This is a genomic window from Allorhizobium paknamense (genome assembly GCF_030815125.1).
GTDB classification, from domain to species: domain Bacteria; phylum Pseudomonadota; class Alphaproteobacteria; order Rhizobiales; family Rhizobiaceae; genus Allorhizobium; species Allorhizobium paknamense.
This window is the reverse complement of the sequence record NZ_JAUSWH010000009.1, coordinates 1-113,059: the sequence shown is the minus strand read 5'-3', so window position 1 is coordinate 113,059 and position 113,059 is coordinate 1. Positions and strand designations below refer to the sequence as shown.

Genomic DNA, 113,059 nt, shown 5'->3' with positions numbered 1-113,059 from the left:
ACCCGATCGACGGCAAGGGTCCGATTGCCGCGACCCGCCGCGCCCGCGTTGACGTTAAGGCTCCAGGCATTATTCCGCGCAAGTCGGTGCATGAGCCGATGTCCACGGGTCTCAAGGCCATCGATGCCCTGATCCCGGTTGGCCGTGGCCAGCGCGAGCTGGTGATCGGCGACCGCCAGACCGGCAAGACCGCGATCATTCTCGATACCTTCCTGAACCAGAAGCCGATTCACGACAACGGCCCGGACAATGACAAGCTGTTCTGCGTCTACGTCGCCGTCGGCCAGAAGCGTTCGACCGTTGCCCAGTTCGTCAAGGTTCTGGAAGAGCGCGGCGCGCTGCAGTACTCCATCGTCATCGCCGCAACGGCTTCCGATCCGGCTCCGATGCAGTATCTTGCCCCGTTCGCCGGTTGCGCCATGGGTGAGTATTTCCGTGACAACGGTCAGCACGCCCTGATCGCCTATGACGACCTGTCCAAGCAGGCTGTGTCCTATCGTCAGATGTCGCTGCTTCTGCGCCGTCCGCCGGGCCGCGAAGCCTATCCGGGCGATGTTTTCTACCTGCATTCGCGCCTGCTCGAGCGTGCTGCAAAGCTCTCCGACGAGCGTGGCGCCGGTTCGCTGACGGCTCTGCCGGTCATCGAGACCCAGGGCAACGACGTGTCTGCCTTCATTCCGACCAACGTGATCTCGATCACCGACGGTCAGATCTTCCTCGAAACCGACCTGTTCTATCAGGGTATCCGCCCGGCCGTGAACGTCGGTCTGTCGGTTTCGCGCGTTGGCTCCTCCGCCCAGATCAAGGCGATGAAGCAGGTTGCCGGTTCCATCAAGGGCGAGCTTGCCCAGTATCGTGAAATGGCCGCCTTCGCCCAGTTCGGTTCGGACCTCGATGCCGCCACCCAGCGCCTTCTGAACCGTGGTGCACGCCTCACCGAACTCCTGAAGCAGCCGCAGTTCTCGCCGCTGAAGACGGAAGAGCAGGTTGCCGTGATCTTCGCCGGTGTGAACGGTTACCTCGACAAGCTGGCCGTCTCCGATGTCGGCAAGTTCGAGCAGGGCCTGCTGCATTACCTGCGCCACGAAGGCAAGGCTATACTGGACGCCATCCGCACGGAGAAGGCCATCAGCGACGACACCAAGGGCAAGCTCAAGGCCGCCCTCGATGCCTTCGCCAAGACCTTCGCCTGATCGGTATTGTTTCGAAGGACGGATAACGGATGCCTTCCCTTAAGGATCTGAAAAACCGGATCGCCTCCGTGAAGGCGACGCAGAAGATCACCAAGGCGATGAAAATGGTCGCTGCGGCAAAACTGCGTCGCGCTCAGGAAGCGGCCGAGGCCGCCCGGCCTTATTCGCAGCGGATGGGTGCTGTTCTCGCCAATATCGCCCAGGCGGTTGGCCCGGATCAGGACGTGCCGCTGCTGATGACCGGCACGGGCAAGGAAGACGTGCATCTTCTCGTAGTGTGCACGGCGGAACGCGGCCTTTGCGGCGGCTTCAACTCGCAGATCGCGCGCTTTGCCCGCGATCATGCCAGAAGCCTGCTGGCTGCCGGCAAGACGGTGAAGATCTACTGCGTTGGCAAGAAGGGTTATGACAGCCTGCGCCGTGAGTTTGCTTCGCTGATCGTGGAGCGCACGGAGTTGCGTGACGTCAAGCGCATCGGTTTCGACAATGCCGACGCCATTGGCCGCAAGATCATTTCGATGTTCGAGCGCGGCGAGTTCGACGTCTGCACGCTGTTCTACTCGGAGTTCAAGTCCGTCATCAGCCAGGTGCCGACCGCCCAGCAGTTGATCCCGGCTGTTGCCGGTGAAGCTCCGGTATCGGAAAGCACGGCGATCTACGAATACGAACCCGATGCGGGCGCGATCCTCAACGATCTCATTCCGCGCAACATCTCTGTCCAGATCTTCCGGGCGCTTCTTGAAAACGTTGCGGGTGAAATGGGCGCCAAGATGAGCGCCATGGACAATGCCACGCGCAACGCCGGTGAAATGATCAACAAGCTGACGCTCAGCTACAACCGCCAGCGTCAGGCCAAGATCACCACCGAACTCATTGAAATCATTGCGGGCGCGGAAGCGCTCTGAGCTAAGAAAGAGGGTAAGAACATGGCCCAGACATCTCCCGCTTCCGGCAAGGTGACGCAGGTCATCGGCGCCGTCGTAGACGTGGCCTTCGAAGGCGCTCTGCCGCCCATCCTGAACGCGCTGGAACTCGACAATGGCGGCAATCGCCTGGTTCTCGAAGTGGCCCAGCACCTCGGTGAAAACCAGGTTCGCACCATTGCCATGGACTCCACCGAAGGTCTGGTTCGCGGCCAGCCGGTGAGCGATACCGGTGCTCCGATTTCCGTTCCGGTCGGTGACGAAACCCTCGGCCGCATCCTGAACGTTATCGGTGAAGCCGTGGACGAACTCGGCCCGGTTCAGACCTCGGCCCGCCGCGCCATCCACCAGCCGGCTCCGGAATATATCGAGCAGTCCACCGAAGCGCAGATCCTCGTCACCGGCATCAAGGTCGTCGACCTGCTGGCACCTTACGCCAAGGGTGGCAAGATCGGCCTGTTCGGCGGTGCCGGCGTTGGCAAGACCGTTCTGATCATGGAACTGATCAACAACGTCGCCAAGGCGCATGGCGGTTACTCGGTGTTTGCCGGCGTGGGTGAGCGTACCCGCGAAGGCAACGACCTTTACCACGAAATGATCGAATCCAAGGTCAACGTCGACCCGCATGAGAACAACGGTTCTGCCGCTGGCTCGAAGTGCGCCCTGGTCTATGGCCAGATGAACGAGCCGCCGGGTGCGCGTGCCCGCGTGGCCCTGACCGGCCTGACCATCGCTGAAGACTTCCGCGACAAGGGCCAGGACGTTCTGTTCTTCGTGGACAACATCTTCCGCTTCACCCAGGCCGGTTCGGAAGTGTCGGCTCTGCTTGGCCGCATCCCCTCCGCCGTGGGTTATCAGCCGACGCTGGCAACCGACATGGGTGCCCTGCAGGAGCGTATCACCACCACCACCAAGGGCTCGATCACCTCGGTTCAGGCCATCTACGTTCCGGCCGACGACTTGACCGACCCGGCTCCGGCGACGTCCTTCGCCCACCTGGACGCCACCACCGTTCTGTCGCGTTCGATCGCCGAAAAGGGTATCTATCCGGCTGTTGACCCGCTCGACTCCACCTCGCGCATGCTGGACCCGATGATCATCGGCGAAGAGCATTACGAAGTGGCCCGTAAGGTTCAGTCGACCCTGCAGCGCTACAAGGCGCTTCAGGACATCATCGCCATCCTCGGCATGGACGAACTGTCGGAAGACGACAAGCAGACGGTTGCCCGCGCCCGCAAGATCGAGCGCTTCCTGTCGCAGCCTTTCCACGTGGCCGAAGTCTTCACCGGTTCGCCGGGCAAGCTGGTGTCGCTGGAAGACACGATCAAGGGCTTCAAGGGTCTCGTCAACGGCGAATACGACCATCTGCCGGAAGCCGCCTTCTACATGGTCGGCTCGATCGATGAAGCCATAGAAAAGGCCAAGAAGCTCGCAGCCGAAGCAGCTTGAGCATGAAAGGGGCGGGGCGCTGAGCCCCGCTTTCCGGAGCGGAGGGTCTCTGCTCTCGATCAAGGGTCCACGCAGGTCGTGTCCTGTCCGTAGCGGCAGGCATGGCGTGCTTTTGAGAAGTGAACAGTCATGGCCGACAACTTCAATTTTGAACTCGTTTCGCCCGAGCGCCTGTTGATCTCGGAAAAGGTTCGCGAGGTCGTTATTCCGGCGAGCGAGGGTGAAATGACCGTCATGGCCCTGCATGCACCGACCATGACGACAATCAAGCCGGGCGTTGTTTCGGTGACCTTCGCCTCCGGCAAGACGGCGCGCTATGTCGTGTTTGGTGGTTTCGCCGATGTCACGCCGACGGGCTGCACCTTGCTGGCCGAAAGCGCCGTACCGGTGGATGAGTTGAGCGGCGATGCACTGAAGCGCCGCATCGACATAGCCCAGACGGAACTGGACAATGCCGAACATCACGAACATCGCAGCAAGCTGGAACATTTCCTGGCGGAACTGACGCATTTGAACAATGTGGTGACGCGCAACTAAGCTGCCGGTCTGGACCATCCCTGATGGTCGGTGCCACAGCAGCCCGCAGACGCTGAATAAACAGTATAATTCTGTCATGTTTAGAGCGCCGATCTGATTGAAGCAGATCGGCGCTCTAACATCTTATTTTTGGAGCATAATCTTATCGATCCTCGTTTCACTCCGGTCGGATTATACTTTAAAGAAATAAGCGGTCCTTCGGGGCCGCTTTTCTGTTTTCTGAATTCTATTCATGTTTCGCTGGCGACGTGTCGCAATTGAACAAATCTGTCCCAGTATTGGCCTCGACCTTTTTGAGGCTTTCTCGTGAGTGCAATTGACAGCGTCCCTGCGCCTCGCCACTGTCTCTGAATGGCTTTTTGAAGCTTGCTTCGGCGCGCCTTCCTGACGCGTCGTTCTTTTCTGGGAATGGGGGTAGAAGGTGGTTATTGAGATATTTCCGCTTTCAATCACAGGTAGATTTGCTTTAAGTTCAGGACGGCTTGGATGAGGGAGCGGGGAGCATGAAAATTGGCATCATTGGCGCGGGCATGGTCGGCAGTTCCGCCGCCTATGCGCTTGCCATGCTGGGCATTGCCCAGGAACTGGTGCTGGTGGATCATAATACCGCGCTGGCGGTTGCCCAGGCGGAAGATATTTCCCACGCCGTGCCCTTTGTTTCGGCCACCACTGTCCGGGCAGGTGATTATTCGGCTTTGGACGGAGCCGGCATCGTGATGATCGCGGCTGGCGTGAGTCAGAAGCCTGGCGAAACGCGGCTGGAGCTTCTCGGGCGCAATGCCCGGGTCTTTCGGGATGTGGTGGGGCAGGTGCTTGCGGTTGCGCCTCAGGCGATCCTGCTGATTGCGTCCAACCCGGTCGATATCATGACCGATATCGCCACCCGTATTTCCGGCCTGCCGCCCAGCCGGGTCATTGGTTCAGGCACCATCCTCGATACGGCGAGATTTCGCAGTCTGCTTGGCCGTCATCTCGGCGTTTCGCCGCAATCGGTGCATGCCTATGTGCTGGCCGAACATGGCGATAGCGAAGTCCTGGCCTGGTCCAGTGTCCGGATCGGGTCCGTGCCGCTGCTCTCCTTTGCAGAGCAGGTCAAGCGGCCGATGACGCCGGAGGTTAAAACCCATATCGAAGACGATGTCCGTAATGCAGCCTACAAGATCATTCATGGCAAGGGTGCGACCTATTACGGGATCGGCGCTGGTCTGGCGACGATTGCCAAGGCGATTGCCCGTGACCAGCGGGATGTCCTGTCCGTTTCCTGCGTCATGCCCGAACTTGCGGGCGTGCGTGACGTTGCGGCGTCGGTGCCGCGCGTCATCGGCCGTGATGGCGTCATTGCAGATCTGATCCCGCCGCTCGAGCCCCACGAGCAGCAGGCTTTGAAGGAAAGTCTTTCCATGTTGAAGGAGATCGCCGTCTCCATACCTGTCTGACACTGGTTTTTTGCTTGAAGGGTGTTTGCCGCTATCGCGCGGCTTTGAGGGCTTTTTTGTGTTAAGTACTGTCGTTCCTACCTCTTTGGAGACTCATGTTTCGATGGACCGGCTTGCCGAGTTCATGCAGCAGGCCCATGCCGCTGCCGCATTGTTGAAGGCGCTTTCCCATGAAAGCCGCCTGCTGATCCTGTGCATTCTGGGCACGGGTGAAAAAACTGTTGGGCAGCTAGAGGACATGCTCGGTCTGCAACAGGCCATCGTTTCGCAGCAATTGGCGCGCTTGCGCCTCGATCATCTGGTCAATAGTCGCCGTGAAGGTCGCCAGATTTTCTATTCCATCGCCAATCCTGCGGTGGGAGAACTGGTCTCGGTGCTGTATCGTATGTATTGTACGCCGCAGACGGAAGTGGCTTGACCTGCGGTTTTGCGACAAAGAGAGCTTATAAAATACGTCCTTTGTGCAAGGCGATCGCAGGCCTCTTCCCAGATTTGAACAGGAACGCCTCTGCCGCGCGGAAGCCTTTCGGGTTCGCGGGTGTTGGCACGGGATGATCGATAAGCTCGAGTTTTTCATAGCGCTGGCGCGCCATCAGCATTTCGGGCGGGCCGCCGAGGAGTGCGGCATTTCCCAGCCCACCCTGTCTGCCGCCGTGCGTCAGCTGGAGGACCAGCTTGGCGTGATGCTGGTCAGCCGCGGCTCGCGTTTTCAGGGGCTGACGCCGGAAGGCCAGCGGGTTCTGGAATGGGCGCGCCGCATCGTCGGTGATACCCGTACCATGCGGGAGGAAATGCGCGCGGCCCGCAAGGGTCTTGCAGGCCATATCCGGCTGGCGGTCATCCCGACCGCGCTTGCCATGGTGCAAAAGCTGACGGAGCCCTTTCAAGCCCGCCATCCGGCAGTGACGTTTTCCGTGCTGTCACGGACCTCCTTGCAGGTCCTGAGCCTTCTGGAAAATCTCGAGATCGATGCAGGGATCACCTATCTCGATCATGAGCCGCTGGGCCGTGTTACCTCCGTCCCGCTTTACGCGGAACGTTATCACCTGATCGCGGCGGCCGGAACGCCGCTTGCGGATCGCGAAAGCGTGAAATGGCGGGAGGTGGCCGATCTTCGGCTTTGTCTCTTGACGGCGGATATGCAAAACCGCCGGATTATCAATCATCATCTGGCGGAGGCGGGCGTCAAGGCCAAGCCCACGCTGGAATCGAATTCGATGATCGTGCTGTTCTCCCATATCCGCACAGGACAATGGGCGTCGGTCATGCCCCGTAACGTTGCGGAATCCTTCGGTTTTTCCGAAGAAATCCGCATGGTTCCGATTGTCGAGCCGGAAGCGGAGCATCTTGTCGGCCTGGTGGCCACCCACCGGGAACCCTATACGCCGCTGGTGTCCGCACTGTTGCATGAGGCGCGTCATCTCGCATCTGCACAGGTGTTTGATAGAAATATTCTATCGCGTAACGAAAAGCCGATATTGACCTGACTCCAGGCTTCTCCATTCTTGTGCAATGACAAGTCGAACACATGCCGGATGTCCCCGGGGTTCGGCGCGGGAGGTGTTATACGTCGCGGCATTGAAGATGACGCTGCGTATTCGGAATCTTTCAAGTCGAGGATGCGCAAGCATCTTCGCGGCTTGGGTTGAGTGGAGGCTGTCTGCGTTTCGGATGGCTGCCCACAGGGTGGAGGTCAGCATGAATATAAGGGCTGCCGCAGACGGCGACCTTGCCGCAATCGCGGCAATCATTGAGGAATTCCGGCAGAGTGAAGGGCCGCTTTTGCCCATTCTTCACGGTGTTCAGCGGGAATTCGGCTATATTCCCGAGTACGCCAAGCAGATGATTGCCACTGCGCTCAATCTTTCGCGCGCCGAAGTGCATGGTGTCGTGACCTTCTATCATGATTTTCGTGACCATCCCACCGGCCGTCATGTGCTGAAACTTTGTCGCGCCGAGGCTTGCCAGTCGATGAATGGTGAGCCTCTTGCCGAACGGGTGAAGACCATGCTCGGCATTGACTGGCATGAAACCACTGCCGATGGCGCGGTGACGCTGGAGCCTGTCTTCTGTCTCGGCCTCTGTGCCCAGGCCCCCGCTGCCATGCTGGATGGCGAGGTTCATGCCCGGCTGGATGAGCACTGTCTGACCGGCCTCCTGAAGGAGGTCAGCCGATGAGTGTGACTGTTTTTGTGCCCCGTGATGCCGCGTCCCTGGCCGTCGGTGCCGATAAGGTGGCTGCGGCGATTGCCCGTGAGGCAGAGGCCCGCAAGCTGGATGTCACGATTGTTCGCAACGGCTCGCGTGGTCTTCTGTGGCTGGAGGTGCTGGTCGAGGTGCGCACGGAGCACGGGCGCGTCGCCTATGGTCCGGTGAAGGCGTCCGATGTGCCGTCGCTCTTCGATGCCGGTTTTCTCACCGGTGGCGCGCATCCGCTGGCCCACGGGCTGACCAGGGAAATGCCTTTCCTCAAAAACCAGACGCGGCTGACCTTTTCCCGCTGTGGCGTGACCGATCCCTTGTCGCTGGCGGACTACCGGCATTATCAGGGGCTGAAGGGGCTGGAAAAGGCCCTTGGCCTCGCCCCGGCCGATATCGTCAAACAGGTCACGGAGAGTGGTCTGCGCGGACGTGGCGGCGCCGGTTTCCCGACCGGTGTGAAATGGAAGACGGTGGCGGATGCCAGTGCCGACCAGAAATACATCGTCTGCAATGCCGATGAAGGCGATAGCGGCACCTTTGCCGACCGGATGATCATGGAAGGCGATCCCTTCGTGCTGATCGAAGGCATGGTGATTGCCGGGATCGCGGTGGGCGCCACCAGGGGCTATGTCTATACGCGCTCGGAATATCCGCATGCGATCGCGACGATGCGGCAGGCCATTGAACTGGCGCGCCAGGCTGGCATTCTCGGACCTTCGGTGCTGGGTTCGCCTTACGCCTTCGATATGGAGGTGCGGGAAGGGGCGGGCGCCTATGTCTGCGGCGAGGAGACCTCGCTGCTGAACAGCCTTGAGGGGAAGCGCGGCGTGGTGCGGGCCAAGCCGCCGCTGCCTGCGCTGGAAGGCCTGTTCGGCAAGCCGACGGTGGTGAATAATGTCATGTCGCTGGCCTCCATTCCGGTGATCATGGACCGGGGCGCATCCTTCTACCGCGATTACGGTGTCGGCAAATCCCATGGCACCATTCCGATCCAGATTGCCGGAAACGTAAAGCATGGCGGCCTTTATGAGACGGCTTTTGGCCTGACACTAGGGGAAATCGTCAACGACATCGGCGGCGGCACGCTATCGGGCCGTCCGGTCAAGGCCGTGCAGGTGGGTGGGCCGCTGGGGGCCTATTTCCCGCCGTCGCTCTTCGATACGGTGTTCGATTACGAAGCCTTTGCCGCCAGAGGCGGGTTGATCGGTCATGCCGGGATCGTGGTTTTCGACGACACGGCGGACATGTTGAAACAGGCCCGTTTTGCCATGGAGTTCTGCGCCGTGGAAAGCTGTGGTAAATGCACGCCTTGCCGCATCGGCTCGACGCGCGGTGTGGAAACCGTGGATCGCATCGCGCGCGGTATCGAGCCTGAGAAGAACAAGGCCCTGCTGGCCGATCTGTGCAACACCATGAAATTCGGGTCGCTGTGCGCGCTGGGCGGTTTCACGCCCTATCCGGTGATGAGTGCGATGACGCATTTCCCGGAGGATTTTCAGCCGGCACCCCTCGTTGAAGCTGCGGAGTAATCTCCATGTCTCTCATTCATGAAATCGACTACGGTACGCCTGCTTCTAAAGCCACCGAAACGGTGACGCTGACCATTGATGGCCGTGAGGTCACGGTTTCTGCCGGCACATCCATCATGCGCGCCTCCATGGAGGCCGGTATTCAGGTGCCGAAACTTTGCGCCACCGATATGGTGGATGCCTTCGGTTCCTGTCGTCTCTGTCTGGTGGAGGTGGAGGGTCGCAACGGCACCCCCGCCTCCTGCACCACGCCGGTTGCGCAAGGGCTTGTCGTTCATACCCAGACGGAACGGCTGAAGCAGATCCGCAAGGGCGTGATGGAGCTTTACATCTCCGATCATCCGCTGGACTGCCTGACCTGCGCGGCCAATGGCGATTGCGAATTGCAGGATATGGCGGGCGCGGTCGGGCTGCGCGACGTGCGCTACGGTTATGAGGGCGACAATCACGTCAAGGCCCGGGCCGGGGATCTGCCCAATGCCCGTTACATGCCGAAGGATGAGAGCAATCCCTATTTCACCTATGATCCGTCGAAATGCATCGTCTGTTCGCGTTGCGTGCGGGCCTGCGAAGAAGTGCAGGGCACGTTTGCGCTGACCATCGAGGGACGCGGTTTCGACAGCCGGGTTTCTCCCGGCGCGCATGAGGCGTTTCTGGAGTCGGAATGCGTCTCCTGCGGGGCCTGCGTACAGGCCTGTCCCACCGCGACGCTGACCGAAAAATCGGTGATTGCCATCGGTCAGCCCGAACATTCGGTGGTCACGACCTGCGCCTATTGCGGCGTTGGCTGTTCCTTCAAGGCGGAAATGCGTGGCGAGGAACTGGTGCGCATGGTGCCCTTCAAGGATGGCAAGGCCAATCGCGGCCATTCCTGCGTCAAGGGCCGGTTTGCCTATGGCTATGCCAGCCATAAGGACCGCATTCTCAACCCGATGATCCGCGAAAACATCACCGATCCCTGGCGGGAAGTGACGTGGGAAGAGGCCTTCGCGCATGTGGCCTCGCAATTCCGGCGCATCCAGTATCAATATGGCCGCGATGCCATTGGCGGTATTACCTCCTCGCGCTGCACCAATGAAGAAACCTATCTGGTGCAGAAACTGATCCGGGCCGGTTTCGGCAACAACAATGTCGATACCTGCGCCCGCGTCTGTCATTCGCCGACCGGCTATGGTCTGGGTCAGGCCTTCGGCACCTCGGCGGGCACGCAGGATTTCGACAGTGTCGAACATGCCGATGTGGTGATGGTGATCGGCGCCAATCCGACTGACGGCCATCCGGTCTTCGGCTCGCGGCTGAAGAAACGGCTGCGCAAGGGGGCGAAGCTGATCGTCATCGATCCGCGCCGCATCGATCTGGTGCGCAGCGCTCATATTGAAGCCGCTTATCACCTGCCGCTGAAGCCCGGCACCAATGTTGCGGTGCTGACGGCGCTGGCCCATGTCATCATCACCGAAGGGCTGGCGGATGAAGCCTTTATTCGCGAACGCTGCGACTGGTCGGAATTTGAGGATTGGGCGGCCTTCGTGGCCGATCCCGCGCATAGCCCGGAAGAAACGGAAAAGTTTACCGGCGTTCCGGCGGAAGCCCTGCGCGGCGCTGCAAGGCTCTACGCCACCGGCGGTAATGGTGCGATCTATTACGGTCTGGGTGTGACGGAGCACAGCCAGGGCTCCACCACCGTCATGGCCATTGCCAATCTGGCCATGGCCACGGGCAATATCGGTCGTCCAGGCGTGGGGGTAAATCCGCTGCGGGGGCAGAATAATGTGCAGGGCTCCTGTGACATGGGGTCCTTTCCGCATGAACTGCCGGGCTATCGCCATATCTCCGACGATGCCACCCGCGAGACTTTTGAAAAGCTCTGGGGCGTGACGCTGAACAACGAACCGGGCCTGCGTATTCCCAACATGCTGGATGCGGCTGTCGAAGGCACGTTCAAGGGCATCTATATTCAGGGCGAGGATATTCTTCAGTCCGACCCGGATACGAAACATGTCTCCGCCGGTCTGGAGGCCATGGAATGCGTGGTGGTGCATGATCTCTTCCTGAACGAGACGGCCCGCTTTGCCCATGTCTTCCTGCCGGGTTCCACCTTCCTGGAAAAAGACGGCACCTTCACCAATGCTGAACGCCGCATCAACCGTGTGCGTAAAGTCATGACACCGAAGAACGGCTATGCCGACTGGGAAGTGACGCAGAAACTGGCCGAGGCCATGGGGCTTGGCTGGAACTATACCCATCCCTCTCAGATCATGGATGAAATTGCCGCGACGACACCGAGTTTCGCGGGCGTTTCCTATGATTATCTCGAAAAGATGGGCTCGGTGCAGTGGCCCTGCAACGAGAAATTCCCGGTCGGTTCGCCGATCATGCATGTGGATGGCTTCGTACGCGGCAAGGGCAAGTTCATCCGCACGGAATATGTGCCGACGGATGAAAAGACCGGTCCGCGCTTCCCGCTGCTGCTCACCACGGGCCGCATCCTCAGCCAGTATAATGTCGGCGCGCAAACGCGGCGCACCGATAATGTCGTCTGGCATGAGGAGGACCGGCTGGAGATCCATCCGCATGATGCCGAACAGCGCGGCATCAAGGATGGTGACTGGATCAAGCTGGCCAGCCGCTCGGGCGATACGACGCTCAGGGCTCTGATCACCGATCGCGTTGCGCCGGGCGTGGTCTATACCACCTTCCATCATCCGGGCACGCAGGCCAATGTCATCACCACCGATTTCTCGGATTGGGCAACCAATTGCCCGGAATACAAGGTGACGGCGGTGCAGGTTTCGCCTTCTAACGGGCCGAGTGAATGGCAGCAGGATTATGAAGACCTGTCGCGCAAGTCCCGCCGCATTGCCGGCAAGCTTGAGGCGGCGGAGTGAGTGAAAGGAAGGGTATGACAAAAGCCAGCCGGGCGGTCCGGGAAAAGCGGTTTCAGGCCGGGGTCATCACCGCGGCCTCCCGCATCGTCCCGGAAGAAGTGCCGATTGCCTTTTCCTATGGCGGCTCCACCCATGCCGTGATGATGGGCACGCCGCAGGATCTGGAGGATTTTGCGCTGGGTTTTTCACTGGCGGAAGGCATCATCACCAGCGCCGCCGACGTGCTGTCGGTGGAACCGGTGGAGGCCGGGGCTGGCATCGATGTGCAGGTGACGCTTCAGGATGACAGCGCCGAGGCGCTGGTGGCGCGCCGCCGCCGCATGGCCGGGCCTGTGGGTTGCGGTTTGTGCGGCATCGAATCCATCGAGCAGGCGACACGGCAAGTGCCGCAAGTGACTGTGCCCGGCTTTAGCGTAACACCCGAGCACATTCATGAGGCGATGCGGGCGCTTGGCCGCGCCCAAAGCCTGAACCGGGAAACCCATGCCGTCCATGGGGCGGGCTTCTTCATTCCGGGAGAAGGGTTGCTGGCCATCCGTGAGGATGTCGGCCGCCACAATGCGCTCGACAAACTGGTGGGCGCGGTGTTGCGCGCCGGGCGCAAGGGCGATGAGGGCATGGTGGTGGTGACCAGCCGCCTCTCCGTGGAAATGGTGCAGAAGGCTGCCATTCTCGGCGCGCCGGTGCTGGCGGCGATTTCCGCCCCGACAGCGCTGGCCATCGAGACGGCGGAGGCCGCGGGCATGACGTTGATCGGCATTGCCCGGGGTGAGGATTTTGAGATTTTCACCCGGCCAGACCGGGTGACGGGAGGAGACGAAGCCGATGTCGCATGACGAGACCGCCGCAAAACTGGTGCGCATGGCCAACCAGATCGCCACCTTCTTCAAATCTCAGCCGGAAGCGGAGCGGGTGCCAGGCATTGCCACGCATATCAACAAATTCTGGGAACCGCGCATGCGCCGGCATTTCTTCGAGATGATCGATGCGGGAGGAGAGGGCTTCGATCCGCTGGTGATGGAAGCTGCCGCCCGCATTCGCCGCCCGGCTGAAGTGGCGCAGCCGGAAGGGCGCATACCGGCATGACGAGACATCGTTCTCATAGGGTTCACACCCTCAAAGGTGAGAGCGATTAACACCCTATTTGCTAACCATTTTTTGTGCGCCTGCGAAATAATGGCGGCAAAACCCGTTCCTCGGCTTGAAAGCTGATTTGTCATTCGTCAATAACCCCTGAGATTTTGGGGTGTCGTATTTGGAATAGCCGGGCTCTGTTTTCCGCCTGGTGCCTCAAAAATACTCCTCGTGCTCTTCAGGGCGGCGTGAGGTGTTTCATCATAACAAGGAGAGAAGGGTATGGCTGTCACAAGCTCATCCGGGGTGGGGACATCCCCGGCAGGCGGTCTTCTGGACCGTGAAAGAATTATCGCCAAGGCTGGCTTCAATCGCTGGCTGGTCCCGCCTGCGGCGCTGGCCATTCACCTTTGCATCGGCATGGCCTATGGCTTCAGTGTGTTCTGGCTGCCGCTCAGCAAGGCGCTGCCGGTGACGGACCCAAGCTGCGCCAGCCTGACGCTGATGGATGCGCTTTTCACCACCAGCTGCAACTGGCGCGTGGCGGATCTCGGCTGGATCTACACCCTGTTCTTCGTGTTGCTCGGCTGCTCGGCGGCGCTTTGGGGTGGTTGGCTGGAGCGTGTCGGTCCGCGCAAGGCGGGTTTCGTCTCGGCACTGTGCTGGTGCGGCGGCATTCTCGTCGCGTCGATTGGCGTGATGACGCATCAGCTCTGGCTGATGTGGCTGGGTGCAGGCGTCATTGGTGGCGTCGGTCTTGGCCTTGGCTATATTTCGCCGGTATCGACGCTGATCAAGTGGTTCCCGGACCGTCGCGGCATGGCAACGGGCATGGCCATCATGGGCTTTGGCGGCGGGGCCATGATCGGCGCGCCGCTCGCCAACCTGCTGATGGGCGTGTTCAAGTCCGAGGCCGGTCCCGGCGTCTGGCAGACCTTCATGGTCATGGCGGCGATCTATTTCGTCTTCATGATGGGCGGTGCCTTTGGCTATCGCATTCCGCCGGCAGGCTGGCGTCCGGAAGGCTGGACGCCGCCGGCGGCCAAGAGCAGCATGATCACCCATCGCCACGTTCATCTGCGCAACGCGCACAAGACGCCGCAGTTCTGGCTGATCTGGGCTGTGCTTTGCCTCAACGTTTCGGCAGGCATCGGCGTGATCGGCATGGCCTCGCCCATGCTGCAGGAAATCTTTGCCGGTTCCCTGATCGGCCAGCCGGGCGTTGCGTTTGCCCAGCTCGATCCGGCGGGCAAGGCGCAGATCGCCGCCATTGCGGCCGGCTTCACCGGCCTGCTCTCGCTTTTCAACATTGGTGGCCGGTTCTTCTGGGCCTCGATGTCTGACAAGCTGGGCCGCAAGAACACCTATTTCTGCTTCTTCATCCTCGGCATCATTCTCTACGCGCTTGCGCCGACCCTGGCGCTGATGGGCTCCAAGGCTCTCTTCGTTCTGGCCTTCGGCATCATCCTGTCGATGTATGGCGGCGGCTTCGCCACGGTACCGGCCTATCTCGCCGATATCTTCGGCACGCAATTCGTCGGCGCCATCCATGGCCGGTTGCTGACGGCCTGGTCCACGGCGGGCATCGTGGGTCCGGTCGTGGTAAACTATATCCGCGAGGCGCAGATCGCCGCCGGTGTCGCCCCGGGACCGGCGCTCTACACCAGCACCATGTATATCCTTGCGGGCATGCTGGCGCTCGGTCTGATCTGCAACGCCCTGGTCCGGCCCCTGCCGGAAAAGTGGTACATGTCGGATGAAGAAGTGGCGGCCCTGCAGGCCAAGTCGGCAGCGGCCAATGCCGGTCCCACCGGCTCCTTCGGCATCGGCAAGGGTGGCCTGGATGCCAAGGCGGCTCTCGCCTGGCTGGCCGTCGGTATCCCGCTGGTCTGGGGTGTCTGGGTGACGTTGAAGAGCAGCTTCGTGCTGTTCGGATAATACGATGAGTCATTGAAAATGGCTCTTCGTATTCCCTTTTCGAATATCTCAAGCCTTCGATGCATTTGAGATATTCGAAATCTTTTCAAGGCGAGGATGCTTTACAGCGCCGTGCGTTTTATCAAACGCACAAAGCATGCTGTAAGACTTTAAATCTGCTGCATAATTTCACCTTAAATCGATTCCGATTTAAGGAATTATGCAGTAGCATCTTCGAGCCTTGGTATAAGTCCAGGCTTGAAGGAGATGATGAGGGCGGCTTCGGTCGCCCTTTTTTGTTGGAGAGCCCCTTTTCTTTGGAGAGAATGAGGGTTCGTGATCCTCGCCCCCTTGAACGGTCTGGTCGAGACTTTACGTTAAGTGCTGGATGCTGCCGGGCTCTTTGTCCATTTTTATCGCCGGGGCGTCTGTCGTGCGGCTTTGGGGCCGCCTTTTCCTTCCTTTCCCATCATGGGAGTTTCCATCATGCGTTACAATCAACTGGGTCATACCGGGCTGTTCGTGTCTGAACTCTGCCTTGGCACCATGACGTTCGGCGAAGCCGGCTCCAGCATGTGGGGTGCGATTGCCGATGTCGATCAGGCCGCCGCCGACCGCATCGTCGAGCGCGCGCTTTCTGCCGGTATCAACTTCTTCGATACGGCCAATGTCTATTCCTTCGGCGTTTCCGAAAAGATGCTCGGCCAGGCCTTCCGCAATCTCGGGGTCAAGCGGCAGGATGTCGTCGTCGCCACCAAGGTCTATGGGGTCATGGGGGATGGGCCGAACGATCGCGGCGCGTCACGCGGGCATATCATGGATCAGGTGCAGGCGAGCCTGGAGCGGCTGCAAATGGACCATATCGATCTCTACCAGATCCACGCCACCGATATTGTCACGCCCATCGACGAGACATTGCGGGCCCTGGACGATCTCGTCTCCCGTGGCCTCGTCCGCTATGTCGGCGTCTCCAACTGGGCAGCCTGGCGCATTGCCAAGGCGCTTGGAATTTCGGAACGCCGGGGCTTTGCCCGTTTCGAGACGGTGCAGGCCTATTATTCGATCGCAGGCCGGGATCTGGAGCGGGACATCGTGCCGCTGCTCAAGGAGGAAAAGCTCGGCCTGATGGTCTGGTCACCTTTGGCGGGCGGGCTGCTTTCGGGCAAATACGGTCCCGGCGCGCCGGGCAACGGCGAAGGCCGCCGCGCCAATTTCGACTTTCCGCCGGTCAACAAGGACCGCGCCTGGGACTGCGTGGCGCTGATGCGCGAGATTGGTGAGCGCCACGGCGCCAGCGTTGCGGAAGTGGCACTCGCCTATATTCTCGCCAAGCCTTTCGTGACCAGCGTCATCATTGGCGCCAAGCGGCTGGAACAGCTGGAGCAGAATATTCGCGCCGTTGACCTTAAGCTGACGACTGAAGATCTGGAACGCCTGGATGCGGTCAGTGCCCTGCCGCCCGAATATCCGGGCTGGATGCTGGACCGCCAGAGCGCTGCCCGCATCCCGCAGCCTTTTGACAAGAAATAGAGCATTGTCCCGCGAAAAGTGGAAACCGGTTTTCCGTCCGGACATGCGTAAAAACAAAGATCCAGCAACGAAAAAGCCGCCCGGGTGGGCGGCTTTTTTGTGAAATTTCATTTTGGCGGATCAAGCCGCCAGATCGTCCATTTCCGTGCCCTTGAACATCTTCGAAAGGTTCAGGAAGCAGATCATGCCGGTTTCATTGGCGATGATGCCTTCCGAGAAGGACTTGTCGAAGGAGGCGGACACTTCCGGCACCGGCTGGATCTGGCTGGCGGAAATGGTGAGAATGTCGGAAACGCGGTCCACCAGCATGCCGATGACCATGTTATGCACCTCGGCAACGACGATGGCCGAGCGCTCGTTGGCGACCGTGCTCTTCATGCCGAGCTTGTAGGCGAGGTCGATGATCGGGATGACCGAGCCGCGCAGGTTCATGACGCCAATCACATCGGCCGGCGCATGCGGAATGGGGGTGGACGGAGCCCAGCCGCGAATTTCGCGGATGGTGGTCGTCTTCACGCAGAATTCCTGATCGTGCAGACGAAACGCAATGATTTCAAGGTTTTCACTGCCAAAACTCGTTGAGCTGATCGTCGTTGCCATGCGCTTCGTTCCGCCTGTTCTTCACCGATGCCATCGCGCCTGAAAAGCGCGGTACCGCTGATTCTGTTTCGTCGCCACCTGTGCGGTCGGTGGTCTTTCCACCTGTCACACGGGCATATTAGCGCAAGAGTGTTTCTTAAATCTGAATCAGAACCCTTCCTTTTGCGCGGTTCAATAGACATTTACGCACTCAATATTCCTTCTCGTAATAGATGCCGCCGCCGCTGTCGCCATTGGCGCCTGCCTGTCCCTTGAGCTTGACGCCGCGCCCGACATCGAGATTGATCACCGCACGGCTGCCTGTGGAGCTTTGCTGAAACTCCAGATAGGTCTTGTCGTTGAGATATTTTCCGGCGCTGACCTGGGCATCGCCCTTGGAATCGGTCGAAATATCGAGATCATCGACGCCCACCGAATTGCGCAGGCTGTTGAACAGCGAGGTCGAGCGCCCGCCCGCCAGCTGGCCGACAGCATCGGCGAGCTGGGCAATTTGCAGCGGCGACAGTTTCGACAGCGATTGACCGAAGATCAGCTGCGCCAGAATTTCATCCTGCGGCAGGGCAGGCGAGGAGGAAAAGCCGATCTGCGGATCGTTGGCCATGCCTTCCACCGTGGCGTTCAACGTGGTGCTGCCGGAGGTGCTGGAGGCGGTGAAATCCACCAGCGGAATGAGACCGCCGCCGAAGGTGATCTTGCCTTCGCTGAAATCCAGCCGCTTGGTGAGAATGACAATGCGGCCGCGCTTGAGCGTAAAGCCGCCAGCCACCTGCGGTTCCGCCGCCGTTCCCCGCACGGCGACATCGCCGTTCAGCTCGGCATCAATGCCACGGCCGCGCACGAAGATCTGCGAGGGAGCGGAAATCTGCAAATCGAGCTTGATGGGGGAAGAGGAGGCGCGAGCGTCGTTCGGCGAAAGCGCTTGCATCTGGCGGCGCACATCCTTGGGCGCATTCTTGTGCTTGATATTCAGCTCTGCAATCGAGCTTGGCAGCTTGGCTGGAATGGTGATGGAGGTCTTTTCCAGTGTCAGCTTGCCGGATAGCGTCGGCCCCGCCTTCAATGGCCCTTTCAGCGAGAGTGTGCCATTGCCGGTGGCCGTCACCAGATCGCCATTCACATAGACCGCGTTTTGAAGCTGTACGGACAGATCCGCCGGCATGCCTTCACCAGCGAGATCCACGGAGCCGTTGGCGGAAATTCGGCCACCGGTGGAAAGCCTGCCGTTCAGGCTGGCCAGCGTGGCGCGCTTTCCCTCAAGGCGAATATCCGCCGACAGCCCTTCCAGAGCGAGATTGCGCTGCACGTCGATGAGCCGCGCACCATTGGTGCTGATGCCGCCGGAAAGTTGCGGCGAGGAAAGCGTGCCCGCAACCTTGATGGAACCATTGGCCTGACCTTCCAGAACCAGACCCTGGGCGCTGAGCAGGCCTTGCAGGGCCTGGAAGGGCAGGCGCAGATCGAAGCTCATGTCGATGGGGCGGGTGCCGGTGAGCGTCAGACCGCCGCCGCCGGTGACGTTCAAGCCACCGCCGCTGACGGTGGTTTGAACCCCAAGCCGCTGATTGCGAAAATCGCCTTTGGCGGTGATGGCAAGCGGCGTCAGCCCTGCCGCCTTGAGCTGGGCCACGGTCGCATCGCGCCAGCTGAGATCATAGGTCACTTGCGGCGCACTGCTCGTGCCCTTGGCGTCGATTGTCCCGGCGATCGTCCCGCCCGCATCGAGACCGGCGGAAAAGCTGTTGGCCAAAGAGGCGGGCAGGGCGCGGATGACCGCTTGCAGATCGAGCGTCTTCCCGGCCTCTCCCTTGAGCGAGACCGATCCGCCGCCTGCCGTGAGCGTCAGGCCATCGATGAAGGCCGTGCCATCTTCCACCCGAATGGTGGTGGGTTCATTCAGCTTCACGGCAATGCCGCGCGGCACGGCGGAAAAGCTGTTGAGCTTGACCAGCAGTGTGTCCACATCCTGCTGGACCAGGACGGAACCGGTGAGCGGTGCGCCGTCATACCGCCCGCCGAGCGCAATATCGGTGCGGCTTCCGCGGCGGGTGAAGGTGAGGGCAGGGTTTTCAAGCAGCGCCGAGCCTGTCGAAACCCGTCCGGCCTTGGCGCGGCCATCAATGGCAAGGGCTGCCAGATCCGGCGTGCTGACATCGATATCCGGTGCATCGACCTCCACGGTGCCGGAGCGCAGGCTCTTGCCACTGGCCTGGATGGTGGCGGCGATGCGTCCCGCATTTTCCTTCAGCGTCACGTCACCGGCAAGATCACCGGAGGCGGTCTGGCCGCCAAGAGCAGCCAGCAGGCCGAGATCGGGAAAGCGGAAGCGGATTTCGCCGCTGGGCAGCATGGCGCCGGACAGCATCATCGTGCCATCCAGATGGTTGGGGCCGACATCCAGCGTCAGTTTCGGGATCGAGGTCCGGCCATCCTTGGAGGCAAGATCCAGCGCCGCCGTGACCGGCTTGCCATCCAGGCTGCCGGTGGCCGAGAGCGAGGCCGAGGGCGCGCCGCGCTTCAGGTCCGCCTTGGCGGTGAGCGCAAAGCCGTTCAGACGGCGGCCCGCCATCATGGCCTCATCGATAGTGAAGGTGCCGGTTGCGGCCAGATGATCCATCGGCCCCGTTGCATCGACCGAAAAACGTCCGCTGCCGCTGGCCTGCGGGGTTAGTTTCGCCAGTTGCTTGATCCTACCCTCGAGCTTTGCCGAGAGCGTGTTGTTTTCCAGCTGCATCTGCCCCGTGCTATCGATCAGGCTGGAGGTAACGGAGAAGGACGGGATGGACAGGTTGGAGCCTGCACTGGCGATCTCGGCCTCAAGGGAGACTGGACCTTCCAGCTTCTGCCCCATCTGGGCGGGCAGGGCTTGCGGGTCAAGCGTTGTGGTTATCGATGCTGTCGCTGCTTTGGATGCAAGGTCATAGGCGGCCCTGGCGGTGGCCTTGAGGGTTTGGCTGGCGATGTCCAGCCTGTCAGTCGTGATCTTTTCCCTGCTGAGCGTGACGGGGGCCGTGATCTTCAGCGGTGCGGTGAACGCCCGCTGGAGATTGTCATCGGCAAGGGCTGTGGTCTCCACCGTCAGTGCCGATTGCAGCGTGCCAGCCCGATCCGTCAGGTTGAAGGCGTCAGAGCTGGCGTCGAGCGCTAGTCCGCTCAGCTTTCCCTGCGGCAGGGACAGTTCTGCCAGGGCTGCATGGGCCTTGATCTTCGCGGTGGAGGCCTGTCCGGCAATGGAGAGATCCACCTGCTGCAAGGCGGCGGAAAGCGTGCCTTCGGCCAGCGGCCAGCGAAGGGCGACCGGCCCCTGCTTGCCCGTGAGCTTGACGGAGAGATCATTATCCCCCTGCGGATCGTATCGGCCCCCGGCGGTCAGCGACAGGCTGTCGGTTTCCACCGAGCCGCGCTGAATGGTGATGCTGCCTTGCTCAGATATCAAAGCCGCGAGATCGATCGAGGTGCTGCCCGCAAACAGTCCGCGCAGATCGGGCGGTACGAGATCGGCGAAGTCCCCTGCGCCCTTGAGGCTGACGGCGCGGCCTTCAGCCATCACCCGGTGGGTCAGATCGACGGCGAGACGCGGTTGACCATCCAGTGCAGCGCGGGCTGAGGCCTTCCAGTCATCGATCGGCCCCTGGCCGGAGAGCGAAATGGTCACCGGCGGTGCGCCCGGAATCTGTACGAGCTTCGCCAGAATACCGTCCTTCGGCTCCTGCAGCCTGGCGTCGATATCGAGCCGATTGGCATTGGGGTCGTAGATCAGACTGGCATTCAGCTTGGCATCGGGAACACGGGCACGGCTGAGCGACAAATCGCTATCGATGCCTTGCGTGCGTGCCAGCACGCGGCCCGCCAGCGCCAGTTCCGCCTCAGTGCCCATGACCTCCTTGCCAAGCTTGAGGCTCGGCACATCCAGCCGTGCCACGTCGATGGTCACCGGCAGGGAAAAGCCGGTATTGTTGCTGGTCTGTTTTTCGGTCTGCTCGGCATCCTGCAGCGGCTTGCGCAGCAACGTGATGGAGCGGGCGGCCACCGATTGCGCTTCCACCCGCCGCGACAGCAGCGCCAGTGGCGACCAGTCGATGAAGACGTCCCGAATGTCGAGATAGGGGCCTTTCTGGTCGGAAAGGGTAATGCGCGCCACCTTCCACTCGCCGCTCATCAGCCCGGACGGGTCATCGATCTCGATCATCCGGTTGGGCTTGGACAGAATGGAGGCGGCAAAATCGGCCACCATCTGGCCACCGGCGCGCGTGCCTCCGGCCAAGGCCAGCCCGATGACCAGCATGCCCAGGAGGATCAGCAGCCCGTAAAGGGCAAAGCGGGTGGTCGCAGTCAGAAATCTCATCCGGTCTTCTTCGCCTTCCACAACGGCGCAAATGCGTCAGAAACTTTGTCCGATACCGACATATATGCCGTATTTATCGCCATCGGGATAGGGATTGAGTGGTAGGGCCACATCAAGGCGGATGGGGCCGAAGGGCGTGGCATAGCGCAGGCCAAGCCCCGCACCGGCGCGGATATCGGAAAAATCCGGGACATGGCCGGTGGAAACCGTGCCGACATCGAAAAAGGGCACGAGGCCAATGGTATCGGTAATGCCCACACGGGCTTCCAGCGAGGCGGTCATGTAGGACAGGCCACCGGTGGCATCGTCATTGCCGTTGCGGGGGGAAATGCCCTGATAGGCATAGCCGCGCACCGACCCGCCGCCGCCCGCAAAGAAACGGCGCGTGGCCGGAATGTCAGCAAGATCACCGGTGGAAAACAGCGTGCCGAGCGACAGCTTGCCCGCCAGCACCACCCGGTCTTCCTGACCGAGCCCGTAATAGCCGGAAATCGAGCCTTCGAGATTGGTGAAGACGTTGCTGCCGAGGAATTCGTAGGAGGGCGCCATGGACAGGCTCGCCTTATATCCTTCCTTCGGGTTCATCTTGTCGTCGCGGGTGTCGCGCACATATTCCAGCGGCACGGAGAAGGTCAGATAGTCGTTCTTGCCGAAGGCGTCATCGACGCGGGCAAATTCCAGCGCGGTCGCGGCCGAGAGGGTGTCGTAATCGTTGAGTTCATAGGAATAGCCAAGCTTGCCCGTGATGGTGTCGGCATCATAGGAATCCGTGCTGAGCGTGGCGGCCTTGATGCTGGCTTCCAGCGTGCCGGAGGGCAGAAGGTAACCCGGCTTGGTAAAGGTGATGCCTGCGGCATAATTCAGATCGCCGACGCCATTCTGGCCGAGGCCGCTGACGGACCCCTCCAGCCTGAGCGATTCTGCCTCGCCGAACAGGTTGCGATGGCCCCAATAGCCCTGCAGCCCGGCGCCGTCGATGGTGGAATAGGTGGCGCCGACGCCGAAATAGCGGAACTTGCCTTCTGAAACGTCGATGGTGAGCGGAATGGCGCCATTGGCATCCAGCGTCTCCGCCTGCTTGACGGTGACACTGGAAAAGACGCCGAGCTTGCGCAGCCGGTCATTGGCCTTGCGCAATTCATCCGGTGAATAGGCCTGGCCGGGCTTGAGCCGAGAATATTTCTGAATGAAGCCCGCATCGACCCGCTTGGAGCCTGTGACCGTCACGGGGCCGAGCGGCGCAACCGGACCGGCGGCAATGCGCAGCGTGACATCGACACGGTTGGTGGCATGGTCGGCCACCACCTGCCGGTCGGCCACGGCGGCGAGAGGATGGCTTCCGGCTTTCAGGTCATTGACCATGCGGTTGGCTGCGCCGATGATCACCAGGGATCCGGCAGGCTTGCCCGGTACGAGATCGTATTTCGCCGGATCGAGCCCGGCAGCGTCCCCCTCAAGCGTGACGTGGCCCAAGGTAAAGGCCGGTCCCGGATCGACCGTCACACTGACGGGAACGGGAGCGTTTCTCGGAAAAGTCGGATTGGGCGGCAGCGCATCGAGCGGTGTCCCATTGACCGTCACCGTGACGGTGCCGCCATAGCGGGATTGCTCATAAAGGGCGGCGATCAGCCTTTCCCGGTCTTCGCGGGCCTTGACGACGACGCCGAGATCGCCGGAAACCGGCTTTTCCTTGTCGGCCAGCAGCAGAGAACTGTTTTCCAGAACCTTGCGCAGGTCCTTGTCGCTCCCCGGGCTCTCGAAGGTCAGGCTGTAGCGCACCGGGTCGATGACATCCGAGCCCTTGTCGCGTTCGCCCCAAAGCGTGATGCCGAAAAGTTTGAAGGCGTGCGCCTCGCGCGGAGCAAGCAGGCCGGTTGAAATGAGTGTTGCGATAAGACCAGCGCGCAACAACGCGACGACGGAACGCCTGCTCCGCCGCAGTCCGGATGAGCCGGTATCAGCCCGATGAAACGCAATACTTATTCCCGGCACGAAGACACCCAATACAAGCAGCGTACAACGCTCCTCATGCTTGTAGTTCAACACCCATGGAAAGCCTCATGCCGTCCACCACGCATGCTGAAAGCGCCTGATCGCCAGGCGATCCGCCTCGGCGCTTTCATCTTCTCAAAGTGCAGAAACGGGCGCTTCAAGCCCTGCCACACCGACGAACCGGCCTGGAAGGGCCTGCAGGTCAAGAGCAGTCGATCACCCTGTTCCGGAAAGGGACACTAAACTATGTCCGTGTTTCAGAACGGAAAACCGGTTCCCACTTTTCCTGCCAGCACTCTAGCCTGAAATCCCAAGCTTGAACAGTCTGGGAAGGTTCGTCGCTGCTAACAAGGCACGAAACCGGCCCAGGTGTTGCTGCAACATGACTGCGGCAGGCCTGGGCCGGTTCTTAGAGCACGTCCGGTGAACACGGGTTCACCGGACGTGCTCTAAGCTTTTGCTTTTATGCATTTCCGGACGGAAAACCGTGACTACACTTTTCCTGGAAATGCTCTGATCTTCGATCCGATGCTCTCGGAAAAATCAGTAATTGCGCGGGCAGGCGTCGATGTAGCGGCGGCCGTAGCGATCGCGATAATAGCACTGGCCCGGCTGGTCGCGCACATTGCCGATCACCGCGCCAGCAACGCCGCCGATGGCGGCACCGACGGCTGCGCCGCGAACATTGCCCGTAGCCAGGCCCCCGATGACAGCGCCGGAGGCTGCCCCGATCCCTGCACCCTTTTCCGTTTCGGTGCAGCCTGCGACGGCCAGACCGGCAATAATGAGTATGATTGCCTTCTTCATGGTTTTCTCCACCTTGTAATCCGTATTTTTTCAGCCGCAGGAGCCCCACACTCCCCTTCGGCACCCCGGTTTTCAGGATGCTGCAGGATGAATTGCCCCTCCAAGGCTGCCCGTGACGTACTGTCCGAGAAGGGCGGCATGGTGGCAAAATATCGTTCACTTAAGGAAAGTCCACTGTTCGGCTGCTGATTTTTAACGCAGTCTTCAGATGTTGATTAGAGACTTCTGATGAAGGCGGGATCAATTGGGCTGTCCAGGAGAGGGTGGGTCGAAGTGATCATTCCGTTGGAACTTGATTCAGATCAAGATTGGCGAGGATGATCGGGTCTAGAGAGGATAGGCGGAAAGCACGCATGGATGTCTCCCGGACAAGCCTGCAAGACCGGACCGGAGGCTAGTGGAATGAATTTGACATTTGATACCCATTTGCGGTGATCTCGAGGATCAAATGTCAAATTCGAAAATTCCACTAGAATCATAAGGTTGCTAGTGGTTTTCATGATTGTGACATTTGCTCTCGAGGGGTGCTGCACAGGGGTGCAAATGTCACAATCAAACCACTAGAGCCGGTTTTACAGGATCAGGCGGTGTTTTCCGTTTTCTGCCGCATGAATGGGCAAATCCTGTCCGATTTGCCTATTCATGCGGCAGGAAGAAGAGGTCGCGGGGGCTCGCGCCATTTGTCGCAGTTTAGAATGACTATATAAAACAGGGTTGACCGCAGCCCGGAACACACTCAAAAGAGTGTTGAGAAGATTGGAGCAAGCGCAATGGATTTCGAGGCGTTTTTCAAGAGCGAACTGGGTGGTCTGCATGAAGAGGGCCGCTACCGGGTGTTCGCCGATCTGGAACGCCAGCAGGGCCAGTTTCCCCGCGCCACGCGCTACACCGAAGCCGGCTCCCATGATGTGACGGTCTGGTGTTCCAACGACTATCTCGGCATGGGCCAGAACCCGTCCGTGATCGCGGCCATGAAAGAAGCCATCGATCACTGTGGCGCGGGTGCTGGAGGCACCCGCAATATCTCCGGCACCAATCACTACCACGTCCTGCTGGAGCAGGAACTCGCCGATCTGCATGGTAAGGAATCGGCGCTGATCTTCACTTCCGGCTATATTTCCAACTGGGCGACGCTCGGCACGCTTGGCCAGAAAATTCCCGGTTTGATCATTTTTTCCGATGCGCTCAATCACGCTTCGATGATTGAAGGCATTCGCTATGGCCGCTGCGAAAAAGTCATCTGGAAGCATAACGATCTGAAAGATCTCGAAGCCAAGCTTGCTGCAGCCGATCCGAAGGCGCCGAAGCTGATTGCCTTTGAATCCGTCTATTCCATGGATGGCGATATCGCGCCGATCAAGGAGATCTGTGATCTTGCCGATCGCTTTGGCGCCATGACCTATCTTGATGAAGTGCATGCGGTGGGCATGTATGGCCCGCGTGGCGGCGGTGTTGCCGAACGCGAAGGCTTGATGGACCGCCTGACCATTATTGAAGGCACGCTCGGCAAGGCTTTCGGTGTCATGGGTGGCTATATCGCGGCCTCCAACGCGCTGTGCGATTTCATCCGCTCCTTTGCCTCCGGCTTCATTTTCACCACAGCGCTGCCGCCGTCGCTGGCCGCAGGCGCCATCGCTTCGATCCGCCATTTAAAGTCCAGCCAGCTGGAGCGTTTCGCTCATCAGGAGCGTGTGCGTCGCCTGCGGTCCATGCTGGATGCGAGCGGCATTCCGCATATGCCCAATCCCAGCCATATCGTGCCGGTGATGGTGGGCGACGCTGCCAAGTGCAAGTGGATTTCCGATATCCTGCTGGACAATTTCAACATCTACGTCCAGCCGATCAACTATCCCACGGTGCCGAAAAAGACCGAACGTTTGCGTATCACGCCGACGCCGCTGCATTCCGATGCGGATCTGGAGCATCTGGTCGGGGCGCTGCATCAATTGTGGTCGCGCTGTGCCCTGGCCCGCGCGGTGGCCTGAGCTTTATCTCTATTCCGATCTGTCGAAGCGCGGGTGCATTTACTGCGCCGTGTGTTTTCTCAAATGCACGGCGTTGTCGGTGTTTCGGTCCGGAAACACGATAACATTTCAGGCAGCGGCGGCTTTTTCGATGATGACCCGGGCTTGGCGGCGCGCTTGCGCATCGGCAGCCAGGACAGCGTCCAGCCCCTGAGTGTTTTCGAAGGTCTGAAGCGCGTCCATGACCTCTTCCACGATCTCCGCCATGGAGAGAAAGCCGATACGCCCCTCCACGAAGGCGTGAAACGCCGTTTCCTCCGCAGCATTCAGCACGGCGGCCTGCAGTCCGCCCCGTTCCAATGCGGTGCGTGCCAGCCGAAGGGCTGGAAAACGTGATTCGTCCGGCGCTTCGAAATCGAGCCGCGCCAGTTTGGTAAAATCCAGCCGCTCGACATCCAGTTGCCCGCGCTCCGGATAGGTCAGCGCATAGGCAATGGCGGTGCGCATGTCGGGCACGCCAAGCTGCGCCATCACCGACCCATCGCTATAGCCCACCATGGAATGCACGATGGATTGCGGGTGGATGATGACTTCCACCTGATCCGGCCGCAAATGAAAGAGATGCTTAGCCTCGATCATCTCCAGCGCCTTGTTGAACATCGAGGCGCTGCCGATCGAGACCTTCAGGCCCATGGACCAGTTCGGATGGCTGCGGGCCGTCTCGACAGTGACATCCGCCATTTCGGCACGGCTGAAGGTGCGGAAAGGGCCGCCTGATGCCGTGAGCACGATCCGCTCCAATGCGGCGCGGTGATCGCCGGTCAGGCATTGGAAAATGGCCGAATGTTCGCTATCCACCGGCAACAGCCGCCCGCCAGCCCGATCGATGGTCTCCATGAAAAGAGCACCGGCTGACACCAGACATTCCTTATTGGCAAGCGCGATATCTGCGCCGCGCCGGGCAGCGGCCAGTGTCGGCGCCAGACCTGCCGTGCCGGCAATGGCGGCCATGACCCAATCCGCTTCGGCCTCGGCTGCTTCCTGAAGTCCGCTTTCGCCGGCGGCAACGGCAATGCCGCTTCCGGCAAGAGCATCCTTCAGGGCATTATAAAGAGAGGGGTCGGCGGTGACGGCCAGTTGCGCGCGGCAGGCCTTGGCCTGCTCGGCCAAAAGCCGAATATTGGCTTGGCCGGTGATCGCCATGATCTCATAACGATCGCTGCCGCCCAGTTGGCGGATGACATCCAGCGTGTTGACGCCGATCGATCCCGTGGACCCAAGAATAGTCAGGCGGCGTGGATTGGCTTTGGCCATGCTCATGCAACGATCCGGCAGAGGTGTTAACGCGCCCGCCGGACAGCCGGAAGGCTTGATACCCAGCCTCTACTAGAGTGTTTCCAGGAAAAGTGGAAGCCGGTTTTCCGTCCGGAAATACGCAGAAACAAAGAGCCAGAGTGTTTCCAGGAAAAGTGGAAGCCGGTTTTCCGTCCGGAAACACGTGAAAACAAAGAGCTAAAGTGTTTCCACGCTTCTATGGAGCATGGAAATACTCCAGGGATGGGGCGTGCGGGCAATTGGCTGCGCGAGGATCAACTCATCTCCCCTCAAAAAGTAGGGAGAAAAGGTCCCTCAGCCTTGATCCGATTCAAGATCGAAACGGCTGCGATCGTGCAAACGGCAATGATGGCGGCGCCAAGCCCAAGAACAATCATTGTTCACTCCTCAAAGGCCACCTTGGCCTTGAAAAACTAAGGCAGAGAAAGCTTGCCCGAGACTGGAGGATGCATGCGCTTTGCTTGTTTTCTAAAAAGAAAGCTGCTGTGACACATGCTGGTCAAATTCCTTAAAGAGTATTAACTCGGGATTAATAAATTAACCATAAAAAGTTTACGGTAACCGCGAAAGTCTTGAACGGTGTGTCGAACAAGTCGCAGCGCGTTGCCAGTGCAGGACGTAGGAGCGGATCAAACGATCTGCCCGGCATGACGCCATCCCTCCGTGCCGGTTTTACTCCGGTATCTTCTTTATCGATCGAGATGAGACTGACGTTTTTCGGATAGGGGCAAAAATGTCCTCGGTTTGCACCGTATCCAGAAAATGTCCGTGGCGGGCAGCGGGTGGCCGAGATCGGCAGCCCCGAGCCTTTGTGGGGGTTCCGGCCTCAGCGCCGATCTTGCGGGGATGGCAGTGGTGCAGCAGAGCGAAACAGACAAGGCAAGCGCATCGCAAACGGGCAGCTTGCGTGACAGGTTGAATTTTTCGGGCCTCGATCAGGAGATCTGCGCGCTGATCCGCCAGCATCGCCTGAAGCTCGAGCCGGGTGCTCAGGAGGGCATTCGCGAGTTTTTTCGCCGCTTGCAGAACACGCCTGCCGCCGCGCGGCAATTTTCAGGCGATCGGCAATTGGATCGCCTTCAGGATCTTTACGCCTCCCATTGGGAGGTGATGACGGATGCGCGTTTCGATGGGCTCTATGCCGAACGCGTCAAGCTGCTCTCCGACACCCAGAGCCGCATGGGGCTCGATCCGCGCTGGCATATCGCCGGCCATGGCCTGGTGCTGGAACGGTTGGTGACGGCGGTGATGGGCGATCTGGCGGGGCGCGGCTTTTTCCCGTCCAGCAAGAAGCGTCTTCAGGAATTGAAGGGCCTCGTCGCGGCCCTCATCCGCCTCGTCATGGTGGATGTGGAGATCGCGGTATCGCTCCGCTTCAATGAATTGCGCGTCAAGCATCATAAGGATGTGGCCGAGACCCGGCGTAGCGAGCGGGAACAGGTGAATGCGCTGTTTCGCGATGCCTTCCAGTCGCTTGCGGAGGGTGATCTGTCCTGCCGCCTCGAAACCGAAGTGCCAGAGGACTATCGCGATCTCGTCACCACCTTCAATGCCGCCATGGACAGCATCTGCGCGGCCCTTTCCGCTGCGGATGGTTATCGTGAAACCGCCGAGGCAGCCAGTGCGGCACTCGGCGAGGATGCCGGGCGCTTCAGCGAGCGCGCAACTGCGCTGACATCCCGCCTGTCGGTCAGCGGTGAGGCCCTGCGCAAGGCGGCGGACGATCTGAAGGGCAGCGCCAGCCGCTCCCGCGATACCGAAGCCCAGGTCGCCAGAACGGCCAGGGCTGTGGAGGAAAGCGGCGAAATCGCCGGCAAGGCCATGAATGCCATGGCCGATATCGAGGCGTCCGCCGAGGAAATCGGCAAGATCATCGGCTCCATCGACGAGATTGCCTTCCAGACCAATCTTCTGGCGCTCAATGCCGGTATCGAGGCGGCGCGCGCCGGTGATTCCGGTCGCGGTTTTGCCGTCGTGGCCCAGGAAGTGCGGGCGCTGGCGCAGCGCTCGGCCGAATCCGCCCGCCAGATCAAGGCGCTGGTGGCCACCACCAAGGATCAGGTGGATGCGGGCGTGCAGATGGTCAACCGGACACAGGATGCCATCTCCGCCATCGTTTCCCAGGTCTCCGGCATTAATGACGTCGTTTCCCATCTTGCGGGGGAGACCGGACGTCAGGCGGGCGAACTGACGGCGCTGGCGGGCGATATTGCCGCCTGCGGACGCGATGTGGAGGGGGCGGCCAGTCTTGCCCACGCTGCCGAGGAGCAGGGGGGCGATCTTCACACCGTCATTCTCGAACTCGGAAAGACGGTCCGACAGTTCCGGATCGAACGGGCCTATCGGCAGGAGAGACCCAGTTATGCGCCGGTGGCGCCTGTGGAGGCGCCCTCAGCCCCGCTGATTGCCTTCGAAACCGAAAAAAATACCGATTTTCTGTTCCCGATTCGCATGGAAGGGCTCTCGGCGTGAGCGGTTTATTTACCAAGCTCTTATACAACAGGGCTTGGGTGCTGCAATTTTCCGCCTTCGGAGCCCGCAAAGACGGGTTTTTAACCGACGCGCGGTAGGGGTGAGACAACGGCAACGTAAGGAATGAGCGATGGCTGGCAAGAAGGGTGCATCGAAGGAGCTGAAGCTGCCTTCGGTTCTGGACTTGAATGAAGCTTCCGCCCTCAAGGACAAGCTTCTGGGGTTGAGGGGCGGTGCGGTGGAGATCGATGCATCCGGGGTGGAGCGCATGGGTGCCCTGTGCGCCCAGGTGCTGGTGTCCGGACAGAAGACCTGGGAAGAGGACAAGCATGCGTTTTCCATTACCAAGGCGTCTGAAGCTTTTACAAAAACTCTGCAGCTCTTGGGCTTGAACAACGATCAACTGATCGCGAAGGAGATTGGGCAATGAAGAAAAAAGTACTGACGGTGGATGATTCCCGGACGATCCGGAACATGCTCCTCGTCACCCTGAACAATGCAGGGTTCGAAACCATCCAGGCAGAGGATGGCGTCGAGGGACTTGAAGTTCTGGAAGAGTGCAATCCGGACGTCATCGTCACGGATATCAATATGCCGCGTCTCGATGGCTTCGGCTTCATCGAAGGCGTTCGCAAGAACGAGAAATATCGGGCCGTTCCGATCCTCGTTCTCACCACGGAAAGCGATGCCGAGAAGAAGAACCGCGCCCGCCAGGCCGGTGCGACCGGCTGGATCGTCAAGCCCTTCGATCCGACCAAGCTGATCGACGCAATCGAACGTGTAACCGCCTAAAGCAAGGTTTCCCGCGATGGATATGAACGAAATCAAAGAGATCTTCTTCCAGGAATGCGAGGAGCAACTCGCGGAACTGGAATCCGGTCTTCTCAAAATGAATGATGGAGATCGCGATCCGGAGACGGTCAACGCCGTTTTCCGAGCTGTTCATTCCATCAAGGGCGGCGCGGGCGCATTCGGTCTCGATGACCTGGTTTCCTTCGCACATGTCTTCGAGACCACTCTCGATTGCGTGCGTTCGAACAAGCTCGAACCCACGCAGGATGTTCTGAAGGTCATGCTCCGCTCTGCCGACGTGCTGGCGGACCTGACCAATGCCGCCCGCGACGGCGGCAGTGTCGACGAGTCCCGCTCCAGCGGCCTCGTCAAGGAACTGGAGGCGCTGGCCAATGGTCAGACGCCTGCGCCTTCGGCGGCCGCCGCGCCCAAGCCTGCGGCAAAGCCGGCAGCAAAGGCCGCCGCGCCCAAGGCGGCCCCCAAGGCCGAGGCCCCGGCGGCACCGCCGCCGCCGACAGACGACAGCGGCTTCCAGCCCATTCCATTTTCCTTCGATGAATTTTCCGATGAGGAAGAACCGGTTATCGTGGCGCCGACCCTTGAGGTCATGTTCAAGCCGCGGCGCGAGCTTTATTCCAAGGGCAATGATGCCGCTCTGCTGTTGCGCGACCTCTCCCGCATCGGCGAGATGAGCCTCAACTGCAATACCGATAGCGTTCCGACGCTCGACAGCCTCGATCCGGAAGAAGCCTATTTCTCCTGGAAGATCGCCATCACCTCCGAAAAGGGTGAGGAAGGTGTGCGCACCGTCTTCGAATTCGCCGAATGGGACTGCGACCTTGAGGTCAAGGTTCAGGAAGAGGCGGCTGAAGACGCAGAAGAACTGCCGATGGTGCCGGTGCCCTTCGATCTCTCCGTTCTCGATGAAGGCGTTTCCGAAGCCGACGAGGACAGCGACGCAGGTGACAGCACCGTGGCCGATGCCGTGGAAGCCGCCGAGACGGCGACCAAGGTCGTCAATATGGCCGCATCTGCCGCCCGCGAGAAAAAGGAATCGCCCGCGGCTGCCGCAGCCGCTGCTGCCGCCGCAGCCGCGCAGAACCAGGCCTCCCAGGCCGTTCAGACCATCCGCGTCGATCTCGACCGCGTCGATCGCCTGATCAACCTGGTGGGCGAGCTTGTCATCAACCAGGCCATGCTCTCCCAGAGCGTGATTGAAAACGACACCAACGGCACGTCTTCTATCAATATGGGTCTCGAAGAGCTGCAGCAGCTCACCCGCGAGATCCAGGATTCGGTGATGGCCATCCGCGCGCAGCCGGTCAAGCCGGTCTTCCAGCGCATGTCGCGTATCGTCCGCGAAGTGGCCGATATGGTGGGCAAGTCCATCCGCCTTGTCACGGAAGGTGAAAACACCGAAGTGGACAAGACGGTTATCGACAAGCTCGCCGAGCCGCTGACCCACATGATCCGCAATGCCGTGGACCACGGTATCGAAACGCCTGAAAAGCGCATCGCCAACGGCAAGAACCCGGAAGGCACGGTCAAGCTGACCGCCAAGCATCGCTCGGGCCGTATCGTGATCGAGTTGGTGGATGACGGTGCCGGCATCAACCGCGAGAAGGTTCGCCAGAAGGCAATCGACAACGACCTGATCCCGGCGGACGCCAACCTGTCCGACGAGGAAATCGACAACCTGATCTTCATGCCGGGCTTCTCGACGGCGGACAAGATCTCCGACATTTCCGGCCGAGGCGTCGGCATGGACGTGGTCAAGCGCTCGATCCAGGCGCTGGGCGGCCGCATTTCCATCAGCTCGCGCCCCGGTCAGGGCTCGACCTTCACCATGAGCCTGCCGCTGACGCTGGCCGTTCTGGATGGCATGGTGGTGACGGTTGCCGGTCAGACCCTGGTCGTACCGCTGACGGCGATTGTCGAAACCCTGCAGCCGGAAGCGCAGAACATTCACTCCTTCGGCGCCAACCAGCGCCTGATCTCGATCCGCAACAGCTTCTGCCCGCTGGTCGATGTCGGTCGCATTCTGAACTTCCGCTCCAGCCAGGCCAACCCGATGGACGGCGTGGCGCTGCTGGTGGAATCGGAAGGTGGCGGCCAGCGCGCTCTGATGGTCGATGCCATCCAGGGGCAGCGCCAGGTGGTCATCAAGTCGCTGGAAGCCAACTACACGCATGTTCCGGGCATTGCCGCCGCAACCATCCTGGGTGATGGCCGCGTGGCGCTCATCCTGGACGTCGATGCCGTCGTTGCCGCTTCTCGCGGTCAGTCACTCAAGCAGGAAATGTCGCTAGCCGTCGCAGGGTAATTGCATGTCGTATGCGGTCAAAAATCTGGCTCAGGGAAATCGGGAGCTCATCGCCTTCCGGATCGGTGATCAAGAGTTTTGCGTCAACATCATGTCGGTGCGGGAGATTCGTGGTTGGACGCCCGCAACGCCACTGCCGCATTCACCGCATTACGTCATGGGTGTCATCAACCTGCGCGGTGCCGTGCTGCCGATCATCGATCTGGCGTCACGGCTTGCAATGAAACCGGCGGAGCCGACCCCGCGCCACGTCATCATCGTGGCCCAGGTTCGCTCCAAGGTTGTCGGTCTTCTCGTGGATGCGGTTTCCGACATCTTAACGGTGACCGACGATAATATTCAGCCTACTCCGGAGATTTCTTCGGATCTGGAGCGCCAGTATGCCCGAGGCATCCTGGCCATCGAAAAGCGAATGATCTGTCTGATCGAACTGGCAGGTCTATTCAGTGAACCCGAAAGCGAAGCCGCATGATCAACAGCTTTTCTGCGCATAGCCGTCAGGCGGACGACGAGGTCATGGCAAGCGGCGAATACCCGCTGACGCGCCGCGATCTGAACGAGATCGCCGCCATGATCTATTCGGACGCCGGCATTGCGCTGAACGATTCCAAGGCTTCGCTGGTCTATTCGCGGCTGTCCAAGCACATCCGCAATCTGGGGCTCAGCGGCTTTCGCGAATATTGCCAGTTGGTGGCCTCTCCGGAGGGCGCGGCGGCGCGTCGTGAGATGCTGTCGCATCTGACCACCAATTTCACCCGCTTCTTCCGGGAAAACCATCATTTCGATCACCTGCGGACCGAAGTTCTGCCGGGATTGATCAACCGCGCCAAGTCCGGTGGCCGCGTGCGCATCTGGTCAGCGGCCTGTTCGGACGGTCAGGAACCCTATTCCATCGCGCTGACTGTCTTGTCGCTGATGCAGAATATTGCCGATTACGATTTCCGCATTCTGGCAACGGATATCGATCCGAAGATCCTCGCCCTTGCCCGGGCTGGTGCCTATGACGAAAATTCGCTGGAGACCGTCAATCCGGCCATGCGCAAGCAATGGTTCCGCGAGGTGGATGTCGGTGGACGGCGAAAGTTCCAGGTCGATGATCGGGTGAAGAAGCTGATCACCTTCAACGAGCTGAACCTGATGTCGCAATGGCCTGTCAAAGGCCCTTTCGACGTGATCTTCTGCCGCAACGTCGTCATCTATTTCGATGAGCCGACCCAGATGAAGATCTGGTCGCGCTTTGCGGGATTGCTGGCCGAGGGCGGGCATCTTTACATCGGCCATTCCGAACGGGTGTCGGGCGATGCAAAGAATGTTTTCGATAACACCGCTATCACCACCTATAAATATACTGGAAAATTTGGAGGGCGCAGGGCATGACGTCACCTGCTCGCGTTCTTGTCGTCGACGACAGCCCCACCATGCGTGGGCTGATCACGGCGGTCTTGAATTCTGATCCCGAAGTCAGCGTTATTGGTCAGGCGAAGGATGCCATGGAGGCACGCGCCGCCATCAAGCAGCTCAACCCGGACGTGGTGACGCTGGATATCGAAATGCCGGACATGAACGGTCTGGAATTTCTCGAAAAAATCATGCGGCTCAGGCCCATGCCGGTCATCATGGTCTCCACCATGACCCATCGTGGTGCGGAGGCGACACTGGCCGCGCTGGAAATCGGTGCCTTCGATTGCGTCGGCAAACCGATGCCGGGTGAGCCACGCCCCTTCGGCGATCTGGCCGAAAAGGTCAAGGCCGCCGCGCGCTCGCAGCGCCGGCGTGTGGTGCCGCCACCGACGGCTCCCGCTGCCGCGCCTGCCACCGATTTCCGCGTTGGCCGCAAGATCGTCGCTATCGGCTCCTCCACCGGAGGTGTCGAGGCGCTGATTGCCGTACTGCAAAAATTCCCGCGCAATTGCCCGCCGACGGTGATTACGCAGCACATGCCGCCAACCTTTACCAAGAGTTTTGCAGAGCGCCTGAACCGCCTCTGCGCCCCTGTTGTCCAGGAAGCAACGGACGGAGCCCGGCTGGAGATCGGCAAGATCTACCTCGCCCCGGGCGGGGAGCGTCACCTTCAGGTGGTCAATCCCTCCGCGCCCTGCTGCCGCCTGGTCGAACAGCCGCCTGTCAACGGCCATCGGCCTTCGGTCGATGTGCTCTTCGATTCGGTGGCGGAACTGGCCGGACGCAATGCTGTCGGCGTCATACTCACGGGTATGGGACGCGATGGAGCAGCCGGATTGCTCAAGATGCGAAGTGCAGGCGCACGGACCATCGGGCAGAACGAAAAGACCTGTGTGGTCTACGGAATGCCTCGGGTCGCCTATGAATTGGGCGCAGTCGAGCATCAATTGCCGCTTGGATCGATCGGCGAAGAAATTCTCAAACTCACGGCCGCACGGAAAGAAGGTTAAGAATAATGTCGATAGCTGAAAAAATTAAAGTCCTGATCGTGGACGACCAAGTCACCAGCCGATTGTTGCTCAGCGATGCGCTGACGCAGCTCGGCTTCAAGCAGATCACGGCTGCGGGTGACGGCGAGCAGGGCATGAAAATCATGGCGCAACAGCCGCATCACCTGGTCATTTCCGACTTCAACATGCCGAAGATGGATGGGCTGGGTCTCCTGCAGGCCGTTAGAAGCAATCCCGCGACCAAGAAGGCCGCCTTCATCATCCTGACCGCCCAGGGCGATCGGGCACTGGTGCAGAAGGCGGCGCAACTGGGCGCCAACAACGTCCTGGCGAAGCCTTTCACCATCGAAAAGATGAAGGCCGCCATCGAAGCTGTGTTCGGAGCGTTAAAATGAACGAAGAAGCTGCGGCTCGCAGGGTCCATATCATTCAAGGGGAATATAAGGTTATCAGCGACCCGAACGTGGTGCTGTCGACCATTCTGGGCTCCTGCGTGGCCGCATGCTTGCGGGATCCGGTGGCAGGAGTCGGGGGTATGAATCATTTCCTCCTGCCCGGATCTGCCTCGCCCGGAATGGGCGGTGGCGATGCAACGCGATATGGCGTGCATCTTATGGAGCTTTTGATCAACGGCTTGCTGAAGAAGGGCGCAAGGCGTGATCGTCTGGAGGCAAAGATCTTTGGCGGCGCCAAGACCATTGCCACCTTTTCCAATGTCGGCGAGCAGAACGCTGCCTTCGCCATGCAGTTTCTCCGGGATGAAGGCATCAAGGTCATTGGTTCCTCCGTCGGCGGCGAGCATGGGCGCAAGCTGGAATTCTGGCCGGTCAGTGGCCGGGCAAGGCAGTATCCGTTGACCGGTGCTGAAACGCAGAAGACGGTGGCCATGGAGCAGCAGAGACCTGCGCCCGTGCAGAAGCCGGTCGAAAGTTCTATCGAATTCTTCTAAATCGGGGACGTGTGCGACACATGCAGGAAACAACAGACATCACGGGCGTGGAAGAATCCCTGCCGCAAATTCTCATGCGTGTCGTGACCGAACTGCACGATGTCGCCTATCTGATCGAGAGGATAGAACCGCAGATCCTGGACATCGGCGGCCCGAAAGTGCTGGAATCGCCTGAGGCGGTGAAGGTTTTGCAAGGGATCGATCTTGCCGTGCAAAAGGCACGGGGCCTTGCCGAATTCGTGGATACGATCACCGCAGATGTGCCTGAAAACTGGACCGTGGACATGACGACGGCACTCAGCCTCGTCAAGCTTGCGGAAATGCAGCGGGCGCTGGGCGAGGGGCTTCGCCACGGCCACTCACAGCCGCTCAACAAGGCGTCCGGGGATTTCGATTTCTTCTGATGCTGTCACAGCAGCCGGGTAAAAGGGCAGGGAAGACGCTCGCCCCCGCGATCTTCCAGTCTCTTGAAATCAGGCGGCGGATGGCGCAACACGCTTTCATGACATGGCGGCCCTCGTTTCAGGACGGGGGTCGTTTTCGTTTTTGAAGGTGTAGTTTGTATTCAAGAAGTCCTTAAAGGAAACGCTCGCACAAGTTTCGCCAGCTAGGGTCGCGGCAGGGCAAAAGCCGTAACCTCTCTGTTTGACGGTGCGAGACAGAATGAATCTGTTCAATCAATTCCTACAAGTCCTGAAGAATCTGTCGTCTCTGGGACCTGCAAAACTCTGGACCCTTGCCGGGGTCGGACTCGTGTCCATGGCGCTGATCATCGGCGCGGCCTATTTTGTCAACAAACCGGCCTATGAAACGCTCTATGTGGGCCTGGAGCCCTCGGACATCAATCAGATCAGCATCGCGCTCGCCGAAGCCGGCATCGGTTTCCAGACCGGCACCGATGGCAAGAGCGTGCAGGTGCAGGCTGGCATGACCGGCAAGGCGCGCCTGCTGCTGGCGGAGCGCGGCCTGCCCAATAGCACCAATGCCGGTTACGAGCTCTTCGACAATGTCGGTTCTCTCGGCCTCACCTCCTTCATGCAGGAAGTGACCCGGGTCCGCGCGCTTGAAGGGGAAATCGGTCGGACCATCCAACAGATCAATGGTATCGCCGCAGCTCGCGTGCATATCGTCATGCCGGATGTCGGCAATTTCCGCCGGGGCGAGCAAAAGCCCACGGCGTCTGTGATGATTCGTGCCAGCACGGCGACAGGCCGCAAGGCCGCCGCCTCGATCCGTCATCTGGTTGCCTCGGCGGTGCCGGGGCTTGACGTTGATGATGTCACCATTCTCGATTCCACCGGGCAATTGCTGGCCTCCGGGGATGAGACCGGCGGTGTTGCCAACCGCAACCTGACGGCTGTTCAGTCGTTCCAGCAGGAAGTCGAATCGAACATCGACAAGGCTCTCGCGCCCTTCCTCGGCATGGACAATTTCCGCTCCAGCGTGACCGCGCAACTCAATACCGACCAGCAGCAGATCCAGGAAACCATTTACGATCCGGAATCCAAGGTCGAGCGTTCGGTGCGCACCACCAAGGAAGCGCAGAAGTCCGAGCAGCGCCAGTCCGACACCGCAGCGACGGTGGAGCAGAACATTCCGCAGGCTGCGCCCCAGTCCGGCGGCGCGGGTCCGCAATCTTCCGACCAGCAGGACAAGAAGGAAGAGCAGACCAATTACGAAATCAACAGCAAGACGATCGCCACGGTCAAGAATGGCTATAAGCTGGAAAAGCTGTCGGTTGCGGTGGTCGTCAACAAGCAGCGGATCGCGTCCATGGTCGGCGAGCCCGTCGACCAGGCCAAGATCGATGCCTATCTGGCTGAAATGCAGAAGATCGTCACCTCGGCTGCCGGTATCGATCCCAAGCGCGGCGACCTCGTGACGCTGACTGCCATGGACTTCATGGAAAGCCAGCTACTGGAGGATGCCTCCACCGGCCCCGGCGTCATGGACATGCTGAGCCGCAACCTTGCTGGCATCATCAACTCGCTTGCCTTCGTTGCCGTCGCCTTCCTCATCGTCTGGATGGGCCTGCGTCCGATGATCCGCTCCATGGGTGGCGGTGGCGTGGCCACGGCCGAGGGCGGCTCGGATGCCGTGGCCGGTCTTGAATTGCCGGACTTCTCTCCGGGCCTCGATGCCGGCGGCGGCTCGCTGATGGACGGCTTCGGTTCGGACTTCGGATTCGACAGCGCCGACGAAGTTCTGGCCCTCGACAACGACCCGAATGGCGGATTCAATCGCCGTGTCAAGGAAGGTCCAGAACGTCGCCTGGCGCGTATGGTGGAGATCTCCGAGGAGCGGGCCGCGAAGATCCTCCGGAAATGGGCTGTAGACAAAGCTGCCTGACCATTTGCTGATCAAATCACGTCAAAAAGCCTGCGGAGGTCATTTCTCCGCAGGCTTCTGTGTAATTGGTGCAGATATGCAACAGCTTGACCCCGCAAGCGAGTAGCCTTCGCCAATTATTTATCTAAAATAACCAGTGATGATTCGGGGGCTCGAATCAACGGACTCACTGCGGAATGGGCGGCTTCCGCAGCCGTATTCAAGAGAGGATGGCCGTTTTATCCCTTGAAAGGGAAAGATTATGGACGTTGAACTCCTTGAGCCAAGGGGTATTCAGGGGCTCCGAGGCCTGAATACGGCAGAATTGCTTGAGGCTGACCGTATGCGCGAGCAGATGATCGCGCGACTATCAGCCTCTGCCTCGCTTGGAAATCTTCGGGCGGCCATGCGGGTGTTGACCAGCTATGCCGGTGCCTCGCATTTCCTCCTCGCGCGTTACGACCTCATCCAGGAACAGGGGCTCGATTTCGTGGTGACGGCCGATTGGCCGTTCGACCTCGTGCGCGGTCTCGCCATCGAACTGTCCTCGGCCTGCTCCCGCAGCACGGAACTGGAAAAATGCCTTTCGCTGCTACAGGCGAAATTCGTGCTTCTGCCGGATGATCTGGATGTTCCGGAAGGCGCCAGCCGCCAATATTGCTCGGTGATGTTCAATGTCGGGCGCACGCGGTTTGCGCTGGTGATGCTGCTGCCGGAAGGCTTCATCATCTCCCCGGATCGCCTGCGGGAAGTCGGCCTGCTGGCGGCTTATTGTGTCAGCCTGTCCACCGGGCGCGATCAGAAGGCCGATCGCGATTTCGAACTGACGGAACGCGAACTGGAATGCCTGTTCTGGATTGCCGAAGGCAAGACGAGCGACGAGATCGCGACCATTCTTGGAATTTCACGTAATACTATCAATAATTATATCACCAGCGTCATGCGCAAGACGGCCACCAAGACGCGGTCCGAAGCCATTGCCTATGCCGTTCGAAACAATCTTGTTTAAGAGATAACAATGGCTTTCAACGCAGATATATCCAGCGGCAGAATGGGGGCGGCGGGGGATATGCGCGGCCGGTTGACGGCGGGACGCAGCGAGATCTTTCCCAAGCTGATTGCCATGCAAAAGAGCCTGGGCGCGCGCAGTTTTGCGATTTTCCGCGTCGTCGGGTCCGGCTTGCCGCGCAAGCGCAAGCTGCATTGCGAATTCGAAAGCTGGGGGCCGGGCGCGCATGGTGGCCAGAGCGATGCGTTCGTGGCCTGCTACGGCGAGTTCCTGCTGAAGCATATCGATGAATTGCTGCTGCCGCTGATCTGGAATTCCCGCGATGAAGAGGTTCTCTGCCAAAGTGGCGAGTTCGGGGCCTTTGTTACCCGGCTGCCGGTGAGTTCGCTGCCTTTCGCGGGCATTGCCTTTCCGGTACGGCTGGGCGCAGTGGGCAATGGCTATGTGATTTTCGGGTTCAACGCTTCCACCGATATCGGCAGCAGTCTGATCATCGATCTGCACAATCGGTGCTGCAAGCTGATGCTGGATCTGCTGTCGCTGGCGGAGCGCAAGGCCGCACCCTCCGAGGCGCTCAGCGATCGCGAGATTGCCTGCCTTCAACTGGCAGGCGATGGCCGCATCAGTGAAGAAATCGCTGAAAATCTTGGCCTGTCCGTGCACACGGTCAATGCTTATCTCGGCTCCGCGACGATCAAGCTGGATTCGGTCAATCGCATCCAGGCCATCGCCAAGGCTATCCGGCTCGGCTACATCAACTGACTTTATTGGCAGCCGCCTGCGGCAGCGGAGCGGCCACATCCTTGGCCGGTGCCGTTTGCCGGGCTTCGTGCAGCCATTCACGCCAGATGGCGACCAGAATGGCCATCAGCACCGGGCCGACGAACAAGCCGAGAAAGCCCATCGTCTTGACGCCACCCACCAGTCCGAAGAAGGTGGGCAGGAAGGGCAGCTTGATCGGCCCGCCCACGAGGCGCGGGCGAAGCGTCTTGTCCACGATGAAAAGCTCGACCGTGCCCCAGGCCAGGAGGCCGATCCCGGCGACCACGGAGCCGCTGGCGGCGAGATAGATCGAGACCAGCGTGAAGGAAAGCGGCGCGCCGCCCGGAATGAGCGCCATGAAGCCGGTCATGATGCCGAGCGTGACCGGCGAGGGCACGCCCGCAATCCAGTAGGCGGTTCCAAGCACGATGCCTTCGCCGACGGCAATCACACCCATGCCTGTGACGGTGGAACTGATGGTGAGCGGCACGAGGCGCGAAACCCGTTCCCAGCGGCCAGGCAGGATACGCTCCCCAACCACATCCAGTTGCTCCACGATGCGCTCCCCGTCGCGATAGACGAAAAACAGCGAGATGAGCATGAAAAGCAGGGTCAGCAGGCCATGAAAGGCAGAGGAGCCGATGACCAGCAGGCCACGATAGATGGTGCCGATATTGGCGCCGCTGAACAATTGCACCAGTTCGCCCATGGCGCCAGGATGGCCCACATAGCGGCTCCAGTGATCCGCCAGCCACTCCCCGGCCAAGGGGACCTGTAGCAGCCAGGCGGGGGTCGGCGCGCCGATCTCATTGGCCTTCAGCGCCCAGGCACCCCAGGTTTTTACCTCATCCACGGCATAAATGCCGGCGAGAAAAATCGGCACGACGATGAAGGAAACCACAAGAATAATGGCAATGGTGGCGCCCAGCGTCCGATTGCCGCCGACGGCATTCAGCAATTGCCGATAGGCGGGCCAACTGGCGAAGCCGATCACCATCGCCGCCAGAACCGGCACGATGAAACCATAGAAAAAATAGGCACTGGCCAGAAGCACGGCGACCAGCAGCCAGCGGGCTGCCGATGTGGGGCCGACAAGTGCATTACGCTCCGAGACGGTGCGGCGTCCGGCGGGTGTCACGGTCAGCGAACTCTGATCATTCTTGGCGCTTCTCAAGCTCACTGTCATCCACTCCGCCCTGCGGTTGCCCGGGGTCTTCTACCAGATATCTGTAAATCTACACCAGACATCTCAAAAGCCTGTGAAAATTTCGAGGCAAACCCGCTCTTTTTATGGGTGGAGGCACCTTTTTATGCAGTGAATGATTGTGCCCCTGTCTCGGCGACGTTCTTGGAACGGCCTGATCCGCCTTGACATGCCACGGCCCATGCGGGCCGCAGACAGAACGCGGCGTCTAGCTGGATTGTTTCGTAGAGGTTGGATTGGACGCAGGCGCGCCTCAGGCGGCGAGCGCCAGCGCCACGGCCTTGCGGATATCCGGCAGGGCAAAGGGCTTGGGGACAACATCGACAACCTTCTGCATCAGGTCTTCGGCCCGTTCCCGCTGCTCGGCATAGCCGGTCATCAGCAGAATTTTCAATCCGGGGAAATCCGCATGCGCGCGATGCGCAAGTTCGATACCGTCCATGACCGGCATCCGGATGTCGGACAGCAGCAGGTCGAAATGGCTGGTGGACAGCATTTCCAGCCCTTCCGCGCCATCGGCTGCCTCATGGGTTTCATGTCCATCGAGCCGCAATGCCCGGGCAACAAAGGATCGAAGCGAATCCTCGTCTTCGGTGATCAGAATTTTGGCCATGCTCGAATTCCTAACTGACAGCGCTCCGGAAACACCTCATGCGTTTCTCTCGGAACGGGCGGCACGCGATATGCGGGAGTGCGAAAAACTGATCGAATCAGCTCTACTCCTCCCAGCCAAGCGTCCCGTCGCTCAAATCACCAGCTTTTCCTTTTCGATCGGTAAACATCGATGAGACGAAGCGAATGAATGGTTAACAAGTCGTCTCAAAAGCTGACAGCGTCGCCGGTCGTGTTCGCGGTGCTGGCCCTATCGGGAATAAGCTTCAGCCGGTGTTTGGCGGAATCAGGCGTCGCCTGTCACCACGCCGACAAAGGGAAGCTCGCGGAAGGCATAGGCCACGTCCATGCCGTAACCGACGACGAAATAATCCGGGCATTCGAAGCCGACATAATCGGCCTCGAAGTCTTCGGTTCGCTTCACCTTCTTGTCCAGCAGCACGGCGATGGAGACATTGGCTGCACCGCGCTCGAACATCAGATTCCTGGCAAATTGCAGGGTGCGGCCGGATTCCAGAATGTCGTCGATCAGCAGAACATTGCGGCCCCGCACATCGCTGTCGATATCCTTGATGATCTTGACACCCTTGGAGACGGTGCCGGTGCCGTAACTCGACAGGGTGATGAATTCCACCTCCGGGGCAAGGCCGGTATGGTGCAGGGCGCGAATAAGATCGGCTGCGAAGATGAAGGAGCCCTTGAGAACGGCGATGACCAGCAGGTCGTCCGAGGGGCCTTTTGAAATCGCCTCGGCGATTTCCGTATTGCGGGCGGCGATCACCTCGGCGGTGAACAAGGGCTCGATGGTCTTTCCGCGCACGACAGGCATGGACACTCCGGAATGGTCATGGGGGTTGAAAAAAGGCGGCAAAAGGCCACGCACTTTCCTTTTCTCTACTGCATTTATCGCTGCGCGACAGCCGATGGATCGAAAGAAAGCTTCAGTTGCGGATTTTTTCCACCGGGATGGCGCAGCCGCGCGGCAATGCCGCGGCTGTGGCCCGGCTCAAGCCCTGCCGCGGGCGGATCGATCAGCGTCGAGGCGGCCAACCGGCCATCGAGGTAGAGGTCGGCGCGCACCGGCGGCAGGGCTTGCCAGGCGGGGCCGTGATTTTCGAGGATGGCATTGACCAGCAGAACCGGCATGCCGGCGGAATCCTGCTCCGTCAGCGTGACATGGCTGATATCCAGCGGCTTTGCGGGTGCGGCGGCGTTACCGTCGCCCAGGATCAGGCGCGTTCCGCCCGCCAGCAGAAAGACTGAGAGGCAAAAGACGGCAACCAGCATGACGAAGCCGCTCACGGACAGGCGATGCAGGGACATCTCCATCTGTTCCGTCAGCGCGTGCAGCCTCTCTGCCGCAGTGGGTTCCGCTGCAACTCCCTTGGGGGCAAATTCCTGGCGCAGGCGGGCTCTGAGATCACCCACCGGGTCTTTCACCGTGACGAAACTGGCATCGACAATGTCATCGGCGAGCACAAAGCCCGGGCGAGGCGCGGGCCGGGGGCGACGCTCCGGCAAGAGGAGATCGACATCCGGCTCCAGCCGTTTCCTGCGAAAGCCAAAGCCGCTCATCCGGCCTCCCTGATCGCGCCATCGCGGCCAGGGCGCGAGGGGCATTGAAACCAATTCTCCCCAGAGGTAAATTCGAATGGTTAATGATTTGCAAAAAATTGCCGGAATTTGCCGCTTCAAACCGGATGTTTACCGGATGGTAACCGGGAGCCTTAACAAGTCACTGAATGGTCTGCCGCATCCGAGCCCGGGCATGGCAGGCGTGAAGCAGCGATCCACCGCAACAGAGCAGGCGCTCCCTTTGATCCATTTCGAAAATGTCGGACTGAGATATGGCATGGGCCCGGAAATCCTGCGGGACCTGACCTTCGACATTCCAAAGCGCTCCTTTCAGTTCCTGACCGGCCCCTCCGGCGCGGGCAAGACCACGCTGCTGCGCCTCTTGTTCATGTCGCTCAAGCCGACGCGCGGGCTGATCCGCAGTTTCGGGCGCGACATTACCCAGATTCCGCGGGATGAACTGCCGCTGCTCCGGCGGCGGATCGGCATCGTGTTTCAGGATTTTCGCCTGCTCGACCATTTGACCACCTATGAAAATGTCGCCCTGCCGCTGCGCGTCCGCGGCAAGGAGGAATCGTCCTACCGGCAGGACGTGCTGGAACTCTTGAAATGGGTGGGGCTTGGCGAGCGCATCAATGTGCTGCCGGCAGTCCTGTCCGGGGGTGAAAAGCAGCGCGTTGCCATTGCCCGCGCCCTGATCGACCGCCCTGAACTGCTTCTGGCCGACGAGCCGACCGGCAATGTCGATCCGCCGATGGCGAGGCGCCTTCTCAGCCTGTTTCTGGAGTTGAACCGGCTGGGCACTGCCGTGGTGATCGCCACCCACGATCTGGCGCTGATGGATCAACTGGATGCACGGCGGATGATTTTGACCGAGGGGCGGCTGGACATCTATGAATAACCGGCCCCCGCCCTCCCAGACACCGTCGCAACGCACGGCCCCGCGGCCGGCTCCCGCAGCGCGTGCGCCGCAGCGCAGTGATGGTCCGCCGCCGCCGCGCAAGGGCGAAATCCAGGTGCGTCCCACCGGCGCCATCCTGCCGCCTTCGAATATCCAGGGCAATGCGCTGATGGTGGTGATCGCCATCATGGCGTTTCTGGCCTGCCTGACGCTCGGGGCCGTGTCGATGGTGCGGGCGACCGCCGCAAGCTGGCAAAGCCAGATTTCCCGCGAGGTCACCATCCAGATCAAGCCGGATGACAGCATTGATATGAACCAGGCGCTGACGCGGGCGCGGGATCTGGCACTCACCTTCGTCGGCACCAAGAGCGGCCAGATTGTCGATGAGGCCGCCACGGCCCGGCTGCTGGAGCCCTGGCTGGGCTCCGGGCTCGACATCAATGACCTGCCGGTGCCGCGCCTTGTCATCATCACCATAGACGAGAACAATCCGCCCGATTTTGCCGCGATGCGCGACCTGCTGACCTCGCAGATCCCGCAGGCTTTCCTGGATGATCACCGCACCTGGGTGGACCGGCTGGTTTCCATGGCGCGCACCACTGTGCTGATTGGCTTCGGCATTCTCATTCTCGTCTTCACCGCCATGGTGCTGACGGTGATTTTCGCCACCCGGGGCGCACTTTCCGGCAACCGCCACATCATCGAGGTTCTGCATTTCGTCGGGGCGGAAAGCCCGTTCGTGGCCCGCGAATTCCAGAAGCATTTTCTGAAGATCAGCCTCAAGGGGTCTGCCGTGGGCAGTGTCGCGGCGGCCTCGCTGTTTGCGCTGGCGAGTTTCTGGCAGGACCAGAGGCTGGCCACGCCGCAGGCCGATCAGGCAACGGCGCTGTTCGGGCGGTTCGAGATCGGTTTCAGCGGCTATATGGGCATTTTCGCCACCATGATCGTGATTGCCCTGCTGACGACGGTCACCGCCCGGCTGACCGTGATGCGCGCAATCTATGAGATCGACCAGATTCGCTCCGATCCCAGCCGCACCGATGGTCTGCCTCAGGATTGACGCATGGACCGATCATGGTGATCCCTGGATCGATGCTCCTGTTCCTCGGCGCGATTTCGGATTATGGACGGGTATGAGCATGCGCCGGAAAGATTCGCCGAACCGATTGCAGCCCGCCCGCCCGCCGGGACGGCTGTTTTCGCGCAATGGCAGCATTCGCCGCCTGTTGCGCATTCTCGGCTATACGACATTGCTTCTGGGGGCCTGCCTGGTGGCCGGCTTCCTGCATTTTGCCGACCGGGTGACGATGATGGCGCCGCCCGCCGATCCGAAGGCGGATGCCATCGTGGTGCTGACCGGCGGCTATCAGCGCATCGACAAGGCCATGGAACTGCTGCAGAAGGGCGCGGGCCAGCGGCTGCTGATTTCCGGTGTCGATCCCAGCACCAGCCCGGCGCAGATCCGCAGGATGACGCAAACCTCCTCCAGCCTGTTCGATTGTTGCGTCGATATCGGCTATCAGGCCATCGACACCGTTGGAAACGCGAACGAGGCGACGCGCTGGATCCATGACAAGCGCTATCAATCGGTGCTGATCGTGACCAGCAATTACCATATGCAACGCAGCCTGATGGAATTGCGGCGTCTCGATTCCCGCACGGATTTCATCGCCTATCCGGTGGTGAACGGCGACCTGCGCACCAAGGCCTGGTTTTCCGATCCGAATGCGCTGCGCACCATGCTGGCCGAATATGTGAAGATGCTGATTGCCTATGGCCGCGATCTTCTCGGCTGGGAAAGCTGGAGCGGATTGCGCACCGGCGAGGAATGACGGGATCACCCCGAAGAAAGCCGGGGAATTGGCTTTTTCCCGTCACGGATTTCGTATAGGCAGGGCGCAATTGCCGTCTGGATCATGACCATGCTTGCCCTGCGCGCCCATCTTTTCAATGTGCTTTTTTATGCCAACCTGATCATCCGCATGATCGTGCTGTCGCCGATCTATTTTTTTCTTCCGAGAAAGCTGGCTTTCCGCATTCCGAAAGCCTGGGCGAGATCCAATCATTGGCTGATGAAGACCGTGGTGGGCACCACCATCGAGATCGAGGGGCTGGAGCATATTCCCGACGGTGGCTATATCCTTGCGCCGAAGCATCAGTCCTTCTGGGATGTCTATGCCCTGCTGCCGTGGATGGATGATCCGGTCTATATTCTGAAGCGGGAGCTGATGTGGATCCCGCTCTTCGGCTGGTATGCGGCCAAGCAGCGCATGATCCCCGTCAATCGCGGCGCGCGCGGCAAATCCATGGTGAAGGTCATGCAGCGCACCGCCGAAGAGATGCGAAACGGACGGCAACTGGTGATCTATCCGGAAGGAACCCGTCTGCCGCCGGGGGCCGAACCGCAATATAAATACGGCATTGCCCGCCTTTACCGGGATCTCAATGTTCCCGTCGTGCCCGTTGCCGTGCATGCCGGGCTGTTCTGGCCAAGGCGCAGCATGATGCGCTATCCCGGCCATTACAAGCTGCGCATCCTGCCGCCGATCCTGCCGGGGATGGAGCCGGATGCCTTCTTTGAAAAACTGATCGCGGAGCTGGAGACGGCGAGCGACGAGTTGCTGGTTGACGCCGCCCGCACCAATCCCGACCTGCCCTTGCCCCCCACTGCCAAGGCGCGGCTGGAGGCGCTTGCGGGCAATTCGGGGACGTGACTCATGCCAAGGCTCGAAGATGCTAATGCATCCTCGCCTTGAAGGGATTTCGAATATCTCAAATGCATCAAGGGCTTGAGATATTCGAAATGGGAATACGAACTGCCATTTTCAATGACTCTTCGTATCATAGCCCATTCGCCACGCCTTCCAGCCATTTGTCGCGAATGCCCATGCTGCGCAAATGCTGCACGGTGTTCAGCACATAGGCGTCGTTGGGGCCGGAATGGCCGTTGGCGCGGCGCACGATGTCGATGGCTTCCGCCACGGTCAGCGCACCGGCATATTGCTTATGCTGTCGGTCCACCACATAGGTCAGCGCCTGCACGAGACGGCCATCGGCAAGTGTCAGGCGCAGCCTGCGCTCCTTGTAAACCTGGGTTACAAGCTCGCGTTCGCGCAGATAGGCAAGCGTCTCCGGCCAATCTTCGGCTGCCACCTGAAACGCCACGCCATGACAGGAACCGCCATGGTCGAGACCCAGCACGAGGCCCGGTTCCGCTTCACTGCCGCGATGATACCAGGAGCGGACACAAAGGGCGCGGCGATAGCCGTGCGCGCGGGCGCTGATCCGCTCGTGGAACGGGAAACCGGGATTCCACATTAAAGAACCGTAGCCAAAGACCCAAAATTCGTTCATATCGCAGTTCATACCAGAGAGCTTCGAGGCGGCACACAATTGGAGAAGCGCATGGCCACGTCAAGCGAAACAGATTGCCGGACACGCAATCGGCGACTGCTTTCGATCAGCATCTGGGTAATCGTTGCGGTCCTTGTTTACAGCGCAGCCTGGTTTGCGCTGGCCAATTACGCCACGCAAAAAGTTGAATCGGTCTTCGACGGCGATAATCCGCTGGCGGCGGCTCTCGATTGCGATGACATGAAAATCGCCGGTTTTCCGCTGCGTCTGGGGCTGAATTGCACGAAAGTGACGATCAATGACCGTCGCAACGGCATTCTCGGCACGGCTGGCAGCTTCCGGTCCTCGGCCCAGATTTTCCGCCCCGGCAATATCACCTGGGAATTGGACGGGCCTGCCATCGTGCAGACCGCCAATCATCTTGCTGCGACCCTGCGCTGGGATCGTATGCATTCCAATATCTCCATGGGCTTCGACGGAATTGATTCGGCTTCCACCAATCTGCTGCAATGGCAGGCCAATTTCACGGAAGCTCTGACCGGTGCGACGCTGGCCTTGAACGCTGATCAGGGCCGGGTGCGGCTGAAGCGGACTGGCGCGGACCTGTTTGCCGGCATGCAAGTCACCGCGCTTGGCATTGGCGAAAACGATGACGGTCCGAAATTGCCGAATGCCAATCTTCACGGTGATCTGATCTTGCTCGGGCAGGCGGGCGTCCTTGATATCGATCATCCCGAGCCCCTGCAGGTGCGCGGACTTCAGGGCCAGCTCAACGGGCTGGTGGTGGATATGGGCGAGGGGCGCAAGCTGACCGCCAGCGGCCCGCTCACCGTTGACAATAACGGCCTTGTCTCCGGCACGCTGAAGCTGGAAGTGGAGAAGGTCGATAGCTGGCGTGACATGGTCATCGCCGCCTATCCGCAGACGAAGGACGTTGCGCGCATGGCCGCAAAGGGGCTCAAGGCCCTGTTCATGGGCCAGAACCAGGGCAGTGTGACCCTGCAAATCACCAATGGTGTCATCGTGCTCGGCTTCATTCCGCTCGGGAATATTCCGCCGCTGTAATACGAGGAGTCATTTTCAATGACTCCTCGTATAAGACGGGATTAAAACGGTAAGTGTTTTCTTACCGTTTGTCGTCCAGCGCATGGCGGCCAAAGTCCGGCACATCCACATCTTGACCGGCTTCGACGATGGAGCGGCGAATGGTGCGGGTGCGGGTGAAAAGCTCGAACAGCTTGTCGCCTTCGCCCCAGCGGATGGCGCGTTGCAGCGAGGCAAGATCCTCGGAAAAGCGGGCCAGCATTTCCAGGATCGCGTCCTTGTTGTGCAGGCATACGTCCCGCCACATGGTCGGATCGGATGCGGCAAGGCGGGTAAAGTCGCGGAAACCGGAGGCGGAATATTTGATGACTTCGGATTCGGTCACCGTTTCCAGATCGTCCGCCGTGCCGACGATGTTGTAGGCGATGATATGCGGCAGGTGGGAGACGATGGCCAGCACCTTGTCATGATGCTGCGGGTCCATTTCATCCACTTTGGACCCCAGTGCTTCCCAGAACTGGCGAAGCTTGGCAAGGGCCTCGGCATTCGTGTCCGGTAGTGGTGTGAAGATGCACCAGCGCCCCTTGAACAGACCGGAAAAACCGGCCTCGGGGCCGGATTTTTCCGTACCCGCCAGCGGGTGGCCCGGAATGAAATGCACATCCTGCGGCATATGCGGCGCCATCTGGGCGATGACGGAGGCCTTGGTGGAGCCGACATCGGTGATGATTGCGCCCGGCTTCAGCGCCGGAGCGATCTGCACCGCCACGCTTTCCGAGGCGCCGACCGGGACCGATACGATGATGAGATCGGCACCATCGGCAGCACTTGCGGCGGAGGTGGTGTAACGATCACCCAGCTTCAACGCTTCCGCCTGGGCAAGCGTCGCCGCCGAGCGGGTGGAAATGACGATCTCCTGCGCAAGGCCGAGCTTGCGGACATCGCGTGCGATGGACGAGCCGATCAGGCCGATGCCGATCAGCGCAATCCGATTAAAAAGCGGCTCCATCAACTCCGTCCCAGAAAGTCTTTGAGCGCGGCGATCACGCCGAGATTGGCCTCTTCCGTGCCAATCGACATGCGCAGCGAATTGGGGAAGCCATAGGCCTTGACGGCGCGCAGGATATAGCCGCGCGAGGTCAGGAATTCATCGGCCTCCGGCGCGCGCTTGCCATCCTCATCCGGGAAATGAATGAGCAGGAAGTTGGTGACCGAAGGCGTTACCTTCAGCCCCATGGCCTCGAACTCCTGTGTCAGCCGGGTGAGCCAGCCCAGATTGAAATCCACCACCTTGTCGGTGAACTCCCGATCCAGAATGGCTTCGGCCCCGGCGGCAATCGCGGCACTGTTCAGGTTGAAGGGGCCACGCACGCGGTTCATGGCGTCGATGATGGCGGCGGGCGCATAGATCCAGCCGATCCGAAGTGCGGCCAGCCCGTAGATCTTCGAGAAGGTGCGCGTCATCACCACATTGCGGTTTTCCGAGACGATCTCGATGCCTGCTTCGTAATCATTGCGGCGCACATATTCGGCATAGGCGGCGTCCAGCACCAGCAGCACATGCTTGGGCAGACCTGCTACGAGACGGCGGATCTCCGCGCCTGGCACATAGGTGCCGGTGGGATTGCCGGGATTGGCGATGAAGACCATTTTCGTCTTGTCGGTGACGGCGGCAAGAATGGCATCGACATCCACCTGGCCGTTATTTTCCTTGACGGTAACCGGCGTTGCCCCGGCTGCGGTGATCTGGATCTTGTAAACCAGAAAACCGTGTTCGGTGATGATCGCCTCATCGCCCGTGCCGAGATAGACATGGCAAAGCAGACCGAGCAGCTCATCCGAGCCATTGCCGCAGAGAATATTGGCGGGGTTCAGGCCGTGGGCGCTGGCAATGGCCTGCCGCAGCTTGACGGCCTGTCCGTCCGGATAGATTTCCAGCTGGCTGGCGGCGGCCTTGAAAGCCTCGATGGCCTTGGGGCTCGGGCCGAGCGGCGTTTCATTGGAGGAGAGCTTGTAGACCTTGGCCACGCCCGGCGCATGCTCCTTGCCCGGAACATAGGCTGCGATATCGAGAATTCCCGGACGCGGAGCGGGCTCAAGCTTGGCACTCATGGCAACAGATCCTGATGAAATGGCGTTTGACTGAAGGCTTTGCCTTATCCGCTCATCGTTATTTTGTCGAGGGCGGCGGGCAGGGGGAAAGCCGGTTCAGCGCCTCTCTCGTGGTGGGTACGCCCTGCGGGGCAAGCACTGGCGCGAAGACGCGACGCGAGGCCCGCACGGCCACCGGCAAGCCCTGATAAAGCCGCTTCTGCGCCTCAACCACGATCACGCCGCTGAAGGCGGGCGAGAATATCCGCCCGAAGCGCTCGAAGGCGCTGCGCAGGCCCAGCACGGTTTTCAACTGCGACGGCGGGAAGAACAGCGCTTCCGCCGTGGCGCCCGGCGTAAAATTGGTTTCCCGAAACAGAGCCGTCAACTGGCGGCGAGAATAGGGTCGGCCCGAGCCGAAGGGAGTGTGTTCCATGCGGGCCCACACGCCGCGCCGGTTGGGCACCACGATCACCAGCCGCCCGCCAGGCGCCAGCACCCGCCAGATTTCCTTGAGCGTTTCCCGCGGGCTTTCGGCAAATTCCAGCGAATGCACCATCAGCACCCGGTCGATGGAGCTGTCCGGCAGCGGCAATTCCTCTTCGAAGACCAGCGCGGTTGAGGACCGTTCCCCCGGCGGCCAGTTTACCGCACCCTGGCCTGCGGGCATGAAGGCGAAGGCGCGTTCGGTATCGGCGCGAAACCGGTCGAGATAGGGAATGGCATAGCCCAGCCCCACCAGCCGCTCTTCCGGCAGGCGCGCCCAGAGCGAGGCGAGCGCCATGGAAATCGACTGTTCCGCAACCCGGCCAAGCTGCGAATGATAAAACTGGCGAAGATCGACAATATCCACGTACATGCCGGGACTTTGACAGCAGCAGCCGATCATTTCAAGGCACAAGACTGGCCTTCAAAGGTTGGGAAAATCTGCGTTTGGCTTTTGACGCAAGTGTCGGTCAGACCTACATTGAAAGCAAAAGTCTGTTCAAGAATTGTCGTTGGTGTGGCGAAAATGGTGATTTCGAGAACCAGGGCGGAGCATACTCAAGTATGTGAGCACTGGAGGCGCAGAAATTGCCATTTGCAGCCCGCCAGCGGCAATTATGGACAGACTTTGAGGAAACCCAAGGAATTGTCCGATGAAAAGCCTTGAACTGGATGTCTTTCTCTGCCGAAGCGATAATTACGGCGTACTCGTGCATTGTCCCGAATCCGGCTTGACGGCCTCGATCGATGCGCCGGAAGCCGGGCCGATCATCGCCGCAGCGGAACTGCGCGGCTGGACGATTTCGCATATTTTCACCACCCACCACCATACCGATCATGTCGAGGCCAATCTGGCGCTCAAGGAAAAATACGGCTGCACCATCATCGGGCCGGTCAATGAGGCCGTGGCCATTCCGGGGCTCGACCGCACCGCTGCCGATGGCGATGAATTGCTGTTTGGTGAGCATCGTGTGCAGGTGATCGAGACTCCCGGCCATACGGCCGGTCATGTCTGCTACCATTTCGTCGACAGCAAGCTGCTGTTTGCTGCCGATACGTTGTTTGCGCTGGGCTGCGGGCGGCTGTTCGAGCGCTCGGCCAGCGACATGTGGCATTCGCTGCAGAAGCTTTCGGTGCTGCCGGATGAGACGGCGGTTTATTTCGGCCATGAATACACGCTTTCCAATGCCCGTTTCGCGCTGACCATCGATCCCGACAATGAGCGGCTGAAAGCGCGGGTCCAGGAAATTGAGGCACTGAGGGCCGAAGGCCGCTTCACCATTCCGACGACGCTTTATCTGGAAAAGGAAACCAATCCCTTCCTGCGCGCGGGCGATCCCGGCATTCGCCGCAATCTGCTGATGGAAAGCCGCAGCAATGAAGAGGTGTTTGCCGAAATCCGCAAGCGCAAGGACAATTTTTAAGATGCAGGCTCAAGACATCATCGCGGCCCTTGCCATGCAGCCGCATCCCGAAGGCGGGTGGTATACGGAAACCTTTCGCGATGCGCCGGAGGGCGGGCGCGGTCACTCCACTGCGATCTACTACCTGCTGGAGAAGGGGCAGCGCTCGCATTGGCACCGGGTGCGCGATGCCGCCGAAGTCTGGCATTATTACGCGGGCGCGCCGCTTTCGCTTTACCGCTGCGATGACGGCAAGACCGTGCAGACCATCAGCCTCGGTCCGGATGTGCTGAAAGGCGAACGGCCCCAGGCCGTCATTCCGGCCAACAGCTGGCAGGCGGCGGAAAGCGCCGGCGATTTCACCCTTGTCGGCTGTACGGTTGCGCCCGGTTTCAGTTTTGAGGCCTTTGAGATGGCGCCGCCGGGCTGGTCCCCTTCCGCCTCCTGAACATGTCGCTGGCCGCCAGCACTGCACCGCCGGTGATCAGCGCGCAGGCCAGCGCAATGCGCAGGTCAGGCTCGGCAAAACCGAAGAGGATGAGAATGAGCGTCGAGAGCAGCGGCGCGGCATAGCTGGCCGCGCCAAGGATCTGGATGTCGCCGTTCTTGACGCCGAAATCCCAGGCGTAAAAGGCGGCCCCCACCGGCAGCAGCCCGAGCCCGATCACCGCCAGCCATTGCGATAGGCTTTCCGGCCAGATTGTCTCCTCCAGCCCGAGATGGCAGAGCAGCGACAGGAGCGAGGTGGCGAGGCAAAAGCCGGTGACGACATCGGTGGACGCCGCTTCGAAGCGGCGGGTGATCAGCGAATAACCGGACCAGGTAAAGGCGCAGAGAAAGGCCGCACCATAGCCGAAGGCATAGGCCGGATCGAAATGAAAGCCATTCTTGCCGACGATCAGCACCGTGCCGCACAGCCCTGCCACCGCGCCTGCGCAATGATACCAGCGCAGCCTTTCCCCCGGCAAAAGCGCCGAGCCGAAGACGATCAGCAGCGGCCAGAGATAGGCGATCAGCCCCGCTTCCACGGCAGGCGCATTTCGAAGAGCCGTGAAATAGAGAAAATGATAGCCGAACAGACCGGCAATGCCGACAATCCAGACTTTCGCGGGCTGGCGCAGCAGCTGAAGGCGCTGCGGTTTGAGGATGAAGGTGACGATGCCGGGAAGCGCGCCGATGGCAAAGCAGACGGCTGAAAGCTGGAAAGGCGGCATCTTACCCGATGCCGCCGTCATCAGGGCCAGAAAGGACCACATCAGAATGGCGCTGAAACCGATCAGCGTTGCCTTGATCTTCATAAGCGCTCCGGCGGCGACCCGCCGGGGCTTTTCTCATGCGCCGAAACGGGTTGCCGTGATATAGAGAGGGCCAACCCGGGTCGGCACTTTGGCATAGACAGGAGCATATAGCTTCATGCCGCCAGCCTTGGCAAACCAGATTTCCATGTCATTGGCCTGCCGCAGATATTCGATATCGCTGCGACCCTTGTTGAACCCGGATTTCGGCACATAGCGCACACTGCAAACGGTGGCCTCGCCCGAGACATCGCCGGCGGTGAACTTCGCCTTGCCCTTGGGAGAAAGCACCAGATCCATGCGGCTCTCGCCATCATAGATCGGAATGGTGCGGTTGCAGAGCCCGCCTCTTTCTGAAAGCACCAGCCCGCCCAGCGGATCGAAGACGGCGCGCAGGTCTCCCGGCGAGACGGGAATCCAGCGATCGGCATTGCGCTTGGGTTCCGGCGTAATGCTGGTCTTGACGACCGAGCCGCCGGAAAAGCGCACATCATAGGTGCGGGTGCGTTTACCGCGCGTGTAGATCAGTTCATAGCTCTGCGGCTCAAGTCTTTCCGTGCCGACCACCTGACCTGCCACGCTGGTTTTGGCCGTCAGACTGGTGAAAACATTGACCAGCCCCGCCGAGGAAATGTCACCGGCGATCTTGTAATCGGAATCGCTGATATTGGTGGTGAAGGAGGCCCGCGCCACGGGCAGGCCAGCCAGCGTCACCCGGTAATCGGTGTGATAGCTTTCATCGGCAAGTGCTGCGCCGCCAAGAGCCAGAACGCCCGCCATTGCCGCCAGAAAAGATCTGCCAAGACCTTGAGAAAACATCATCGCCATGCGCCATCCTGAAAATGTGATTTGTCTTATCTAGGGCTTTCACTGTGGCAAGACGATAGCCGAAGGCCAGAGAAATGCCGTGATGGGCGAAGTTTGGCTTGACGGGCGCGGCCAAGCTGACTATAGAACCGCAACTTTCCAATCAGACCGCGTTGGATTGCGCGCCCGAGTTTTGCCGGGACGTTCTCCGATTGCCAAGAAGAATATAGGTGCAACATGTCCCGTGTATGTGAATTGACCGGCAAGGGCGTCCAGTCGGGCAACAATGTCAGCCACGCCAACAACAAGACCAAGCGCCGGTTCCTGCCGAACCTGTGCGATGTCACGCTGATCTCCGACGTTCTCGGCCAGCGTTACCGTCTGCGCGTTTCCGCTGCCGCTCTGCGCTCTGTCGAGCACCGCGGTGGTCTGGACGCTTTCCTCATCAAGGCTCATGAAAACGAACTGTCGATGCGCGCCCGTCTGCTGCGTCGCCAGATCGTCAAGAAGACCGCTGAAGCTGCCTGATTTTCGGCCCCTTCTCGGAGGGATAAGCGCTCTTTTGCAATTGGGAGGCTTGGACGGGTCACCGTTCAAGCCTTTTCATTTGGGGGGGCTTTCAAGGATCAGAAAGTCCTTGCATCGGAAATCCCGAGAGCGCGTCAAAACAGGCTGGTGGCATAACCCAGGATAAAAAAATGCTCTCTCTCAAGCATATGCTCGTCTATGGCGCGCTGATGACTTTGGTCGTCGTGGCGTCCAATATTCTCGTTCAATATCCGCTGACCGGCGATCTGGCCGGCATCCAGTTGGGCGATCTCCTGACCTATGGAGCCTTCACCTATCCGGTGGCCTTTCTGGTGACGGATCTGACCAACCGGCAATTCGGCCCGTCCATGGCCCGCCGGGTGGTGTTTATCGGTTTTCTGGTCGGCGTAACGATCTCCTTCATCACCTCGCAGCCGCGCATCGCCATGGCGTCCGGCACGGCCTATCTGGTCGGGCAATTGCTGGATATCAGCGTGTTCAACCGCCTGCGCCAGCAGAGTTGGTGGAAAGCGCCGCTGGCAGGATCGCTGTTCGGCTCGGTGCTGGATACGCTGCTGTTCTTTTCGATTTCCTTTGCGCCCGCCTTTGCCTTCATCGGCGCCAATGACGATTTCGCCATTGGCTGGGCGCCGCTGCTCGGCGTGTTTTCTACCGAGGCGCCGCGCTGGATCTCCTGGGCGCTGGGTGATTTCACTGTCAAGATGACGGTGGGGCTCGTCATGCTGCTGCCTTACGGCGCGCTGATGAATGTCTTGAAGCCCTATCGTGTTACGGCAGCAACCTGAATTCCAGCATCAGGCTGCGTTGCAGGGGGGAATTGTTATCATCGGAGACGAGGATGAGGCGCAGGTCGCCCTGTCCTTTGTCGATGACATCGAGCCCTTCCATGTTGTCGATCTCGAACCCGGCATCCGCCTGCATCAGGGTCTCGCCCTTGACCTCGGCACCCGCGGCGATGTCCTTGCCGCGAAGACGGACGATGCGTATGGCAAGGCCGGTCAAAAGATGAAAGCGGCGCTCCAGCAGCAGCAGATCGCCATTCGGTAGCCATGCGCCATCGGTGACGTCGAAATCGTCGGGATGCGCCACCTTGAAGGAACCGGTTTTAGGTCCATCGACGATGCCTGCCCAAAGCTGGCCGTTCTCATCCAGACTGCGCTCCGTCACGGTCACCAGCCCGCCGCCCAGCGGGCCTGCGGGTGGGGACGCTGTCAGCGTTTCCAGGCTCTGATTGCTGGCGAGCACCGATCGGGGGAAAGGCAGCGGCAGGCTGCGTTCGGGCCGCGCCGTCTCAAAACCTTCCAGCGGATATTGGTCGATGCGATGGCGGCGCTCGAAGCCGACATAAATCTTGTCGCCCCGGATCGCCAGGCTTTCGGCATCCATCTCAGCCTTCGCGGCATTGGTCTTGCCTGCCCTGTCGCGCATGGCGGCGATGGAGAGCCCTGTGAGGCCGGAAAGGCGGCCTGCCGCATCGCGCTCGATCTCTCCGGAAAGCCAGTGGCCCGTGTCCAGCACGCCGATGAAATGCCGCCCATCGTCCCGAAAACGGATGGAGGACCAGCCGCCAAAGCGGCTGTTGGGGGAGGTCATCACCAGACCTCCCAGGAATTCCAGCTTGCCGAACACCTTCTGGCTTGAGCCCGGCCGGAAGGCGGTGATCACCCGGCCGGTCACGATCATCGGTTCGGCGGACGCCCGAAGGCCCCCCACCACCAGTGCCAGCAGCAGGACTGTCATCATGCGAAGCAGGCGTCGGAGCAACGCTTTGTGTCTGCGTATTTCCGGAGGGAAAACCGGTTTTTCCCTTTCGTGGAAATACTTTCCGGCCTTCATCATCCCGTCCTGCGGAAGGCACCGAGCGGACCCCGCACCGGCTTATCCTCGAACAGTGCCGCCAATTGCTCGGTCATCGCGCCCGCCAGTTCGTCGGCATCGACGATTGTCACGGCGCGGCGATAATAGCGGGTGACGTCATGGCCGATCCCGATGGCGAGAAGCTCGACCGGTGAGCGGGTTTCGATCTGCTCGATCACTGCCCGCAAATGCCGCTCCAGATAATTGCCCGGATTGACCGAAAGCGTCGAGTCATCGACGGGTGCGCCATCGGAAATCATCATCAGGATCTTGCGCTGCTCGCGCCGCCCGATCAGGCGGTTATGCGCCCACATCAGCGCTTCCCCGTCGATATTTTCCTTGAGCAGGCCCTCGCGCATCATCAGGCCGAGATTGCGGCGGGCGCGCCGCCACGGCGCATCCGCCGCCTTGTAGACGATATGGCGCAGATCGTTGAGGCGGCCCGGCGTTGCGGGCTTGCCGCTGGCCAGCCATTGCTCCCGGCTCTGGCCACCCTTCCAGGCCTTGGTGGTGAAGCCCAGGATTTCCACCTTCACGCCGCAGCGCTCCAGCGTCCGGGCCAGAATGTCGGCGCAGGTGGCGGCCACGGTGATCGGGCGTCCACGCATCGAGCCGGAATTGTCGATCACCAGCGTCACCACCGTATCGCGGAACTGCGTATCCTTTTCCCGCTTGAAGGACAGCGGTTGCATGGGGTCGATGATCATGCGCGTCAGGCGCGCCGGATCGAGATAACCCTCTTCCAGATCGAATTCCCAGGAGCGGTTCTGCTGGGCCATAAGGCGGCGTTGCAGCCGGTTGGCAAGCCGCCCCACGGCACCCTGCAAATGCGCAAGCTGCTTGTCGAGAAAGGCGCGCAGCCGGTCCAGTTCGGCATCGTCGCAGAGTTCTTCCGCCGTGATTTCTTCATCGAAGGCCTCGGTAAAGACCTTGTAATCGACCTTTTCGTTGAAATCGTCGAAGGGGCTGGCCGGGCGGCGCATTTCGCCAGGGGTCTCGCTGTCCTCGTCGCCTTCTTCCGACATGTCGTCGTCGGAAATTTCAGCGCCATCCATCTCGCCGTCTTCCATCTGCTCTTCGGCAGATTCGCTTTCATCGGCAGGCGCGCTTTCGGAACCGGCTTCCTCCTCGGAATTTTCCTGTTCCTCCTCGCCGCTGCGCTGCTGGTCTTCCTCGGCGGTTTCCTCTTCCTGGCCCTCTTCCGGGTCTTCGCCCATGTCCTCAGCCATTTCCATGGAGGAGAGCATGTGGCGCACCACGCGGGCAAAGGCCTGCTGGTCTTCGATCAGGGACGATAGATCGGCAAAATCCCGGCCTGCCTTTTCCTCGATGAAGGGCCGCCACAGATCCAGCACCTTTCCGGCACTTTCCGGCGGTTTCTGACCGGTCAGCGCCTGTCGCACCATCATGGCCACCGCTTCCGGCAGCGGCGCATCCTCGCGCCGCTCAATGCCGGAGAAATTGGCCTTGGCGTATTTTTCGGTGTTCATCGAGTGCAGATTGTTGGCCACGCCCTGCATGCGCAGCGCCCCGATGGATTCCACCCGCGCCTGCTCCACCGCATCGAACACCGCCCGCGCATCCTGGCCTTCGGGGGCCATGGAGGCGTGGATCTTCTGATCATGACAGGCAAGACGCAGCGCAATTGAATCGCCGATGCCGCGCGTCACGGCAATTTCCTGCGCCGTCGGACGTTTGGAAATCTCTGGCAGGCGGACACGCTCGCCCGCCAGCCCCGGCCGCTCATTGGCAAAGGCCACTTCGACATTGGCATTGCCGGCAATGGACCGCACACAGCCGGTAATGGCCCGGCGCATCGGTTCGGTATCCACCGCCGTGCCGGGTCTTGCTTGGGAATTATCGCCGCGACCTGCCATGATGAAACCGCCCCCGATCAGGCGCCGAGCACGATATTGGCGGCGCTTTCCTTGAGCTCCACGCCGAAGGCGCGCTGATATTGCTCGGCCACCAGCGTCCGTTCCAGCTCATCGCATTTGTTGAGGAAGGTGGTGCGGAAGGAGAAGGCGACATCGCCGAAGATTTCGGCGTTTTCCGCCCAGGTAATGACGGTCCGCGGGCTCATGACGGTGGAAAGATCGCCATTGATGAAGGCCGAGCGCGTCAGATCCGCCAGCCGCACCATCTTGTTGACGGTGTCGCGGCCCTCCGGCGTGGCGTTGAAGCTCTTCACCTTGGCGAGAACGATATCCACTTCCTTCTCGTGTGGCAGGTAGTTCAGCGTGGTGACGATCGACCAGCGGTCCATCTGCGCCTGGTTGATCTGCTGGGTGCCGTGATAAAGCCCGGTGGTGTCGCCAAGGCCGACCGTGTTGGCGGTGGCAAACAGGCGGAAGGCCGGGTGCGGGCGGATGACGCGGCTCTGGTCGAGCAGGGTCAGGCGGCCGGAGCTTTCCAGCACGCGCTGGATGACGAACATCACGTCCGGACGGCCCGCGTCATATTCGTCGAACACCAGCGCGACATTGTGCTGATAGGCCCAGGGCAGGATGCCGTCCTTGAACTCGGTGATCTGCTTGCCGTCCTTCAGAACGATCGCGTCCTTGCCGACGAGATCGATACGGCTGACATGGCTGTCGAGGTTGACGCGCACGCAGGGCCAGTTCAGCCGGGCAGCGACCTGCTCGATATGGGTGGATTTCCCGGTGCCGTGAAAGCCGGAGACCATGACACGACGGTTATGCGCAAAGCCCGCCAGAATGGCGAGCGTCGTTTCCCGGTCGAACAGATAGTCCGGGTCGAGATCGGGCACATAGGGGTCGGCCTTGGAATAGGCCGGAACGCGAAGGTCGGTGTCGATGCCAAAAACCTCACGAACCGAAACGGTCGTATCCGGCAAATTGGCGATATCCAGGTCAATCTTGCTCATCATATCTCCAAGCCGGACGGCGAAGACCGGCACATCTTGCAATTTCCGAGCGCGACAGCCCTCGGTCATCCACATCATCAAACGCACAAAAGCGAACTTCGTGCGCTACAGTGAAAATCTCCGGTGATCTTGCAACGCAAACAGGTTCGAAATCAAGGAAGCAAAGCCGGGTGCGTGGCGGGAATTCACCTTTCAGCCTTAGCAAAAACCGGATTGCTTTAACAACTGATAGGCTTGCACAACGGCACGAAAACGTTCTTCCGATCCCCGGTCGCCGCCATTGGCGTCCGGATGGTGCTTTTTCACAAGTTCCTTGTAGCGGCTCTTGATGTCCTGGGCGGTGGCGGCCCCGGTCAGGCCCAGCGTGTCGAAAGCCTTGGCCTCCAGCGTCTTCAGCTTGCGTTGCGGTTCGGCCCGCGCCCTGCCACCGCCCTGGTTGACGAAGCCGAAGGGGTCCTTGACGCGGGCATGGCCAGCCGCGGAGCCGGAGCGCAGCGTGGAATGCAGCGGCGCGTTCTTGGCGTCCCGGTTCACGCCCACCGTCCAGGTGGGACGGTGACCGGTGATCGCTTCCTTCTGGTAGCGGGCAATCTCGGTATCCGACAGGCCGGAAAAATAATTATAACCCTTGTTATATTCCTTCACATGCTCGAAGCAGAACAGAAAGAATTGGCCTTCGGCATTGCGGCCCACGGGCGCGCGGTGCACGCCGGGCTTGTCGCAGCCGTCCCACTGGCAGGTCGCCACGGGCTTGGCCTGCTCCTCGGCGCGCTTGCGGCGCGTGCGGATCTTGTCGAAATATTTTGAGTCGAGTTTCATGCCGCAATTATGGGGCGCTGCCCCTCCCACAACAAGAATTGACAAATCGGAATGTTCTTGCCTTTGTGAAGGCTTTTTCCGCGATCACAAAAAAGGCCCCTCATGTCGCTCCGCCAGACCATTGAAGACAAGCTGTCCGCCGCTTTTCAGCCGGAACGCCTGCAGGTCATCGATGAAAGTCATCTGCATGCGGGCCATCAGCCGGACATGACCGGCACCGGCGAAACCCATATGCGGGTCCGCATCGTGTCCCCCGCCTTCAAGGGCATGGCGCGGCTTGCCCGTCACCGCGCCATTACGGAACTCTTGCAGCCGGAGCTTGATGCCGGGCTGCATGCGCTGGCACTGGAACCTGCGGCAACGGACGAACCGGTGCGCTGGTAATCCGCCTATACGAAGGGTCATCGAAGATGGCAGTTCGTATTCCCTTTTCGAATATCTCAAGCCCCTGACGCAATTGAGATATTCGAAATTTCTTCAAGGCGAGGATGCGTTAGCATCTTCGAGCCTTGGTATTATATGTTCGCTGAGGCCATCTTGTCGGTGAGGAAAGACAGGACTTCGGAGGGCGGCACATCATCCGCAACGAAGGACTGGCCGATGCCGTGGGTGAGAATGAAGGTAAGCTTGCCGGCCTTGACCTTCTTGTCCTGTGCCATGGCGTCCAGCAGGATGTGGGGTGGCGGAAGCTCGCCTTCAATATCCGATAGGCGGGTGGGCAGGCCCACCGCCCGCAGATGCGCTTCCACCCGCTTGCCGTCATCCGGGCTTGCGAGATTGAGGCGGGCGGAAAATTCATGCGCCAGCACCATGCCGATGGCGACCCCTTCGCCGTGCACGAGGCGGGCGCTGTCATACTGTGTTGCGGCCTCCAGCGCATGGCCGAAGGTGTGGCCGAGATTGAGCAGGGCGCGACGGCCGTTTTCCCGCTCGTCCGCCACCACCACATCGGCCTTGGCCTGGCAGGAGCGGGCAATGGCCTCGGTTCTGGCCGCGCCGCCGGAAAACACCTCGCGCCAGTTCTTTTCCAGCCATGCGAAGAAATCCGGCTGGTCGATCAGGCCATATTTCGCCACTTCCGCATAGCCGGCGCGGAATTCGCGGGGGCTCAGCGAGTTCAGCACGCCGGTATCGGCCAGCACGAGATCGGGCTGATTGAAAATGCCGACAAGGTTCTTGCCGTGACGGGTGTTGATGCCCGTCTTGCCGCCCACGGAGGAATCCACCTGCGAGAGCAGCGAGGTCGGCATCTGTACGAAGCGCACGCCACGCCGAACGATGCCCGCGGCAAAGCCGGTCAGGTCGCCGATCACGCCGCCGCCCAGCGCAATCACCGTATCATTGCGCTCGATGCGGGCTTCCAGAAGTACATCGCAGACCTTTTGCAGGTGATCGAAGCTCTTGGTCTTTTCGCCTGCGGGGAGCGAAAGCGACACCGTCTCGATGCCATCGGCCTGCAGACTGTCCATTAAGGGTTCGAGATAGAGCGCGCCGACATGCTCGTCGGTGATGATGGCGGCCTTGCGCCCCTTGATGCGGGTGGAAATCTCGCCGCCTGCGCGGGCGATCAGCCCTTCGCCGATCAGAATGTCATAGGCACGCTCACCAAGCGGCACGTGAATCACGCGCTCGCCGTTCTCCCTGTCGTCAGCCATGGCTTTTCCTGTTATCCGTGAGATGGGTGATCACCGCCTCCAGCACCTCGGCGCAGATCACTTCCTTGCGCACATCGCGGGAATTGATGGTGATATCGGCGCGGGCATAGACAGGGTAGCGATCCTGCATCAGCTTTTCCAGCGTCTGCTTCGGGTTTTCCGTTTTCAGGAGCGGGCGATGATCGCGCTTGTTGACCCGTTCCCACAGCACCTCCAGATCGGCATGCAGCCAGATGGAAATGCCGCCGCGCTCGATCTGGCGGCGGGTCTTGTCATTGATGAAGGCGCCGCCGCCGGTGGAGACGACCTTGGGGCCGGAGCGCAGGATGCGCTTGACCACCCGGGTTTCCAGCGCGCGGAACTCCGTTTCGCCATAGGCGGTGAAAAGCTCGCTGATCGTCATACGGGAAACGCGCTCGATTTCGGTATCGGTATCGATGAAGGGCAGGCCGAGCTGCTGGGCCACCAGACGGCCAATCACCGATTTGCCCGCTCCCATCAAGCCGACCAGAATGAGATTGCGCCGCCCGAGAATGGCGCGGGTCCGTTCGGCAAGCGTCGGAGCAAGGAGAGAGCTTGTATCGGTCATCCGCTTTTTCGTAACTGTTTTGCAACCCTATTGACAAATGCTGGTGCGGCGTCAAGTCATCGCCGCAAATGCCAACGAGAAAGACAGGCCGAAGCCCCGGAAAAGCGTGGGTTTTCCTGAGAAAGCCGTCTGTTGCCCAACTCCAAGCGCCGGTTCCACCATGCCAAGCCTTTTTCGTCTCCTGTTCATTGTGGGTGTGATTGCCGGCTTCGTCTATGTGGCGATGTGGTGCCTGGTGATCTTCGTGGAGCCGAAACAGCGGGATATCACGGTGAAGATCCCCGCCAGCCGGATAGAGGCGAAACCGGTGGAGGCCAGCAAGCCGTGAGGCAGCAACGCACAAGGATGAGCCGATGGACCTGAGTGCAGCCCGGATCGAGGCCTTTCTGGAGATGATGAGCGCCGAGCGCGGCGCCGCTGCCAACACCCTTTCCTCCTATCAGCGCGATCTGGACGATCTCGCTGCCTTCCTGAAAGAGCGCGGCGTCAGCGTCATGACGGCTGCGGCGGGCGATATTTCCGCCTATCTCGCCCACCTCACCGCCAAGGGCTATGAAAGCTCCTCGCAGGCGCGGCGGCTTTCGGCGGCGCGGCAGTTCTATCGCTTTCTCTATGCGGAGGGGCTGAGGGAAGACGATCCCACCGCCATTATCGATCGTCCGAAAAAGGCCCGCAGCCTGCCGAAGACCTTGTCGATTGCCGAGGTGGAAAAGCTTCTGACGCTTGCCCATGACGAAGCCATGCTGGAGGGGCCGGACCGGCTGAAACGCCTGCGCATGCATGCGCTGATGGAGCTGATCTATGCCACCGGCATGCGTGTCAGCGAACTCGTTTCCCTGCCTGCCCATGTGCTGAAGCAGGAAGGCCGCTTTCTGATGATCAAGGGCAAGGGCAACAAGGAGCGGCTTGTGCCGCTCTCGCCTCCGGCTATTGCCGCGCTCAAGCTCTATGGCGAGGCGCTGTGGCGCGCGGATGCGGAAAGGACCGGCACCGGCTTTCTTTTTCCAGCCGCCAGTGCGGAAGGCTATCTGCCGCGTCAGGTCTTTGCACGGGAGCTGAAGGATCTGGCCGCGCGGGCGGGGCTGAACGTCGATGCCGTCTCTCCGCATGTGCTGCGCCATGCCTTTGCCAGCCACCTGCTGGAGAACGGCGCGGACCTGCGCGTGCTGCAGGAATTATTAGGTCACAGCGACATTTCCACCACGCAAATCTATACCCATGTGCTGCAGGAAAGGCTGCAGAGCCTGGTTCACACGCATCACCCTCTTGCAAAATATGGGAAAAACCACGATTAGAAGCCCGGCAAAGCCGGATTATAAAGGCGGAAGCCAAGATTGGCGTCCGTCGGGAAAGAATGATAGGGACCTGGACGGCAAGCGTGACACGGCGGAAAGACGCGCCGGGACAGCCTGCCCATCCTGAACTGCACGATCCCGACGCCCCTGGAATAACGATCGGAACGGACCTGATGATCAACTACCTGGACTTCGAAAAGCCCATCTCCGACCTCGAAGGCAAGATTCACGAGTTGAAGAAGCTGAAGAGCGAGGATGAAAGCATCGACACCTCGGAAGAGATCGGTCGTCTGGAAACCCGCGTCCGCGAGGCGATGGAAGAGATCTATTCCAAGCTGACCCCCTGGCAGAAGACGCAGGTCGCGCGCCATCCGCAGCGCCCGCATTTCGTCGATTACGCCTCGGCGCTGTTCACCGAATTCACGCCGCTGGCCGGTGACCGCAAATTTTCCGAGGATGCCGCCATCCAGGCCGGTCTTGCCCGTTTCAAGGGTCAGCCGGTGGCGGTGATCGGCCAGGAAAAGGGCAATGACACCAAGAGCCGCCTGAAGCATAATTTCGGCAGCCCGCGCCCGGAAGGCTATCGCAAGGCCGTGCGCATCATGGAACTGGCCGACCGTTTCGGTCTGCCGGTGATTTCGCTGGTGGATACGGCGGGCGCCTATCCCGGCGTCGGCGCGGAAGAGCGCGGCCAGGCCGAAGCCATCGCGCGGTCCACGGAGATGTGCCTGAACATCAAGGTGCCGCTCGTCTCCATCGTCATCGGCGAGGGCGGGTCTGGCGGGGCGATCGCCATTGCTACGGGCAACCGGGTCTACATGCTGGAGCATGCCATCTATTCGGTGATCTCGCCGGAAGGCGCTGCCTCCATTCTCTGGCGCGATTCCACCCGCGCCAAGGAGGCCGCCGCCAATATGAAGATCACGGCCGAAGACCTGAAGGCGCTCGGCATTATCGACGGCATCATTCCCGAGCCGGTGGGCGGCGCGCATCGCAACCCGGACGCCGTCATCGGCAAGGCCGGAGAGCTGATCGCCTCGGCTCTGCAGGACATGTCGGGCCAGACAGGCGAGCAACTGCGCAGCGCCCGGCGGCAGAAGTTCCTGGATATCGGCCGTCATCTCTGATCATGCGCTGCAGCCAGCCGAGACAGGTGCGGCTGCACGTATTTTTCACATTCCCAACGTTTTGGCGGATTGCCCACAGACACGGCACTGTCATACTCCATATCTGGTGCATAATTTTCCCCTCGAATCGATTCCGGTTCAAGGAATTATGCCGTAAAAAGGCGGTTCAAATCTCCCGCGCTTTCCGATAGGTTGGCGCGGGAAGCCAAATCATTCAGATTTCGTAAACCATATACTGCCAAGGTGATGTCCTGCCGCGCCATGACCATCATCGGGCATTATGCGGAAAAGCCATGGATGAAATCCAGGCCGGAGCGAACCGTCGAGCTTGAACATGTCAGCGTTTAGAATACCCCTGCATAAGGCTGCCTTGCTGATTGCCGTTGCCGCCCTTGTCAGCGGCTGTAACGATACGCTGGACACCGTTACCGAAAAGAAGCTGCCTGACAATGTCTCCAACAAGGTGGAGCAGCCGCTGCCGGATTCCATCCTGACGGCGATGAAGGCGAAGGGCATGGAGCGCAATTCGCCCATCGCCATCCGCATTTTCAAGGAAGAAGGCGTTCTGGAAATCTGGAAGGCCAAGACCGATGGCCGGTTCGACAAGATTGCCGAATATCAGATCTGCGCCTGGTCTGGCCGTCTCGGCCCCAAGGTGAAGGAAGGGGACCGTCAGGCGCCCGAGGGCTTCTATAATCTGACCCCGGCCAACCTCAATCCCTATTCGAAATACTATCTCGCCATCAATACCGGCTTTCCCAACCGCTTCGATGCCGCCAATGGCCGCACCGGCACCAATCTGATGATCCATGGTGCCTGCTCTTCCTCCGGCTGCTATTCGATGACGGATGCGCAGATCCTGGAAATCTACGCTTTTGCCCGTGATGCCTTTCGCGGTGGCCAGCAGACGGTGCAATTGCAGGCTTTTCCCTTCCGCATGACGGCAGACAATATGGCGCGTCACCGGTTCAGCCCCAATTACAGCTTCTGGCAGATGCTGAAGGACGGGTATGACCAGTTCGAGATCACCAAGCGTCCGCCGGATGTCGGGGTCTGCGACCGCAAATATGTTTTCAATCAGCAGGTGGATGGCGGCAAGGGGCTGAACCCGACAGGCGCCTGCCCGCCCATGTCCACACCGCCGCAGCTTGCGACCGCCATGGCCTCCTATAAGGTCGCCTATGAGCGTGATTACGCCAAGGCGATGAAGAAATACGAGGACAAGGTCTGGTACGATCCGACCGAGGCCGAGCGCAAGGCGCTGGTGGCCAGCCAGCTCAAGGGGCATGATCTTGCCTTTGCGCCCACCGGTTCGGCGCTGAAGGCCGGCAAGCTCCTGAAGCTGTCGGAAGTGGCCGATCCGTCCAATCCGGTGCCGAAAAGCAAGGCGGCTGTGACCAGCCAGCCGATGTTTGCCTCACTCGACAATCCCGCCAAGACAGGCCGTGTCGGCGGCGAGGTTACGGCCAGCACGCCGCAGGCTGCCGGCGTTGCCCCTGCGGCTGAAACCGCTCAGACGGCGGAAGCCGGTATTGCCAGCGCGACGGTGGCCCTGCCGGCAACCGGGCCGATGCCGCTTGCCAATCCGCTGACGCCGCCGCAGTCCAGCATGGTGGCCATGGATGCACCGGCGGAACCGGCCGCCAAGCCCTTCTGGAAATTCTGGGCGACGCGATGACCGTCGCGCCGACGCGCTTCGATCTCAGGGGCTTGAAATGCCCTCTGCCAGTGCTGAAAACCCGCAAGCGGCTGACGACCATGGCCAGCGGCGACCATTTGCTGGTAGAAACCACCGATCCGCTCGCGGTGATAGACCTGCCGCATATGTGCCGCGAGGACGGGCATCGGCTGATCAGTACCGATGTCACGGAAAACGGTCACCGCTTTTTGATCGAGAAGCGGTGACGTTTACAGCGCCGTGCGTTTTATCAAACGCACAAAGGACGCTGTAACACTTTAAATCTACTACATAATTTTATCCTTAAATCGCTTCCGATTTAAGGATAAAATTATGTAGTAGAGCATTTCCAGGAAAAGTGGAGTCCGGTTTTCCGTGCGGAAATGCGTAAAAACAAGGATTTAGAACCTGACCCCGGGCACGGCTAGCGGATTATCCTGCAAGGCGGCGCGATCCGGCCTGTCGATGGCGATCTTGCCGGTGAAGGTATCGAACAGATCGCGCACATAGGCCTCTTCCAGCCCATCGACGATCATCACCAGGCGCGTGCGCCGGTCCGCGCCGTCCGGCCAGGCCGCCAGCCGGACCGGCGGATGAAACACCGTCTGCACCCCATGCAGCACCAGCGGTCTCTCGGGATCATCCTTCAGGCAAACCACCGCCTTCATACGCAGCATTTTTTCGCCATGGGCCGAGCGCATCAGATCGATGAACAGATCCAGCGCCACCGGATCGACCGGCGCATCCTGCAAAATGGAGAAGGAGCGAATACTGTCTCCATGCCGCGTCACATCGTGATGATGATGGTGTCCGTGGTGGTGCCCATGGTGATGATCATGTGCGTGGTGGTCGTGATGATCATGATCGTGGTGATGATGATCGTGATCGTCTTCTTCCAGAAGCCAGCGCGCCACATCCGGCAGTTTTGTTTCCGGATCGTAGAGCCCATTGTCCAGCAGGCTGGCGGCCCCGGTGGTGGGATCGTCGCCGTCGAGCATCGGGGCGCGCGGGTTCAGCGCCGTCAGCCGCTGTTTCAGCGTCTTGATCGTGGTTTCATCGGCGAGCGAAAGCTTGGTCAGCACCAGCCGGTCGGCCACTGCCGCCTGCTTCATCGCCTCCTGATAGCTGTCCAGCGTTGCAAGTCCGTTGACGGCATCCACCACCGTCACCACGCCTTCAAGCTGGAAGGATTGAGACAGAACCGGATGGCCGATGACGGACTGCATCACCGGTGCCGGATCGGCAAGCCCGGTGGTCTCGATCACCACCCGTGAGAGCGGCTTGATCTTGCCGGTCTGCATGCGGTCCATCAGCTCGGCCAGCGTATCCACCAGTTCGCCGCGCACCGTGCAGCACAGGCAGCCATCGGAGAGTTCGACGATGGACTCGTTGGCGCTTTCCACCAGCAGATGATCGATGCCAACCTCGCCGAATTCATTAATGATCACCGCCGCATCCCGCATGGCCGGGTCCTTGAGCAGGCGGTTAAGCAGGGTGGATTTTCCAGCCCCCAGAAAGCCGGTGAGGATGGAAACGCGAACGCGGTCTGCGGCCTTGGCCATGGGCTTTATCCTTCGCAAAAAAATTTTGGCCCTTACAACTGCGGGCGCGGTACGGGTACCGGAATATTCGACAGTGCGCTCTGGTCCGGCGGCTTGGGTGGGTCCGGCGGCTCGGTTCCGGGAATGATCCCGGCAAAGACCGCATTGGGTGGCGCGGCCATTTCATGGATATAGGGCGAGGTCAGCCGCATGCGGCCTGCTTCGTCACGGGTTTCGCTGCGGGCCTTGCGCGCCTCCGTCGAGCACATCTGAGCGCTGACATCATTGACCTGATCGAGCCCGTCGGCGGTGTCGGGCCTGAGAGCACTCAGCGGTTCGCCGCGCAGCTGCTGCCCGGAGGCGAAATATTTTTCCAGAAGGTTTGCCGAAATATCCGCCCGCTCGGCCAGGCTGTCCGCGCCCAGCACCACGGAAAGCAGCGTGCGGCCATTGCGGGTGGCGGAGGTGATCTGGTTGAAGCCGGAGGCGCAGATATAGCCGGTCTTCATGCCGTCCGCCCCGTCAAAGCGGCCGATCAGCATATTGACGTTGGGATAAATCTTTTTGCCGGTGTCGATGGCCTCGATCTTGAAATAATTGGAATATTCCGGAAATTCCCGCCGCAGCGTCACCGCCAGCACGGCCAGATCCCGCGCCGTGGAATATTGCCCCTGCGCCGGCAGGCCGTTGGGATTGACGAAATGCGTGGAGGCAAGCCCCAGACGCGCTGCTTCGGCGTTCATGCGTTCGACAAAGGCAGCCTGGCTGCCGCCCACCGTTTCGGCCACCGCCATGGCAATGTCGTTGGCGGATTTGACGAGCATCATTTTCAAGGCATCATCGAGAACGATCTTCGAACCGGGCTTGAAGAACATCTTGCTGGGCGGCTGCGATGCGGCAAGCTGGCTCAGCGTCACTACCGTATCCAGCTTTACCTGTCCGGCCTTCAGCGCCCGGAAGGTGACATAGGCCGTCATCAGCTTGGTGAGCGAGGCGGGATACCACTTCTTGAAGCTTTCCTTGTGCTCCAGCACGGTCATGGTGTTGACATCCACCACCAGCACGGGATTGGCGGCAGCGACCGACGGCAGGGCCAGCGACAGCAGCGACAAAAGGGTAATGGCGCGCCGCAAACGGCTCGACAGAACGACCACGGATTTCTCCTTCGGAAACGATAGGCCTCGCAACGGAAGGCCATATGGCTTATATGTCGAAGCAATGGCAAAGGCTGGAAGTCCAGTCAATCGCACTGTCCAATTTAAGCGCCGGCAGCCCCGCCGGTCAAACGCATGTGATCAGGAATACCCATGCCCATTCTCAATCGCGCCGCCGAACTTGCCGATGACGTTCGTGAATGGCGCCGCCACCTGCACCAGAATCCTGAAATTCTCTACGACGTGCACGAGACCGCCGCCTTTGTCCGTGACAAGCTGAAGTCCTTCGGTGTCGATGAGGTGGTCGAGGGCCTTGGCCGTACCGGCGTGGTCGGCCTCATTCGCGGACGCGGGGAGGGTGGTCGCGTCATCGGCCTGCGCGCCGATATGGATGCCCTGCCGCTCACCGAAATCACCAACAAGCCCTGGGCCTCGCGCCATGCCGGAAAGATGCATGCCTGTGGTCATGATGGCCATACGGCCATGCTGCTCGGTGCCGCCCAATATCTTGCCGAAACCCGCAATTTCAACGGTACGGTCGCCGTGATCTTCCAACCTGCCGAGGAGGGCGGGCAGGGCGCGCTTGCCATGGTGGAAGACGGGCTGATGGAGCGCTTCGGCATTCAGGAAGTCTATGGCATGCACAATATGCCGGGCATGGCGCTTGGCACCTTCGCCATCCGCAAGGGCGGCATCATGGCCGCGCCCGACAAATTCGTCATCACCATCAAGGGTCGCGGCAGCCATGCCGCCGAACCGCACAAGTCCATCGATCCCATCGCCATCGGCGCTCAGATCGTCTCGGCGCTGCAATTGATTGCCGCCCGCAATGCCGATCCTGTGCGTTCGGTCGTTGTGTCGGTGACGCAGTTCCATGCCGGAACGACCCACAATATCATTCCGGAAGAAGCCGTGCTGACGGGAACGGTGCGTACCCATGACGAGGCGGTGCAGGACCTTGCCGAACAGCGCCTGCGCGAGATCGCGACCGGCATTGCCGCCACCCATGGTGCACGCGCCGAGGTCACTTACGAGCGCCCCTGTCCCGTCACGGTCAACCATGCGACCGAAACCGAGCATGCCGCCCGCGCCGCCATCGACATCGTCGGCCCCTCCAACGTCAACAGCGATGTCGACCCCTCCATGGCGGGCGAGGACTTCGCCTTCATGCTGAAAGCGCGCCCCGGCGCTTATATCATGATCGGCAATGGCGATACGGCAGGCCTGCATAATCCGGCCTATGATTTCAACGACGACGCCATTGCCTACGGGGTTTCCTACTGGGTGAAGCTCTGCGAGCAGCGGCTGGCCGATTGATCGAAGGGGCTTGGCTTCACGCCAAGGGTTTTGTATGGAGGACATCAGTGGTCCCGTAGCTCAGCAGGATAGAGCATCAGATTCCTAATCTGAGGGTCACGCGTTCGAATCGCGTCGGGATCACCATCGTAGCCCCAATCGCCGCATGTGCTGTCATGTCCTGGAAGAGGGCCTTCAGATGAGTGGAAAATGCCTTCAAGTCGCCGTGCTGACGGCGGTTCTGCTTCCTTGCCTGTTTCAGCCTGCGGGAGCATCAACCGGGGCGGTGACATGCGGAAAACGCAACTTTACAGCGCTCACGCCCGCCGACAGGCTCGATCGTCTGGATCAGTTCCGGGACACTCTTTCACCGCAGGATCGCAACCGGCTGGACAGAGCCATGCCCCGTTCGTCCCAGGGCGGCGTTGCCAGCTGTGACGCGGTGGAGAGCAGCAGGGCGTCCTGTGAGGATGCCGCCTACGCCAAAGCTCTGCGCGAAACGCATCTGATGCGGCCCTTCCTGTCGAGCCTTTGCGCACCATAAAATCCGTTTGTCCCGACGGGGGGTTACTGGATGTCCAGCAGCCGTTCCAGATAGCGCCGTTCCACTTCGGGGCTGGCATTGTCGCCCAGCTTTTCGCGGATGGCGTCGAGAATTTCGCGGGCGCGCTGCACGTCGATCTCGTCCGGCACCTTCACCCGCTCACCGAAGTCCGGACCTGAATTCGGACGCGGGCGGCCCAGCGGATCGCGGCCATTCTGATTGCCCTCGGCCATGCCCTGGCCCTGCTGGCCCGGACCCTGCTGGCCGCGCTGCATGGCCTGCATCATCTGGTTCATCATGTCGCGGGCGCCCTGGCGCAGGGCTTCCAGTGCCCGGCCCTGGCCTTCGACGGCGCGGCTGCCCTGGCTGCGGCCAAGCGCTTCGCCTGCACCCTTCATTTCACGGTCGGCACGGCCAAAGCCTTCGCCGGGCTTGATTCCAAGGCCTTTCAGCCCCTCCTGAACGTCCTTCAACTGCTTGCCCAGCCCCTCCTGGCGCTCACGCAATTCCTTCAGCGCCTGCTTCAGCTGTTCGGTGGTGCGCTGGTCCTGCGGCTGGCCCTGATCGCCTTGCTGGCCCTGTTGACCCTGCTGGCCCATTTGCGGCATCTGCTCCATCAGGTCTTCATCGCTGCCGGGCTGGTTCGGATCTCCCCGCTGCATGCGGTCCTTCAGCGCCTGATCCAGCTTGAAGGTCTCGTCCATCAGCTTTTGCTGGTCCTGCATCAGCTTGCCCAGTTTGTCGATCTGCTCGCGGGCGCGGTTGGACTGTTGCTGCTGCTCGGGATTGCCCCGCTGCGGCCTGCCAGCCTGCAGATTGTTCATCATCTGCTGCAATTGCTGCAACATTTCGCGCGCCGCATCCTTGTTGCCGGAGCGGGCGAGGTTTTCGATCTGGTTCATCATGTTTTCCAGATCGCGCTGGCTCAGCATCTTCTGGGCGTTCTGCTGCGGGCGGCCATTTTGCGGCTGTTGGCGCTCCGCCAGCGCCTTCAGATAGTCCTGCATGGCCTGACGCAGTTCGGCCATCAGTTTCTGGATCTCGCTGTCCGGGGCGTTGCGCTCAAGCGCGTCGGAGAGCTTTTTCTGGGCTTCCGACAGCTTGCGTTCCGCCAGCGAGACATCGCCGTCATCGATCCCGAGCGCGATCTCCCAGAGGTAATCGGCGGTATCCTTCATCTTCTCATCATTATTCGCCATCTGCATGCGGCTGCGCGCCGCCTCGATCAGCAGATAATGGGTGAGGTTGGGAATGGTCTCATCGGCCCGTAGCGTCAGCGCTTCGTTGAGCTCGATGGCGCGGGGCATCTGGCGCGTGTCCAGCGCGAAAACCTGCCGTTCTTCCGCCACGGCCGCCGCCAGCGGTTCGGAGAAATTGCGGCCCGGCAGCACCATGTCATGCGGCGGGCTGCGCCCCTCATGCCCGGCCCCATCCTTTACCACCAGCGTGATGCGGACCTTTTTGCCCGCCAGCGGATGTTCGGTGAGGTTGCGGCTGGAAAGGCCCTTGACCTCCTTGGCATTGCGGCGCGGCAGGTCCAGCTTGAACTCCGGCAGCGGATAAAGCGGCTTGGCGGCAGGATCGTTTTCCAGCGGCACGATTTCGGCATGGGCTTCCTGCAAGCCGTAGTCATCCTTGGCAACGAAGCCGATTTCCAGCGCCCCGTTCACCGCCCGCTTCGGCAAGCCGTCAAAGGCAATGGTCGGGCTCTGGTCCGGCGTCACGGCAATCGGCCAATGGCGGTCGCCGACATTGAGCTTGCCGCTTTCCGTCAAGGTCAGGGCCAGTGCCCGGGCCGGTATGGCCGCGGCTGCTGGCGCAGGGGCTTTGGACCCGGGTGCAGGCTCGCCATCCGCGGCATCCGGCAGAGCCATCGCCGCGCCATTTTCAGGCTGATAGTCCGCCGTCACCGAGGTGCTGCCGGAAAGCCGCACCGTCAGCATGGATTTTTCCGGCACGGTAATCTGCGTCGGCGCATTGGCCTCCCCCGTGCCGTTGCGGCTGGTGAGAAAAACCGGCGCGCGGCCCGTATAGGGTGGCGGCGTGATCCAGGCATCGATGCGCAGATCGGGCGCGTCAGACCCGTTCGCCTGCAGCCTGAAGGCATCGGCCAGCCGACCGGCGCCATTCGAGCCGGAATAGGCGAAGGCCACGGCAAGCAGCAGCGCGGGCACGGCGCGTAGGGCATAACGGTCGAAGCTTGCAATATCCGGGCGCGGCAGGCCTGCCTCGAGAGAGGCGATCCGGGCGGCCATGCGCCGCTGGTGTTCTTCCCAGAGGGCCTTGGCAAAGGGCGTGTCGAAGGCCGGTTCATCCTGCTGCACGCTGACCGGCTGGTGCGACAGATGGTTGCGCTCCTCCAGGAGCCGGTCTGCCTCGGCCCGGCTTGGCCAGCGCAGCCTGAGAAGCGGCAGCAGGGAGGCCAGGATCGAAAACACCAGGATGAAGACCAGCGGCCAGCGCACGAGATCCGGCAGAATGCGGAACAGGCCGAACCAACTCAGGGCCAGCAGCAGTGCAAACAGCCCGATCGGCGCAAGCAGCCGAGGCAGGATGCGTTCCGCAAGGAGCACTGCCTGCGCGACTGCGCGCTTGATGGCGATCTGCCGTCTCAGCCGAAGGTCATTGTCCAGCGCTTTGCTCCCTTGCCGGTTTCGGGGCGCATTCCTGCATCAGCCGCAAAGAGAATCCTTGCCCACACACTTCAAGGATAACATTCTTTGTGGCGAAGACGAGGGCTGGCGGGTCTTGGACCCGCCATTTTTCGCGCTCTGGACGTAAATGTGAACGCCGGGGATCAGCCGAGCCAGCCGGGCACGCTGTCCAGCCCGATCAATTCATCATAGCTCGGGCGTTTGCGGATGACATGGAACTGGTCACCCTTGACCAGCACTTCCGGCACCAGCCGTCTGGTATTGTAGGTGCCGGCCTGCACCGCGCCATAGGCGCCTGCCGAGCCAATGGCGAAGAAATCGCCGGGCCGGGGCATCGCCATTTCCCGGTCCAGCGCCAGATAGTCGCCGGTTTCGCAGACGGGGCCCACCACATCGGCCTTGATGCGCGGGGCGTTGGCGGCGGAAATCACCACCGGACGGATTTCGTGATAGGCCTCGTAGAGCGTCGGGCGGATCAGGTCGTTCATCGCGGCGTCAACGATCACAAAGGTCTTGTCGCCGCCATCCTTCACATAGATCACTTCCGTCACCAGGATCCCGGCATTGCCGACGATCAGCCGGCCCGGTTCGGTGACGATACGGCAATCGAGGCCGGAAAGCTGTTCCTTGACGATTTCCGCATAGGCTGCCGGTTCCGGCGGCGGATTGTTGTCATCACGGTAGGGAATGCCAAGGCCGCCGCCCACATCGACATGATCGATGGTGTGGCCATCGCAGCGCAAGGTCGCCACCAGTTCCTTCAGCAGCTTGAAAGCATCGGAAAAGGGCTGCAATTCGGTGATCTGGCTGCCGATATGCATGTCGATGCCGGTGACCTGAATGCCCTCCAGGCTGGCGGCGCGGGCATAGACGGCGCGGGCGCGCTCATAGGAAATGCCGAACTTGTTTTCTTTCTTGCCGGTAGAAATCTTGGCATGTGTGCGCGCATCCACATCGGGATTGATGCGGAAGGAGACATGCGCCTTCTTGCCCGCCTTCAGCGCCCGCTGGTTGAGGATTTCCAGCTCCGGCTCGGATTCGACGTTGAAGCAGTAAATGCCTGCTTCCAGTGCCAGATCCATTTCCGACGGCGTCTTGCCGACGCCGGAAAACATGATGCGGCTGGCCGGAATGCCCGCCGCCAGCGCCCGGCGCAGCTCGCCCTCGGACACGACATCGACGCCAGCCCCCAGCCGTCCCAGCGTTTTCAGCACCGCCTGGTTGGAATTGGCCTTGAGCGCATAGCAGACGAGAGCATCCACGCCTTCGAAGGCTTTGGAAAACACCTTGAAATGCCGCTCCAGCGTTGCCGTGGAATAGCAGTAGAAGGGCGTGCCGACCGCCTTGGCGATTTCGGTCACGGGCACGTCCTCGGCGTAGAGCACGCCGTCGCGGTAGTGAAAATGGTTCACGGCTTTACCCTGTCAGAGCAGCGGATCGAGGAAGAACTTGCGGTCTGGCGCCTTGGTCTGGGCAGGCGCATCGGCCTTGTTCTGCTGGGCCACCGGCGTGCTCGGTTTGTCGAGGTCGCCCTTGCGGCCGCAGCCCGTGACCGTCAGGCTCACGGTGCCGATCAAAGCGGCAGAAATCATCACTCTCAAAAACGAAGCGCCCATGGCATCCTGTCCGGCATCAATATCAAGTACAGCATCTACAGAAAAACCGGGGCCTTGTGCACCCCGATTTTTTTGATCGGTCAATTCACCGGCCTGATCAGTTGCGTGCCCGCCACCAGGCAATCTGGCGGCGCACTTCGGCAGGTGCGGTGCCGCCATAGCTCTTGCGGCTGGCGACCGAGGCCTCCACCGTCAGCACATTATAGATGTCGGCGGTGATGCTGGCATGGATCGCCTGCAAATCCTCCAGCGAAAGCTCGGAGAGATCGCAGCCCTTCTGCTCGGCCAGCGCCACGGCCCGGCCCGTCACGTGATGGGCATCGCGGAAGGGAAGGCCTGCCTCGCGCACCAGCCAGTCGGCGAGATCGGTGGCAGTGGAGAAGCCGGACCCGGCGGCCGCCTTCATGCGGTCGGCGCGCACGGTGAGGTCGCGGATCATGCCGGTCATGGCGGCCAGCGCCAGTTCCAGGCTTTCGGCGGCGTCGAAGACCTGTTCCTTGTCTTCCTGCATGTCCTTGGAATAGGCAAGCGGCAGGCCCTTCATCACGGTCAGCAGCGCAATCAGCGAGCCGTTGATGCGGCCCGTCTTGGCGCGCACCAGTTCGGCGGCGTCTGGGTTCTTCTTCTGCGGCATGATCGAGGAGCCTGTAGAGAAGGCATCCGACAGGCGGATGAAGCCGAATTGCGGCGTGGACCAGATGACGATTTCTTCCGCCAGCCGCGACAGATGCGTGGCGGCAATGGCGGCGATGGACAGGAATTCCAGCGCGAAATCGCGGTCGGACACGGTATCGATGGAATTGCGGGTGGGTTCCCGGAAGCCGAGCGCCTGCGCCGTCATGTGGCGGTCGATGGCATAGCCGGTGCCGGCCAAGGCCGCCGAACCGATGGGGCATTCATCCAGATGCTCGATGGCGTGGCGCACACGCTGGCGGTCACGGCCAAACATTTCCACATAGGCCATGCAGTGATGGCCGAAGGTTACCGGCTGGGCGGTCTGCAGATGGGTAAAGCCCGGCATGACGGTGTCGGCATGTTCTTCGGCGCGGTCGAGGAAAGCCTTGATCAGGTCGGACAGCAGGCTGTCGGTCTTTTGCAGCTCTTCCTTGACCCAGAGTCGGAAATCCAGCGCCACCTGGTCATTGCGGGAGCGGGCGGTGTGCAGGCGGCCTGCGGCAGGGCCGATCAACTCGGCCAGCCGCGCCTCGATATTCATGTGAATGTCTTCCAGCTTGCGGGAAAACTGGAACTGGCCGCTTTCGATCTCTCCCCGGATCGTGTTCAGCCCGTGAACGATCTTGTCTTTGTCTTCGGCGGAAATAATGCCTTGCTTGGCCAGCATGGTGGCATGGGCAATGGAACCGCGAATATCCTGGGCATAGAGCTTCTTGTCGAAACCGATGGAGGCGTTTATCTCCTCCATAATGGCCGCCGGGCCGGAGGCGAAGCGACCGCCCCACATCTGGTTGGAGGATTGTGTGTCCTGATTGCCCTCGGCCATGGAGATAGGTTCCTGGAGACGTCGATGACGAAAAAAAGACCCGCCGGACTTCCTTCCGTCAAGCTGATTGCGATTGCGGCGATCGCCGGCCTCATCGCCGGCGCGGTTGCGGTATACGTGAAGGAGACGGGGTCTGGCAATGGCGCAGAAACCGCCGCCGCAAAAGGCTGCGAGGCGGCGAAGGTCATGGCGGATGCGCTGCAGCCGCTGGCGAAGGGCGAGATTGCCGCGCTGGTGGCCGCCAATCCGCCACGCCCCATCACCGGCCTTGCCTTCAAGGACGCCGCTGGCGCCGATCGCGGTCTCGATGATCTGAAAGGCCGGATCCTGCTGGTCAATCTCTGGGCCACCTGGTGCGTGCCCTGCCGGGAAGAAATGCCGGCGCTCAACCGCCTGCAGGCCGCCAAGGGCAATGACGCCTTCGGCATCGTTGCCATCAACATCGACAGCGGCGGCGATGAAAAGCCGAAAGCCTTCCTGGCCGATAACGGCATCGACCATCTGGGGTTCTACCGTGACAGTTCCATGGGTGTCTTCAACGCCCTGAAAAAACAGGGCCTGGCCTTCGGCCTGCCGGTCACGCTGATCCTCGACCGCAAGGGCTGCCTCATCGGTTCCATGAACGGACCGGCAGCCTGGGACAGTAACGATGCCAAGGCCTTGATCGACCGGCTGACGGCGCTTTGAAGCCATCACCGGTCCTTTTCCGGGTGATGTTGGACGACGGGACGAAACGGAGCCTTGATACGAAGAGTCATCGAAGATGGCAGTTCGTATTCCATTTTCGAATATCTCAAGCCCCTGATGCATTTGAGATATTCGAAATCCCTTCAAGGCGAGGATGCGTTAGCATCTTCGAGCCTTGGTATAAGAGGCTTATATAATCAGCTTTTGTTAACCCTATGGTGGCAAGACTGGCCGTTGATCCTTGAAATCATCCGGTGAAATTGCGTGTCCATCATGGCGGTTGTCCAGTCAGCGGAAAAGTTGCTGCCGCCCGGCCTGAAAGGCCCGTTCGGACGCCTCGTTTCCATGCTTCTTGCCGGTGACGACGTGGCCCGCGCCCAGCGCATGGCGCTGACGGCTTTCATCATCCGCGTGGTGAGCGCAGGCATCGCTTTTTTCTCGCAGATCGTTCAGGCGCGGCTGATGGGCGATTTCGAATACGGCATCTTTGTTTTCGTCTGGGTGCTGGTGGTGTTGTTCGGCAATCTCTCCTGCCTTGGCTTTCATTCCACCGTCATCCGGTTCCTGCCGCAATATCACGCGCGGGAGGAGATCGATGCCATTCGCGGCCTGACGCTGAGCATCCGCCTGTTCGCCATGGGGCTTGCCAGCCTGCTGGCTGTGGTGGGGTTGGGTCTGCTCCATGTTTTCGGCAGCCATATCGAGGCCTATTATCTGCTGCCGCTGTTTCTCGGCCTGTTTGCCCTGCCGATGATCGCGCTCGGCGATGTGCTGGACGGGACGGCGCGGGCCAATAGCTGGCCGGTGGCGGCTCTCAGCCCCACTTACATCATTCGCCCCATCCTCATTCTCGTCTTCATGCTGGCGGCCGTGGCGCTCGGCGCGCCGCATACGGCCACCACCGCCATGCAGGCGGCGCTTGCGGCCACCTATGTCACGTCCGTCAGCCAGTTCATCGCCATCACCTGGCGGCTTGGGCGCAAGTTTTCCAAGGGGCCACGCCGCATCGATTTCCGCACCTGGTTTCAGGTGGCGGTGCCGATCTTCTTCATCGAAGGTTTTCTCTTCCTGCTCACCAATTCCGACGTGATGGTGGTGGGGCTTTATCTGCCGCCGGATCAGGTGGCGATCTATTTTGCGGCGGCCAAGACCATGGCGCTGGTGCAATTCGTCTATTTCGCGGTCAAGGCAGCGGCAGGCCCGCGCTTTTCGGCATTGATGAACGAGGCGGATCTGAAACCGGTTGCCGCTTTTGCGGGAAAGACGGTGCGCTGGTGTTTCTGGCCCTCGCTTGCCATCGGGCTTCTGGTGCTGGCGGCGGGGGAGGTGCTGCTGTCGCTGTTCGGGCCGAATTTCACGGCGGGCTATCCGCTGATGGCGGTGCTGTTTCTCGGCGCCTTGTTCAAGGCGCTGGTCGGGCCGGGCGAGGTGCTGCTGATGATGACCGGGCGGCAGAAGCTGTGCATGCTGTTGTATGTCATCGCCCTTTCGGCCAATATCACGCTGAACGTCACGCTCATTCCGCATTTCGGTCTGATGGGGGCGGCGTCGGCGGCGGCAGGGGCGCTTCTGGTGGAGGCGGTGCTGCTGCATGTCGCCGTGAGAAAAACCCTTGGCATCGTGCTGTTTGCCTTTGCCGATCCCCTGACCCGTCTCAACCAGAGCAGGATGGCCTGAGATGAGCCAAAGCGAGAACGTCAGTTTTCCGGACCGGCAGGCAGGCAGGGTGGCTGCCCTGGGAGACGCCGTGGGTCCTGACCGTCCGGCGGCCGATATCCAGATTGCCGTGGGCCGTCCCGGGCGGCATCTCTGGCTTTATCCGCGGCAGGCAAGCTACGATCTCGAGCGGGAAATGGATTTCCTGACCAACCGGGCGCTGGAGCCGAACGTCTTCTTTTCCGCGCGCTTTCTGGCGCCTGCCATTCCGCGTCTGGAAGAGCGGCAGGTGCGCATGGCGCTGATCCGCGACGATGGCGACAATCGCAGCCGTATCCGCCTGCTCCTGCCGTTTTCAGTGGAAAAGCCGGGCTTTGCGGTTGGCCCGTCCATTATCCGCGCCTGGTCCAACCCGTTCGGACCGCTGGGCACGCCGCTGGTGGATGCCGAGGATGCAGCCGAGACGATCGATAACCTGCTGAACGGCTTGGCGGCGCCCGAAGCCGCCCTGCCGCCGGTGCTGGTGCTGCCGGATCTGCGCCTGAACGGCCCCGTGGCCCGGCTGATCAAGGCGCTCGTCATCAGCCGCGATCTGCCGGTTCTGGTTACCAACCGGCAGCAGCGCCCCATGCTGGAAAGCCTGGAGGAAGGCGATACCTATCTGGCGGCCTCGATTTCCAAGGCGCATGTGCGGGAAATGCGCCGGCAATACCGGCAGTTGGAGAAGCTTGGGCCTCTGGGCTATCACGTTGCCCGCCAGCCGGAAGAGGTGCGGCTCGGCATGGAGGATTTCCTGGCGCTGGAGGCGAGCGGCTGGAAAGGCCGCAAGCGCAGCGCCCTGATCAGCGACCGGCTGCGCGCCGCTTTTGCCCGCGAGGCAATCACCAATCTGGCCGAGCGCGACGCGGTGCGTATTCATTCCCTCCACCTCGATGGACGCACCATTGCCTCCATGGTGGTCTTCCTGATGGGCGCGGAAGCCTATACGTGGAAGACGGCCTATGACGAGAGCCTTGCACGCTATTCTCCCGGCAAGCTTCTCGTGGCGGAACTGACCCGCTGGCATCTGGATGACGCCAACATTCTGCGCACCGATAGCTGTGCCGTGCCGGACCACCCGATCATGAGCCGCTTCTGGCAGGAGCGCGAGGATATGGGGACGCTGGTGATCGGCCTCAGGCCAAATGCCGACCGGGAGGTGCGCCAAGCCTCGGTGAAATTGCATCTTTACCGCAATACCCGCAATCTGGCCCGGATTCTGCGCGACAAGGTGATGAGCAAATTTTCACGCAGTGGTTAGAGCATAATCTGACCGGAGTGAAACGAGGATCGACAAGATTATGCTTCAAAAATAAAATGTTAGAGCGCCGATCTGATTCAATCAGATCGAAAAGCGCTCTAAACATAAACCTTGAGATTGGCGGTCCCGGAGCAGCCGGCGGATGACCTTGCCGCTGGTGGTGAGGGGAATTTCGTCGATGAATTCCACCTCGCGCGGATATTCGTGCATGGACAGCCGGTTCTTCACCCAGTCCGAAAGCTGGAGGGCGAGCGTCTGGTCGGGCTGATAGCCCTCCCGCAGGATGACGAAGGCCTTGACGATCTCGGTGCGAAGCGGGTCCGGCTTGCCGATGACCGCCGCCAGCTTCACGGCGGGATGGCCGCCCAGGCAATCCTCGATTTCCGTCGGGCCGATGCGGTAGCCGGAGGAGGTGATGACGTCGTCATCCCGGCCGAAGAATTCGATATAGCCTTGGCGGTCGGCGCGGCCGAGATCGCCGGTCAGCAGCCAGCCGCCAATGAATTTTCGCCGGGTGGCCTCTTCGTCGCGCCAATATCCGAGAAACATCACCGGGTCTGGCCGGGCAATGGCAATCTGCCCCGTCTCTCCGGGCGGCACTTCCTCGCCCTTGTCATTGATGACGGCGACGCGGTGCCCCGGCACGGGCTTGCCGATGGCGCCCGCCTTGCTGACGCCAAGCTCGGCTGCCGAGGAGAGCACGAAATTGCATTCCGTCTGGCCATAGAATTCATTGGGCGTAAGGCCAAGGGTTGCCTTGACCCATTCATAGGTCTCGCGGCCCAGGGCTTCGCCCGCCGAGGTGATGGAGCGCAGGCAGAGCCGGTAGCGCTCCAGCGGGCGTTCCACGCTTTTCATCAGCCTGAGCGCGGTGGGGGGGATGAAGGCATTGCGTACCTGCATCTCTTCCAGAATGCGATAGGCGGTCGCGGCATCAAACTTCTGCCCGGGCGAGGAGACGACCGGAATGCCAAGCAGCAGCGCTGGCATCAGCACGTTCAGCAAGCCACCGGCCCAGGCCCAGTCGGAGGGTGTCCAGATACAGTCACCGGCTTGCGGTGCGCCGCCATGGGCCAGTTGAAAGCCGGGAATATGCCCGGCCAGCACCCGGTGCCCATGCAGCGCCCCCTTCGGCGCACCGGTGGTGCCGGAGGTGAAAATCATCAGCGCCGGATCGTCCGGCCCCGTTTCAATGCCCGGGAAGGCCGGATCGCCCTCCTGCACGAGTCGCTGAAAGGAGAGGGTGTCATCCTCGGCGCCATCCGTGCTGACGACATGGGCCAGCGCTGGCAGCCTGCCGCGAATGCCTGAAAGCCGCTGCAAGCCGAAGGCGTTGGTGATGATGGCCGAGGCTTCCGCCGCCGCCAGCCGGTATTCCAGCGCCTCCATGCCGAAGAGCAGCGCCAGCGGCAAGGCAATGACGCCCATCTTGTAGAGGGCGACATGGGCAATCGCCGTCTCAAACCCCTGCGGCAGCAGCAGGGCCACACGCTGACCTGCGGTGATGCCAAGCCTGGAGAGCGAATGGGCAAGCGCATTCGAAGCCCGGGTCAACTCGCCATAGGTCAGGCTGCAATGCCTGCCATCGGGTGAGAAATGCTTGAGACAGACGCGATCCGGCTCATGCCGCGCCCATGCATCGGCCACCGACCGGCCCATGTTGAAATCGGAGGGAATATCCCAGGAAAAGCTCTCGCAGAGCGTGGCGTAGGACGAAGCGCCGGGGGGCAGAAACATGCGGAGGCCTCTTCTAAAGCCCGTTGCGGCTGATCAGCCTCATGCAACGTGCTTTACCTTCTTGATTTAGAGCATAATTCGACCGGAGTGAAACGAGGATCGATAAAATTATGCTTCAAAAATAAAAGGTTAGAGCGCCGATCTGATTCAATCGGATCGAAAAGCGCTCTAACGCATCTCGTTATCGCAAAACCGCTGCACACTTTTGCGCGACACACCCTAAAGCATTTCGAGGAAAAGTGTCCTCGCGGTTTCCCATCCGTAAATGCGTGCCAATAAACGGTTGCAGCACATCCGGTGAGCCTGGGTTCGCCGGATGTACTCCAGCCCGGCAAATTATCATTCCTTTCGCACCTGCACAATGCGAGGAAGGGGGTGCGTTTATGGCGCATATGGACATGTTTTTTGGAACAATGTGTCTTTTTGCGACTTATTTGCACCGAGCATGCCGTTGAATCGCCCCGGTGGGGCCGCGTTTACACCTGAAAACCGCGCCATTTGGCGGTTTTACTGGTGTTGTGGGATGGCAGGCGCCGCGCAAGGTGGCGTCCTGCAGAAGATCGTGGGTGTACAGTTTCTAACGGGACCGTTTTGGATGCCCGGTTAGTTTTAGCTTCAGCCCACAAAACAAGGCACATGGCTCGCAGGCCATGCAGCGCCGATGAAAAGCCCGGCACAGCTCTCTGCCGATCCTCGGTGGAAGGGCCGGAGCTTAAAGGAGGACCGATGCTTAAGAAGATGATTCCCGTGGTTGCCGTTCTGGGATTGCTCGCATCCTGCGGCGATGACAGCAGTAGCGGTAAATCCGGTGGCAGCACCGGCACCACTGCACCGAGTTCCAGCAGCGGCACCAGCACCACCCCGGCAACGCCGCCGTCTTCGACCAATAGCAGCCCGACGCCGCAGTCCGGTACGGGCGGTGGCACCGGCACCCAGTCTACGCCGGGGACCACGGGTGGAACGACAGGTACGCCGTAAGCCCTCATGGTCTGACGACGCATTGTTGAAAGGCGCGAATCCTTCAAGGGTTCGCGCCTTTCAAGCATGACGCGCCAGACGGAGAGTGTTCGGCATGCTTTCACAGAGCCACGGGTATCACAGTACGATCCGAACGGAGTGAACGAGGACGAAGAAGATAATGCTGCAGAAAACGCTGGCCTTGTCATGCGGAAATTGGCGCTATCTAATGGCGTCATGTGAAGCAAAAGTTTGGATCGTTTCCCGCAAACGCGGAAACACTCCGATATCCTCGGATTTGAGAAAGTTCTGAATATCATCAATCCTTCAATGGCTTAGGATAGCGGGACATGGAGTGCGGGGGCTGTCGAGGGCCTTTTGCATCAATTCGTGACTGTTCTTGATCTTGTTTTGGAAACCATACGTGTCTGCCCTTTTCGACTTTGTGCGCTCATCGTTGATTTTGAAGATTTCACTGGTGAGCTTTCTCTGCATCCATCTGCCATTGATCGTGGCGGGCCTGCATATCCTGTCGGGCGGCACCAGCGACGGCGAAACCATGCTGTTGCTGCTTCTGGCCGCAACCCTTGCCGGCACTTTGGCCTGCCTGGGACTGCTCTGGTGGTTCATCCGTCCGCTGCGGGATCTGGCGCTTGCCATCGATGCCTATCGCCAGGAGGGTGTCGTACTGCCGCCGCCAGCGCTGTCGCGGGATGAAATCGGCCTGGTCTGGCAAGCCACTGCCGCCATGACGGAAGAACTCGACCTCTCCTTGAAGCGATTGCGGCAACTGGCCGATAGCGACCCGCTGACCGGTCTTGCAAACCGGCGCGCGCTGTTCGAGGGCGGGGCTCATGATGCCGAGCGCGCCTTGAAGCGTGGCGATCTGTTAAGCCTCATCCTCTTCGACCTCGATCATTTCAAATCGATCAATGACGATTACGGCCATGAGGTTGGCGATCAGGTGCTTCTGGCCACCGCCCGCACGATTACCGCCAATGTCCGGCCCTTTGACATGGCGGCGCGGATCGGGGGCGAGGAATTTTGCATCGCCTTGCCGCGAACGAGCCCGGATCAGGCAAGCGCCATTGCCGAACGCCTGCGGGTGAAGCTGAGGGGCCTTGAAATTCCTCCGCTCGACCAGGGGCGAATCACTGCAAGCTTCGGCGTTGCGCATAGTCTGGGGCGGCGCACGGGGCTGAAGGATTTGCTCGTCGAGGCGGATGAGGCGCTTTACGCCGCCAAGAATGCTGGCAGGGACAGGGTCATATGCCTTGCATCCAACGTGAAGGATGAAGGTTGAACGCCGATGTCACGGTAAGATTTCAGGAAAGTGGTGCCCCTTGCCGGAATCGAACCAGCACTCCTTTCGGAACCTGATTTTGAGTCAGGCGCGTCTACCAATTCCGCCAAAGGGGCCCTTAAGGATGTGCCCGGACTATACGGAGACGGGGCCTCTGGTCAACCCGATTTTTTCACTCTGATGCCGTCATGGCCTGCCGAACGAGGGTGCTTCCGTGTTTCATTAAAACACGGAAGCACCCTCGTTCACTGTTTTTGCGCATTTCCGCACCGAAAACCGCTGCACACTTGTCCTGGAAGTTCTCTAGCTTTCCTCTTTTGGAAGCTTTGACAAAACCGGCATTGCCTTCCCGCATGGCTTTTCGCATAAAGGCTCACCGCAGTGCAGCATGGGCTTTGGCATGCTGCGGCTTTTCGGTGACGACAGGAAGGAGAGAGAATGCTGCGCCGTCTTTATGACTGGACCATGTCGCTGGCCGCCCGCAAATCGGCGGAGGTCTGGCTTGGTGTCATCTCCTTCGTGGAAAGCTCGATTTTTCTTGTGCCCGCCGATGTGCTCTTCCTGCCCATGGCGCTGGCGCGGCCAGACCGGGCCTGGCGCTATGCGCTGCTGGCCACCGTTACCTCGGTTCTTGGGGGCGTCGCCGGCTGGTTCCTCGGCTATTATGCCTATGAAAGCATTGCCCGGCCCATTCTGGAATTCTACGGCAAGGCGGAAGCCTTCGACCAGTTGCGGCTGTCGGTGGACTACGAGACGGTGGTGCTGCTGCTGATCACCTCAGGCCTTGCCCATCTGCCGCCGATCAAGGTGGTGACGATCCTGTCCGGTGTGGCGCATGTCAATCTCTGGCTGTTTATCGTGTCGGCCATCGTGGCCCGTGGCGGACGTTTCTTCCTGCTGGCCTGGCTGCTGCGCCGCTATGGCGAGCCGATCCGTCACTTTATCGAGAAGAGGCTGGGCCAGATCGCGGCGGCAGGTGCCATCCTGCTGATCCTGTTGTATATCGCCTACCGGCTTCTCGCCCATTGAGAAGCTTGTCGGGAGTTTATATCATGTCCACGCCTTCGCTTTCCCGTCCCGTTCTGCCGCTCGCCGCCATGACCCTTGGCATGGCAGTGGTGGTCGGCTCGGCGCTCGCCTTCGAATATCTGGGCGGCTATATCCCTTGCGAGCTTTGCCTGCTGGAGCGCAAACCCTTCTATATCGGCGCTGCCATCGGCCTCGTGGCGCTGTTGGCCGCACCGAAGCTGCCGCCGAAGGTGCTGAAGCTTGTGCTGATGCTGCTCGGGCTCATCATGCTGGTCAGCATGGGGCTAGGCGTCTATCACGCCGGAGTGGAATGGAAGTTCTGGGAGGGACCCTCGGCCTGTTCGGCCACCGCAGGTGCGGGCTTCACCGGTACGGGCAATATTCTCGAACAACTCAACACCATTCATGGCCCCTCCTGCACGGATGCAGCACTGAGGGTGCTTGGCATTTCCTTCGCCGGATGGAATGCAATCGTTTCGCTCTTCCTGGCCGGCTTTGCCTTTTTCTCCGCCAAACGCCTGCCTTGATCCCGTGAGAGCCACGGCCCGAAAATCGGTTCCCGCTCTTTGGGGTCAAAAATCCTACAGCGCCGTGCGTTTTATCAAACGCACAAAGGACGCTGTAGCACTTTAAAGCTGCTGCATAATTTTCACCTTAAATCGATTCCGATTTAAGGAATTATGCAGTAGAGCAGTTCAGTGTCTCGCGGAAACACTGAACTGCTCTAACTCTCTGTTTTTACGCATTTCCGGACGGAAAACCGGATTCCACTTTTCCTGAAAATGCTTTAGGGTCAAAACTCAATCAGGATGGGTGTTCTGTTGAACGGGATGGGATTGAATGGCCGCGAACAAGCGCAAGGCAAGGCCCTGAGGCCTTGTCGAGCATTGTTCGCAATCAGTCGGCCCATCCCGTTCAACCCTTCGGGCAAGGCGTATTTTGCGCCTGCGGGCGTCGGAAAGGTTTGAAAATGATCGGCATTTCCTGCACCTTTCCTCCTACTCAGACACAAAATACGCCTTGCAGAACACCCATCCTGATTGAGTTTTGACCCTAGAGCATGTCGCGCAAAAGTGTGCAGCGGTTTTGCGATAACGACATGCGTTAAAACAAGAACATAAAGCACGTTGCATGAGGCTGATAAGCCGCAACGTGCTTTAGGGCTGCAGTTCCGAATCCCAGTAGAGATAGTCCACCCAGCTTTCATGCAGATAGTTGGGCGGGAAGAGGCGGCCGTTGTTGTGGAGATCCTGAACGGTCGGGCGGTAGGGTTTCTGCGCCGGGAACATGGCCGCTTCCCGGGGAAGCTTCGAGCCCTTGCGCAGATTGCAGGGCGAGCAGGCGGCCACGACATTCTCCCAGGTGGTTTCCCCGCCATGGGCCCGGGGGATGACATGATCGAAGGTCAGATCATCGCGGGAGCCGCAATACTGGCATTCGAACTTGTCGCGAAGAAAAACGTTGAAGCGGGTGAAGGCGGGGTTTCGCGTCGGCTGCACATAGGTCTTGAGGCTGACGACGCTGGGCAACCTCATGGAGAAACTGGGTGAACACACCGAATAATCATATTCGGCAATGATGTTGACCCGGTCAAGAAACACCGCCTTGATCGTGTCCTGCCAGGACCATAACGACAAGGGATAATAACTCAGTGGCCTGTAATCAGCGTTCAGGACGAGCGCCGGCAAGGACTGTGGTGAGACTGCAATCGTCAAGGCATTCTCCTGATCGATTCGGCATCTGCTTACCTATATTAGGCCTGCTGTTACAGGATTGTGAAGCCCCCCTCGGAATAGCCCCAGGTCACTTTTGTCGAAGCCATTATACACTGGTTGTTGGGGCTGCATCCCGATGGGTCAGGCTGGCATAATAGGCCCAGAACAGCCGGGCCGCCACCGATCGCCAGGGCTGCCAGGCGCGTGCTTCTGCCGCCGTTTTGCGGATATCGGGGCGCTCCTCGAAGCCAAGCCCCTGACCAAGTGCGATCCTCAGTGCGACATCGCCTGCCGGGAAGATGTCGGGGTGGCCGCCGCAGAACATCAGATAGACTTCCGAGGTCCAGAGCCCGATGCCGCGAATGCGGCAAAGGGTCGCGATGGCTTCCTCCGCTGGCAGGGTCAGCACGCCGAGCGGATCGAGGCTGCCGTCGATGATCGCCTCGCAGAGAGCTGTCAGGCACTGGTACTTGGCGCGGGACAGGCCGCAGGCCAGTGCCTCCTCGCCAAGGCCGAGATAGGTTTCGGGCGTGGGCGTTCCCATGGCGGCGGCAAGCCTGCTCCAGATGGCCGTGGCGCTGGCGCGCGAGACCATTTGCGAAACGATGATGTAGGCCAGCCCGCCGAAGCCGGGCTCAGCAAGCCTGAGCGGCAGCGGCCCGGCCCCGGCGGCAATGGCTTCCAGCCGTGGATCGCTGGCCAAAAGCGCCGAAAGCCCGCGCTCGATATCCGCTTCTGATTGAATGGGCTGCACGCTGGCGCTCTTTTCCTGATCGTTGAAATCGGGCAGGAAGAAAGCATGACCGCGCCGCCCCGTCAAAACCCCTGCTTTCGCTTTGCTCCCAGTCCCAACGGCTTTTTGCATCTGGGTCATGCGCTTTCGGCTCTTTTGAATGCCGAGCGGGCCAAGGCCTGCGGTGGCCGTTTCCTGCTGCGTATCGAGGATATCGATCCGGGGCGCTCGACGCCTGAGTTCGAAGCGGCCATTTACGAGGATCTGGCGTGGCTGGGGCTCAGTTGGGAGATGCCCGTTCGCCGCCAGTCCGAGCATATTGATAGCTATCGGGATGCGCTGGCGCGTCTGCAGGCGATGGGTCTCGTCTATCCGGCCTTTCTCAGCCGCAGCGACATCAAGGCGGAAGCGCAGGCTTTTGAGGCGCAAGGCGGCAGATGGCCGCGCGATCCCGATGGTGCTTTGCATTACCCGCTGCAGGAGCGCGGTCTCGATCCGGCGGAGGCGGCAAGGCGGATCAAGGCCGGGGCACGTCACGCCCTGCGTCTGAACATGGCGCGGGCTCTCTCACGGATAGATGCCCCGTTGTTGTGGACAGAAACCGGCAGCGGCAATGTTGAACGGATTGCCGCCGATCCCGCCGCCTGGGGCGATGTCATTCTCTGGCGCTGGGATGCGCCCTCCAGCTACCATCTCTCCGTGGTGGTGGACGATGCGCTGCAGGGCATAACCGAGGTGGTGCGCGGGCGCGATCTTTACCATGCCACCTCGGTACAGCGCCTGCTGCAGGCGCTTCTCGGCATCGCGCCGCCCGTCTATCATCATCACCGGCTGGTGCTGGGGGCGGATGGCCGCAAGCTCTCGAAAAGCGAGGGGTCGGCAGGCATCAGGCAGTTGCGGGCAGAAGGGCGGTCACCGGCCGATCTCCGCCGCATCCTCGGATTTGTCGCGTGACAGACCCCGGCGCGCCCGGGGCACGCCCTGGAATTTCATCAGCGCCGCATTGAACTCCGCGCCGATAATGAACAGCACGCCGAGCATGTACAGAAACACCAGCACCACCATGATGGAGGCGAGGCCCGCATAGGTGGCGGCGTAATTGGCGAAGGTGGAAAGATAGGCCGCAAAGGCAAGCGCCCCAAGGATCCACAGCAGCAGCGTCAGGCAGATGCCGGGCAGCACGTCGATCAGCCGTCTTTTCCCGGCGGGTAGCCACAGATGCGAAATGGTCAGCCCCACCGCCAGCATGATGAGCGTGCCGAGCACGCCCCAGTTGGAGATGATCGAGAGCGCTTCCTTCAGGAGCGGGAATTTCTGCTCGGCAAAGCGCAGGGCAATCGGCACCGCAATCAGCAGAACGCTGATCATGGCGAAGGCCAGAACCCCCATGAGCACGAAGCCCATGCTGATCAGCCGGGTCAAATACCAGGGCCGGGTTTCGGTGACGCGATAGGCGCGGTTCAGCGAGGCGCGCAGCGCTTCCACCCCGTTGGAGGCGAAATAGGCCGCCGCCAGCACGGAAATGGTCAGCAGGCCGCCACGCGGGATGGTCAGCACCTGGATCACCTGTTCGGAGATCGGCTTGGCGATATCCTCCGGCCAGGTATCGAAGATGAAATGAATGGCGGTGTCGGCAAAGGAACTTGCGCCGAGAAATCCCGCCAGCGCCGTACCGAAGATCAGAAAGGGAAAGACCGCAAGCAGCGTGGACAGCGCCACATGGCTGGCCATGGCCCAGCCGTCATCCTCGGTGAAATGCCAGATCGCGTCCCAGGCCACCTTGTATAGTCTGCCAAGATAATCCCGCATTTCATCTCCACTTACCTTCCTGTTCCACAAGGAATATGGGAAAGACCAGATTGTTTGAAAGAGCGTGGCAGCGGGAGCGGGTAAAAAATGCAGGATCGAGAGTTTTCCCAGGAAAAGGGGAAAGTGGTTTTCCCTCCGGAAACACAAAAAAACACTCAAAAATCCATCATCGTCACCGGCTGTTCCTCCGGCATCGGCGCTTATTGTGCGCGGGCGCTGAAGGCGGAAGGCTGGCGGGTTTTCGCCACGGTACGCAATCCTGACGATCTTGCTGCTCTGGAACAGGACGGGCTGGAAGCGCTGGTGATGGATTACCGGGATGACGCCAGTATTGCCGCGCTGGTAGAGACCGTTTTGGAGCGCACCGGCGGCAGGCTGGATGCGCTGTTCAACAACGGCGCCTATGGTCAGGCCGGTGCCGTGGAAGACTTGCCGACTGCGGCGCTGCGCGAGCAGTTCGAAACCAATCTCTTCGGCTGGCACGATCTGACACGGCGCGTGGTGCCGGTGATGCGGGCGCAAGGGGCGGGCCGTATCGTGCAATGCTCCTCCATTCTCGGGCTTCTGCCCTATCGCTGGCGCGGGGCCTACACGGCTTCGAAATATGCGCTGGAGGGCCTGTCTCTGACGCTGCGCATGGAACTGGAGGGCAGCGGCGTCTTCGTCAGCCTCATCGAGCCCGGTCCGATCGCCAGCCGCTTTACCGCCAATGCGTTGACGATGATCAAGCGCCATATCGATCTTGAAAATTCTGTCCATGCCGAGGATTACCGCAAGCAACTGGCCCGGCTGGAGGGCACAGGCAAGCCGAACCGGCACAAGCTTGGCCCGGATGCCGTGCATAAAGTGCTGCAACACGCCTTGACCGCACCGCGCCCCCGCCCACATTATCTGGTCACCACACCGGCAAAGCAGGGGGCAATTCTGAAGCGGCTTTTGCCGGCAGACCTTTTTTACCGGATCATGCGATCACTCGATTAGGACTGGATTTTTCATGTCCACCGTAACCACTGTTCTTGCCGTCATCGTCATGGGCCTCGTGGCTCTTGTGCTCGTGCGCGGCCTGATCAACATGATGCGGGCGGGCGACGCCAACCGCTCCAACAAGCTCATGCAGGCGCGCGTGCTGTTGCAGGCTATCGCCGTCTTGCTGATCATGCTGACGCTGTGGATCACCGGCGGCGGTCGCTGAGCCAATTTCTGGATAGTCTCTTCCCATGGTCAAACTGAACAAGATTTATACCCGTACCGGCGATGACGGCACGACGGCGCTCGTCTGCGGCCCGCGCCGCTACAAGCACGACCTGCGCGTGGAAGCCTATGGCACCATCGACGAGGCCAATAGCGCCATTGGCATGGCGCGTCTCTATACGGAGGGGCTGGAGCCGGTGGATGACATGCTGCTGCGCATCCAGAACGATCTTTTCGATCTGGGATCGGATCTGGCCACCCCGGAGACGGGGGCGGCGCTCTCCTGGGAGCCGCTTCGCATCGTCCAGTCGCAGGTGGACAGGCTGGAGCAGGAAATCGACAGTCTCAACATGCATCTCGAACCGCTGAAATCCTTCGTGCTGCCCGGTGGAACACCGGCGGCGGCGCATCTGCATCTCGCGCGCACCATCATTCGCCGCGCCGAGCGGATCATGGTCGACCTCATGCAGGTGGATGGGGAAACAGTCAGCGCTCCGGCGCTGAAATATGCCAATCGGCTTTCCGATTTCCTGTTTGTCGCCGCCCGCTACCTCAATGATGTCGGCAGGGCCGACGTGCTCTGGGTGCCGGGCAAGAACCGCTGATGCGGGTAAATATTGACGTGAACGTAAAAGTTATCTAGACAGGGATCACTCTCAGGAGGAGTGAGCTCAAGATTGTATTTGTGGGAAAAATGCGTATCGATGTCGCCAACCGACCATCGCGCCGCAGAGATTTACCGCATTTTGCACCGCGACTGAAGCAAGGAAGGACCCCATGAAGATCGTAGTGCCCGTGAAGCGGGTTGTTGACTATAACGTCAAGATCCGCGTGAAGCCGGACGGCACCGGCGTCGAGCTTGCCAATGTGAAGATGTCGATGAACCCCTTCGACGAAATCGCCGTGGAAGAGGCGCTGCGCCTGAAGGAAGCGGGCAAGGCGGAAGAGGTGATCGTGGTCTCGATCGGCCCGGCCAAGGCCGAAGAGACGCTGCGCACCGGGCTTGCCATGGGAGCTGATCGCGCCGTGCTGGTGGAAACCGACGATGTGGTGGAACCGCTGGCCGTGGCCAAACTGCTGAAGGCGATCGTTGAAGCTGAAGCTCCGGGTCTGGTGATCGCGGGCAAGCAGGCCATCGATGACGACAGCAACCAGACGGCCCAGATGCTGGCCGCCCTTCTCGGCTGGAGCCAGGCAACCTTTGCCTCGAAGATCGAGCTCGGCGACGGTTCCGCCAACGTCACCCGCGAAGTGGATGGTGGTCTCCAGACCATTGCCGTCAAGCTTCCGGCCGTGGTGAGCGCTGACCTGCGCCTGAACGAACCGCGCTATGCTTCGCTGCCGAACATCATGAAGGCCAAGAAGAAGCCGCTGGACAAGAAGTCGCCCGCCGATCTCGGCGTGGATATCGCGCCGCGTCTCAAGGTTCTGAAGACCGAAGAGCCCGGTGGCCGCAAGGCCGGTATCAAGGTCAAGACGGTTGCCGAGCTGGTTGAGAAGCTCAAGACCGAAGCTGGCGTCCTCTAACCAGCGGAACAGGGAGTTTCAAAATGGCTATTCTTCTTCTCGCTGAACACGATAACGCGTCGGTTTCCGACCAGACCGCCAAGGCGCTGACGGCAGCCACTGAGATCGGTGGCGATGTGCATGTGCTGGTGGCCGGGTCCGGCGCCCAGGCTGCTGCCGATGCCGCCGCAAAGCTTGCCGGTGTTTCCAAGGTGCTGCTGGCCGATGGCGCCGACTACGCCCACAGCCTGGCAGAGCCGCTGGCGGCCCTGATCGTGTCGCTGGCCGGTGCCTATGACGTGATCATCGCGCCTGCCACCACGGTTGGCAAGAATGTGGCTCCGCGTGTTGCCGCCCTTCTCGATGTCATGCAGGTTTCGGAAATCATCGAGGTCGTCTCTGCCGATACCTTCAAGCGTCCGATCTATGCCGGCAATGCCATTCAGACGGTGCAGTCCACCGATGCCAAGAAGGTCATCACCGTGCGCACGGCCTCCTTCGCCGCTGCGGGCGAGGGTGGTTCGGCAGCGGTGGAAGCCGTTGCGGCTGTGGCCAATCCGGGTCTTTCCAGCCACGTATCGGATGCGCTGTCGGCGTCCGAGCGTCCGGAACTGACCTCGGCCAAGATCATCGTATCGGGTGGCCGTGCCGTTGGTTCCTCGGACAAGTTCAAGGAAGTGATCCTGCCGCTGGCCGACAAGCTGGGGGCTGCGGTGGGTGCCTCGCGCGCTGCCGTCGATGCCGGTTATGCACCGAACGACTGGCAGGTTGGCCAGACCGGCAAGGTGGTTGCCCCGGAACTCTACATTGCCTGCGGCATTTCCGGCGCTATCCAGCATCTGGCGGGCATGAAGGATTCCAAGGTCATCGTCGCCATCAACAAGGATGAGGAAGCGCCGATCTTCCAGGTTGCCGATTACGGTCTCGTTGCGGATATCTTCGAAGCCCTGCCGGAGCTTGAAAAGGCGCTCTGATCGGCCATCGTTACGGAAATCAAAAAGCCGCGCTTCCGGGCGCGGCTTTTTTGTTGGTTTTGCGTTACCTTCCGGCTTAGGGTCAAAACTCAATCAGGATGGGTATTCTGTTGAACGGGATGGGATTGAATGGCCGCGAACAAGCGCAAGGCAAGGCCCTGAGGCCTTGTCGAGCATTGTTCGCAATCAGTCGGCCCATCCCGCTCAACCCTTCGGGCAAGGCGTATTTTGCGCCTGCGGGCGTCGGAAAGGTTTGAAAATGATCGGCATTTCCTGCACCTTTCCTCCTACTCAGACACAAAATACGCCTTGCAGAACACCCATCCTGATTGAGTTTTGACCCTAGAGGACGTCCGGTAAACACGGGTTCACCGGATGTCCTCTAAGCTTTTGTTTTTACGCATTTCCGGACGGAAAACCGTGACTACACTTTTCTCGGGACATTGCTCTAGAACTCTTCCCAATTCGCCTCGGCCTGCGCCGATCCATTGCTCGACTTCTGGAAGCCGGTGGTCAGCTTGTCCATCAGCGCTCGGGCGGGCGAGGTTCTCGGGCGATTGGTCTCGCTGGCGGGCTTGACGAAGGGCGAGCGCTTTTTCACCGGCTGGGCGCCATTGGGCGCCATCGGGGCCGGGTTCGAGACGGGAGCAACCGGCGGGGTGAGGGACGCTGCCTGCTGTGCATCCAGACGGAACTGCGCCACCAGGGCCGAAAGGGCCTCGGCATCCTTGGAAAGCCGTGCCATGTCGGAATTGGTGCGTTCCGCCATCTGCGAGTTCTGCTGGGTAACCTCTTCCATCTGCCGGATGGCGGTGGAAATTTCGCGCACGCTCTCGGATTGCTCCCCGGCAGCTTCGGCGATGGAACTGATCTCCTCGTTGATGTCGGCCACCTTGGTGGCGATGTCGCCCAGGGCCGAACCGGTATTGCGCACCAGGCTGACGCCGGTTTTGACGGCTTCTCCGGATTTGCTGATCAGATCCTTGATTTCCTTTGCAGCCTTGGCGGAACGCTGCGCCAGCTCGCGCACCTCTTGCGCCACCACGGCAAAACCCTTGCCTGCCTCACCGGCGCGGGCGGCCTCGACACCGGCATTCAGCGCCAGAAGGTTGGTCTGGAAGGCGATCTCGTCGATCACATTGATGATCTGCGAGATTGCCGCAGAGGCTTCCTCGATCCGGCCCATGGCATCCACGGCCGAACCGACGATCTCACCGGATTTTTCGGTGGAGAGCTTGGCATCGGCCACCATGCGGCGGGCATTGGCAGCCCGTTCCGTCGAGGCGCGGATCGCTTCCATGATCTGGCTGATCACGGCGGAGGTTTCCTCGATCGAGGCTGCCTGCTGTTCCGAGCGGCGCGAGAGGTCATGGGTGGCCGCACCCATGTTGGAGGCGGTGCCGTTGATCGAGGCGGCGTTGCCGGCGAGCGTCTGCACCGTGCCCGCCAGACGGCGGATCGAATCGTTGAAGTCGGTGCGCAGCCGGTCTAGCCCTTCCATGAAAGGCGTGTCGATGGTGGTGGTCAGGTCACCGGCGGCCAGGCGCTGGAGCCCTGCGCCCAGAATGTCGACGGCCTGCTGCAGACGGGCTGTTTCCTCGTTGCGGGCGGCTTCGCGGGCCTGACGTTCGATTTCGGTTGCCTTGCGGTCATGCTCCGCCTCCTGCTGGAGACGATTTTTCTCGATGGCCGCATCGCGGAAGACGGCCACGGAGCGGACCATGTCGCCGATTTCGTCCTTGCGGCTTTCACCCTTGAAGGTCACGGCGGTATCACCACCGGCCAGCCGCATCATCTGCTCCACCAGATCGCGGATCGGGCTGGTGAGGCTGCGGGAGAACAGGATGGCGCCGGTGAGGGCGATGATCAGCAGACCGAGCGCGATCAGCATCACGGTGTTGCGCAACTGGCCGATGCTGGCGAGGGCTTCCCGCTCATCCATCAAGGCGACCACGGCAAAGGTATGACCGGCAAAGGAGAGCGGCACGGCAGCGGCATAGCTTTCCATGTCGCGGTAGCCTTCCATCTGCCCGGAGGCCTTGTCGCCCTTGAGCGCTGCCGCCACGATGGGTGTGTCGATCTTGCGGCTCAGCGTGTCGTTGTCCGGCGTCAGCGCCGATTCGGTGACCATACGGCTTGCGGAATCGAGAAGAACGGTTTCCCCCGTCTGTCCCAGACCGGTGCGATTGGCGAACATGGCGCTCAGCCGGTCTGCCGGAATGGCCACCACCAGCACGCCCTGCTTCAGGTCGCCCATGAAGAGCGGCGTTGCCAGATAGGCCACGACCTGCTTGGTCAGCTGTGATGTGGTGAAATCCGACAGGGCATAGGCCATCTTGTCGTCGCTCTTGGCCACCTGGTTGTAGACGGCGGCAATCGGCCCGTCTTTCAGGGCGGGATCGGCAAGGTTTGCGGCATATTCGCCGTTTTTCTGCACGGTGTAGAGAATGTTGCCCTTGGGGTCGATCAGGAAGATATCGGAATAGCCATATTGCTGGAGCGCGGTGCGCATCAGCGGATGGAATTTCGTATGGTTGCTGTCATAGGTGTCGACGCGCGCCGTATCCATCATCAGGCGCTGCCCGGCGGGGTTGGGATTGTTGGTGATATAGCGGTCGACCAGCGTTTCCTTGGGCGTCTGGCCGAGATAGCGCCAGTCGCCCTTGAATTTGTAAAGAGCCTCGCCGGTGGTGGAAATGCTCGCAAAGGCGCGCAGATTGGTAATGACATTCTCGAAATAAAGCTGGGCCTCGTTGCGCCGTCCATCGGCGGTGGCCTCGAGCTTCTGCATCACTTCCTGCCTGACCAGCGCCGAGCTTTGCAGCAAGGCGGCCCAACTGGCCGCTGCCACTGAAAGGATCGTCACCGCACAAACGAAAAGCGGCAATTTCCGCGCAATCCGCATTCCTGTTCTCCCTCGAACGTCCAGTCCCTGCCGGTTTCGTTTGGAAAGGCCGGGTCAATGATGCTTTGCTGCCGTATGCCCGGGAAACTGGCCCTTCCTGTCCCTGGCAGACGTCAGTCTTCGGCCCTTGAGCACAGCGCTGTCACGTCTGTTTGCGACCCAGTCGTTCCATCCCGTCATCCCGCCGGAATGGGTTTGAAAGGATCAAGCTCCGACAGCCCTCCTCCGTCAGGTCGACCGAATTGCGCCCACGATAATCCAAGGGTTTTAAGATATGGCTAAACAGGTCCAAGGCTTTCGTCCTGTTCCTTCACGCGGGGGCTGGACTGGAAAAGCGCGGTGCAGCACACTATCCCAATATCCGGGCACTACATCCGGGAATGGGAGCGGAAAACTGCTTTGGGATGCCGGGATAAGTCCGGTAAACCTCGGCGCACCGAGCCCCTCCCAAGGTGCCGGCCAGCAAGGTGGAAGAAGTGCGATGATCAAATCTATTGGAATTGTGGGCGCCGGACAGATGGGGTGCGGTATTGCGCATGTCTGCGCGGCTGCCGGTTACAAGGTGGCCATTTATGATCTGTCCAAGGACCGGATCGAGGCAGGTCTCGCCACCATCAACGGCAATATGGCCCGGCAGGTCAGTCACGGAAAATTGACGGAAGAAGAACGTCAGGCCGCGCTTTCGCATATTTCCGGCAGCGACGATGTGCAGGATCTGGCGTCCTGCGATCTTGTCATCGAGGCCGCGACGGAGGACGAAAGCGTTAAACGCAAGATTTTCGGCCAGATCTGCCCGATCCTGAAACCGGAAGCCATTCTGGCGACCAACACATCTTCTCTTTCCATCACCCGGCTTGCCGCCGCGACCGACCGCCCGGAGCGGTTCATGGGCATTCATTTCATGAACCCGGTGCCGGTGATGAAGCTGGTGGAACTGGTCCGCGGTATTGCCACGGAAGAAGGGACTTTCGAGGCCGCCAAGACCTTCGTGCGCTCGCTGGACAAGACGATTACCGTGGCCGAAGATTTTCCGGCCTTCATCGTCAACCGTATCCTGCTGCCGATGATCAATGAGGCAATCTACACGCTCTACGAGGGCGTCGGCTCAGTGGAAGCCATCGATACCGCGATGCGGCTCGGCGCCAACCATCCCATGGGGCCGCTGCAACTGGCGGATTTCATCGGGCTCGATACCTGCCTCTCCATCATGCAGGTGTTGCATGACGGGCTTGCCGACAGCAAATACCGGCCTTGTCCGCTGCTGGTGAAATATGTGGAAGCAGGCTGGCTTGGCCGCAAATCGGGCCGCGGTTTCTATGATTATCGCGGCGAAACGCCGGTGCCGACCCGCTGAAACAACTTGCGGGGGACGCCAAGGGTCATTTTCAATGATCCTTGGTGTTAGAGCGCTTTTCGATCTGATTCAATCAGATCGAAAAGCGCTCTAACGTTTTATTTTTGAAGCATAATCTTATTCGTCCTCGTTTCACTCCGGTCGGATTATGCTCTACAAGCCGAGCGCCGTGTTGACCGTGGTGACGATGTATTCGAACATCTTGATCATCGCATCGTAATAGATGCCAAGCCCGATAATCAGGCTGACGGCGATAAGGCCCGCGATAAGGCCATATTCAATCGCGGTCGCGCCCTGGTCATGCGCCAGGAAAGTTTTCAATTTTCGCATTTTGCCCCCTCGCCATATGCCCCACATTGGCGGTTTCGTCGTTCTACAATCCCATAAATCCACAATAAAGTGGTAAAGACATAAAAATAGCCTGCGAATCTACCCAAATCCGGGGGTAATAGCGCGGGCGCAAGTTTCTTCTATCAGCAGCTATCGCCACCGACATGATCGATGATGCACACCGAACCCGGTGTCGATTGCAGAATGGAGCGGCGGATGGTGTAACGCTTGCCGGATGCATCGCGCTCGACCGGAATGGAGCCGGTGCTCATGCTGTCAACCTCTGGCGGCTGGAAGGCCATGTGCTTCTTGCCGATGCCGTCGGAGAGCATCGGTGTGAGGACGAGCGACAGCGCAATCGCCGCCACTGCGAACAGCAGCGCGAGATTCAAAACGCCTATTCTGCCGGATCCGGAAGCCGCGCGCCTTTTGCGCTCGCGGATCTTCTGAAAATCCTCGTCCATCATCGTGATCCTCACATGCGTATCTGCATGATGCCGGAATAATGCCGGTTGGGAGATTAACTTTATGTTAATCGGAGATAAGAAAGGGTGACTTTCCCACCGTTGGATGCTTCTTTTTGCGCTTTATCTTGTCCGGATAAGCCCGTTGCCTTACTCCAACCGCAAGGATTTACAGCATCTCCAGGAAAAGTGCGTAGCGGTTTTCCGTCAGGAAATGCGTAAAAACAAAGGCTTAGAGCGTTTCAATGCTTCCGTGAAACAATGAAACGCTCTAGGGTGTGTGGGTATTCAGCTTTGGGCGGGCTGCAAACGGCAATTTCCTGTGCTTACCTAGGCTCATGTACTCAAGTACACTCCGCTCCGGTTCTCGAAAATCACCGTTTTCGCCTCACCCAAAACTGAATCCCCACACACCCTAAAGCAGGTCCTGAAGGAAGGGAATCAGCGGCTCGTCTGCCGGTGGCATGGGATAGTCCCGCAGATCCCGCGGCCGCACCCATTTCAGGGCCTGTCCCTCGCGGCCCTGCGCCACGCCTTCGAAACGGCGGCACACATAAAGCGGCATCAGCAGATGAAAGGTTTCATAGCTGTGGCTGGCGAAGGTCAGCGGCGCAAGGCAGGGGATCTTGGTGCTGATGCCCAGTTCCTCCTGCAACTCCCTGATCAGGCATTCTTCCGGCGTTTCGCCGGGTTCCACCTTGCCGCCGGGAAATTCCCAGAGACCGGCAAGGTTCTTGCCCTCGGGGCGCTGAGCCAGGAGAATGCGGCCATCGGCATCGATCAGCGCGCAGGCGGCAACCAGCAGAATGGAACGCTGCCGATCCGCCATCACTGCGCCTCCGGCCGCCAGTAGCAATAGCGATAGGCTTCCCGAAAACCGAGTTTGCGATAGAGGGCAAGGCCAGCCGTGTTGCTGGCCACCACCTGCAGCCAGGCAAGGCGTGCGCCGCGCATCCGCGCCCAGCGGAGCGCCGCATAGGTCATCTCGAACCCTTCGCCCTGACCGCGATGGGCGCCATCCACCACCAATTGCAGCAGGCCGGCAAGATCATTGTCCTGCACGCAGATCGCGGCAGCGACAGGCCCATTGCCTGGCACTTCCTTCAGAAACAGGCCATAGGGCGGCTTGATATTGCCGATCAGTTCGGCAAGGCCCGGCTTCAGCGCCGGATCTTCGCCATGCAGGGTGAGGCTGGCATCCACGAAGCGGCCGATATCATGGCTCGGCAGATGGTCCATGCCGTCGTGCCCGTCCAGAGCGGCGAGATCGAGGGTCATCACCAGGCTTTCCTCGAAACGCTGCCAGCCGTCTTCCTTGAGACTCTCGATGATTTGCGGCGCCGCCAGCGGCGTTTCCCGGAAGATCATCGGCCGCCCGTAGGATTCGAACTTGCGCGCCGCCTTTTCCAGCCGCAGGCGAATATCGCTGATGTCGGAGCGATCCAGCGCAACGACGCAATTGCCGCGCTTGGACGGGTATCCGCCCGTCAGCCGGATCTGCCAGCTGCCGTCATAATGGACCGAAGCTGCCGGCCAGGCGCGAAAGCTCACCGCTTCCAGGCGGCGCACCTGCGGCAGGTTGGCGTCCTGTGAGATCCGTTCGATCAAGACCATCAGCTCCGGTAGTCTCCGTTGATGGCAACATACTCCTTGGTCAGATCGCAGGTCCAGACCGTGGCCTCGCCGGAGCCGAGGCCGATATCGACGGTAATGCTGATATCTTCCTGCTGCATCACGGCTGTTGCGGCGGCCTCGGAATAATCCGGATCGCGCTCGCCATGGACGGCGACGCGCACATCGCCGAACCAGATGGCGAGACGATCGCGGTCCGCCGCTTCGCCGGACTTGCCGACAGCCATGACGACACGGCCCCAATTGGCGTCCTCGCCGGCCACGGCCGTCTTGACCAGCGGTGAATTGGCGATCGACAGGCCAATGCGCTTGGCGGCGGCATGGGATTCGGCGCCCTTGACGGTGACAGCCACCATCTTGCGCGCACCTTCGCCATCCCGCACCACCTGCAAGGCAAGATCTTTCAGAAGGTCGTTCAGGGCCGCACGGAACGTGGCAAGGCGCGGATCGTCAGCGGCGTTGACGCGCACCTGGCCGTCATCGGCGGCAGCGCCCGTGGCAAACAGCATCAGCGTGTCGGAGGTGGAGGTGTCGCTGTCGACGGTGACGGAATTGAAGCTCGGGCCAACGCCCTCGGAGAGCAGTTGCTGCAAGGCGGCGGGCGCGATATCGGCATCCGTGACCACGAAGGAGAGCATGGTGGCCATATCGGGCGCGATCATGCCGGCACCCTTGGCAATACCGTTGATCGTCACCGTGATGCCGCCGATCTCGGCGCTGCGGGTGGCGACCTTCGGATAGGTATCCGTGGTCATGATCGCCTTGGCGGCTTCCAGCCAGAAATCGCCCTTGGCGGTGCTGGCCATCTCGCCCAGCACGCCTGCGAACTTGGTGGCGTCCAGCGGCTCACCGATCACGCCGGTGGAAGCGAGATAGATTTCATGCTCCGCGCAGCCAAGCGCGGCAGCGGCGGATTGCGCCGTCAGTTCCGTGGCGGCGCGGCCCTTGACGCCGGTAAAGGCATTGGCATTGCCGGAATTGACCACGACGCCACGCGCCACGCCGTGCGGCAGGTTCTTGCGGCAGAAATCCACCGGCGCCGAAGGGCATTTCGACCGGGTAAAGACGCCTGCGACGCTTGCCGGGCGGTCAAACGCCATCAGCAGCACATCGGTGCGGTTCTTGTACTTGATGCCGGCGGCGGCGGTGGCCATGGCCACGCCACGGATGGCGGGCATGTCGGCAAAATGCTTCGGGGCAAGGGGAGAGACGGTCGCGGACATGGATCTGGCGCTGCTCGCTGGAAAACTCTGAGACTGTTCAGGAAGGGAAAGGCCGCCTTTGCTCAAAGGCGGCCTTGAGGCCGATCGGCTTATTGCTGCGGCGGCGTCTGCTGCTGCTGGGCGTTGATGTCCTCATAGCCCTTCTTCAGGGCCGGATCGAGGATATCCACCTTTTCGGAGCTCTTCGCCTTTTCGAGAAGGGCAAGATACTTGTCGCGCATGACAAGCTGGCGAACCTGCTGCTGCACGTCGTCGAAGGAGGGCGGCGGTGCATCCCGCAGGTCCTCGACCTTGATGACGTGATAGCCGAACTGCGTCTTCACCGGGGTCTTGGTGTAGGTGCCGGGCTTCAGCGCAAAAGCGGCTTCCTCGAATTCAGGAACCATACGGCCTTTGGTGAAGTAGCCGAGATCGCCGCCGTCATCCTTGTTGGAATCGGTCGACTTTTCCTTGGCGAGTTCGGCAAAATCCTTGCCGGCATCCAACTGCTTGATGATGTCCTTTGCCTCATCCTCGGTCTTGACCAGAATGTGACGGGCATGCACCTCCTGCTCCTTCGGCAGGGCGGCGATTTCCTTTTCGTAACGGGCCTTTACCTCGGCATCCGTGGTGGTGTCCACCACATGTTTCTTGAAGTAGGCATTGTGCAGTTCGCGGTCGGCGATGAAGGCCATGCGCTGCTTGTAGGCCGGATCGTCCTTCATGCCTTCGGTGATGGCGTTGCCGGCCAGAAGCTTCACGTCGATGGCGCCGGAAAGGGCGGCCACCTTCTTCTGTTCATCGGGCATCTGGGCGAATTGCGGGTCGAGATTGGCCATGGCCAGATCGAGCTCGGACTGATGAATTTCGAGGTTGCCGACCTTGGCCACCACGGCATCCTCGGCGCAGGCAGCGGAAACGAACATCGTCAGGGCCGCACAGGCGGTCAGCACGAGTTTATGGGAACGAAGCATGAAATAACCCTTCGGTTGATAGGCCAATCGACACCGTCAATCGGTTCGAAAACACTCAAAAGCACTGGAATGTGGCGCTTCTGGTGCGTGCTGTCCCGTTGACATAATTCGACCCCCCTCTTATCTGTCACGCAACTCCGCGTCCAGAGCAGTTTCCGGGAGCGGCACGCAAATGCGTGAACCTTGTGACGGAATAAGAAAGGACCATGAACATGGTCAGTCTCGGTGGGCTTGCCCGCAAACTCTTCGGCTCCTCCAATGATCGGCGCATCAAGGGCCACCGCCCGCGCGTCGCCGCCATCACCGCGCTCGAAGACAGCATGAAGGCGCTGAGCGATGCGGAACTTGCCGGAAAGACGGCGGAATTCCGGGAACAGCTCAAGAATGGCAAGACGCTGGACGATCTTCTGATCCCCGCCTTTGCCGTGGCCCGCGAGGCCGCGCGCCGTACGCTGGGCATGCGCCCCTTCGACGTGCAGCTGATCGGCGGCATGATCCTGCATGAAAACGCCATTGCCGAAATGAAGACGGGCGAAGGCAAGACGCTGGTGGCGACGCTCGCCGTCTATCTCAACGCGCTCTCCGGCAAGGGCGTGCATGTCGTGACCGTCAACGACTATCTTGCCCGCCGCGACGCCACCATCATGGGCAAGCTCTACGGCTTTCTCGGCCTCACCACCGGCATCATCGTGCATGGCATGGATGACGAGGAGCGCCGCGCGGCCTATGCCTGCGACATCACCTATGCCACCAATAACGAGCTTGGCTTCGACTATCTGCGCGATAACATGAAATATGAGCGTGGGCAGATGGTTCAGCGAGGCCATAACTACGCCATCGTCGACGAGGTGGACTCCATTCTCGTCGACGAGGCGCGCACGCCGCTGATCATTTCCGGCCCGCTGGACGATCGCTCGGATCTCTACAACACCATCGACGCCTTCATTCCGCTGCTGACGGAGGAAGATTACGAAATCGATGAAAAGCAGCGTTCGGCCAACTTCTCCGAAGCCGGCACCGAAAAGCTGGAGCGGCTTCTGGCAGAGGCGGGGTTGCTCAAGGGCGCCTCGCTCTACGATGTCGAGAACGTCGCCATCGTCCACCACATCAACAACGCGCTGAAGGCCCACAAGCTTTTCCAGCGCGACAAGGACTACATCGTCCGCAATGACGAAATCGTCATCATCGACGAGTTCACCGGTCGCATGATGCCGGGCCGCCGTTATTCGGAAGGTCAGCACCAGGCGCTGGAAGCCAAGGAAAAGGTGACGATCCAGCCGGAAAACCAGACGCTGGCCTCCATCACCTTCCAGAATTACTTCCGCATGTACGACAAGCTGGCCGGCATGACCGGTACGGCCGCCACGGAAGCGGAGGAATTCCAGAACATCTATGGCCTCGACGTGGTGGAAGTGCCCACCAACCTGCCGATTGCCCGTATCGACGAGGATGACGAGGTTTACCGGACCTTCGAGGAGAAGTTCAAGGCGATCATCGAGGAGATCAAGGCCGCCCATGAGCGTCACCAGCCGGTGCTGGTCGGCACCACCTCCATCGAGAAATCGGAACTGCTGGCGACCATGCTGCGCAAGAGCGGCTTCGACAAATTCCAGGTTCTGAACGCCCGCTATCACGAGCAGGAAGCCTATATCGTCAGCCAGGCCGGTGTGCCGGGGGCCGTGACCATCGCCACCAACATGGCTGGCCGTGGTACCGACATCCAGCTCGGCGGCAATATCGACATGCGCCTCGAGCGGGAACTGGAAGGCATGGAGCCGGGGCCGGAGCGGGATGCCAGGGAACAGGCGATCCGCGAAGAGGTCAAGCAACTCAAGGAAAAGGCGCTGGCCGCTGGCGGTCTTTACGTCATCGCCACCGAGCGCCATGAAAGCCGGCGCATCGACAACCAGCTGCGCGGCCGTTCCGGCCGTCAGGGTGACCCGGGCCGCTCGAAATTCTACCTGTCGCTTCAGGACGACCTGATGCGCATCTTCGGCTCCGACCGCATGGACAGCATGCTGCAGAAGCTGGGGCTCAAGGAAGGCGAGGCCATCGTCCATCCCTGGATCAACAAGGCGCTGGAGCGGGCCCAGAAGAAGGTCGAAGCGCGCAACTTCGACATCCGCAAGAACCTGTTGAAATATGACGACGTGCTGAACGATCAGCGCAAGGTCATCTTCGAACAGCGTCTGGAGCTTATGGATGCGGTGGACCTGACCGAAACCGTCACCGACATGCGCCACGAACTGATCGACACCATCGTGCGCACCCACATTCCGGAACGCGCCTATGCTGAACAGTGGGATGTGGAAGGATTGAAGGCGGCTGTCGCCAACCTCCTTAATCTCGATCTGCCGGTCGAGGAATGGGCGACGGAAGAAGGCATTGCCGAAGACGACATCGTCGAGCGGATCAAGAAGGCCGCCGATGATGTGATGGCCGACAAGACCGAGCGCTTCGGGCCGGAAATCATGGCTTATATCGAGCGTTCCGTGCTGCTTCAGACCATCGACAATCTCTGGCGCGAGCATATCGTCAACCTCGATCACCTGCGGTCCGTCGTCGGTTTCCGTGGCTATGCCCAGCGCGATCCGCTGCAGGAATACAAGGCCGAAGCGTTCGAACTCTTCCAGGCGCTTCTCGCCAACATGCGCGAAGCGGTGACGGCGCAGATGATGCGGGTGGAAATCGTGCGGGAAGCCCCGCCCGAGCCGACGCTGCCGGTGATGGAAGCCGTGCATCAGGACCCGCTGACAGGTCAGAACGAGTTTGCCGCGTCGGAGGCCGTTGTCGCGCCGGAAAACCGCAATCCCGCCGATCCCTCCACCTGGGGCCGCGTTGGCCGCAACGAGCCTTGCCCCTGCGGCTCCGGCAAGAAGTTCAAGCATTGCCACGGCGCGTTGATCGCCTGATTGACCTGACAAATCTGATGAAAGGCGGCGGGTTTTTACCCGCCCTTTTTATAGGATGAGTCATTGAAAATGACTCATCGTATTCCCCTTTCGAATATCTCAAGCCATTGGTGCATTTGAGATATTCGAAATTCTTTCAAGGCGAGGATGCGTTAGCATCTTCGAGCCTTGGTATTATAGGTCTTCCGCCCGGCGCAGCACATCCGCCAGCCGCGTGGTGGCGGAGCCGGGTTTCAGTGGCTTGCGCTGGCTGGCATCCGGTGCCCAGCCGGAGACGTAGATGATCGAGAAGGTGGCGCGGATGCGGCCATCGGGGTCGCTGTAGCGCTCGGCGTAAAGCTCGGCGGCGCGCAGGAAAAAGGCGCGGCTGATCGGTTTGCGGCTGCGGCCAAGCAGAGGATTGGCCATGCCCATGGCGCGCAGGTCCTGCATCAGCGGAAAAAGCGAATCATACCGCACCGTGTAATCTTCGACATCCACCACGGGCAGTGCAAAACCTGCCCGTTGCAGGAGCCCGCCCAGATCGCGGACATCGGCGAAGGGAATGACGCGCGGGCTTGCGCCGCCGGTCAATTCCGCCTCGGTGGACAGCAGCACGTCGCGCAGTTCGCCAAGCGTTCCCGCGCCTGCCACGGCGGCCAGCAGCAGGCCGTCCGGTTTCAGGGCACGGCGGATCTGGATGAGCAGGCCGGGCAGATCATTGGCCAGATGCAGCGACAGCGGCGACAGTGCCAGATTGATCGATTGCGGTACAAGCGGCAGCGTTTCCAGCGGTGCCTCGGTAACCGGCAGGCCGGGGCTGGAAAAGACGTCACTCGTCTCGATCCGCTGCAATCGGCCGATCCGCCCGGTGCGTTTGCAGGTTTCGGCCACGCGGCCATCCAGCCCGTGCAATTCTGCCGCATCCTCGAAATGCCGTTCCACCACGGCCAGCCGTTCCGCCAGTTCTTCGGCGACGATGTCGAGCAGGAAGCCCGCTTCGCCGCCATGCCGGATAAAGGCGCGCTCCCGGTTGCGGGCAAGCAGGTTGGCGTCAAAGATCTGTTCCATGGGGCTTTATTTCGCTGGTTGTCGGGCTTTTGTGGCGGAGGTGGCCTGTCCCGACTTTGTTTAGAGTACTTTCAGGAAAAGTGGGAACCGGTTTTCCGTCCGGAAGTACGAAGACTCTCTAAGGCATTTGGGGCAGGCGGGTGAAGCTTTTTTTCCGTCGGCTTTGGCTGCCCCTGTTCCAAGCAGCGGGAATGGAGAGTATAACACCCTTTGGTTGCGGGAATGGGCTGATGCGGGAAACGGCAGGCGGATGGAGTGGACATGCGGTGCTGACCGGCATGGGCCGGATGGCGCATCGGTCCTTGCGCGGGTTTGAGCGCCTCGGCCATGCGTGCCGCGACCTGATCTATCCGCCGGGTTGTGCCGGATGCGGCCTGCCGCTGGCCGAAGGTGTCGGTCTTTGTCCGCCGTGCTGGGCCTCGGTGCGCTTCATTGAGCAGCCTTATTGCGCCGTGCTCGGCCTGCCTTTCAGTTATGATCCCGGCGAAGGCATGGTGAGCGCCGAAGCCATTGCCAACCCGCCCGCCTTCGACCGGCTGAGGTCGGTGGCCGTGCATGACGGCGTGGTGCGCGACATGGTGCATGGCCTGAAATATGCCGATCGCACCGATCTCGCGCCGCTGATGGCGGCATGGATGGCGAGAGCGGGGTGCGACCTTCTGCCCGATGCCGAGGTCATCATACCGGTGCCCTTGCATCGCTGGCGCCTGTTTTCCCGCCAGTATAACCAGTCCGCCGAGCTTGGCCGCTGGCTTGCGCGGGAAGCCGGGCTGCCCTTTCGGCCCCTGCTGCTGCGCCGGGTAAAGGCGACGGAGAAGCAGGTGGGCCTGACCAAGAAAGGCCGGGCTGACAATGTGCGCGGCGCTTTTCAGGTGCGGGATCGGGAAGGGGTGGCGGGCCGTCACCTGCTGCTGGTCGATGATGTCTATACCACCGGCGCCACCGTCAATGCTGCAGCCCGCGCCCTGAAGCGGGCAGGGGCGGCAAAGGTCTCGGTTTTGACCTTTGCAATGGCGCTATCCACGCCTATATGACAGGTCTGTTTTTCTGAAATCCTCTTGTTTGAGCCGGAGATGCGCATGGCTTCCGTTTTGATCTATACGCGGCAATATTGCGATTACTGTGCCCGCGCCAAGGCGCTGTTGAAGGGCAAGGGCGTCGATTTCCAGGAAATCGACGCAACGGGCAATGCTGAACTGAGAGCCGAGATGGTGGAAAAATCCGGCCGCAACACCTTCCCGCAGATTTTCATCGGTGGTGCCCATATCGGCGGTTGCGATGATCTGCATGCGCTGGACCGGAATGGGAAGCTGGATCCCATGCTGGCGGCCTGAACCGAAGGCGGGGCGGACGGCTGATCCCGGAAGGACGATGAGATGACAGTCAAGCTTGCGGCCATCCAGATGTGTTCGGGCACGGATCCTGAGCGAAATGCCGAGACCATGGCGCGGCTGGTGCGCGAGGCCGCAGCCAAAGGCGCGATCTATGTGCAGACGCCGGAAATGACCGGCGCCTTGCAACGCGACCGGGCAGCGCTGGCCGCCATTTTGCGGGACCAGGACAGCGACATCATCGCGAGGAGCGCCGCAAGCCTTGCCGCTGAACTCGGCATTCATGTGCATGTCGGTTCCACGGCCATTGCGCGGGGCGATGGCAAGATTGCCAATCGTGGTTTCCTGTTCGATCCCCGGGGCCGGCTTGCCTGCACTTATGACAAGATCCACATGTTCGATGTCGATCTGGAGAATGGGGAAAGCTGGCGGGAAAGCTCGGCCTATACGCCGGGCAAGGAGGCCCGCGTTATCGATCTCGATTTCGCAAGGCTTGGCTTCGCGATCTGCTATGATGTGCGCTTTCCCGCCCTTTTTCGCGCCGAGGCGGTGGCGGGGGCGGAAATCCTCACCGTTCCTGCCGCCTTTACCCGCCAGACCGGCGAGGCGCATTGGCATATTCTGCTCAGGGCACGGGCCATTGAAAACGGCGCCTTCGTCATTGCTGCCGCCCAGGGCGGCAAGCATGAGGATGGGCGCGAAACCTACGGGCATTCGCTGATCATCGATCCCTGGGGCCGGATTCTGGCGGAGGGGCCGGAGGCGGGCGAGGCCGTGCTGGTGGCGGAGGTCGATATTGCCGCATCCGCTGCGGCGCGAGCCCGGATTCCCAATTTGCGCAATGCGCGTGATTTCAATCTCGAAACACTTCCGGCTCTGGCGAAAGGGGGCCTGACCGCGTGATCCGCTACCAGTTGATTTGCGACCAGGGGCATGAATTTGAAGGCTGGTTTTCCGAAAGCGCCGATTTCGAGCGCCAGAAGGAGAGCGGTTTTCTCACCTGTCCGATGTGTGCATCGACAGCCATTTCCAAGATGCTGATGGCCCCTTCCGTCGCCACGGCGCGCAAGAAGGAAGAGCGCCAGATGGTCGCCTTTGACCAGGCGCAGCGCGAGGCCTATCTGAAGCTGAAGGAAGCGGTGGCGGCCATCAAGGCCAATAGCGAGGATGTGGGCGAGCGCTTTCCCGAGGAGGCCCGCAAGATCCATTATGGCGAAGCCGACGCCCGCGGCATTATCGGCCAGGCCAGCCCCGATGAGGCGCGGTCGCTGATCGAAGAGGGGATCGAGGTTGCGCCCCTGCCATTCCTGCCGGACGATGCGAATTGATGTCTGGTGGGACCGGTCATCACCTTGCCATCTATAATTTCGGCCTCCATGTTGGCCCGTCCGGTGATCCGCGTATCGACGGCTTTTTGCACCGGGAGCCTTTCAACTGGCAAGCGGCTCTGCGCTCTGAAGGTTTTGTTGCGCGGTCTGGCTATCAAGGGGAACCCGGGCCGGAAAGCTGGGGTTTGCAGGTTTTTCCCCGCTTCATTGAGGGGAGCGGTTTCGAGTCCGGTCCATCGTCGCTTTCTCTCTGGCACGATCTGGAAAGCTTGATGGCGTTTACCTACTCCGGTGTGCATGCGGATGCGCTGAAGAATGCGCGGCATTGGAACCAGAAGCAGTCCTGGCCACCGCTGGTGCTTTGGTGGGTTAAGGCAGGTTCAAAGCCTGATTGGCGGGATGCGGTGATGCGGCTGGAGCATCTGGCGGATCACGGACCGTCCGCCTTTGCCTTCACATTCAAGACAGCTTTTGATCCCTTCGGGCTGCCCGCCAGCATTGATCGAGGGCGAGTCAAGGCGATTTCAGCCTCGAACCTGAAGCGTCAGGCCGATCTTCTGGAAGCGGTGCTTACGCTGCCTGTATAAAAGAAGCGTTTTTAAAAAGGGAGTGCAGCCCCCAGTTTGGCCAGGGTAGCGCAGTTATGCAGATTGAGGCCGCCTGGTCAGCATCATGTAATTCACATCCGTATCGCTGGAGAGGTTCCAGCGGTTCTGGAAGGGATTGAAGAAGACGCCGGTGGTTTCCACCACCTGCATGCCGCTGGCAAGAATCGGTCTTTCCAGCTCTTCCGGGCGCACCAGCTTTTCATATTGATGGGTGCCGCGTGGCAGCCAGCGCAGGACATATTCGCAGGCGCCAATGGCAAGTGCTGCTGCCTTCATGGTGCGGTTGATGGTGGAGATCAGCATCATGCCGCCGGGGCGCACCATGGAGGCACAGGTGGAGATGAAGAACTCCACATCCGCCACATGCTCCACCACTTCCATGTTCAGCACCACGTCGAAGGTTTCACCCGCCTCTGCCAGCGCTTCTGCGGTGATGGCGCGGTAATCCACGCTGACGCCACTTTGGGCGGCATGGGTGCTGGCAATACCGATATTCTTGGCCGAGGCATCCGCGCCCAGCACATTGGCTCCCATCTTGGCAATCGGCTCGGAAAGCAGCCCGCCGCCGCAGCCGATATCGAGGATCCGCAGGCCGGAAAGCGGCTTGTGCGAGAGCGGATCGCGACCGTAATTCTCCGAGACCTTGTCGCGAATATAGGCGAGACGCACGGGATTGATCTTGTGCAGCGGCTTGAACTTGCCGGTCGGATCCCACCATTCCGCCGCCATGGCGGAAAAACGGTCCACTTCCGTCTGGTCGATGGTGCTCTTTGCCGTTGCGCCCAAGTTTGCGCCCATGTCGCTCATCATCGTCTCCTCATGCCTGAAAGACCGTGCCTTTCAGGGGTGGGTGCCTGCCCTGTTCAAGCGGACTATCCCATCGCCTTGCTCATTGCGTCTTCGAACCGAAATCGAATGAGCCGTTTGCCTCGAAATTCATCCAGTGAAGTCGGACGATCGCCCTCCAAAGTCAAGGGGTGCGACATCCGTTCCACCTCGCTGCCAGGGGTGGTGGGCGGAACAAGCATCGATCCATCGCGTTTACAAGCACTTTCGCAACGATGCGATTACGGGGGGAGCGGGGTCTTATTACTGCCGTTTTCCCGGGCACGAGTGGGGTCTGGCCGGGATCGTGTCTTCGATTCCGCCTTTCAAGGGAGATGAAAACATCATGAAACCGGTTTATCTCACGGCGCTTGCCGGCCTGATGGCCGTGGCCTTGCCGGTCGCGGCGCAGGCCGCGCAGGCCGTCGCCACCGCCAATGTTAATCTCAGGGCTGGGCCCAGCACGCAATATCCTCCGGTCCTCGTCGTGCCCGCCGGGAACCGGGTGGATATCTATGGATGTCTGGCCACCGCGAATTGGTGCGATGTGGCCTATGCCGGTTATCGTGGCTGGATTTCCGGAAGCTATCTCCAGACCGTCTATGCCGAACGCCGCATCTACGTAGACCCCGATTACTATCGTCCGCTCGGTATTCCGATCATTACCTTCAGCGTCGGCGATTATTGGGACCGTTATTATAGAGGCCGCGATTTTTATCGTGAGCGTGACCGCTGGCGGCGCGCTCCCCCGGCCCCGCCGGTCTGGCATCGCGGCGATGACCGTCTTCCGCCTCCGCCCATGGATGGCCGCCGTCCGGGCGACTGGGATCGCCGCGATCCCCGGCGTGGGCCGGACATGGATCGCCCCGACCGGCGTCCGCCACCGGATATGAACCGTCCGGATCGCCGCCCGCCGCAGGATATGGATCGACCGGATCGTCGTCCGCCGCCGCAGGCAGAGCGCCCTGATCGCAGGCCGCCGCCTCCGCCGCCGGGCAGCCCGCCCCCCGGCGCCGATCGCCGTCCGCCGCCGCCTTGGGTGAAGCCGCCGGTGGACAATCAGTAGGGAAACCGTCTGCGAAAATCGAAAAGGCCTCCGGCGATACAAAATCGCCGGAGGCCTTTTTTATAATCTGTCGATTTACAAGGTGCCGAGTTAGGCTGTAGTGACAAATTAATGGTTTGGGATTCCCTTTGAGGCGCAAATCAGATTCAACGCTAACTTTTGGAGGTTGGCGATGGATGGTGAGGT

General features: G+C 60.6%; 106 protein-coding genes and 2 tRNA genes (1 of these 108 cut by a window edge). 67 read left to right on the top strand and 41 right to left on the bottom strand.

All coding sequences use genetic code 11. The annotated features are described in order from the left end of the window. From atpA to QO005_RS14610, 14 genes are all read left to right on the top strand, one after another. Window positions 1–1,193, top strand: partial view of a F0F1 ATP synthase subunit alpha gene (gene atpA, locus QO005_RS14675; RefSeq protein WP_307158793.1) — the 3' portion only. Its footprint begins 337 nt before the window's first position; the window shows 1,193 of its 1,530 coding nt (coding positions 338–1,530); its start codon lies off the left edge, out of view; the stop codon is at window positions 1,191–1,193. Between the two features lie 29 nt (window positions 1,194–1,222). Next, on the top strand, window positions 1,223–2,098 hold the full coding sequence (locus QO005_RS14670; protein ID WP_307158792.1) for a F0F1 ATP synthase subunit gamma: 876 nt from the start codon (window positions 1,223–1,225) through the stop codon (window positions 2,096–2,098). Between the two features lie 21 nt (window positions 2,099–2,119). Further along, on the top strand, window positions 2,120–3,565 hold the full coding sequence (atpD, locus tag QO005_RS14665; protein ID WP_307158791.1) for a F0F1 ATP synthase subunit beta: 1,446 nt from the start codon (window positions 2,120–2,122) through the stop codon (window positions 3,563–3,565). 129 nt (window positions 3,566–3,694) lie between these two features. Next, on the top strand, window positions 3,695–4,102 hold the full coding sequence (locus QO005_RS14660; RefSeq protein WP_307158790.1) for a F0F1 ATP synthase subunit epsilon: 408 nt from the start codon (window positions 3,695–3,697) through the stop codon (window positions 4,100–4,102). Between the two features lie 503 nt (window positions 4,103–4,605). Further along, a complete protein-coding gene (locus QO005_RS14655) occupies window positions 4,606–5,538 on the top strand; it encodes an L-lactate dehydrogenase (RefSeq protein ID WP_307158789.1) in 933 nt (310 codons plus the stop codon). Between the two features lie 103 nt (window positions 5,539–5,641). After that, window positions 5,642–5,956 (top strand): ArsR/SmtB family transcription factor, encoded by a 315-nt coding sequence (locus tag QO005_RS14650; protein ID WP_307158788.1) that lies wholly within the window; start codon window positions 5,642–5,644, stop codon window positions 5,954–5,956. 133 nt (window positions 5,957–6,089) lie between these two features. Next, complete coding sequence (locus QO005_RS14645; RefSeq protein ID WP_307158787.1) at window positions 6,090–7,025, top strand: LysR family transcriptional regulator; 936 nt, start codon at window positions 6,090–6,092, stop codon at window positions 7,023–7,025. A gap of 211 nt (window positions 7,026–7,236) precedes the next feature. Then, on the top strand, window positions 7,237–7,716 hold the full coding sequence (locus QO005_RS14640; RefSeq protein ID WP_307158786.1) for a formate dehydrogenase subunit gamma: 480 nt from the start codon (window positions 7,237–7,239) through the stop codon (window positions 7,714–7,716). Next, on the top strand, window positions 7,713–9,269 hold the full coding sequence (locus QO005_RS14635; protein ID WP_307158785.1) for a formate dehydrogenase beta subunit: 1,557 nt from the start codon (window positions 7,713–7,715) through the stop codon (window positions 9,267–9,269). The genes QO005_RS14640 and QO005_RS14635 overlap by 4 nt, the downstream gene beginning before the upstream one ends. A 5-nt stretch (window positions 9,270–9,274) precedes the next feature. Next, window positions 9,275–12,154 carry a formate dehydrogenase subunit alpha gene (gene fdhF / locus QO005_RS14630; RefSeq protein ID WP_307158784.1) on the top strand — a complete coding sequence of 960 codons (2,880 nt, stop codon included), beginning with the start codon at window positions 9,275–9,277 and terminating at the stop codon, window positions 12,152–12,154. 14 nt (window positions 12,155–12,168) lie between these two features. After that, complete coding sequence (gene fdhD, locus QO005_RS14625) at window positions 12,169–12,990, top strand: formate dehydrogenase accessory sulfurtransferase FdhD (RefSeq protein ID WP_307158783.1); 822 nt, start codon at window positions 12,169–12,171, stop codon at window positions 12,988–12,990. Beyond that, on the top strand, window positions 12,980–13,240 hold the full coding sequence (locus QO005_RS14620) for a formate dehydrogenase subunit delta (protein ID WP_307158782.1): 261 nt from the start codon (window positions 12,980–12,982) through the stop codon (window positions 13,238–13,240). Before fdhD ends, QO005_RS14620 begins: the two co-directional genes overlap by 11 nt. Window positions 13,241–13,510: 270 nt before the next feature. Continuing rightward, complete coding sequence (locus tag QO005_RS14615) at window positions 13,511–15,166, top strand: OFA family MFS transporter (RefSeq protein WP_307158781.1); 1,656 nt, start codon at window positions 13,511–13,513, stop codon at window positions 15,164–15,166. 465 nt (window positions 15,167–15,631) lie between these two features. Then, window positions 15,632–16,675 (top strand): aldo/keto reductase, encoded by a 1,044-nt coding sequence (locus tag QO005_RS14610; protein WP_307158780.1) that lies wholly within the window; start codon window positions 15,632–15,634, stop codon window positions 16,673–16,675. A 120-nt stretch (window positions 16,676–16,795) separates the two neighbouring features. On the opposite strand, the gene QO005_RS14605 is transcribed toward QO005_RS14610, so the two are convergent. From QO005_RS14605 to QO005_RS14590, 4 genes are all read right to left on the bottom strand, one after another. Further along, window positions 16,796–17,275, bottom strand: coding sequence for a chemotaxis protein CheW (locus tag QO005_RS14605; RefSeq protein WP_307158779.1), 480 nt, complete (start codon window positions 17,273–17,275; stop codon window positions 16,796–16,798). Window positions 17,276–17,465: 190 nt separating this feature from the next. Then, entirely contained in the window at window positions 17,466–21,617 is a 4,152-nt protein-coding gene (locus tag QO005_RS14600) for a translocation/assembly module TamB domain-containing protein (RefSeq protein ID WP_307158778.1), read from the bottom strand. A 36-nt stretch (window positions 21,618–21,653) separates the two neighbouring features. Next, window positions 21,654–23,558: an autotransporter assembly complex protein TamA gene (locus tag QO005_RS14595; RefSeq protein ID WP_370878083.1), complete on the bottom strand. Its 1,905-nt coding sequence runs from the start codon at window positions 23,556–23,558 to the stop codon at window positions 21,654–21,656. Window positions 23,559–24,152: 594 nt separating this feature from the next. Then, window positions 24,153–24,416, bottom strand: a complete 264-nt coding sequence (locus tag QO005_RS14590; RefSeq protein ID WP_307158776.1) for a YMGG-like glycine zipper-containing protein — start codon at window positions 24,414–24,416, stop codon at window positions 24,153–24,155. 770 nt (window positions 24,417–25,186) lie between these two features. Between QO005_RS14590 and hemA the strand changes: the two genes are divergently transcribed. Beyond that, on the top strand, window positions 25,187–26,401 hold the full coding sequence (gene hemA / locus QO005_RS14585; RefSeq protein WP_307158775.1) for a 5-aminolevulinate synthase: 1,215 nt from the start codon (window positions 25,187–25,189) through the stop codon (window positions 26,399–26,401). 108 nt (window positions 26,402–26,509) lie between these two features. On the opposite strand, the gene dxr is transcribed toward hemA, so the two are convergent. Further along, window positions 26,510–27,700, bottom strand: a complete 1,191-nt coding sequence (dxr, locus tag QO005_RS14580; protein ID WP_307158774.1) for a 1-deoxy-D-xylulose-5-phosphate reductoisomerase — start codon at window positions 27,698–27,700, stop codon at window positions 26,510–26,512. A gap of 861 nt (window positions 27,701–28,561) precedes the next feature. On the opposite strand from dxr, the gene QO005_RS14575 reads away from it, so the two are divergent. From QO005_RS14575 to visR, 13 genes are all read left to right on the top strand, one after another. Further along, entirely contained in the window at window positions 28,562–30,187 is a 1,626-nt protein-coding gene (locus QO005_RS14575; protein ID WP_307158889.1) for a globin-coupled sensor protein, read from the top strand. 130 nt (window positions 30,188–30,317) lie between these two features. Further along, on the top strand, window positions 30,318–30,617 hold the full coding sequence (locus QO005_RS14570; protein ID WP_307158773.1) for an STAS domain-containing protein: 300 nt from the start codon (window positions 30,318–30,320) through the stop codon (window positions 30,615–30,617). Continuing rightward, complete coding sequence (gene cheY1, locus QO005_RS14565; protein ID WP_027486933.1) at window positions 30,614–30,979, top strand: chemotaxis response regulator CheY1; 366 nt, start codon at window positions 30,614–30,616, stop codon at window positions 30,977–30,979. Before QO005_RS14570 ends, cheY1 begins: the two co-directional genes overlap by 4 nt. Before the next feature lie 16 nt (window positions 30,980–30,995). Continuing rightward, window positions 30,996–33,302: a chemotaxis protein CheA gene (locus QO005_RS14560; RefSeq protein WP_307158772.1), complete on the top strand. Its 2,307-nt coding sequence runs from the start codon at window positions 30,996–30,998 to the stop codon at window positions 33,300–33,302. 4 nt (window positions 33,303–33,306) lie between these two features. Beyond that, entirely contained in the window at window positions 33,307–33,774 is a 468-nt protein-coding gene (locus QO005_RS14555) for a chemotaxis protein CheW (protein ID WP_307158771.1), read from the top strand. Next, window positions 33,771–34,679, top strand: coding sequence for a protein-glutamate O-methyltransferase CheR (gene cheR, locus QO005_RS14550; RefSeq protein ID WP_307158770.1), 909 nt, complete (start codon window positions 33,771–33,773; stop codon window positions 34,677–34,679). Before QO005_RS14555 ends, cheR begins: the two co-directional genes overlap by 4 nt. After that, window positions 34,676–35,713, top strand: coding sequence for a protein-glutamate O-methylesterase CheB (cheB, locus tag QO005_RS14545; protein ID WP_307158769.1), 1,038 nt, complete (start codon window positions 34,676–34,678; stop codon window positions 35,711–35,713). The genes cheR and cheB overlap by 4 nt, the downstream gene beginning before the upstream one ends. Before the next feature lie 5 nt (window positions 35,714–35,718). Further along, window positions 35,719–36,108 (top strand): response regulator, encoded by a 390-nt coding sequence (locus QO005_RS14540; RefSeq protein ID WP_027486928.1) that lies wholly within the window; start codon window positions 35,719–35,721, stop codon window positions 36,106–36,108. Continuing rightward, window positions 36,105–36,662, top strand: coding sequence for a chemoreceptor glutamine deamidase CheD (cheD, locus tag QO005_RS14535; RefSeq protein ID WP_307158768.1), 558 nt, complete (start codon window positions 36,105–36,107; stop codon window positions 36,660–36,662). The genes QO005_RS14540 and cheD overlap by 4 nt, the downstream gene beginning before the upstream one ends. Window positions 36,663–36,682: 20 nt before the next feature. Continuing rightward, on the top strand, window positions 36,683–37,066 hold the full coding sequence (gene cheT, locus QO005_RS14530) for a chemotaxis protein CheT (RefSeq protein ID WP_307158767.1): 384 nt from the start codon (window positions 36,683–36,685) through the stop codon (window positions 37,064–37,066). Between the two features lie 259 nt (window positions 37,067–37,325). Continuing rightward, window positions 37,326–39,011, top strand: coding sequence for a flagellar basal-body MS-ring/collar protein FliF (fliF, locus tag QO005_RS14525; protein WP_307158766.1), 1,686 nt, complete (start codon window positions 37,326–37,328; stop codon window positions 39,009–39,011). Window positions 39,012–39,252: 241 nt separating this feature from the next. Next, complete coding sequence (gene visN, locus QO005_RS14520; RefSeq protein WP_307158765.1) at window positions 39,253–39,999, top strand: transcriptional regulator VisN; 747 nt, start codon at window positions 39,253–39,255, stop codon at window positions 39,997–39,999. A gap of 9 nt (window positions 40,000–40,008) precedes the next feature. After that, complete coding sequence (gene visR, locus QO005_RS14515) at window positions 40,009–40,761, top strand: transcriptional regulator VisR (RefSeq protein ID WP_307158764.1); 753 nt, start codon at window positions 40,009–40,011, stop codon at window positions 40,759–40,761. On the opposite strand, the gene QO005_RS14510 is transcribed toward visR, so the two are convergent. The 4 genes from QO005_RS14510 to QO005_RS14495 form a co-directional block, all read right to left on the bottom strand. Next, window positions 40,754–41,947: an AI-2E family transporter gene (locus tag QO005_RS14510; protein WP_307158763.1), complete on the bottom strand. Its 1,194-nt coding sequence runs from the start codon at window positions 41,945–41,947 to the stop codon at window positions 40,754–40,756. The two genes, visR and QO005_RS14510, sit on opposite strands and share 8 nt — an antisense overlap. Before the next feature lie 271 nt (window positions 41,948–42,218). Continuing rightward, window positions 42,219–42,578, bottom strand: coding sequence for a response regulator (locus QO005_RS14505; protein ID WP_307158762.1), 360 nt, complete (start codon window positions 42,576–42,578; stop codon window positions 42,219–42,221). A 285-nt stretch (window positions 42,579–42,863) separates the two neighbouring features. Then, entirely contained in the window at window positions 42,864–43,406 is a 543-nt protein-coding gene (gene hpt, locus QO005_RS14500) for a hypoxanthine phosphoribosyltransferase (protein WP_307158761.1), read from the bottom strand. Between the two features lie 74 nt (window positions 43,407–43,480). Further along, entirely contained in the window at window positions 43,481–44,152 is a 672-nt protein-coding gene (locus QO005_RS14495; RefSeq protein ID WP_307158760.1) for a hypothetical protein, read from the bottom strand. Window positions 44,153–44,393: 241 nt separating this feature from the next. On the opposite strand from QO005_RS14495, the gene ftsE reads away from it, so the two are divergent. From ftsE to QO005_RS14475, 4 genes are all read left to right on the top strand, one after another. Then, window positions 44,394–45,053 (top strand): cell division ATP-binding protein FtsE, encoded by a 660-nt coding sequence (gene ftsE, locus QO005_RS14490; RefSeq protein WP_307158888.1) that lies wholly within the window; start codon window positions 44,394–44,396, stop codon window positions 45,051–45,053. Continuing rightward, a complete protein-coding gene (locus QO005_RS14485) occupies window positions 45,046–46,113 on the top strand; it encodes a cell division protein FtsX (RefSeq protein WP_370878079.1) in 1,068 nt (355 codons plus the stop codon). The genes ftsE and QO005_RS14485 overlap by 8 nt, the downstream gene beginning before the upstream one ends. Window positions 46,114–46,192: 79 nt before the next feature. After that, the gene (locus QO005_RS14480; protein ID WP_370878078.1) at window positions 46,193–46,885 is read left to right on the top strand and encodes a YdcF family protein; all 693 of its coding nucleotides are present in this window, start codon (window positions 46,193–46,195) and stop codon (window positions 46,883–46,885) included. 90 nt (window positions 46,886–46,975) lie between these two features. Continuing rightward, window positions 46,976–47,767: a lysophospholipid acyltransferase family protein gene (locus QO005_RS14475; RefSeq protein WP_307158886.1), complete on the top strand. Its 792-nt coding sequence runs from the start codon at window positions 46,976–46,978 to the stop codon at window positions 47,765–47,767. Between the two features lie 127 nt (window positions 47,768–47,894). Here QO005_RS14475 and QO005_RS14470 read toward each other — a convergent pair whose 3' ends face one another. Then, window positions 47,895–48,407, bottom strand: a complete 513-nt coding sequence (locus QO005_RS14470) for a gamma-glutamylcyclotransferase (RefSeq protein ID WP_307158758.1) — start codon at window positions 48,405–48,407, stop codon at window positions 47,895–47,897. A 51-nt stretch (window positions 48,408–48,458) separates the two neighbouring features. Here QO005_RS14470 and QO005_RS14465 point away from each other — a divergent pair, with 51 nt between their 5' ends. Beyond that, a complete protein-coding gene (locus QO005_RS14465) occupies window positions 48,459–49,472 on the top strand; it encodes a DUF2125 domain-containing protein (RefSeq protein WP_307158757.1) in 1,014 nt (337 codons plus the stop codon). 61 nt (window positions 49,473–49,533) lie between these two features. On the opposite strand, the gene QO005_RS14460 is transcribed toward QO005_RS14465, so the two are convergent. Genes QO005_RS14460 through QO005_RS14450 form a run of 3 tightly spaced genes read right to left on the bottom strand, consistent with a single transcriptional unit; the run spans window position 49,534 to window position 52,401 of the window. Then, a complete protein-coding gene (locus QO005_RS14460) occupies window positions 49,534–50,460 on the bottom strand; it encodes a prephenate/arogenate dehydrogenase family protein (protein WP_370878077.1) in 927 nt (308 codons plus the stop codon). Then, complete coding sequence (gene hisC / locus QO005_RS14455; RefSeq protein ID WP_307158755.1) at window positions 50,460–51,563, bottom strand: histidinol-phosphate transaminase; 1,104 nt, start codon at window positions 51,561–51,563, stop codon at window positions 50,460–50,462. The genes QO005_RS14460 and hisC overlap by 1 nt, the downstream gene beginning before the upstream one ends. A 58-nt stretch (window positions 51,564–51,621) precedes the next feature. Next, window positions 51,622–52,401, bottom strand: coding sequence for a class I SAM-dependent methyltransferase (locus tag QO005_RS14450; protein WP_307158754.1), 780 nt, complete (start codon window positions 52,399–52,401; stop codon window positions 51,622–51,624). Between the two features lie 280 nt (window positions 52,402–52,681). Between QO005_RS14450 and gloB the strand changes: the two genes are divergently transcribed. Both gloB and QO005_RS14440 read left to right on the top strand, forming a co-directional pair. Further along, on the top strand, window positions 52,682–53,452 hold the full coding sequence (gloB, locus tag QO005_RS14445) for a hydroxyacylglutathione hydrolase (protein WP_307158753.1): 771 nt from the start codon (window positions 52,682–52,684) through the stop codon (window positions 53,450–53,452). Between the two features lies 1 nt (window position 53,453). After that, complete coding sequence (locus QO005_RS14440; protein WP_307158752.1) at window positions 53,454–53,879, top strand: cupin domain-containing protein; 426 nt, start codon at window positions 53,454–53,456, stop codon at window positions 53,877–53,879. Here QO005_RS14440 and yddG read toward each other — a convergent pair. Both yddG and QO005_RS14430 read right to left on the bottom strand, forming a co-directional pair. Next, entirely contained in the window at window positions 53,824–54,729 is a 906-nt protein-coding gene (gene yddG, locus QO005_RS14435; protein WP_307158751.1) for an aromatic amino acid exporter YddG, read from the bottom strand. The genes QO005_RS14440 and yddG overlap by 56 nt on opposite strands. A 33-nt stretch (window positions 54,730–54,762) precedes the next feature. Then, entirely contained in the window at window positions 54,763–55,548 is a 786-nt protein-coding gene (locus QO005_RS14430) for a DUF3108 domain-containing protein (RefSeq protein ID WP_370878082.1), read from the bottom strand. Between the two features lie 222 nt (window positions 55,549–55,770). On the opposite strand from QO005_RS14430, the gene rpmB reads away from it, so the two are divergent. Both rpmB and QO005_RS14420 read left to right on the top strand, forming a co-directional pair. Continuing rightward, window positions 55,771–56,061, top strand: a complete 291-nt coding sequence (gene rpmB / locus QO005_RS14425; protein WP_307158749.1) for a 50S ribosomal protein L28 — start codon at window positions 55,771–55,773, stop codon at window positions 56,059–56,061. A gap of 170 nt (window positions 56,062–56,231) precedes the next feature. After that, window positions 56,232–56,867, top strand: coding sequence for a VUT family protein (locus tag QO005_RS14420; protein ID WP_307158748.1), 636 nt, complete (start codon window positions 56,232–56,234; stop codon window positions 56,865–56,867). Here the strand turns inward: QO005_RS14420 and QO005_RS14415 are convergent. The 4 genes from QO005_RS14415 to QO005_RS14400 all read right to left on the bottom strand — a co-directional run bounded on the left by QO005_RS14415 (window position 56,851) and on the right by QO005_RS14400 (window position 61,645). Continuing rightward, window positions 56,851–57,825 carry an esterase-like activity of phytase family protein gene (locus QO005_RS14415; RefSeq protein WP_307158747.1) on the bottom strand — a complete coding sequence of 325 codons (975 nt, stop codon included), beginning with the start codon at window positions 57,823–57,825 and terminating at the stop codon, window positions 56,851–56,853. The two genes, QO005_RS14420 and QO005_RS14415, sit on opposite strands and share 17 nt — an antisense overlap. Before the next feature lie 92 nt (window positions 57,826–57,917). After that, window positions 57,918–59,816 (bottom strand): cobaltochelatase subunit CobT, encoded by a 1,899-nt coding sequence (gene cobT, locus QO005_RS14410; protein WP_307158746.1) that lies wholly within the window; start codon window positions 59,814–59,816, stop codon window positions 57,918–57,920. A gap of 17 nt (window positions 59,817–59,833) precedes the next feature. Next, window positions 59,834–60,826: a cobaltochelatase subunit CobS gene (gene cobS, locus QO005_RS14405; protein ID WP_027486910.1), complete on the bottom strand. Its 993-nt coding sequence runs from the start codon at window positions 60,824–60,826 to the stop codon at window positions 59,834–59,836. A gap of 198 nt (window positions 60,827–61,024) precedes the next feature. Further along, window positions 61,025–61,645 carry a J domain-containing protein gene (locus QO005_RS14400; protein ID WP_307158745.1) on the bottom strand — a complete coding sequence of 207 codons (621 nt, stop codon included), beginning with the start codon at window positions 61,643–61,645 and terminating at the stop codon, window positions 61,025–61,027. A gap of 102 nt (window positions 61,646–61,747) precedes the next feature. Here QO005_RS14400 and QO005_RS14395 point away from each other — a divergent pair, with 102 nt between their 5' ends. Further along, window positions 61,748–62,029 (top strand): BolA family protein, encoded by a 282-nt coding sequence (locus QO005_RS14395; protein WP_307158744.1) that lies wholly within the window; start codon window positions 61,748–61,750, stop codon window positions 62,027–62,029. Between the two features lie 131 nt (window positions 62,030–62,160). Here the strand turns inward: QO005_RS14395 and aroB are convergent, their stop codons facing one another. Both aroB and QO005_RS14385 read right to left on the bottom strand, forming a co-directional pair. Next, a complete protein-coding gene (aroB, locus tag QO005_RS14390) occupies window positions 62,161–63,300 on the bottom strand; it encodes a 3-dehydroquinate synthase (RefSeq protein WP_307158743.1) in 1,140 nt (379 codons plus the stop codon). Next, window positions 63,293–63,889, bottom strand: a complete 597-nt coding sequence (locus QO005_RS14385) for a shikimate kinase (RefSeq protein WP_307158742.1) — start codon at window positions 63,887–63,889, stop codon at window positions 63,293–63,295. Before QO005_RS14385 ends, aroB begins: the two co-directional genes overlap by 8 nt. 160 nt (window positions 63,890–64,049) lie before the next feature. Between QO005_RS14385 and QO005_RS14380 the strand changes: the two genes are divergently transcribed. From QO005_RS14380 to QO005_RS14360, 5 genes are all read left to right on the top strand, one after another. After that, on the top strand, window positions 64,050–64,217 hold the full coding sequence (locus QO005_RS14380; protein ID WP_307158741.1) for a hypothetical protein: 168 nt from the start codon (window positions 64,050–64,052) through the stop codon (window positions 64,215–64,217). A gap of 25 nt (window positions 64,218–64,242) precedes the next feature. Next, a complete protein-coding gene (gene xerD / locus QO005_RS14375; protein ID WP_307158740.1) occupies window positions 64,243–65,184 on the top strand; it encodes a site-specific tyrosine recombinase XerD in 942 nt (313 codons plus the stop codon). 173 nt (window positions 65,185–65,357) lie between these two features. After that, on the top strand, window positions 65,358–66,311 hold the full coding sequence (locus QO005_RS14370; protein WP_307158739.1) for an acetyl-CoA carboxylase carboxyltransferase subunit alpha: 954 nt from the start codon (window positions 65,358–65,360) through the stop codon (window positions 66,309–66,311). Window positions 66,312–66,660: 349 nt separating this feature from the next. Continuing rightward, window positions 66,661–67,989 (top strand): L,D-transpeptidase family protein, encoded by a 1,329-nt coding sequence (locus tag QO005_RS14365; RefSeq protein ID WP_370878081.1) that lies wholly within the window; start codon window positions 66,661–66,663, stop codon window positions 67,987–67,989. Further along, on the top strand, window positions 67,986–68,216 hold the full coding sequence (locus tag QO005_RS14360; RefSeq protein WP_307158737.1) for a sulfurtransferase TusA family protein: 231 nt from the start codon (window positions 67,986–67,988) through the stop codon (window positions 68,214–68,216). The genes QO005_RS14365 and QO005_RS14360 overlap by 4 nt, the downstream gene beginning before the upstream one ends. A gap of 174 nt (window positions 68,217–68,390) precedes the next feature. Here QO005_RS14360 and QO005_RS14355 read toward each other — a convergent pair whose 3' ends face one another. Together QO005_RS14355 and QO005_RS14350 are read right to left on the bottom strand one after the other, a co-directional pair. After that, window positions 68,391–69,551, bottom strand: a complete 1,161-nt coding sequence (locus QO005_RS14355; RefSeq protein WP_307158736.1) for a CobW family GTP-binding protein — start codon at window positions 69,549–69,551, stop codon at window positions 68,391–68,393. A gap of 32 nt (window positions 69,552–69,583) precedes the next feature. Then, complete coding sequence (locus QO005_RS14350) at window positions 69,584–70,675, bottom strand: D-alanyl-D-alanine carboxypeptidase family protein (protein ID WP_370878080.1); 1,092 nt, start codon at window positions 70,673–70,675, stop codon at window positions 69,584–69,586. A gap of 162 nt (window positions 70,676–70,837) precedes the next feature. Between QO005_RS14350 and QO005_RS14345 the strand changes: the two genes are divergently transcribed. The 3 genes from QO005_RS14345 (at window position 70,838) to QO005_RS14335 (ending at window position 72,524) form a co-directional block, all read left to right on the top strand. Then, window positions 70,838–72,001 (top strand): M20 aminoacylase family protein, encoded by a 1,164-nt coding sequence (locus QO005_RS14345; protein ID WP_307158735.1) that lies wholly within the window; start codon window positions 70,838–70,840, stop codon window positions 71,999–72,001. 49 nt (window positions 72,002–72,050) lie between these two features. Next, window positions 72,051–72,127: transfer RNA gene (locus QO005_RS14340), tRNA-Arg, on the top strand. Between the two features lie 52 nt (window positions 72,128–72,179). Continuing rightward, window positions 72,180–72,524 (top strand): hypothetical protein, encoded by a 345-nt coding sequence (locus QO005_RS14335; protein ID WP_307158734.1) that lies wholly within the window; start codon window positions 72,180–72,182, stop codon window positions 72,522–72,524. 23 nt (window positions 72,525–72,547) lie between these two features. On the opposite strand, the gene QO005_RS14330 is transcribed toward QO005_RS14335, so the two are convergent. From QO005_RS14330 to argH, 4 genes are all read right to left on the bottom strand, one after another. After that, window positions 72,548–75,157, bottom strand: a complete 2,610-nt coding sequence (locus tag QO005_RS14330) for a TIGR02302 family protein (protein WP_307158884.1) — start codon at window positions 75,155–75,157, stop codon at window positions 72,548–72,550. A gap of 164 nt (window positions 75,158–75,321) precedes the next feature. After that, window positions 75,322–76,590, bottom strand: coding sequence for a diaminopimelate decarboxylase (gene lysA, locus QO005_RS14325; RefSeq protein ID WP_307158733.1), 1,269 nt, complete (start codon window positions 76,588–76,590; stop codon window positions 75,322–75,324). Window positions 76,591–76,602: 12 nt separating this feature from the next. Next, on the bottom strand, window positions 76,603–76,878 hold the full coding sequence (gene lptM / locus QO005_RS14320) for an LPS translocon maturation chaperone LptM (RefSeq protein WP_307158732.1): 276 nt from the start codon (window positions 76,876–76,878) through the stop codon (window positions 76,603–76,605). A gap of 13 nt (window positions 76,879–76,891) precedes the next feature. After that, window positions 76,892–78,295 (bottom strand): argininosuccinate lyase, encoded by a 1,404-nt coding sequence (argH, locus tag QO005_RS14315; protein ID WP_307158731.1) that lies wholly within the window; start codon window positions 78,293–78,295, stop codon window positions 76,892–76,894. A 24-nt stretch (window positions 78,296–78,319) separates the two neighbouring features. Here argH and tlpA point away from each other — a divergent pair, with 24 nt between their 5' ends. The 3 genes from tlpA to QO005_RS14300 all read left to right on the top strand — a co-directional run bounded on the left by tlpA (window position 78,320) and on the right by QO005_RS14300 (window position 81,938). Next, window positions 78,320–78,982 carry a thiol:disulfide interchange protein TlpA gene (tlpA, locus tag QO005_RS14310; protein ID WP_307158730.1) on the top strand — a complete coding sequence of 221 codons (663 nt, stop codon included), beginning with the start codon at window positions 78,320–78,322 and terminating at the stop codon, window positions 78,980–78,982. A 273-nt stretch (window positions 78,983–79,255) separates the two neighbouring features. Beyond that, window positions 79,256–80,659 (top strand): oligosaccharide flippase family protein, encoded by a 1,404-nt coding sequence (locus QO005_RS14305; RefSeq protein ID WP_307158883.1) that lies wholly within the window; start codon window positions 79,256–79,258, stop codon window positions 80,657–80,659. A gap of 1 nt (window position 80,660) precedes the next feature. Continuing rightward, window positions 80,661–81,938 carry a GNAT family N-acetyltransferase gene (locus QO005_RS14300; protein WP_307158729.1) on the top strand — a complete coding sequence of 426 codons (1,278 nt, stop codon included), beginning with the start codon at window positions 80,661–80,663 and terminating at the stop codon, window positions 81,936–81,938. Window positions 81,939–82,019: 81 nt separating this feature from the next. On the opposite strand, the gene QO005_RS14290 is transcribed toward QO005_RS14300, so the two are convergent. Beyond that, window positions 82,020–83,675 carry an AMP-binding protein gene (locus QO005_RS14290; RefSeq protein WP_307158728.1) on the bottom strand — a complete coding sequence of 552 codons (1,656 nt, stop codon included), beginning with the start codon at window positions 83,673–83,675 and terminating at the stop codon, window positions 82,020–82,022. 726 nt (window positions 83,676–84,401) lie between these two features. Between QO005_RS14290 and QO005_RS14285 the strand changes: the two genes are divergently transcribed. Continuing rightward, entirely contained in the window at window positions 84,402–84,653 is a 252-nt protein-coding gene (locus QO005_RS14285) for a hypothetical protein (RefSeq protein ID WP_307158727.1), read from the top strand. A 403-nt stretch (window positions 84,654–85,056) separates the two neighbouring features. Then, window positions 85,057–85,935, top strand: a complete 879-nt coding sequence (locus QO005_RS14280) for a GGDEF domain-containing protein (protein ID WP_307158726.1) — start codon at window positions 85,057–85,059, stop codon at window positions 85,933–85,935. 31 nt (window positions 85,936–85,966) lie between these two features. On the opposite strand, the gene QO005_RS14275 is transcribed toward QO005_RS14280, so the two are convergent. Then, window positions 85,967–86,051 (bottom strand) — tRNA-Leu (locus tag QO005_RS14275). Between the two features lie 322 nt (window positions 86,052–86,373). Here QO005_RS14275 and QO005_RS14270 point away from each other — a divergent pair. Beyond that, entirely contained in the window at window positions 86,374–86,964 is a 591-nt protein-coding gene (locus QO005_RS14270) for a YqaA family protein (RefSeq protein WP_307158725.1), read from the top strand. A gap of 23 nt (window positions 86,965–86,987) precedes the next feature. Next, window positions 86,988–87,491 (top strand): disulfide bond formation protein B, encoded by a 504-nt coding sequence (locus tag QO005_RS14265; protein ID WP_307158724.1) that lies wholly within the window; start codon window positions 86,988–86,990, stop codon window positions 87,489–87,491. A 630-nt stretch (window positions 87,492–88,121) separates the two neighbouring features. Here the strand turns inward: QO005_RS14265 and QO005_RS14260 are convergent. Further along, window positions 88,122–88,679, bottom strand: a complete 558-nt coding sequence (locus QO005_RS14260; protein ID WP_307158723.1) for an HNH endonuclease — start codon at window positions 88,677–88,679, stop codon at window positions 88,122–88,124. A 106-nt stretch (window positions 88,680–88,785) separates the two neighbouring features. Continuing rightward, window positions 88,786–89,433, bottom strand: coding sequence for a DNA-3-methyladenine glycosylase family protein (locus QO005_RS14255; RefSeq protein ID WP_307158722.1), 648 nt, complete (start codon window positions 89,431–89,433; stop codon window positions 88,786–88,788). Between the two features lie 45 nt (window positions 89,434–89,478). Here QO005_RS14255 and gluQRS point away from each other — a divergent pair, with 45 nt between their 5' ends. Then, the gene (gene gluQRS, locus QO005_RS14250; protein ID WP_307158721.1) at window positions 89,479–90,366 is read left to right on the top strand and encodes a tRNA glutamyl-Q(34) synthetase GluQRS; all 888 of its coding nucleotides are present in this window, start codon (window positions 89,479–89,481) and stop codon (window positions 90,364–90,366) included. On the opposite strand, the gene QO005_RS14245 is transcribed toward gluQRS, so the two are convergent. Then, on the bottom strand, window positions 90,325–91,221 hold the full coding sequence (locus tag QO005_RS14245; protein ID WP_307158720.1) for a YihY/virulence factor BrkB family protein: 897 nt from the start codon (window positions 91,219–91,221) through the stop codon (window positions 90,325–90,327). The two genes, gluQRS and QO005_RS14245, sit on opposite strands and share 42 nt — an antisense overlap. Window positions 91,222–91,344: 123 nt before the next feature. On the opposite strand from QO005_RS14245, the gene QO005_RS14240 reads away from it, so the two are divergent. The 5 genes from QO005_RS14240 to QO005_RS14220 all read left to right on the top strand — a co-directional run bounded on the left by QO005_RS14240 (window position 91,345) and on the right by QO005_RS14220 (window position 94,892). Then, window positions 91,345–92,202, top strand: coding sequence for an SDR family oxidoreductase (locus tag QO005_RS14240; protein WP_307158719.1), 858 nt, complete (start codon window positions 91,345–91,347; stop codon window positions 92,200–92,202). A 13-nt stretch (window positions 92,203–92,215) separates the two neighbouring features. Further along, complete coding sequence (locus tag QO005_RS14235) at window positions 92,216–92,413, top strand: twin transmembrane helix small protein (protein ID WP_307158718.1); 198 nt, start codon at window positions 92,216–92,218, stop codon at window positions 92,411–92,413. Window positions 92,414–92,438: 25 nt separating this feature from the next. Beyond that, on the top strand, window positions 92,439–93,017 hold the full coding sequence (locus QO005_RS14230) for a cob(I)yrinic acid a,c-diamide adenosyltransferase (protein WP_307158717.1): 579 nt from the start codon (window positions 92,439–92,441) through the stop codon (window positions 93,015–93,017). A 172-nt stretch (window positions 93,018–93,189) separates the two neighbouring features. Further along, window positions 93,190–93,939 carry an electron transfer flavoprotein subunit beta/FixA family protein gene (locus QO005_RS14225; RefSeq protein WP_307158716.1) on the top strand — a complete coding sequence of 250 codons (750 nt, stop codon included), beginning with the start codon at window positions 93,190–93,192 and terminating at the stop codon, window positions 93,937–93,939. A gap of 23 nt (window positions 93,940–93,962) precedes the next feature. Further along, complete coding sequence (locus QO005_RS14220) at window positions 93,963–94,892, top strand: electron transfer flavoprotein subunit alpha/FixB family protein (RefSeq protein WP_307158715.1); 930 nt, start codon at window positions 93,963–93,965, stop codon at window positions 94,890–94,892. A 448-nt stretch (window positions 94,893–95,340) separates the two neighbouring features. Here the strand turns inward: QO005_RS14220 and QO005_RS14215 are convergent, their stop codons facing one another. Continuing rightward, window positions 95,341–97,797 carry a methyl-accepting chemotaxis protein gene (locus tag QO005_RS14215; RefSeq protein ID WP_307158714.1) on the bottom strand — a complete coding sequence of 819 codons (2,457 nt, stop codon included), beginning with the start codon at window positions 97,795–97,797 and terminating at the stop codon, window positions 95,341–95,343. A 481-nt stretch (window positions 97,798–98,278) separates the two neighbouring features. Between QO005_RS14215 and QO005_RS14210 the strand changes: the two genes are divergently transcribed. Then, window positions 98,279–99,151, top strand: a complete 873-nt coding sequence (locus QO005_RS14210; RefSeq protein WP_307158713.1) for a 3-hydroxybutyryl-CoA dehydrogenase — start codon at window positions 98,279–98,281, stop codon at window positions 99,149–99,151. Window positions 99,152–99,304: 153 nt separating this feature from the next. Here the strand turns inward: QO005_RS14210 and QO005_RS14205 are convergent, their stop codons facing one another. From QO005_RS14205 to QO005_RS14180, 6 genes are all read right to left on the bottom strand, one after another. Further along, window positions 99,305–99,481, bottom strand: a complete 177-nt coding sequence (locus tag QO005_RS14205; protein ID WP_307158712.1) for a Flp family type IVb pilin — start codon at window positions 99,479–99,481, stop codon at window positions 99,305–99,307. 143 nt (window positions 99,482–99,624) lie between these two features. Further along, the gene (locus QO005_RS14200) at window positions 99,625–99,945 is read right to left on the bottom strand and encodes a hypothetical protein (protein WP_307158882.1); all 321 of its coding nucleotides are present in this window, start codon (window positions 99,943–99,945) and stop codon (window positions 99,625–99,627) included. 415 nt (window positions 99,946–100,360) lie between these two features. After that, complete coding sequence (gene mutT / locus QO005_RS14195; protein ID WP_307158711.1) at window positions 100,361–100,774, bottom strand: 8-oxo-dGTP diphosphatase MutT; 414 nt, start codon at window positions 100,772–100,774, stop codon at window positions 100,361–100,363. Next, window positions 100,774–101,559, bottom strand: coding sequence for a GNAT family N-acetyltransferase (locus tag QO005_RS14190; protein WP_307158710.1), 786 nt, complete (start codon window positions 101,557–101,559; stop codon window positions 100,774–100,776). The genes mutT and QO005_RS14190 overlap by 1 nt, the downstream gene beginning before the upstream one ends. Then, window positions 101,559–102,800 (bottom strand): bifunctional glutamate N-acetyltransferase/amino-acid acetyltransferase ArgJ, encoded by a 1,242-nt coding sequence (argJ, locus tag QO005_RS14185; RefSeq protein WP_307158709.1) that lies wholly within the window; start codon window positions 102,798–102,800, stop codon window positions 101,559–101,561. Before argJ ends, QO005_RS14190 begins: the two co-directional genes overlap by 1 nt. Window positions 102,801–102,889: 89 nt before the next feature. After that, window positions 102,890–103,753, bottom strand: coding sequence for a peptidylprolyl isomerase (locus QO005_RS14180; RefSeq protein ID WP_307158708.1), 864 nt, complete (start codon window positions 103,751–103,753; stop codon window positions 102,890–102,892). Window positions 103,754–103,965: 212 nt separating this feature from the next. On the opposite strand from QO005_RS14180, the gene secA reads away from it, so the two are divergent. Then, the gene (gene secA, locus QO005_RS14175) at window positions 103,966–106,665 is read left to right on the top strand and encodes a preprotein translocase subunit SecA (protein ID WP_307158881.1); all 2,700 of its coding nucleotides are present in this window, start codon (window positions 103,966–103,968) and stop codon (window positions 106,663–106,665) included. Window positions 106,666–106,839: 174 nt separating this feature from the next. Here secA and QO005_RS14170 read toward each other — a convergent pair whose 3' ends face one another. Next, window positions 106,840–107,715: a methyltransferase domain-containing protein gene (locus QO005_RS14170; RefSeq protein ID WP_307158707.1), complete on the bottom strand. Its 876-nt coding sequence runs from the start codon at window positions 107,713–107,715 to the stop codon at window positions 106,840–106,842. A 287-nt stretch (window positions 107,716–108,002) separates the two neighbouring features. On the opposite strand from QO005_RS14170, the gene QO005_RS14165 reads away from it, so the two are divergent. The 5 genes from QO005_RS14165 to QO005_RS14145 are packed head-to-tail and all read left to right on the top strand — an operon-like array spanning window position 108,003 to window position 110,961. Then, the gene (locus tag QO005_RS14165) at window positions 108,003–108,749 is read left to right on the top strand and encodes a ComF family protein (protein WP_307158880.1); all 747 of its coding nucleotides are present in this window, start codon (window positions 108,003–108,005) and stop codon (window positions 108,747–108,749) included. Window positions 108,750–108,794: 45 nt separating this feature from the next. Beyond that, window positions 108,795–109,049 carry a glutaredoxin 3 gene (gene grxC / locus QO005_RS14160; protein WP_307158706.1) on the top strand — a complete coding sequence of 85 codons (255 nt, stop codon included), beginning with the start codon at window positions 108,795–108,797 and terminating at the stop codon, window positions 109,047–109,049. Window positions 109,050–109,091: 42 nt separating this feature from the next. Then, window positions 109,092–109,949, top strand: a complete 858-nt coding sequence (locus QO005_RS14155) for a carbon-nitrogen hydrolase family protein (protein WP_307158705.1) — start codon at window positions 109,092–109,094, stop codon at window positions 109,947–109,949. After that, window positions 109,946–110,374, top strand: a complete 429-nt coding sequence (locus QO005_RS14150; RefSeq protein ID WP_307158704.1) for a DUF1178 family protein — start codon at window positions 109,946–109,948, stop codon at window positions 110,372–110,374. The genes QO005_RS14155 and QO005_RS14150 overlap by 4 nt, the downstream gene beginning before the upstream one ends. After that, the gene (locus tag QO005_RS14145) at window positions 110,374–110,961 is read left to right on the top strand and encodes a DUF3291 domain-containing protein (protein ID WP_307158703.1); all 588 of its coding nucleotides are present in this window, start codon (window positions 110,374–110,376) and stop codon (window positions 110,959–110,961) included. Before QO005_RS14150 ends, QO005_RS14145 begins: the two co-directional genes overlap by 1 nt. 54 nt (window positions 110,962–111,015) lie before the next feature. Here the strand turns inward: QO005_RS14145 and ubiG are convergent, their stop codons facing one another. Next, window positions 111,016–111,780, bottom strand: coding sequence for a bifunctional 2-polyprenyl-6-hydroxyphenol methylase/3-demethylubiquinol 3-O-methyltransferase UbiG (gene ubiG / locus QO005_RS14140; protein ID WP_370878076.1), 765 nt, complete (start codon window positions 111,778–111,780; stop codon window positions 111,016–111,018). A gap of 373 nt (window positions 111,781–112,153) precedes the next feature. Here ubiG and QO005_RS14135 point away from each other — a divergent pair, with 373 nt between their 5' ends. After that, window positions 112,154–112,873 carry an SH3 domain-containing protein gene (locus tag QO005_RS14135; RefSeq protein ID WP_307158702.1) on the top strand — a complete coding sequence of 240 codons (720 nt, stop codon included), beginning with the start codon at window positions 112,154–112,156 and terminating at the stop codon, window positions 112,871–112,873. Window positions 112,874–113,059 lie beyond the last annotated feature (186 nt).

What these genes read in the sequence shown, in the direction of transcription:
- QO005_RS14670 (WP_307158792.1), top strand. Translation starts at nt 1,223, where the DNA reads ATGCCTTCCCTTAAGGATCTGAAAAACCGGATCGCCTCCGTGAAGGCG.
- atpD (WP_307158791.1), top strand. Translation starts at nt 2,120, where the DNA reads ATGGCCCAGACATCTCCCGCTTCCGGCAAGGTGACGCAGGTCATCGGC.
- QO005_RS14660 (WP_307158790.1), top strand. Translation starts at nt 3,695, where the DNA reads ATGGCCGACAACTTCAATTTTGAACTCGTTTCGCCCGAGCGCCTGTTG.
- QO005_RS14655 (WP_307158789.1), top strand. Translation starts at nt 4,606, where the DNA reads ATGAAAATTGGCATCATTGGCGCGGGCATGGTCGGCAGTTCCGCCGCC.
- QO005_RS14650 (WP_307158788.1), top strand. Translation starts at nt 5,642, where the DNA reads ATGGACCGGCTTGCCGAGTTCATGCAGCAGGCCCATGCCGCTGCCGCA.
- QO005_RS14645 (WP_307158787.1), top strand. Translation starts at nt 6,090, where the DNA reads ATGATCGATAAGCTCGAGTTTTTCATAGCGCTGGCGCGCCATCAGCAT.
- QO005_RS14640 (WP_307158786.1), top strand. Translation starts at nt 7,237, where the DNA reads ATGAATATAAGGGCTGCCGCAGACGGCGACCTTGCCGCAATCGCGGCA.
- QO005_RS14635 (WP_307158785.1), top strand. Translation starts at nt 7,713, where the DNA reads ATGAGTGTGACTGTTTTTGTGCCCCGTGATGCCGCGTCCCTGGCCGTC.
- fdhF (WP_307158784.1), top strand. Translation starts at nt 9,275, where the DNA reads ATGTCTCTCATTCATGAAATCGACTACGGTACGCCTGCTTCTAAAGCC.
- fdhD (WP_307158783.1), top strand. Translation starts at nt 12,169, where the DNA reads ATGACAAAAGCCAGCCGGGCGGTCCGGGAAAAGCGGTTTCAGGCCGGG.
- QO005_RS14620 (WP_307158782.1), top strand. Translation starts at nt 12,980, where the DNA reads ATGTCGCATGACGAGACCGCCGCAAAACTGGTGCGCATGGCCAACCAG.
- QO005_RS14615 (WP_307158781.1), top strand. Translation starts at nt 13,511, where the DNA reads ATGGCTGTCACAAGCTCATCCGGGGTGGGGACATCCCCGGCAGGCGGT.
- QO005_RS14610 (WP_307158780.1), top strand. Translation starts at nt 15,632, where the DNA reads ATGCGTTACAATCAACTGGGTCATACCGGGCTGTTCGTGTCTGAACTC.
- QO005_RS14605 (WP_307158779.1), bottom strand. Translation starts at nt 17,275, where the DNA reads ATGGCAACGACGATCAGCTCAACGAGTTTTGGCAGTGAAAACCTTGAA.
- QO005_RS14600 (WP_307158778.1), bottom strand. Translation starts at nt 21,617, where the DNA reads ATGAGATTTCTGACTGCGACCACCCGCTTTGCCCTTTACGGGCTGCTG.
- QO005_RS14590 (WP_307158776.1), bottom strand. Translation starts at nt 24,416, where the DNA reads ATGAAGAAGGCAATCATACTCATTATTGCCGGTCTGGCCGTCGCAGGC.
- hemA (WP_307158775.1), top strand. Translation starts at nt 25,187, where the DNA reads ATGGATTTCGAGGCGTTTTTCAAGAGCGAACTGGGTGGTCTGCATGAA.
- dxr (WP_307158774.1), bottom strand. Translation starts at nt 27,700, where the DNA reads ATGAGCATGGCCAAAGCCAATCCACGCCGCCTGACTATTCTTGGGTCC.
- QO005_RS14575 (WP_307158889.1), top strand. Translation starts at nt 28,562, where the DNA reads ATGGCAGTGGTGCAGCAGAGCGAAACAGACAAGGCAAGCGCATCGCAA.
- QO005_RS14570 (WP_307158773.1), top strand. Translation starts at nt 30,318, where the DNA reads ATGGCTGGCAAGAAGGGTGCATCGAAGGAGCTGAAGCTGCCTTCGGTT.
- cheY1 (WP_027486933.1), top strand. Translation starts at nt 30,614, where the DNA reads ATGAAGAAAAAAGTACTGACGGTGGATGATTCCCGGACGATCCGGAAC.
- QO005_RS14560 (WP_307158772.1), top strand. Translation starts at nt 30,996, where the DNA reads ATGGATATGAACGAAATCAAAGAGATCTTCTTCCAGGAATGCGAGGAG.
- QO005_RS14555 (WP_307158771.1), top strand. Translation starts at nt 33,307, where the DNA reads ATGTCGTATGCGGTCAAAAATCTGGCTCAGGGAAATCGGGAGCTCATC.
- cheR (WP_307158770.1), top strand. Translation starts at nt 33,771, where the DNA reads ATGATCAACAGCTTTTCTGCGCATAGCCGTCAGGCGGACGACGAGGTC.
- cheB (WP_307158769.1), top strand. Translation starts at nt 34,676, where the DNA reads ATGACGTCACCTGCTCGCGTTCTTGTCGTCGACGACAGCCCCACCATG.
- QO005_RS14540 (WP_027486928.1), top strand. Translation starts at nt 35,719, where the DNA reads ATGTCGATAGCTGAAAAAATTAAAGTCCTGATCGTGGACGACCAAGTC.
- cheD (WP_307158768.1), top strand. Translation starts at nt 36,105, where the DNA reads ATGAACGAAGAAGCTGCGGCTCGCAGGGTCCATATCATTCAAGGGGAA.
- cheT (WP_307158767.1), top strand. Translation starts at nt 36,683, where the DNA reads ATGCAGGAAACAACAGACATCACGGGCGTGGAAGAATCCCTGCCGCAA.
- fliF (WP_307158766.1), top strand. Translation starts at nt 37,326, where the DNA reads ATGAATCTGTTCAATCAATTCCTACAAGTCCTGAAGAATCTGTCGTCT.
- visN (WP_307158765.1), top strand. Translation starts at nt 39,253, where the DNA reads ATGGACGTTGAACTCCTTGAGCCAAGGGGTATTCAGGGGCTCCGAGGC.
- visR (WP_307158764.1), top strand. Translation starts at nt 40,009, where the DNA reads ATGGCTTTCAACGCAGATATATCCAGCGGCAGAATGGGGGCGGCGGGG.
- QO005_RS14510 (WP_307158763.1), bottom strand. Translation starts at nt 41,947, where the DNA reads ATGACAGTGAGCTTGAGAAGCGCCAAGAATGATCAGAGTTCGCTGACC.
- QO005_RS14505 (WP_307158762.1), bottom strand. Translation starts at nt 42,578, where the DNA reads ATGGCCAAAATTCTGATCACCGAAGACGAGGATTCGCTTCGATCCTTT.
- hpt (WP_307158761.1), bottom strand. Translation starts at nt 43,406, where the DNA reads ATGCCTGTCGTGCGCGGAAAGACCATCGAGCCCTTGTTCACCGCCGAG.
- QO005_RS14495 (WP_307158760.1), bottom strand. Translation starts at nt 44,152, where the DNA reads ATGAGCGGCTTTGGCTTTCGCAGGAAACGGCTGGAGCCGGATGTCGAT.
- QO005_RS14485 (WP_370878079.1), top strand. Translation starts at nt 45,046, where the DNA reads ATGAATAACCGGCCCCCGCCCTCCCAGACACCGTCGCAACGCACGGCC.
- QO005_RS14480 (WP_370878078.1), top strand. Translation starts at nt 46,193, where the DNA reads ATGCGCCGGAAAGATTCGCCGAACCGATTGCAGCCCGCCCGCCCGCCG.
- QO005_RS14475 (WP_307158886.1), top strand. Translation starts at nt 46,976, where the DNA reads ATGCTTGCCCTGCGCGCCCATCTTTTCAATGTGCTTTTTTATGCCAAC.
- QO005_RS14470 (WP_307158758.1), bottom strand. Translation starts at nt 48,407, where the DNA reads ATGAACGAATTTTGGGTCTTTGGCTACGGTTCTTTAATGTGGAATCCC.
- QO005_RS14465 (WP_307158757.1), top strand. Translation starts at nt 48,459, where the DNA reads ATGGCCACGTCAAGCGAAACAGATTGCCGGACACGCAATCGGCGACTG.
- QO005_RS14460 (WP_370878077.1), bottom strand. Translation starts at nt 50,460, where the DNA reads ATGGAGCCGCTTTTTAATCGGATTGCGCTGATCGGCATCGGCCTGATC.
- hisC (WP_307158755.1), bottom strand. Translation starts at nt 51,563, where the DNA reads ATGAGTGCCAAGCTTGAGCCCGCTCCGCGTCCGGGAATTCTCGATATC.
- QO005_RS14450 (WP_307158754.1), bottom strand. Translation starts at nt 52,401, where the DNA reads ATGTACGTGGATATTGTCGATCTTCGCCAGTTTTATCATTCGCAGCTT.
- gloB (WP_307158753.1), top strand. Translation starts at nt 52,682, where the DNA reads ATGAAAAGCCTTGAACTGGATGTCTTTCTCTGCCGAAGCGATAATTAC.
- QO005_RS14440 (WP_307158752.1), top strand. Translation starts at nt 53,454, where the DNA reads ATGCAGGCTCAAGACATCATCGCGGCCCTTGCCATGCAGCCGCATCCC.
- yddG (WP_307158751.1), bottom strand. Translation starts at nt 54,729, where the DNA reads ATGAAGATCAAGGCAACGCTGATCGGTTTCAGCGCCATTCTGATGTGG.
- QO005_RS14430 (WP_370878082.1), bottom strand. Translation starts at nt 55,548, where the DNA reads ATGATGTTTTCTCAAGGTCTTGGCAGATCTTTTCTGGCGGCAATGGCG.
- rpmB (WP_307158749.1), top strand. Translation starts at nt 55,771, where the DNA reads ATGTCCCGTGTATGTGAATTGACCGGCAAGGGCGTCCAGTCGGGCAAC.
- QO005_RS14420 (WP_307158748.1), top strand. Translation starts at nt 56,232, where the DNA reads ATGCTCTCTCTCAAGCATATGCTCGTCTATGGCGCGCTGATGACTTTG.
- QO005_RS14415 (WP_307158747.1), bottom strand. Translation starts at nt 57,825, where the DNA reads ATGATGACAGTCCTGCTGCTGGCACTGGTGGTGGGGGGCCTTCGGGCG.
- cobT (WP_307158746.1), bottom strand. Translation starts at nt 59,816, where the DNA reads ATGGCAGGTCGCGGCGATAATTCCCAAGCAAGACCCGGCACGGCGGTG.
- cobS (WP_027486910.1), bottom strand. Translation starts at nt 60,826, where the DNA reads ATGAGCAAGATTGACCTGGATATCGCCAATTTGCCGGATACGACCGTT.
- QO005_RS14400 (WP_307158745.1), bottom strand. Translation starts at nt 61,645, where the DNA reads ATGAAACTCGACTCAAAATATTTCGACAAGATCCGCACGCGCCGCAAG.
- QO005_RS14395 (WP_307158744.1), top strand. Translation starts at nt 61,748, where the DNA reads ATGTCGCTCCGCCAGACCATTGAAGACAAGCTGTCCGCCGCTTTTCAG.
- aroB (WP_307158743.1), bottom strand. Translation starts at nt 63,300, where the DNA reads ATGGCTGACGACAGGGAGAACGGCGAGCGCGTGATTCACGTGCCGCTT.
- QO005_RS14385 (WP_307158742.1), bottom strand. Translation starts at nt 63,889, where the DNA reads ATGACCGATACAAGCTCTCTCCTTGCTCCGACGCTTGCCGAACGGACC.
- QO005_RS14380 (WP_307158741.1), top strand. Translation starts at nt 64,050, where the DNA reads ATGCCAAGCCTTTTTCGTCTCCTGTTCATTGTGGGTGTGATTGCCGGC.
- xerD (WP_307158740.1), top strand. Translation starts at nt 64,243, where the DNA reads ATGGACCTGAGTGCAGCCCGGATCGAGGCCTTTCTGGAGATGATGAGC.
- QO005_RS14370 (WP_307158739.1), top strand. Translation starts at nt 65,358, where the DNA reads ATGATCAACTACCTGGACTTCGAAAAGCCCATCTCCGACCTCGAAGGC.
- QO005_RS14360 (WP_307158737.1), top strand. Translation starts at nt 67,986, where the DNA reads ATGACCGTCGCGCCGACGCGCTTCGATCTCAGGGGCTTGAAATGCCCT.
- QO005_RS14355 (WP_307158736.1), bottom strand. Translation starts at nt 69,551, where the DNA reads ATGGCCAAGGCCGCAGACCGCGTTCGCGTTTCCATCCTCACCGGCTTT.
- QO005_RS14345 (WP_307158735.1), top strand. Translation starts at nt 70,838, where the DNA reads ATGCCCATTCTCAATCGCGCCGCCGAACTTGCCGATGACGTTCGTGAA.
- QO005_RS14335 (WP_307158734.1), top strand. Translation starts at nt 72,180, where the DNA reads ATGAGTGGAAAATGCCTTCAAGTCGCCGTGCTGACGGCGGTTCTGCTT.
- argH (WP_307158731.1), bottom strand. Translation starts at nt 78,295, where the DNA reads ATGGCCGAGGGCAATCAGGACACACAATCCTCCAACCAGATGTGGGGC.
- tlpA (WP_307158730.1), top strand. Translation starts at nt 78,320, where the DNA reads ATGACGAAAAAAAGACCCGCCGGACTTCCTTCCGTCAAGCTGATTGCG.
- QO005_RS14305 (WP_307158883.1), top strand. Translation starts at nt 79,256, where the DNA reads ATGGCGGTTGTCCAGTCAGCGGAAAAGTTGCTGCCGCCCGGCCTGAAA.
- QO005_RS14300 (WP_307158729.1), top strand. Translation starts at nt 80,661, where the DNA reads ATGAGCCAAAGCGAGAACGTCAGTTTTCCGGACCGGCAGGCAGGCAGG.
- QO005_RS14290 (WP_307158728.1), bottom strand. Translation starts at nt 83,675, where the DNA reads ATGTTTCTGCCCCCCGGCGCTTCGTCCTACGCCACGCTCTGCGAGAGC.
- QO005_RS14285 (WP_307158727.1), top strand. Translation starts at nt 84,402, where the DNA reads ATGCTTAAGAAGATGATTCCCGTGGTTGCCGTTCTGGGATTGCTCGCA.
- QO005_RS14270 (WP_307158725.1), top strand. Translation starts at nt 86,374, where the DNA reads ATGCTGCGCCGTCTTTATGACTGGACCATGTCGCTGGCCGCCCGCAAA.
- QO005_RS14265 (WP_307158724.1), top strand. Translation starts at nt 86,988, where the DNA reads ATGTCCACGCCTTCGCTTTCCCGTCCCGTTCTGCCGCTCGCCGCCATG.
- gluQRS (WP_307158721.1), top strand. Translation starts at nt 89,479, where the DNA reads ATGACCGCGCCGCCCCGTCAAAACCCCTGCTTTCGCTTTGCTCCCAGT.
- QO005_RS14245 (WP_307158720.1), bottom strand. Translation starts at nt 91,221, where the DNA reads ATGCGGGATTATCTTGGCAGACTATACAAGGTGGCCTGGGACGCGATC.
- QO005_RS14235 (WP_307158718.1), top strand. Translation starts at nt 92,216, where the DNA reads ATGTCCACCGTAACCACTGTTCTTGCCGTCATCGTCATGGGCCTCGTG.
- QO005_RS14230 (WP_307158717.1), top strand. Translation starts at nt 92,439, where the DNA reads ATGGTCAAACTGAACAAGATTTATACCCGTACCGGCGATGACGGCACG.
- QO005_RS14225 (WP_307158716.1), top strand. Translation starts at nt 93,190, where the DNA reads ATGAAGATCGTAGTGCCCGTGAAGCGGGTTGTTGACTATAACGTCAAG.
- QO005_RS14220 (WP_307158715.1), top strand. Translation starts at nt 93,963, where the DNA reads ATGGCTATTCTTCTTCTCGCTGAACACGATAACGCGTCGGTTTCCGAC.
- QO005_RS14215 (WP_307158714.1), bottom strand. Translation starts at nt 97,797, where the DNA reads ATGCGGATTGCGCGGAAATTGCCGCTTTTCGTTTGTGCGGTGACGATC.
- QO005_RS14210 (WP_307158713.1), top strand. Translation starts at nt 98,279, where the DNA reads ATGATCAAATCTATTGGAATTGTGGGCGCCGGACAGATGGGGTGCGGT.
- QO005_RS14205 (WP_307158712.1), bottom strand. Translation starts at nt 99,481, where the DNA reads ATGCGAAAATTGAAAACTTTCCTGGCGCATGACCAGGGCGCGACCGCG.
- QO005_RS14200 (WP_307158882.1), bottom strand. Translation starts at nt 99,945, where the DNA reads ATGGACGAGGATTTTCAGAAGATCCGCGAGCGCAAAAGGCGCGCGGCT.
- mutT (WP_307158711.1), bottom strand. Translation starts at nt 100,774, where the DNA reads ATGGCGGATCGGCAGCGTTCCATTCTGCTGGTTGCCGCCTGCGCGCTG.
- QO005_RS14190 (WP_307158710.1), bottom strand. Translation starts at nt 101,559, where the DNA reads ATGGTCTTGATCGAACGGATCTCACAGGACGCCAACCTGCCGCAGGTG.
- argJ (WP_307158709.1), bottom strand. Translation starts at nt 102,800, where the DNA reads ATGTCCGCGACCGTCTCTCCCCTTGCCCCGAAGCATTTTGCCGACATG.
- QO005_RS14180 (WP_307158708.1), bottom strand. Translation starts at nt 103,753, where the DNA reads ATGCTTCGTTCCCATAAACTCGTGCTGACCGCCTGTGCGGCCCTGACG.
- secA (WP_307158881.1), top strand. Translation starts at nt 103,966, where the DNA reads ATGGTCAGTCTCGGTGGGCTTGCCCGCAAACTCTTCGGCTCCTCCAAT.
- QO005_RS14170 (WP_307158707.1), bottom strand. Translation starts at nt 107,715, where the DNA reads ATGGAACAGATCTTTGACGCCAACCTGCTTGCCCGCAACCGGGAGCGC.
- QO005_RS14165 (WP_307158880.1), top strand. Translation starts at nt 108,003, where the DNA reads ATGGCGCATCGGTCCTTGCGCGGGTTTGAGCGCCTCGGCCATGCGTGC.
- grxC (WP_307158706.1), top strand. Translation starts at nt 108,795, where the DNA reads ATGGCTTCCGTTTTGATCTATACGCGGCAATATTGCGATTACTGTGCC.
- QO005_RS14155 (WP_307158705.1), top strand. Translation starts at nt 109,092, where the DNA reads ATGACAGTCAAGCTTGCGGCCATCCAGATGTGTTCGGGCACGGATCCT.
- QO005_RS14145 (WP_307158703.1), top strand. Translation starts at nt 110,374, where the DNA reads ATGTCTGGTGGGACCGGTCATCACCTTGCCATCTATAATTTCGGCCTC.
- ubiG (WP_370878076.1), bottom strand. Translation starts at nt 111,780, where the DNA reads ATGGGCGCAAACTTGGGCGCAACGGCAAAGAGCACCATCGACCAGACG.
- QO005_RS14135 (WP_307158702.1), top strand. Translation starts at nt 112,154, where the DNA reads ATGAAACCGGTTTATCTCACGGCGCTTGCCGGCCTGATGGCCGTGGCC.